This window comes from Humibacillus xanthopallidus, assembly GCF_006717145.1.
GTDB classification, from domain to species: Bacteria; Actinomycetota; Actinomycetes; order Actinomycetales; family Dermatophilaceae; genus Humibacillus; species Humibacillus xanthopallidus.
Genome location: NZ_VFQF01000001.1, coordinates 2,356,367 through 2,469,881 on the forward strand (window position 1 = coordinate 2,356,367; position 113,515 = coordinate 2,469,881).

Sequence of the window (113,515 nt, forward strand, 5' to 3'; positions counted from 1 at the left end):
AGCGGTGCCGGCCGGCACCGAGGCGCAGTGGACTTCGTGGCACGGCGAGGTGCTCGAGTGCGCCGTCTGGTGGGGGCCGCTCGTCACCACCGTCGGCCGCACCGCGGCGGTGTGCACGGCGACGTCGACGTCGGTCGTCACCCAGGCCGACGCCTCCCCCGGGCTCGACCACCCGGGGCTCGCGTCGGTGCACGACCTCGGCGAGTGGCTCTACGAGCCCGACCGTGCCGTGATCCGGGCGGGGTTGACCGGCGCCCTCGTCGCGGCCGTCGACGGTGCCGAGCTCGCGACGGGGGTCGGCTATGTCACCGCGGCGGGCGCCCACGAGCTGCCGTGGGCGAGGCGCTACCGCATCGTCGAGGCGATGCCGCTGTCGACGAAGCGCCTAGCTCGGTGGTTGCGCGACCAGGGACATGACCGCGTCACGATCAAGAAGCGCGGCGTCACACTCGATGCCGACGTGCTGCGGCGCCAGCTCAAGATGACCGGGCGCGGCAAGGGCGGCTCGGAGGCGACCCTCGTGCTGACCCGCGTCGGAGGCGGCCAGGTCGCCCTCGTCGTCTCCCCCGGCTAGCCGGAACAAGCGGCGGCGGAGGGCGCGGGCCGGGTCGCCCGCCCGATGCGCACAGGGCGACGACTGCGCGATGGTCTGCGTCAACCGGGGGCGATCACCCCCAGTTGACGCAGACCATCTGCCCGTCGCCGGTAACCGGCGAGGCCCGACCGGTGCCCGGATGCAACCGTGGGCTGCCGTCCCGGCCTCAGGTGATGACGGAGTACTGCTCGTGCAGTGTGCTCCACGTCGCGTCCCAGTCGGGTGCCGGGGTGCCGTCGAGGTGCGCAGTAAGCGAGCGGACGTAGGTGTCCCACCCGGCGGCATACCCCGGCGCCTGCGGTGCGGTGAGGCCCTCGTGCCGGAGCACCAGGCGCGCGCCGTCACCGTCGGGACGCACCTCGACGGTGACGATGGTCGCGACCTCGCGGACCGGCCACTCCCAGACGAGCCGCGCGGGCGCCTCACACGTGACGACGCGGCATACCGGCGTGTCGGCGTCGTCGAAGTGGATCGTGAAGCTGCCGCCCGGCCGCAGGTCACCGGTCACGGGGGCGAACCAGCGGGCCAGCCGCTCGGGGTCGGTGCACGCCTGCCAGAGGTCATCGGGCGACGTCGCGTAGTGCCGCTCGAAGACCGCCGCCACGACATCGCCGTCCCGCTCGATCCGCCCCAGCACCTCGGTCAGTTCGCTCATCACCGCTCCTCCCGTCCCGCCCGCGCCCTCGTCGGCCCGTGACCCATCGAAGGTAACACTGCGGTTACGTACCCCACAAGGTACTCAAACAGAGCCTGAAGGAGGGGGTCAGAGGGCGGCGTCGGGCTGGGCGCCGACCCAGCGCACAGCTGCGGCACCGGCCGCATTCGCCGCGTCGAGCGCCGTCTGGCGGTCGGCGCCGCTCGCGAGCGCCGCCGCCAGCGCGCCGCAGAAGGCGTCACCGGCGCCGACCGTGTCTCCGAGCTCGCGCGGCGAAACCGGTATGCCGTCCACCCCGTCCGTGCCCCAGCGCGCCCCGGCCGCGCCGAAGGTGACGAGCAGCGACTCGGGCAGCAGGTCGGAGTCGGCGAGCAGGGCCATCTCGGTCTCGTTGACGACGACAGGGTCGGCGAGCGCGATGACGTCGGGCGGCATGGCGGCATACGGGGCGAGGTTGATGACGACGCGCGCACCGGCCGCACGAGCGGCACGGGCGGCCTCGGCGACCGTGGCGAGGTGCACCTCGAGCGAGCAGAGCAGCACGTCGCCGGGCCCGAGTCGGCCGGCCTGCTCGACGAGCGACCGGTCGCGCTCCCCGTTGGCGCCGGCGACGACGACGATCGAGTTCTCGCCCTCGTCGTCGACGGTGATGAGAGCGGTGCCCGTCGGAGCTGTGGGGCTGGTCGACACGGCCGAGGCGTCGATGCCGAGCGACCGGAGCCGCTCGACGTAGGCGGCACCCGCCTCGTCGGCGCCGACGCGGGAGAGCATCTGCACCTGGGCCGTCGCGGCACGCGCCGCGGCTGCGGCCTGGTTGCCGCCCTTGCCGCCGGCGAAGCGGCCGCCGGCTCGCCCGAGGACGGTCTCGCCCGGGCTCGGGTGTCGCTCGACGAGCGTCACGACGTCGACGTTGAGCGAGCCGAGCACGGCGACGCGACCCATCAGGACTCCCCCAGCCGGCCGAGGAGGGTGTCGCGCCACAGCTGCGCGTAGGCGGCGCTGTCGACCTTGAGCGCGACGTGCACGCGCAGAGGCGCCTCCCCGTGGGGGTCGTGCTTCATGTCTCCGCTCCAGTCGCGGCGGTCGACGATCGTCTGGCCGCGCGACCACGTGCCGGCCAGCTCGACGCGCAGCGGCAGCACCTCGGTCGTCATGGAGGCCCGGTCGATGACCGCGCACACGGCGCCGGCGTCACCGATGGTCGAGGCGTCGCGGTCGAAGCGCTCGTGCTGGAACTGCAGGAGCCGCCCACCGAGCTCGGCCGCCCCACGGCCACCGACCGCGACGAGCTCGGCCGCCTCCTCGCGGGTGATGACCGGCTCGTAGAAGACGTCGAGGCCATACATCGTGACCGGGATCCCGAGGTCTGCCGCGGCGTCCAGCGCGATGGCGGCGGCCTCCGGGTCGTGGAAGACGTTGAACTCCGCAGAGGCCGTCGCATTGCCGACGTCGGCCGCGCCGCCCATGAAGATGATCTCCGAGATGCCTTCTGCTGCTTCGGGATACGTGCGCAGCAGAAGCGCGATGTTGGTGAGGGGCGCAAGAGGGACGAGCGTGACCGCACGGCCCTCGGTAGCGGCCTCACGGCATACGTCACGGAGCAGCTCGACCGCATGCCGCGGGTCGGGTCGCTTCTCGGCAGCCGGCCAGCCCAGGTCGCCCATGCCGTCGTCGCCGTGCACGTGGCGCGCGTCGACGGGGTGCTCGAGGAGCGGGCGAGCGGCACCTCGCGCGACCGGCACATCGGTGCGGCCGGCGGCCTGGAGCGCGACGAGGGTGTTGCGCACGACGTCGTCGACGGGGGCGTTGCCGCCCACGCACGACACCGCGCGCAGGTCGAGGTCGGGATGCAGCGCCGCGAGCAGGAGCGCGCACGCGTCGTCGACGCCGGTGTCGACATCGAGCACGATCGGGATCGGGCGGGCGGTGTGGGCGGTGGGCGCGGAGCTCGTCACCTCGGCAAACTACCCTTCCGCGCCGACGGAGCCGCCCGCGGCGTGTCCGTGGCGTGCACGGACGCGGGTTAGGGTCGAGCGATGCCCAGCCGTATGCCGTCCCGAGCCGTCCTGCCCGTGGCCCTCCTCCTCACGTCGCTCGTTGCGGCGTGCTCGACGGGCAGCACGACCGAGGGACGCGCGAGCGGCTCACCCTCGGCCACCACGACCTCGGCCACCGTGACGACCTCGACCGCCGCGCCCTCGAGCGCCGGAACGACGACAGCCACCACGGCGACCCCCAGCGCGACGACGACACCGCCGGTCACCCCGTCGTCGTGCGCCGCTCGCATCGTGGAGGGTCTCGACCCCGCCGAGCAGGCGGGGCAGCTGCTCATGGTCGGGCTCGACGACGGAGCGTCGCGCACGAGCCTCGACCGTCTCGTCGCGCGCCGGCACCTCGGTGGCGTCATCCTCCTCGGCGGCTGGGCCGAGGGCACGGCCGGCGTGCGAGCCACGACCCGTCACCTCGAAGGACTTGCCTCACCCAAGGCCACCTCCGGGCTCGGCCTCATGATCGCAGCCGACCAGGAGGGCGGGGCTGTCCAGCAGCTCAAGGGCGCCGGCTTCAGCACCATCCCCTCTGCCCGGGTGCAGGGCCGGGGCAGCGCCTCCGACCTCGAGGCCGACGCCACGCGCTGGGGCCGCCAACTCGCGACGGCCGGCATCAACGTCAACCTCGCCCCCGTCGCCGACACCGTGCCCGCGTCGCTGGGCACGGCGAACGGGCCGATCGGCAGGTACGGACGCCAGTTCTCGAGCGATCCCGAGCGCGTCGCCACGATGGTGCCCGCCTTCATCGCCGGTATGCGGGCCGGCGGGGTCGCGACGACGGTCAAGCACTTCCCCGGCATCGGGCGCATCGTCGGCAACACCGACGTGACGGCTCGCGGCATCACCGACTCCCGCACCACCGCTGACGACCCCTACCTCGCCCCCTTCGCGGCCGGCATCAAGGCCCGGGTCGACCTCGTCATGGTCGGGTCGGCGATCTACAGCAAGCTCGAACCCGGCACCAACGCCGCCTTCTCGAAGGCGATCGTCACCGACCTGCTCCGCGGCCGCCTCGGCTACCCGGGCGTCATCATCACCGACGACGTCGGCGCCGCCAAGGCCGTCGCGGCGATCCCCGTCGGCGCACGCGCGACCCGCTTCATCGAGGCCGGGGGCGACATCGTCCTCAGCGCGCCCCCGTCGACGATCCCGACGATGCACGACGCCATCACCTCCAGGATGGCGGCGAACCCCGCCTTCGCCGCCAAGGTCAAGGCCGCCGCCACTCGCGTCGTCGACCTCAAGCTCCGCATGAAGCTCGCCACCTGCCCCTGACGAGGGCCCCGCGGCCCGACCCACCAGCCCAGTCGAGTGCCCACTTCCGGACACCAGCCGAGGCCGACGGACCGCCACGACCTGTCGCCGCAGCTCGCGACCACGCTCACCGCGCGCCCGCAGTGAGATTCGTGGCGGTCCCTGTGTCCGACCACGGCGGGACTCACCGTCGAAAACTGGGCACTCGACCCGTGGAGCACGCCGGTGCACGCTCTGAGGTGGGCGACGGGTGGTCGGGAGCGGCATCGGCGGCGCCCACGGCATACGGCAGCAAGCGCGGACGGGGACGGGGCGCCGACGCTCCACGCCGCGAGCGACGACCCGTCGCCCGCCGCCCGGTCCATCGCGAGCGCCACCGAGCGCCCGGCCAGACGGACCGCTCAGGCCTGGACGAGCGTGACCGGCATCGACGAGTCCGTCGGCAGCCCGAGGTCGCTCGGCTCGCGCCCCTTCGCAACCATTTGCGCGCCGAGCGCCGCCACCATGGCCCCGTTGTCGGTGCACAGCCCCGGGCGCGGCACGCGCAGCGTCACGCCGGCCTTGTCACACCGCTCCTCCGCGAGCGCACGCAGTCGTGAGTTCGCCGCCACGCCGCCGCCGATGAGCAGGTGGTCGACCTCGTGCTCCTTGCAGGCGAGCAGAGCCTTGCGGGTCAGCACGTCGACGACCGCCTCCTGGAACGACGCGGCGACGTCGGCGACCGGCACGCTCTCGCCGGCGCGGTGCCTGGTCTCGACCCAGCGCGCGACCGCGGTCTTGAGCCCGGAGAACGAGAAGTCGAAGCGGTGCCGCTCGAGGTCGCGCCCCGTCGTCAGCCCGCGAGGGAAGTCGATGGCGATCCGATTCCCTTCTCGCGCAGCGCGATCGATGTGCGGACCGCCGGGGAACGGCAGGCCGAGCACCCGCGCGACCTTGTCGAAGGCCTCGCCGGCCGCGTCGTCCATCGTCGCGCCGAGCGAGCGGACGTCGTTGGTGATGTCGGGCACGAGGAGGAGCGACGAGTGCCCGCCCGACACGAGCATGGCCATCGTCGGCTCGGGCAACGGGCCGTGCTCGACGATGTCGACGGCGACGTGCGAGGCAAGGTGGTTGACGCCGTAGATCGGCTTGTCGAGCGCCACGGCGAGCGCCTTCGCGGACGCAACCCCGACGAGCAGGGCGCCCGCGAGACCCGGCCCCGACGTCACCGCGATGGCGTCGAGGTCGCGCAGTGCGACGCCGGCCTCGCGACACGCCCGCTCGATCGTCGGCACCATCGCCTCGAGGTGGGCGCGGCTCGCGACCTCCGGCACGACTCCGCCGAAGCGGGCGTGCTCCTCGACGCTGCTCGCGACGGTGTCGACGAGGAGAGTCTCGCCGCGCACGATCCCGACGCCCGTCTCGTCGCACGACGTCTCGATGCCGAGCACGAGCGGCTCGTCACTCATCGCTCTCCCTCCGTCAGCAGCCGGCGCATGACGAGCGCGTCGACGTCGCCGGGTTGGTAGTAGCGGCGGCGCACCGAGATGACCTCGAAGCCGCCCCGCTCATAGAGGTTTCGCGCCGCGTCGTTGTCGGCCCGCACCTCGAGGATCAGCGCCTCGCACCCTCGGAAGGCGGCCCGGTGCACGAGGTCGTCGAGCAGCAACCGCCCGATTCCCTTGCGCTGCTGGGTCGGTGCAGTCGCCACGGTCATGACGTCGGCCACGTCACCGGAGACGTCGAGGCCGGCATACCCCACCACGTCGCCGTCGGCGACGGCCACGACGTAGTCGCGGCGCGGACGTCCGGCGAGCTCGGCCCACCATGTCTGCTCCGACCACGCGTCGTCGGCGAAGAGCTCGCGCTCCATCGCGGCGAGGGTCGCGAGGTCGGTCCACTCGAGCTCGCGCAGCGTCACGTCACTCACCCCAGCGTCGACTTCGTGCTGGGTGGCGCGGGCGCCGCGTCGGGCCGGCGCAGATAGAGCGGCTCGAGCCCGTCGAAGCCGTGGCCGGGTTCCACCTGCTGCCGTATGCCGTCCGGCGCAGCTGGTGCCAGAGCGAGCCGGCGCGCGGCGAGGTCCGCAAGCGCTCCCCCGCTGACGTCGACGGGTTCGACCGCGAGGGGCAGGCTGTCGGCGTAGAGCAGGGCTCCGCGGCCCGCCGCGGGCAGCCCTCGGACGTCGGGCTCGAGGTCGGCCGCACGCGAGACGAGCGGCCCGGCCATGCGCGTGGCGGCGGAGTCGTCGAGGACGTAGGTGGCGGCATACACCTCTTTGCGGCGGGCATCGGTCGCGACGAGGAGGTCACCGCGACGCCCACGAAGCCAGGCCTCGTGCGCCAGGGCGTCGAGGCTCGTGAGGCCGCGCACCGGCAGTCCCAGCGCGAAGGCGAAGGTGCGGCCGGTGACGATGCCGACGCGCAGGCCGGTGAAGGGGCCCGGCCCGATGCCGACGACGACGTCGGTGACGTCGGTGGGCGCGGCGCCTGCCTGGGCCAGCGCGGCACGGACGCCCGGCGCCAGGTGCTCCGCGTGGGCCCGGGCGTCGAGGGTCGTCACCTCGGCGACGACCGAGGACCCGTCGTGCAGGGCCGTGGTGATCGCCGTCGTCGAGGTGTCGATCGCGAGCAGGAGCACGTCGGTCAGGCTACCGAAGGCGCAAGGTCGGCCAGCACGCGCTCGAAGCGGGCTCCGACGGCGACCGCGTGCACCGTGCGCTCGTCGTCGCCGGAGATCGTCAGCTCGAGGCGGGTGTCGCTCAGCTGCTCGGCGAGACCCGCACCCCACTCGACGACGACGACGCTCGCGTCGAGATCGGCGTCGAGGTCGAGGTCGTCGAGCTCGATGGCACTGCCGAGGCGGTAGGCGTCGACGTGCACGAGCGCCGGGCCGCCGACGAGCGAGGGGTGAACCCGGGCGATGACGAAGGTCGGGGAGGTGATGGGGCCCCGCACGCCGAGCCCCTCGGCAATCGACTGCGTCAGGGTCGTCTTGCCTGCGCCGAGGTCACCGGTGAGGACGAGCAGGTCGCCGCCGCGCAGCAGAGCCCCGAGGGAACGACCGAACGCCTCCGTGTCCTCGAGGGTCTGCCAGCGGAAGTCACGCTCCACGGGAGGCGTCCCCGCGTCGCTGGGTGCGCAGCAGCTCCTCGGCCTCGCGTTCGAGACGACGCTGCCGGCGGCCCTTCGCGACGTCGGTGACGACGCGGCGCACGCGCGGCTGACGGGAGAGGTCGATCCGCGCCGCGCGCGCTCGGGCGGCCTGGTCGATGAGCTGCACGAGGTGGGCGTTGAGCAGGTCGGGGTGCTCGAGCATGATGACGTGGCCCGCGTCGTTGACGACGACGTGCTCCGCGCCCGGGATGCCCTCGACGATCAGCTCGCTGTGCGACGGCGGCGTGAGGATGTCCTCGCGACCGTTGAAGACGAGCGTCAGCGCGTGGCGGAACTCCAGCAGTGCCGGCCTCTTGTCGAAGCCGTCGAAGGAGTGGAGGTAGTCGTTGATGACGTCGAGCGGGGTGCCGAGCAGGATGTCGGCGGTGTAGCGCACGACCGACCGCGGCACGGGTGAGGCGAAGGAGTTCTGCTCGACGAGGAAGTCCTCGACGTCACGGCCCACCCGGCGCAGACGGCCGAAGAGCTCAGGCCGCGTGCTCAGCGGACCGAGCACCGGGGGCCCGAGCCGGTCGAGGGCGTGGCGCCCGAAGGTGGCGACCCGGCCGCCGTTCGCGAGGCTGAGGCCACCCGCGCTCGTCGCGACGAAGGCCGCGCCGGCCACCCGCTCGAGGATGAGCTCGGGATGCTGCTCGCCCAGCGCGAGCATCGTCATGCCGCCCATCGAGTGGCCGACGAGCACGAGGTCGCCACTCGGGGCGAGCTGGTCGATGACGGTGCGGAGGTCCTCGCCGAGCCGGTCGATCGTGTAGCTGTCACGCCCGCCGCGGCCGGACTGGCCGTGGCCGCGCTGGTCCCAGCTGACGACGCGGTAGCCGGCGGCCTTGAGCGCCCGGCGCTGGTAGACCCAGCAACGCAGGCTGAGGCAGTAGCCGTGCGTCAGGACGACCGTCGGCAGCTCCTCGGGCCGGCCCCGACGGGTCGCGCCCTCGGCCGCGGCGGCGGCCGCCTGGGCGTCCGGCACGTCGACCTCGACGTGCAGGGCGACGCCGTCGGCCGTGATCACGACGTGCTGCTCGTCGGGCACGATGTCGAGCAGCTCGGGCGTCTCAAGTGCGGCCATGGCGGCCCGGTGCCTGCCGGCGCGGTCGGCCGCGATGCCGGCGGCGACACCCGCAGCCACACCGAGCGTGGCCGCCGCGATGCCGAGGACGGGGTTGCGACGCGGGCTCATGCGACCTCAGCGCCCTCGGCGGCCTGTGCGCCCGCAGCGCCCTCGGCGCCGATGTGCAGGCGCGGCACGCGCGGCCCCAGCCGGGTGACGATCTCGTAGCTGATGGTGTCGGTGGCGTCGGCCCAGTCCTGCGCCGTCGGCTCGCCGGGCGCGCCACCGAAGAGGGTGACGACGTCGCCGGCGGCGGCTCTCGAGGTGGGGCCGAGGTCGACGACGACCTGGTCCATGCAGACCCGGCCGGCGATCGCCGTGCGGCGCCCGTCGGCGAGGAGCGGGCCGACGTTCGTCGCGTTGCGCGGGATGCCGTCGGCATACCCGGCCGGGATGAGCCCGACGACGGTCTCGGAGTCGGTCACGTAGGCGTGTCCGTAGCTGATGCCCTGACCCGCGGGCAGCCGCTTGACGAGCGCCAGGCGGGCGCGCACCGTCATGGCCGGCCGCAGCCCGAAGTCGTCGTCGATCTGCGGCACCGGGGTGAGGCCGTACATCGCGATGCCGGGCCGCACGAGGTCGGCGTGCGCCGACGGGTGCACGAGCGTCGCGGCGCTGTTGGCGAGGTGGCGCACCTCGGGGCGGCAGCCGGCCCGCTCGGCGATCGCGACGGCCTCGAAGAAGCGCTCCTGCTGGGCGAGGACGGTCGGGTGCTCGGGTGCGTCCGCGTGGGCGAAGTGCTGCCAGATGCCGACGACCTTGACAGTGCCCTCGGCCTCGAAGCGGCGTGCTCGGGCGACCAGCGTGTCCCAGTCGGCCCCGTAGGCGCCGCCGCGACCGAGGCCGGTGTCGACCTTGAGGTGGACGCGCGCGGTGCGGCCGAGAGCGAAGGCAGCGGACGCGATCTCGTCGATGACCCATGGCGCGGAGGCCGACAGGTCGATGTCGCGCGCGACCGCGCCGATGAAGTCCGAACCCGGCACGCTGAGCCACGTGAGCACGGGGGTCGTCAGGCCGGCGTCTCGGAGGGCGAACGCCTCGCTGAACTGCGCCACGCCGAGCCAGTTCGCCCCCGCGGCGACCGCCGTGCGCGCGACGGGGAGCAGCCCGTGCCCGTAGGCGTCGGCCTTGACGACGGCCATGAAGTCCGACTGTGGTGCCCGCTCGCGCAGGACCCGCACGTTGTGTGCGATCGCGGCGTGGTCGATCTCGGCCCACACGGTGAGCCCCAGCGTGGGGTCGGCAGCGTGGGCCGCGTGGCCAGCCACGGCAGGGTCACGGGGTTCGGAGGGAGCAGGGTCGTTCACGGATCAATTCTCTCAGTTGCGCAGGGGTGCTCGGGCCGCGGGAAGGGCCAGCCGCGGTCGCCAGCAGCTCAGACGGGCGCCGTGCGCCCCCGGGCGAGCAGGTCACGCACCGTCGGGCGTATGCCGTGTGCCACCGCCAGCGCCCGCAGCGGGCCCCCGCCGGAGACCCGGTCAGCAGTCACGCCGTGCACCAGGGCGCCCAGCGAGGCGGCGTCGTGGGGCTCGAGGCCGGCCGCGAGCAGGGCCCCGATGACGCCGGTGAGGACGTCGCCAGCCCCGGCCGTGGCCAGCCAGGGCGGCGCCTCCGCCTGCGACCGCACGGGGTTCCCGTGCGTGATGACGAGGGTGGTGGCGCCCTTGAGCAGCACGGTCGCACCGGTGAGGTCGGCGAGCCGCCGTGCATGGGCGAGCGGGTCGGTCCTCACCTCGTCGACCGTCACCTCGGACGTGCCCCCGAGCCGGGTGAGGAGCCGGGCGAGCTCGCCCGCGTGGGGCGTGAGCACCGTCGGGGCCGGGCGCGGCCCGTCGACGAGCTCGAGGCCACCGGCGTCGACGACGACCGGCAGGTCGCTGGCGAGGGCCACCCGGGCGGCAGCGAGCTGCGAGTGTCCCGATGGCTCGGACTCCTGGGCGGGCAGGCCCGGTCCGACGGCCCAGGCCTGCACCTGTCCCGTGCCGACCACGGCCTCGGGAACGGCTGCGTGGACCAGGCCGACGGGGGTCGGTGACCCGACATAGCGGATCATGCCGACGCCGGCCTCGGCTGCGGCCGTCGTCGTCAGCACGGCCGCCCCGGGGTAGGCCTCGCTGCCGGCCACGACCCCGAGCACGCCGCGGGAGTACTTGTCGTCGCCGGCGCCCGGCACCGGCCAGAGCAGGGCGACGTCGTCGTAGTCGAGCCGCTCGACTGCAGCGACCGCGTCGGAGAGGTCGAGACCGATGTCGACAACGGTGAGCCGCCCGGTCGCGGCCTCGCCCGCGGGCAGGAGGTGAGCCGGTTTCGCGGTCGAGAAGGTGACGGTCTCGTCGGCCCACACGGCGTCGCCCTCACCGGTCTCACCGGAGGGGTCGAGTCCGCTCGCGACGTCGACGGCGATGACCCAGGCGTCGTCGTCGATGGCGTCGACGAGCCGAGCGGCCCGTGGCTGCAACCCCGGCCGGCCACCGATGCCGACGATGCCGTCGAGCACGAGGTCGGCCTCGGCGATGACCTGCGCGGCCGCGTCCTCGTCGTCGGCGGCGACGTGCACGATGGTGCCGGCGTCCTCGGCGGCCTCGAGCGCCTCCTGGCGGAGCGCCTCGCGGCCACCGTCTGCGAGCACCACCACGGCGCACGCGTAGCCCGAGTCGGCGAGCTCGGCGACGGCATACAGCGTGTCACCGCCGTTGTCGCCCGAGCCGACGAGACCGACGACGGTGCTGCCCTCGGAGTCCTCGAGCCGCGCTGCGGCGACCTCTGCGAGCCCGCCCGCGGCGCGCTCCATGAGCTCCCCGTCGGGCAGGCCCGCCATGGCCTGCGCCTCGGCGGCGCGCACCGTCTCGACCGAATGTGACCGGATCATCAGCCCTCCGCGATGACGACTGCCGACGCGACGCCCGCGTCGTGCGACAAGGAGACGTGCAGCGAGTCGACGCCGAGGTCGTTGGCCCGCGCGAGCACGGTGCCACCGATCTCGAGCGACGGCTTGCCGTCGCCGTTGGTCACGACCCGCGCGTCCGTCCAGTGCATTCCGGCCGGCGCGCCGAGCGACTTCGCGAGCGCCTCCTTGGCGGCGAAGCGCGCCGCGAGGGAGGCGATGCCGAGACCGCGCTCCTCCGCCGTGAAGAGCCGCTCGCGCAGCGCAGGAGTGCGCTCGAGCGTCTGCTCGAAGCGCTCGATGTCGACGACGTCGATCCCGACCCCGATGATCACTCGACCGTGACCGACTTCGCGAGGTTGCGGGGCTGGTCGACGTCGAGGCCCTTCGCCGTGGAGAGCCACAGCGCGAAGACCTGGAGCGGCACGACAGTCAGGAGGGGGGCGAGCAGCTGCGACGTCGCGGGCACCGAGATCACCTCGTCGGCGAAGGGCACCACCGACTCGTCGCCCTCCTCCGCGATGACGAGGGTGCGTGCGCCGCGGGCCCGGATCTCCTGGATGTTGGAGACGACCTTGCCGTGCAGGCCGTGCTCGGCCGTCGGTGACGGCACGATGACGAAGACGGGCTGACCGGGCTCGATGAGCGCGATCGGGCCGTGCTTCAGCTCGCCGGCCGCGAAGCCCTCGGCGTGGATGTAGGCGAGTTCCTTGAGCTTGAGCGCCCCCTCGAGGGCGATCGGGTAGCCGACGTGACGGCCGAGGAAGAGCACCGCTCGCGTGTCGGCCATGAACCGCGCGATCTCCTTGACCCGGTCCATCCGCCCGAGCAGGGTCTCGATCTTGGCTGGCACCTCGCCGAGCTCCTTCATGACCGACTGCGCGTCGTCGGCAAAGGACCCGCCACGCAGCTGCGCGAGGTAGAGCCCGAGGACGTAGCAGGCGGTGATCTGGGCGAGGAAGGCCTTCGTCGAGGCGACCGCGATCTCCGGCCCGGCGTGGGTGTAGAGCACGGCGTCGGACTCGCGCGGGATCGTCGAACCGTGGGTGTTGCAGACCGAGATGGTCAGGGCTCCGAGCGACCTCGCATGCTTGACCGCCATGAGGGTGTCCATCGTCTCGCCGGACTGGCTGATCGACACGACGAGGGTGCGCTCGCTGACGATGGGGTCGCAGTAGCGGAACTCGTGGGCGAGGGCGACCTCGACGGGGATGCGCGTCCAGTGCTCGATGGCGTACTTCGCGACCATGCCGGCATACGCCGCCGTGCCGCAGGCGACGATGGTGATGCGGTCGACGGCCTCCAGCTGCTCCTCCGAGATGCGCAGCTCGTCGAGCACGAGGCGCCCGCTCGCGTCGGTGCGGCCGAGCAGCGTGTCGGCGACCGCGTGCGGCTGGTCGTGGATCTCCTTCTCCATGAAGGTCGCGTAGCCGCCCTTCTCGGCGGCCGCGGCGTCCCACGTCACCTCGTAGGCCGTGCCCTCGGCGGGCGTGCCGTCGAAGCCGATGACGGTCGCGCCGTCGGGGGTGATGGTGACGATCTGGTCCTGGGCGAGCTCGAGCGCGTGCCGGGTGTAGCCGATGAAGGCGGCGACGTCGGAGCCGAGGTAGTTGGCGTCGTCGCCGAGCCCGACGACGAGCGGGCTGTTGCGACGAGCGCCCACGACGACACCGGGCTGGTCGGCGTGGATGGCGAGAAGGGTGAAGGCGCCCTCGAGGTCGGCCACGACCGCGCGCATCGCCTCCGTGAGGTCGCCCTGCGTGTCGTATGCCGCGGCGACGAGGTGCGCGACCACCTCGGTGTCGGTCTCGCTGGAGAACTCGACGCCCTCGGCGAGCAGACCCTGCCGCAGCGCGTGGAAGTTCTCGATGATGCCGTTGTGGATGAGCGCGAGCTTGCCGTCGCGACCACCGCGGTGGGGGTGGGCGTTGGCGTCGGTGGGGCCGCCGTGCGTCGCCCACCGGGTGTGCCCGATCGCGGTTGTCGAGCCGGGCAGCGGGTGCGCCTCGAGCTCGGCCGTGAGGTTGGCGAGCTTCCCCGACTTCTTGCGCGTCTCGACGTGGTCCCCGTCGACGAGCGCGACGCCGGCCGAGTCGTAGCCGCGGTACTCGAGACGAGCGAGACCTTCCATGACGACCTCGAGGGCCGTGCTGTCCTTCGAGCGGCCGACGTAGCCCACAATTCCGCACATGGCGACCAGACTAGGGGACCGGCCAGCCGTCCACGGGCACCGCCCGACTCCCCCGCCGGGCCGCGGGTCCGACACAATGGCGCTCGTGGCGCAGCCTGTGAGCGGGATGAACCGGACCACCCCCGGCCTGCCGTCCCCCTACGTCGAGTTCGACCGGGCGGCCTGGTCGCGCCTGCGCGAGAACCACCCGCTCAACCTCGACGACGCCGACCTCGCCCGGCTGCGCGGCCTCGGCGACCGCATCGACCTGCGCGAGGTCGAGGAGGTCTACCTGCCGCTCTCGCGCCTGCTCAACTTCTACGTCGGGGCCACGCGGCAGCTGCACGCCGTGACGAGCGACTTCCTCGGCGAGCGGCCGGCCCCGACCCCGTTCGTCATCGGCGTCGCCGGGTCGGTGGCCGTCGGCAAGTCGACGACGGCCCGCATCCTGCGCGAGATGCTCGCCCGCTGGCCCGACACGCCGCGCGTCGCCCTCGTGACGACCGACGGCTTCCTCTTTCCGAACTCCGAGCTCGAGAGCCGGGGACTGTTGCAGCGCAAGGGTTTCCCCGAGTCCTACGACCGCCGGGCGCTGATGCGCTTCGTCGCCGAGATCAAGTCGGGCCGCGAGGAGGTGACGGCGCCGGTCTACTCCCACCTCACCTACGACATCGTCCCCGGTGAGCGCATCGTCGTGCGCCGCCCCGACGTGCTCATCGTCGAGGGGCTCAACGTCCTGCAGGCTCCGCAGGTGCACCCGGTGCGCGGGTCAGGGCTCGCAGTGAGCGACTTCTTCGACTTCTCCGTCTACGTCGACGCGTGGGTCGACGACGTGCGCACCTGGTACGTCGAGCGCTTCCTGCGGCTGCGGCAGACGGCCTTCTCGGACCCCAACTCCTACTTCCACCGGTATGCCGTGCTGTCCGACGACGAGGCCGTCGCCACCGCCAACCGCATCTGGCGCGAGATCAACGGGCCCAACCTCGTCGAGAACATCCTGCCGACCCGGTCGCGGGCCACCCTCGTGCTCTCCAAGGGAGAGAACCACGAGGTCACCAGAGTGCGACTGCGGAAGATCTAGACGAAGAATCCGGCCCCCGGGCCGCATTCTTCGTCTACAACCACACGAGAACGGACCTCGCGCGCCCGGGAACGGTGCGCGTCTGAGACGTTCAGTCCCGAACGGTCAGCGTCGAGCCCAGCCGGCCGGACGACCTTACGACCGCAAGGTCCCACGCGGGCGGTTCGGGGGTACACGGGGGCGCAGGCCGGCCACGGCCGTGAGCCCCTGTGGGTTAGTACCAATGAGGTGAGCGGGCCTGCCAGGTGGACCAGGCGTTGCAGGGGTTGCCGTAGGACATCTTGATGTACCAGAGGCCCCACTTGATCTGCGTCAGCGGGTTGGTGCGGTAGTCGGCACCGAACTGGGCCATCTTGCTCGCCGGCAGCGACTGCGGGATGCCGTAGGCGCCCGAGCTGGGGTTCTCGGCCGACCAGCGCCAGCCGCTCTCGCCGGTCCAGAGGTTGACGAGGCAGTTGTACTGCGCGTCGCTCGTCCAGCCCTGGTCGACCATGAGGACGCGGGCGGCGGCCTTGGGGTTGCTCTTGGCGTTCGCGATGGCCGCCTTGCGGGCCTTCTCGCGCTCGGCACGCTCGGCGGCGGCCTGGGCCTCCTTGGCCTTGCGCGCGGCCTCGACCTTCTGCTTCGCCTCGAGCTCCTTGGCGTCGCGAGCGCCGGAGGCGGCGATGGCGGTGCGGCGCTCGTTGCGTGACACCGAGGCTGCGGCGCGGTAGGTGAGGTCGACGGTGCTCGCCCGGGCCAGCTCGTCGGTCTGCGCAACGACGCCGGAGCCGACGACGAAGGCGGCCGGGTCGGCTCCGATGAGGTTGTTGGCCTTGGCGTAGGCGATGCCCGAGCCGACGAGACCCAGGGTGAGGGCGCTCGCGAGCACCGGGCGACCGAGCCGGCGGCGCGGCTTGGTCTCGGGGCGGGCGTGGCGTGCTCGCCGGCTCTCCGTGGCGGCGCGGGCGTGCGAGGCAGCGCTCAGCGTGTCGTTGAGGGCGGAGGCGCGAGCGGCGACGCGGGCGGTCGGCACCGGCACGGTGGCCTGGCTCGCCTCACGGGCCGCTGGCCGCTGCGACGTGCGCGTGTCGCTGCGACGGGAGGTCTGGGACGTCAGCGACGTGACCGGCGGGGTCGCGGAGGGCGCACTCACCGGTGGGGCTGAGCGGTGTCGTCCTTGGTAGCGAGCCACGAAGCGGAGTCACACCTTCCTGCGGGCGTCGGGCGGACGGCATACCGCCCGCTGCACACGATCGGCAGCGGGTGGCGGCGTCCGGCGGGTGGAGGGGGCCGGGAACGCAGGAGCGAACCCGGCGCGACGTCGGCGTCGGGGTCCCACGGTGCCAGCCCACCCCGCCGGGCCGCAAATCGTGTCCAACCTTCAACGAGGGTGGCCGTGCGGGGTGGGGCTGGCGTGTCGGGGTGTGATCAGGTCACGGCTCGATGCCTTCGAGCAGGTCTGTGACGAGCGCGGCGATGGGGCTGCGCTCGCTGCGGGTGAGCGTGACGTGGGCGAAGAGCGGGTGTCCCTTGAGCTTCTCGATGACGGCCGCGACGCCGTCGTGACGGCCCACTCTCAGGTTGTCGCGCTGGGCGACGTCGTGGGTCAGCACGACCTTGGAGTTCTGGCCGATACGGCTGAGCACGGTGAGCAGCACGTTGCGCTCGAGCGACTGCGCCTCGTCGACGATGACGAAGGCGTCATGCAGCGAGCGGCCACGGATGTGCGTCAGCGGCAGCACCTCGAGCAGGCCACGATCCATCACCTCGTCGACGACCTCGCTCGACACGAGGGCGCTCAGCGTGTCGAAGACCGCCTGGCCCCAGGGGTTCATCTTCTCCGCCTCGGTGCCGGGCAGGTAGCCGAGCTCCTGACCGCCCACGGCGAAGAGGGGGCGGAAGACGAGCACCTTGCGCTGGGCCCGGCGCTCCATGACCGACTCGAGCCCGGCGCACAGGGCGAGGGCCGACTTGCCGGTGCCGGCACGCCCGCCGAGGCTGACGATGCCGACGTCGGGGTCGAGGAGCAGGTCGAGCGCGATGCGCTGCTCGGCGCTGCGGCCGTGCAGGCCGAACGCGTCACGGTCGCCGCGCACGAGCCGGATCTGCTTGTCGGCGCCGACCCGCCCCAGACCGCTTCCCCGCGGCGAGAGCAGGACGAGACCGGTGTGGCAGGGCAGCTCGGCGGCGACCTCGTGCTCGACGCGGCCCCGGTCATAGAGCTGGTCGAGCTCGTCGGTCGTGACCTCGAGCTCCTGGATGCCGGTCCAGCCGGAGTCGACGCCCTGCTCGTGGCGGTACTCCTCCGCCTCGAGGCCGCACGCCGACGCCTTGACCCGCATCGGCAGGTCCTTGGAGACGATCGTGACGTCGCAGCCCTCGTTGGCGAGGTTCTTTGCTACAGAGAGGATGCGCGTGTCGTTGTCGCCGAGGCGGAAGCCCGCGGGGAGCGACGAGGAGTCGGTGTGGTTGAGCTCGACGCGGAGGCTGCCGCCGGCGTCACCGACAGCGACGGGCCGGTCGAGGCGCCCCTCGCTGATGCGCAGGTCGTCGAGCAGGCGCAGGGCCTGCCGGGCGAAGTAGCCGAGCTCGGGGTGGTGGCGCTTGCCCTCCAGCTCCGTCACGACGACGACCGGGAGCACGACCTCGTGCTCCGCGAAGCGGGTCATCGCCTTGGGGTCCGACAGGAGCACCGACGTGTCGAGCACGTAGGTCTTGCGTGCCGGACCGGGGTCCGGGCTGGCGCCGCTGCGCGTGCGGGTCGTCGTGCCCGAGGTGGCGCTCGAGGTGGCGGTCGACGTGGCGCTGTCGGCCGGGGCCGAGCTCTTCGTAGCCATTCCCACTCCTAGCGGCGCGCGCGCTCAGCACGCGCCTGGTCGCTCCCGAGGTGCCGGGCGGCCACCAGAGGGTGGCGTCGTGCCCGGCCCTCCGTTCGAAGCGATAGCTCCATCGGTGGGCCTCCTGGCAGTGCCGGACGGGTGTCCGTCACTGCCTCGACGGTACGACTCCGGCACGCCGCCACGACGCATTCCGCCCCCGTGTCGCGCCAGTGTTCACACGCCTTTAACACAGTGGTCGCCAGTCCCAATCGAAAGAGCAGTTCGTCGCCCCTGCTCAGGCATGCCGCCCGGCCAGTGCCAATCGAAAGAGCACTTCGTCGGCCCCGCGCTCAGGTATGCCGCCCGGCCAGTCCCAATCGAAAGAGCACTTCGTCGCCCCTGCTCAGGTATGCCACCCGGCGGGCCCCAATCGAAAGAGCAGTTCGTCGCCCTCCCGCAGGCAGGTGGGCGGGAGGCGACGAGCGGTGTCCGAGACCGCCCAGCCGTCTCGGGTGGGCGCGAGGTGAGTCGCGATGGGGACGACTCCCCACGCGGCGCGGAGGTCAGGTGCCGAAGCGACGGTGCCGGCCGGCATACGCCCGCAGGGCACGGAGGAAGTCGACGTGGCGGAAGTCGGGCCAGTAGGCCTCGCAGAAGTAGAACTCCGACGTCGCGCTCTGCCACAGCAGGAAGCCACCGAGCCTCTGCTCCCCCGACGTGCGGATGACGAGGTCGGGGTCGGGCTGGCCCTTGGTGTAGAGGTGCTCGGCGATGTCGTCGGCGGTGAGCTCCTCCGCGATCTGCTCGGTGCTCTCACCGGCGGCGGCCCGCTCGAGGAGCAGGTCGCGCACGGCGTCGGCGATCTCACGCCGACCGCCGTAGCCGACGGCGACGTTGACCGTCAGGCCGTCGACGCCCTGGGTGCGGGCGGCGGAGGCACGCAGGCTCTCGGCCGTGCCCGAGGGCAGCAGGTCGAGCGCGCCGACGATCTGCAGCCGCCAACGGCCGCTGTCGGCGAGGTCGGCGACCGCGGTCTCGATGATTCCGAGCAGCGGGTTGAGCTCCTCGGCAGGGCGGTGCAGGTTGTCGGTCGACAGCAGCCACAGGGTGACGTACTCCACACCCGCCTCGCTGCACCAGCCGAGCAGCTCCTCGATCTTGTCGGCGCCAGCCTGGTGACCGCTGGCCGTGCCGTGGCCCCGGGCACGGGCCCAGCGCCGGTTGCCGTCGAGCATCACGGCCACGTGCCGTGGGAGCGACTCCCTGGGAAGGTCCTTGAGGACTCGGCGTTCGTATGCGCCGTAGACCACGTCGCGCCACCCCACAGGGGGCCTCCTTCTCGTCGCGCACGACCCTCGCTGCCGCACGGGCAACAAGCGCGACCCGTGCGGGCCGCCGGACCCACCGTACCGCCCGCGCCCGAGCCCGCCAGCAGGGTGACGAATGACGGGGTGAGAGTGTTCTGGAGATTGCGGAGGGCTCGCGCTGAGCGCCAACCTACGTTTCCGTAACTTACGGTGTCGTAGGTTATGCTGGCCCACATGAGCCAGCAGAGCACCGAACCCCAGAACCCCGAGTCGAACGGGTCCTCGGCCGGCGCGGGCGCGGCGGTCGCCGACCTCGTCACGGCCGTCAAGCCCCGACTGCGCGGGTGGCTGCACCTCGCGATGTTCCCCGTCGCGGTCATCGGCGGGCTCGTCCTCGTCCTGCTGTCCGAGCCCGGCACGGTGCGCACGGCGTCGATCGTCTTCACGGTCAGTGCCGCGCTGCTCTTCGGGGTCTCCGCGGTCTACCACCGGGGCACGTGGGGCCCGCGAGCGAGCACGCTGCTCAAGCGGATGGACCACTCGAACATCTACCTCATCATCGCCGGCACCTACACGCCGTTCGCCGTGACACTGCTCCCGGCTGACCAGGCCCGCCTGCTGCTCTCGGTCATCTGGGGCGGCGCCATCGCGGGAGTCCTCTTCCGCGTCTTCTGGGTCGGCGCCCCGCGCTGGCTCTACACCGCGCTCTACCTCGCGCTCGGCTGGGCTGCGATCTTCTACGTCGGGCCGTTCTGGCGCACGGGGGGGCCGCTCATCGGCTCGCTCATCGCGATCGGCGGGCTGATGTACACCGCGGGCGGCATCATCTACGGCGTCAAGCGGCCGAACCCGTGGCCGAAGTGGTTCGGCTTCCACGAGATCTTCCACGCATTCACGCTCGGCGGCTTCCTCACCCACTTCGTGGCCGTGACGCTCGCGATCCTCGGCTACCAGGCCGTCAGCTGAGCCGACCCGCCTGACGGGTCAGGGCGCGGCCACCTAACGGCCACCTCAGCGGCGCCGCTGCGGCACCGCCCGTGCCCGCCCCGGCCGCCGCGCTTCGCTGGTCGAGCGCCCCTACGTCCGGGGCGCCGAGTCCCCGTCGCCGGGCTGGTCACGCGCCACGTCGGTCTCCGACGACTCAGGAACGTCTGCGGCCATCGTGGCCGTGCCCTCGGGCTCGCCCTGACGGGCTGCCGCCTCTGCGGCCTGGGCCCGCTCCCGGTCGGTGTAGGCCATGCGCCGCAGCCGCGAGTTCATGTTGCGCACGAGCAGCCACAGCGCGATCGCGAGCACGAAGAAGGCGATGAAGCCCCAGATGCCCGGCCCGACCGGCAGGTTTCCTCCGCCATTCATCAGGCGTCCGCCTTCTCTGTCGTCTCGTCCTCGTCCACGTGCGTGTCGGAGCTGTCGCCGCCTTCGCGACCCCGCGCTGCGTGCGCCACCGTCGCCGCTTCGGGCTCCGGCGCCGCCTCCGCCTCCGCCGAGACCCGGCCGTCGTAGGCGACCTCGAGGTCCGTGCGGGTCGCGAGCGCATCGGCCTCGGCAGGCGAGCCGAGTCCGGCGAAGAGGTCGTCCTCACCCTCGGCGAGCGGCACGTAGGACACCGCCGCCTCGTACTCCTCCACGCCCCACACGCGCTGCTGGATCTCGAGCGGAACCTGGAACCAGAAGCCGTCGGGGTCGACCTGCGTCGCGTGTGCCATGAGCGCCCGGTCACGGGTCTCGAAGTGGTCGGCGCAGGCGATCGTCGTCGTCACCCGCCCGGAACGCCGCGGCTTCCAGTTGGCCAGCCACTCGGCATACGGGCTCTCGAGGCCCTCGGCCAGCATGGCGTCGTGGATCGCCTCGAGACGCGGCTTGGACCACCCGCCGTTGTAGTAGATCTTGAGCGGCTGCCACGGCGCGCCCGCGTGCGGGTAGCGGGCGGGGTCGCCGGCTGCCTCGAAGGCCGCCATGGAGACGGTGTGGCACATGATGTGGTCGGGGTGGGGGTAGCCACCCTTCTCGTCGTAGGTCGTCATGACGTGCGGCCGCCAGGTGCGGATGACCCGCACGAGCGCCTCGGTCGTCACGTCGATGTCCTCGAGGGCGAAGCAGCCGTCGGGCAGCGGCGGCAGCGGGTCGCCCTCGGGCAGTCCGGAGTCGACGAAGCCGAGCCACGTGTGCTCGACGCCGAGCACCTCCTGCGCCGCCTTCATCTCGTCACGGCGCACCTGGGCGATGTCGCGCAGGATGTGTGCGTCGTTCTTCAGCTTCTCGTTGAGGATGTCGCCACGCTCGCCGCCCGTGCACGAGACGACCATCACCTCGGCGCCCTCGGCGACGTACTTCGCCGTCGTCGCGGCGCCCTTGCTCGACTCGTCGTCGGGGTGCGCGTGCACCGCCATCAACCGCATGCCCTGGGCCACGTGGCTCCCTGTCCGTCTGGTCTCGTGTGGTTCCGTGCCGGATGCGCGGGGACCGGCGCCGCGGGCTCGTGGCCTCCCGGCGCAGGGGCCGCGCTCCCCATGGGAGAGACTGGGGCCCGACAGACATCCTCTCACTCCCGGCGGCGCCGTCCGCCCGGGGCTCCCGACCGCCAGGACTCCGTATGCCGTCCCGACCCACCCTGCCCCACCCCGCTCCCGGCACGGCGAAGTGGTGGGTCATCGGCACCCTCGGCGTCGCAGCCGGCGTCGCCGTGGCGGTGTGGTTCGGCATCTCCTCGACCGTGGGTCTGGCGAGCTTCACGACGACGGGCTACAAGGTGCTGGACGACCAGTCGGTGCGCGTCACCTTCGAGCTGAACCGCCCTGCCGACAAGCCGACGACGTGCACGATCCAGGCCCTGGCCCGCGACTTCGCGCCGGTCGGCAGCATCGATGTGACCTACTCGCCGCCCCCGGCCGGCACCGGTTCGCTGACGACGTCGGAGACGGTCACCCTGCGCACGACGTCGCGGGCCGTGACGGGCGAGGTCAAGACCTGCTCCTGAGCAAATATCCAATCGAAAGAGCACTTCGTCGGGTGGTTGGCCGCCACTGACCGTGGTCTGCGCACGCGAACTGCGCGTCCGAGCACGGCTTTGTTATGCTGGAGCATTCATCAGGGTCCGGAGCCGTCGCCAGCCGGCAACACCAGTCGGCGACACACCGCCGGGCCCTGCGCTTATGTGGGCGCCTACGCGAGCACCGCGTGGGCGTCGACTCATACAAGGAGAAGTGACACCAAGTGACCGACACTGCCGCTGGCTTCCTCACGCAGGAGGCCTATGACCGCCTCAAGGCGGAGCTCGACCAGCTGACGGGCGAAGGTCGCATCGAGATCGCTCGCAAGATCGAGGAAGCCCGTGAGGAGGGTGACCTCAAGGAGAACGGCGGCTACCACGCTGCCCGCGAGGAGCAGGGGAAGATGGAGGCCCGCATCCGCCAGCTCACTGCGCTGCTCCAGGACGCCACGATCGGCGAGACGCCAGCTGACGACGGAGTCGTCGAGCCGGGCATGCTCGTGACCGTCGAGATCCTCGGTGACGAGGAGACCTTCCTGCTCGGCAACCGTGAGATCGCCGACGGGTCCGACCTGCAGGTCTTCTCCGAGAAGTCCCCGATGGGAGCCGCCGTCAACGGCAAGGCCGTCGGCGACGCCACCTCCTACCAGGCCCCCACCGGCAAGACCATCGGCGTCAAGATCATCGCCGCGAAGCCGTACACCGGCTGACCGCGCCTGCAGAACGGGCCGGATCCCCACGGGGACCCGGCCCGTTCGCATACTCACGTCGAGTGGCCAATCGTGGTCGCTCCGCCCCCGTCGAGTGGCCAATGATGGTCGCTCCGTCCCCGTCGAGGGGCCACACCTTGCCGCCGGCATGCCGTCGAGTGGCCAATCGTGGTCGCCCCGCCCCCGTCGAGTGGCCACTCCTTGCCGCCCAACCCGAGTCGAGTGGCCACTCCTTGCCGCCCACCCGAGTCGAGTGGCCACTCCTTGCCGCCCACCCGAGTCGAGGGCCAATGCCGGTCGCTCCGCCCCCGTCGAGTGGCCACACTTTGCCGCCGGTATGCCGTCGAGGGGCCAATCGTGGTCGCCCACCTCCCTCGCTCACTCACGAGCGACGGCGACGTGGCCGTTCGTACTTCGCAGGGGCGAAGAACTGGGGCCCGGCTTCGTGCAACCGCAGCAGGTGAGGACTGCGCCCGAGCGTGACGGCGATCTCTCGGAGCTTCACCGCTCTGGCCATCTCCTCGAAGACATCGGCAGACACGATTTCGAGGTAGCGCCAGTCCCCCTCCTCGATCCGTTCCCTGCGGACCTCGTTCTGCCGACGGTCGGTCTCGCGCGAGTGGAACTCGACGCCCTGGTACTCACCGACCACCCGCTCCTCCTTCCAGCCGAGGTCGCCCATCCCGAGCCAGTCCCCCGAAGGGCTGTAGAGCTCGAGGTTCATCTCCGGCTCAGGCAAGCCGGCTCGCACCACCATGAGCCGTGACCGCGTCTCCATCGCGGATCGCGAACCCATCCGCACCTGTGGCAGTGCGTAGTCCAGGGTCACCTTCCCGCGCGGGCGAACCCTGCGACGAAGCGCCACCGCCAACGACTCGACTGACCGCTCCAGGTTCGCTGCGGCATCGCCCGCCGCGATGATGTCGTCCAGGCCCACGGGTCGCCCGGGCCCGACATACTCCCCCAGATCGACCCAGGTGTCCGCCGGGCTGACGACCGGCAGGCCCGCGATCTCGACGACGCGACGGGTCTCCAACCCGCGGTGACCGACGACCTCCCCACGACGAACGCGGTTGTCTGCCGTTCGCGTCACGATGTGAATGGAGGGATCCTCCTCCAGACATTGCGGCAGCGGCATGCCGTGCAGCCGCGCCGCGGTCGCGCGGGCGAACGCGAAGTCGTTCGGCGCCGCCACCGCGAAGGCGCAGGCTCGCTCGAGCAGCGTCAAGGGAACCTCGACGCTGCGCACACCGGGCGTCGGCGTCCACAGATCCTGGGCGCGCAGGCGACGAGGCGTGACCCCTCGGGCGAGAGCCTCCTGTCGGCTGAAGGGACGAATCATCAGGTCTGAGGGAAGTCGCGACGGCTCCATGGACCGACCTTGGTGACCGTCCGCCCAGGCGGGAAGATGCGGCGCACCGCCTGTGGACGGCGGGGAGCCTGCTCGGGCAGGTGTGGAAACGCGTCCCCGAGTGGCCACTTAACGGCATACCGGCGACAAACGGTGGCCACTCGACGGAGGGCCACCGACGAACTGTGGCCACTCGACGGGTGGCCACCGACGAACTGTGGCCACTCGACTGAGCTCACCCGACGAACTGTGGCCACTCGACGGGGGGCTAGCGACGAACTTTGGCCACTCGACGGGGTGGGGCTAGGTGGGGGGTGAGGTGACCTGGGCGGCGAGGGCGCGGGCGAGCTCGGGCGCCCGGTCGGCGAGGAGGCCGACCGCAAAGAGCAGGTATGCCGTGTCGACCGTCGCGCTCGCCGCACGCGGCACCTTCCAGCCGCCGGCGTGGTCGGCGAGCACCGCCCCGAGCACGTGGGCTCGACCTGCCGGGTCGGTGTGGCGCAGCACTCCGCCGGACCCGATGAGGGTCGTGACGTTGGCCAGCGGGCGAGGCGACTCCGTCGGCTGGGCCGGGCGGGCGTGACGACGCACGGCGACGAGCGCGGCGAGCCGGGCCAGCTCGAGGTCGAGGTGCCGCTCGCCCTCGTCGACGGGGAGCGAGGCGGGGCGCTCGTGGACTCGGGCGGCATACGCCCGCAGCGTGTCAGCGCCGGTGCCGGTGCCGGCGCCCATGCCGAGGAGGTGCTCCGTCTCGGCGGCCTCGATGACGTGCTGCGCGTTCCAGCGCATGCCGAGGTCTCCCTCGACGGTGCGGGCGTGCCAGAGCGGTGCGACGACCTCCTTGTGCAGCGTGGCATCCTCGCCCTCGGGCGTCAGGCAGGAGTAGACGTCGGTCGTGGCTCCACCGATGTCGACGACAAGGACGTCCCCACCGCCCTCCACCGAGGCGAGCACCTCGACGCCGCGCAGCACGACGTCCGGGGTCGCCGCCTCGACCATCGCGCTGAAGGCGGGGTCGCGCGACAGTCCCTTGCCACCGATCACGTGGCGCAGGAAGGCTGCTCGGATCGCGGCCCGCGCCGACTCGGGCGCGATGACGCCGATCTGCGGGAGCACGTTCTCGGCCGCCACTACCGGTCGGCCGGTGGCCTCGAGCGCCGCCACGGCCTCGTCCCGGGCCTCGACGTTGCCCGCGACGACGATGGGGACGGCATGGTCGCCGTGGCCGCCGATGGCCGCCTTCGCGAGCCGAGATGCGTTGTGCAGCAGCACATCCGAGTTGCCTCCGTCGGTGCCGCCGACGAGAAGCACCATGTCGGGTCGGGCGGCGCGCAGCTCCGCCACCCCCGCCGAGGTGAGCTCGCCCGCTGCGACGTGGACGACCTTGGCTCCCGCTGAGAGACCCACCCGGTGCCCGGCCTGGGCGGTGACGGTGCGTTCGTAGCCGACGACAGCAAGCCGCAGCCCTCCCCCGGCACTCGAGCAGGCATGCACCGCAGCGTCGTCCGGCACCTCGAGCATGGAGCGGAGCGTCGCGTAGCCGTCGAGGATGTCGGCCCGCCTGTCTCGCACCCCCCGCACCCCGCCCGTGCCCGTGCCCGTCGTCACCGTCGCGGCGGTGCCGAGCACCGAGCCGTCGTCGGCGAGCAGCACGCCCTTGGTGAAGGTCGAGCCGAAGTCGACGGCGAGAATGGCCATGGGAGAAGGGTGCCGAGCGCCTCAGCCGTGGATGTCGAGCGCCTCGCGCAGGTCGGCGATGAGGTCATCCACGTCCTCGATGCCGACCGAGAGCCGGATGAGGTCTGACGGGACCTCGAGCTCCGTGCCGGCCACCGAGCTGTGCGTCATCCGTCCCGGGTGCTCGATGAGCGACTCGACACCGCCGAGCGACTCGCCGAGCGTCCACAGCTGCACCGCGGCGCACGCCTTGACCGCGGCGTCCTCGCCACGCCGCATACGGAAGCTCACCATGCCGCCGAAGCGCTTCATCTGGCGCGCGGCGACATCGTGGTTCTTGTGCGTGGACAGGCCGGGATAGAGCACCTGCGAGACCCCGTCGTGCCCGCTGAGGAAGTCGACGACCTTCTCGGCGTTGTCGCAGTGCCGCTCCATGCGGATCGCGAGCGTCTTGAGACCGCGCAGAGTGAGCCACGAGTCGAACGGGCCGGCGACCCCACCGATCGAGTTCTGGTGGAAGGCGATTCGCTCCTCAGCGTCCTCGAGACCAGTCACGCGGATGTCGCGCGCGGTCACGACGGCGCCACCGACGACGTCACTGTGCCCCCCGGCATACTTCGTCGTCGAGTGGGTGACGATGTCGGCGCCGAGGGCGAGCGGGCTCTGGAGGTAGGCGGTCGCGAAGGTGTTGTCGACGACGAGCACAGCCCCGGCCTCGTGGGCGATCGCCGCGATGGCCTCGATGTCGGCGATGCCGAGCAGGGGGTTGGTCGGCGTCTCGACCCAGACGAGCTTCGTCTGCCCGGGGCGGATCGCGGCACGTACGGCGTCGAGGTCGCCCATGTCGGCGATGGAGTGCTCGATGCCCTGCGGCCGGGCGACCTTGTTGAAGTAGCGGTAGGTGCCGCCGTAGGCGTCGTTGGGGACGACGACGTGGTCGCCCGGGACGAGCAGCGAGCGGGCCACCGTGTCCTGGCCGGCGAGCCCGGACGCGAACGCGAAGCCGCGGCTGCCGTCCTCGAGCGCCGCGATGCACTCCTCGAGCGCCGTGCGGGTCGGGTTCGCGGAGCGGCTGTACTCGTAGCCGCCGCGGAAGCCGCCGATGCCGTCCTGCTTGTAGGTCGACACCTGGTAGATCGGCGGCACGACGGCCCCGGTCAGCGGGTCGGCCTCCTGGCCGGCGTGGATGGCGCGCGTGGAGAAGCCGTGCTCGTCAGACATGAGGACGAGCCTATGCCCACCCGGGTGAGCGCTCGGCACCGTCTGCGATGCTGCCGCTGTGGCGACACCGTTCGACTACTCCAACCTCAGCGACCGGCCGCGCGGGCCGGGGCTGTCGGCGTTGTCGGCGCTCGTGCCCGGCGTCCGTGCCGTCCAGGAGCAGGTGGGGCCGTATGCCGCCGCGTGGGCCGAGCACAACCGTGCCGTTCTCGAGGGCGCCGGCCCCGTGTGGGTGGCGCTCGGCGACTCGATGACCCAGGGCATCGGTGCGAGCGCTCCCGGCCGGGGCTGGGTCGGTCAGCTCAGCATGCGGCTGCGTGAGCGCGGGTGGGAGCACCGCCTCGTCAACCTCGGCGTCAACGGGGCGAGAGTCGACGACGTCTGCGACCGGCAGCTGCCCGCGCTCGACGCGCTGTCGGCCCGGACCGGCCCTGTGGCCCTCGTGACCGTCGTCATCGGGTCCAACGACGTCGTCGTGCCGCGGCACCGGCGGGGCGTGGTCACCCGCTTCGCGTCGATGCTCGACCGGCTGCCGCACGGCGCCGTCGTCGCCAACCTGCCGAACCCCCACCGTGAGGCGCGAGCCATCGACGACCTGCTCCGCGAGCGTGACGAGGCGGGTTCGCTCGTGCTGGCAGACATGCGACGGGAGGGGCCTCGCTCGTGGCGAGGCCGACTGTCGTCAGACCTCTTCCACCCCAACGATCGCGGGTATGCCGAGATGGCCACGGTCCTCGAGCGCGCCGTCGAGCGGTCGCGGATCGTCTGACCCTGGGAGCTGCCCAACGTCCGACCCGCGGAGTCACGGATCGTCTCATCCGCGGAACGCACTGCGTGGCAACAGATCTCGCCCGCGTCAGGTGATGTCGTGGTCGCGCGCCCACAGCGCCGCGCTCGTGCGGTCGGACACACCGATGCGGCGGAAGACGTTGCCGAGGTGGACCTTGACGGTCCTCTCGCTGATGCCGAGCGTGCGGGCGATCTGCTTGTTGGCCAGGCCCTTGGCGACGTGCGAGAGGACCTCGCGCTCCCGACCGCTCAGCGAGACGTCGGACGCGCCACGGTCTGCCGAGGGCAGCAGCGCCCGGGCCACCCGGGGGTCGAGTGGGGCGTGCCCGGCCGCGGCCGCCCGCACCGCCTCGAGCACGTCCCTCGGCTCGCTGTCCTTGAGCAGGTAGCCCACGGCTCCCGCCTCGAGCGCCGAGCGCACCCGCTCCGCCTCGGCGAAGGACGTGAGCACGACGACGGGCGTCTCGAGCCCCGCAGCGCGCAGCCTCCGGATCGCCTCGATGCCGTCGACGCCGGGCATTGACAGGTCCATGAGCACGACGTCGGGGGCCGCCTCGCTGACGACGGTCACCGCCTGCGCGCCGTCACCGGCCTCGCCGACGACCTGGAGGTCGGGGCTCGCGTCGATGATGGTGCGCAGGCCGGCGCGCACGAGCCGGTGGTCGTCGACGACGACGACGCTCGTCACGACGGCTCCCCCACCGGGATGGCCAGACGCCACCGCGTGCCGCCGCCGGGCGACGACGACACCCGGAGGACCGCACCGACGTCGGTCGCGAGGTCGGCGAGCACTCTCACCCCGAAGTGACCCTCCTGGGACGGGAGCGTGGTGGGGTCGAAACCCACCCCGTCGTCGTCGATCGCGAGCACGACCCGCTGACTCCGGTCACTGCTGTCCGGGGCGAGATCTCCTGTGTCCGTGGGATCCCCGAGCGACAGGGTCACGACCACACGGGTCGCCTCCGCATGCTTGACGACGTTGCGCAGGCACTCACGCGTCATGCGGTGCACCACCTGCTGCTCGGTCCGGCCGAGCCGGGCGACCGCAGCGTCGTCGACGTGGACCTCGACGGCGACGCCCCTGCCCTCGAGCGGTCGCGCGAGGTCGGTGATCGCTGCCGCGAGGCCCGCGTCGGCGAGTCGGGCGGGGTAGATGTCGACGAGCAGCGAGCGGAGGCTCGCGACGCTCGACCGCACCGTCGAGCCGGCCTCGGCGATGGTCGAGGCGAGCGCGCCGCGCCCCTCGGCCCTGGCCACCTCCGCGGCGCCGGTGACGGCAAGAGAGCTGGCGACGAGATCCTGCACCGGCCCGTCGTGCAGGTCGGCCGCGATGCGTCGCCGCTCCCCGTCAGACGCGTCGACCGCTCGGCGAAGCAACGACTCCCGCTGCGACTGCGCCGCCTGCAGCCGGTCGAGCAGGCGCCAGATGATCGGCGCCATGAGCACGAGGAGCAGCAGGAGGCTGCTCGCGAGCACTCCTGCAAGGCCGCGCCACAGGTCGAAGGCGCGAGCCTGGACCGGGGCGTAGTCGCCGTAGACCTCGAAGAGCAGCTCGGCCCCCGAGGGGGTCCAGACGGGGCGGTAGACCTCGAGCAGCTTGCCGCCGTAGCGCTCGAACTCGTTCTCCGAGCGGTCGAGGTCGGAGACCTCGGCCCGGGTCTGCGGGTGGGCGAGGGTGTCGCGCTGCTCCTCCCCGAGCGTGAAGCGCTGCCCGACGAGGCGCGACTCGTCCGCATAGACGACGGTGCCGTCGGGCTTCCACAGCTTGACCCGGACGATCCCGTTGGGCAGCACGCTCTCGCGCACCACCCGGTCGAGGCTGTCGTATGCCGCCTGGTCCCCCGCGAGCAACGCGTCAGTCAGTGCCGGCTGGACGACCGACAGGGCCAGCAGGTTGGTCGTGTGGGCAGCGTCGTTCACCGCCTCGCGCTCAGCCAGGCGGCTGGCCGCGAACGACGTGCCGACGACGACCACGGCGAAAACGGCCAGGGCGGCGAGGCCGAGCTGCACGAGCGTCCGTCGCCGGGTCGGCAGCGGCCGCACGGGGGGCACGGCCGCGCCGTCGGCGAGCGTCCACCACGAGGGAGGGGCGTGGTGGGCCTGCTCGCCGACGGCCCCCGACACGGGAAGGGGCTGGGTGACCCCTGCCGTCTGTGCCGTGACCGGCACCGGCACGGTGTCCTCGGTGGCCTCGCTGGCCTCGGTGTCCTCGACGTTGCGGACGTCCCCCGTGGCCGGGCGGTGGATGTCGGGCATGGTCAGCTGTCGTCTCCACCGGAGTCGTCGGAGCCGTGCCCGCCCGAGGAGCGTCCGGCAGAGTCGTCGCTGCCCGAGTCGTCGGAGCCGTGGCGCCCCGAGCCCGACGAGCCGGACGAGCCCGACGAGCCCGATGAGCCGCCGTGGTCGTCACCCGGCTCCGACGTGCGCGTACCGGCCGGACGGTCGCCGCCGTGGTCGTCACCCGGCTCCGACGTGCGCGTACCGGCCGGACGGTCGCCACCGTGGTCGTCACCCGGCTCCGACGTGCGCGTGGCGGCGGGGGTCGGCGTGCCGGAGGAGTCGTCGTCGTTCGTCACGAGCTGCGCCGACGCGGGCACCCTAGTGGGCACGGACTGGGCGAAGGAGCTGTTGCCGACGAGGCCGAGCGTGGCAGGCACGAGCGCGGCAACGGCGGCGAAGGCGAGAGTGAGTCGTCGCATGGGAGTGGACCTTTCCTGTGGGTGAGTCTCGCAGACCGGGAGGGTGGGCCGGTCCGGATGCCTCGAGGCGGTCCGGCTCGGTCGTCTTCTGCAATGGATCCACCGTGCCGCCACGACACGGACACCCACCATCGGGCTTTGGTCCTAGTACCTCCGGCGCCAGGTGCACCCAACCGGCCCAATCCGCGACGATGAGCCGATGCGAGGAGGACACTCAGGAGCATGGCCACGCGCAACTTCGTGTGTCTCCTCCTCGGCCACAAATGGAGCCGGGAGCGGATGCCCAACCGCACCCTGCGGCTCACCTGCAAGCGCTGCGGCGACGTCGACGTCGTCGAGAAGGACTTCGACGTCGGCAGGTTCGGTGGCCCCGGCGGCAGCCTCGGCGGCGGCGGGGGTGGCGGCGCCGGGGTCGGCTTCTGACCTGTCTGCTCGCGGCGCTACAGGTCCTTCGCCCATTCGCGCGACCAGCCCGTCGGCCGGAAGCCCAGACGCTCGTTGATCGCGATCATGTGGACGTTCGTGTCGGCGTTCCACGTGCGCACCGCCGTCACGTCCGGCTTCTCCCGTTGCAGGGCGCGCAGGTTGGCCACCTTGAGGGCGAGCCCGAGCGCGTTCCCGCGGTGCTCGCGCAGGACCAGCGTGTCGGTCTGGACGGCACGCCTGGGGTCGCCGGGCCGCACGACGATGTCGGTGAAGCCGACGAGGCGCCCCGACGGCACGTGCCGCACCACCGACTCGACCGCCCAGATCGGGCTGGGCGTGTTCCACTGCTGCCGCACCCGCTCGGCGTCCCACTCCTGCTCGTCGAGGTCGATGTCGCCCGTCGGCGCGTCGGTGCTCATCCGCCGCGCGAGCAGGGCCCGGTCCTCGAGCCACTCCTCCGGCAGCGCATCGACCGCCGTCTCCACGACGTATGCCGCAGGGTCCAGTCGCGGGTCGAGCGCGGCCAGCGTCTCTCCGGACACCGGCAACGACAGGTCCTGGCTGACGTGCGTCTGGGTCAGGCGATACCCGTGGGCGAGGGCGAAAGCCGTTGCGGATCCACCGGATTCGTCCGGCGAGTCCGCATGGTCGTGAATCCGTGCGCAACCCGCCTCGCGCAGGAGCCACTCGCAGTGCTCCAGCAGGCGCGACCCGTGCCCGCGGCGCTGGTGGTCCGGGTGGACCGAGTGCGACACTCCCGCGGTCTCCGTGTTGTCGCGCTCGTGCTGGATGGTCTGCGCGACGGCGACCGGCGCGTCGCCGCCGCCACCAGCGAGCAGGTCCCCCTCCGACGCCCACAGCGCGAAGGCACGCCGGTGCTCGGCCCGGCGCGGGGCGATGTCGAGCAGCTCCTCCACCGTGAGCACCGGCGCGCCCTCGCCCCACAGTGCCCGGCTGGCTGCGTTGTGCACCCCGACCCATTGCTCCGACAGGGGGCCACCAGGCACCAGCGTCAGCTCGTCGATGCGCCACTTCACAAGCGCGCCCCCACCTTCTTCTGCCACTCACGGCTGTAGCCGTCGACGGTGTAGCCGAGGCGGCGGTTGACGGCGAGCATGTGCGTGTTGGACGCCGCGTTCCACGTCCGCACTGACGTCACCTCGGGCAGCTCGTCCATGAGCCGCAGGGCGTTCGCCGCCTTGAGTCGCAGGCCCAGTCCGTGACCGCGGTGCTCGCGCAGCACGAGCGTGTCCTGCTGGTAGGCCAGATCGGGCTCGCCTGCCGAGACCGAGACCGTGGTGAAGCCGACGAGGCGACCCGAGGGCAGGTGCCGCGCCACCGTCTCGACGATGCGGCGGCCCGAGGCCCGCGAGCGCTCGTAGGACGCCCTCAGGCGGTCGGCGTCCCACACCTCCTCCTCGACGTCGAGGTCGTCCGACGGGGCGTCCGTGCTCATCCGCTGCTGCAGGACGGCGCGGTCCTCGAGCCACTCCTGCGGCATGTGGTCGACGAAGGACTCGAACCCGTAGTCGTCACCAGCACCGGAACCGGCACCGGCACCGTCACCGGCACCGTCACCGGACAGCACCGCGGCGACCGCGTCCCGGTCCGCCGGCAGCGCCATGTCGCTGCGCAGCATCGTCAACCCGATCGCGAAGCCGTGTGCCCTCGCAAAGCCCTCCGAGAGGTCGGCGGCCCCGTGCGCCCACTCCGTCTCGGCGTTGAACACGCTGCGCCCGTGCGCGGCACCGAGCCGCTCGGCCTCGGCGAGCAGCGCGGAGCCGAACCCCCAGCCCCGGTGGGCGGGGTCGACCGAGAGCCAGAGCAGGGCGAGCGACGTGTTGTCGGCGCGCGGCATGATGACGTCGAGCGCTCCGACCATCTCGCCGCCCCGCCAGGCAGCTCGCGGGACCCGCAGCTTCTCGCCTGACCGGTGGAAGGCGCGGATCTCCTCGAGCGTCCACGAGCTCCCCCGGTCGCCGAAGAGCTCGCGCTGCACGGCCGCGTGGATCCCGGTCCAGCGCTCGGCGTCGGGGAGGCAGTTGTCGTCGAGCAGGTCGATGGGTCGGATCTCGAAGTCGGCGCTCACGCGCCCGAGTCTGTCGAGCCGGCCCCAGCGAGGCGACCCCTTTTGCCGAGGAGCCCGCACGACGGCATACGCCCTCGGTGGGGAGCGACGGCGAAACGCGTTGCGGCGCCAAGGCCCCCGGCCTACCCTCGAACCATGCACCATGCCCAGCAGACGACGACGCCGGACCTCTCCGGCGCGCTGCTGCTGCTCTAGCACCCACGCACACCCACGCCCCGGGAGTCGACTCCGGGGCGTTCGTCGTCTCCGGGGTCGGCCCGCGGCCGACCCGAAGGAGACCGCCATGCCCGACCACCGGGACCTCAACCACGACCTCGACGTCTTTGCGACCGACCCGCTCGCCGGAGCCGGTCTGCCCCTCTGGCTGCCCGCCGGCTCCGTCATCAGGGACGAGCTCGAACGCCTCGCCCGCGACCTCGCCCACGCCGACGGCTGCGTCGGCGTGCACACCCCGGTGCTCGGCAAGCGGGCCCTCTTCGAGCAGTCCGGGCACTGGGCCAAGTTCGAGGACGACATGTTCCCGTCCATGCGGCTCGGTGAAGAGGAGGTGGTGCTGCGCCCCGCGAACTGCCCGCACCACGCGCTCGTCTATTCGGCCCGCAGCCACTCCTACCGGGAGCTGCCGATCCGGCTCAACGAGCTGGCGCCGATGTTCCGCGCCGAGCGGTCCGGCGTGCTGTCGGGGCTCACCCGCGTGCGGCAGATCAGCCTCGACGACACCCACGTCTTCTGCCGTCCCGACCAGGCCGGCGAGGAGGCGGCGCGAGGCCTGCGGGCGGCGCTCGAGGCACAGCGCATCCTCGGCCTGCCCGTGCACCACGTTCGCCTCTCGCTGCGCGACGGCTCCGACGCCTGGCTGGGCAGCCGGGAGCAGTGGGAGGCCACTCAGGACGCCCTCCGCGAGGCGGCCTTGGAGGTGCTCGTGGGCCACGACCTCCCGCTCGTCGAGGCCGCGGGCGAGGCCGCCTTCTACGGGCCGAAGCTCGACCTGCAGGTCGTCGACGCGCGCGGCCATGAGGAGACCATCGCGACCGTCCAGGTCGACTTCAACCAGCCGGAGCGTTTCGACCTGACCTACCACGGCGAGGACGGCGGGCGGCACCGCGTCGTCATGATCCACCGCGGCACCGTCGGCTCGATGGAGCGCGTCACCGCGGCACTGCTCGAACGCTACGACGGCCGCCTCCCGCTGTGGCTGGCCCCGGTGCAGGTGGCCGTGCTGCCGGTGTCGGAGCAGCAGGACGCCTCCGCCCGAGGGCTCGTCGACGCACTGCGCGCCGAAGGCGTACGCGTCGAGCTCGCTCCCGAGGACTCGCTCGGCGCGCGCATCCGGGAGTGCCGTCGGCGTCGCGTCACCGTCCTCGCCGTCGTCGGCGCACGTGAGGCTGCCGACGGGGCGGCCCAGGTCACCGACGTCGCATCCGGGTTCCGTGCCGTCGTCCCGATGCGCCAGCTGGTCGAGCGGGTCGTCGCAGCCCGCGACCACCGCCGGCCGCTCACCGACTGGGCCTGACGGCCGGGCCTGACGACCGGGCACGGCCACGCGGCATACGGGCTGGCCCCCACGGCATACGGGAGGGTGCTCGAGCGTTACAGGGACGTAAGTCGCTGACGAGACGAAGGATGTGACCCCGGCATGGTGTTCGGATTCGGCAAGAAGACCCAGATGCCCGCTCGCGAGGACGCGCTGCGCGGCCGCGACACCCGCCCGTATGCCGTGAACCCCACCCACGTCGTGCTCGGCACGCCGCTCGAGGGGCCGTGGCCCGACGGGTCCGAGGTGATGTACGTCGCGATGGGCTGCTTCTGGGGCGTGGAGCGGATCTTCTGGAAGCAGGACGGGGTCATCTCGACCGCGGCCGGCTACATGGGCGGCTACACCCCCAACCCCACCTACGAGGAGACCTGCACGGGCCTCACCGGCCACGCCGAGACGGTGCGCGTCGTCTACGACCCCACCCGAACGAGCCCCGAGCTGCTGCTCAAGGCGTTCTGGGAGAACCACGACCCGACGACGGCCAACCGCCAGGGCAACGACATCGGCACGGCCTACCGCTCCGCGATCTACTGGACGACCGAGGGCCAACGGCTCGCGGCCGAGGCGACGCGTGAGGCGTTCCAGAAGGTGCTCGACGACAACGGTCTGGGGCAGATCTCGACCGAGATCCGCTCGGCCGACGACGCGGGACCGTTCTACCTCGCCGAGGACTACCACCAGGGCTACCTGCACAAGAACCCCGGCGGCTACTGCAACCACGGCCCGAACGGACTCACCTGCCCGGTCGGCATCGTGCGCCAGGACCAGCTGCCCTCGCAGCAGGAGATCGCTCCCCCGGCCTGACGCGGCCTGACGCGGCTTGACCCGCCCTGAACCCGGCCCACGGCACCGGGCCACCCCGCGCGGGTGGCTCGGTGCCGCCGTGTTCAGAGGGTGAAGACCTCGCGGAGGGTGCGGAGCACGCCGTCGTCGGTGTTGGCCGGGGCGACGTGCCGCGCCGCCTGCAGCACCGCGGGGTGGGCGTTGGCCATCGCGTAGGAGTGCACGGCCGCCCCGAGCATCTCGAGGTCGTTGAGGTAGTCGCCGAAGGCCATCGTCTGGGCGGCCGTGATGCCGAGCGCCCCCTGCAGCTCGCGCACGGCGAGGCCCTTGTGCACCCCGACCCCCATGACGTCGACCCAGTGGTGACCGGAGACGACGACCTGCTGCGGCGCGCAGAACGCCGCCAGGTCGGGGCCGGTCACGGCGGTGGGGTCACCGAAGTCGTGGACGGCGAGCTTGAGCACCTCGTCCTCGACGGCAGTGAGGTCGTCGGTGGTCGTGAGGCGCGCGTAGTAGCGCTCGACCTCGCCGAGGAAGGCGTCGTCGGTGCGCTCGATCCACGCCGACGTCTTGCCGCAGAGCACCACTCCGAGGTCGACGCCCCGAGCTCCGAGCCGGCGGGTGTGCTCGACGACGCCCCGCGACCAGGCGAGGTCGAGGGTGTGCGAGCTGACCTCGGCGCCGTCACGCGTGACGTAGGCACCGTTCTCGGCGATGACGACGAGGTCGTCCGACACCTCGGTGAAGAGCCGGGCGATCGTCGCGTGCTGTCGGCCGCTCGCCGGGGCCACGTCGACGCCGCGCTCGCGCAACGCGCGGATCGTCGCGACGGTGTCGTCGGGCAGCTCGCCGGCGCCGTCGAGCAGCGTGCCGTCGAGGTCGACGACCACCAGCCTGATGTCGGCGGGGTCGGGACCCGCCTCGCGGACCGATGCGGAGTCACGGTCGCGGAGGTCGACGGCGGAACGGGGTTCGGTGGCAGGTGCAGACGTCATCGACGCCAGCGTATGCCGCGCGGGGTGCGGCCTCGCTCACCGTTCCGGCGCCCGGACGCCCTGCAGTGGCAGGATGCCGCCATGGCCGACAAGAGCTTCCACCTCAGCCGCGAGACGACGATCGCGGCGCCCGCGGAGCGCATCCACACGCTCATCAACGACTTCCACGAGTGGCGCGCGTGGTCGCCGTGGGAGGGGCTCGACCCGGCGATGGAGCGTGCCTACGACGGCGCGGCCTCAGGCGTCGGGGCCGTCTATGCGTGGAAGGGCAACAGCAAGGCGGGTGAGGGTCGCATGGAGATCGTCGAGTCGCAGCCGCGCAGCGTCGGCGTCGACCTGCTCTTCGCCGCCCCGATGAAGGCGCACAACCGGGTCGACTTCACCCTGACCCCCGTCGGCGACGACGGCGGGAGCACCCACGTCGAGTGGGCCATGACCGGCCCGCAGAACTTCGTCATGCGCGTCATGAGCAAGGTCTGGTCGATGGAGAAGCTCGTCGGCCCCGACCTCGAGAAGGGCCTCGCGAAGCTCAAGCAGGTCGCCGAGTCCGCGTGACCCGGTCGACGAGCGCGGGTGGCCGGGTCATCCGCACCGCGACCCGCGACGACGTGCCCGCCATGGTGGCCCTGCTCGCCGACGACCCGCTCGGCGCGGCGCGCGAGGACCCGGCCGACACGCAGACGTATGCGGCGGCATACGACCGCGTGGCAGCTGACCCCGCTCAGCGCCTCGTCGTCGCGGAGCGCGACGGGACGGTCCTCGCCACCCTCCAGCTCACCGTCATCCCCGGGCTGAGCCGCCGCGGCGCGACCCGCTCTGTCATCGAGGGCGTCCGCGTCGCACGGGACGAACGGGGCAGCGGGCTCGGCACCGAGCTCATCACCTGGGCGATCGAGGAGTCACGTCGCGCCGGCTGCTCGCTCGTGCAGCTGACGAGCGATGCGAGCCGCACCGACGCCCGCCGCTTCTACGAGCGGCTCGGCTTCGAGGCCTCCCACATCGGGTTCAAGCTGCCCCTGGGCCCCTGACGGGCCCACCTCCGCGGCAACACACCGAGCAGTCGTCAACGCCGCGTGGCATTCCCGCCGGGGTTGACGACTGCTCGGTGTGTTGCGGGGAAGCGGGGGTCAGAAGATGCGGACCCGCTCGTCCTCCGGCAGCCACATGGCGTCGTCGGGCTTCACGGCGAAGGCCTCGTGGAACTCGCTGACGTTGCGCACCGCGTTGCCGCGCACGTCCTGGGGCGAGTGCGGGTCGATGGCGAGCAGGCGGATCGCCTCGGCCTCGCGGGCCTTGCCGCGCCACACCTGGGCCCAGCCGATGAAGAAGCGCTGCGACCCGGTGAAGCCGTCGACCTCGGGCATGCCCTCCTCCTCGGTCGCGATGCGGTAGGCCGCGTAGCCGATCTGCAGACCGCCGAGGTCGCCGATGTTCTCGCCGACGGTGAGGGCGCCGTTGACCGTGTGCGTGTCGTCGAGCCCGGCCGGCACGTAGGCGTTGAACTGCTCGATGAGCCGCTTCGCCAGCGCGTCGAAGCGCTCCCGGTCGGCCTCGGTCCACCAGTCGCGCAGGGCGCCGGTGCCGTCGTAGCGCGACCCCTGGTCGTCGAACCCGTGACCGAGCTCATGCCCGATGACCGCGCCGATGCCGCCGTAGTTGACGGCGTCGTCGGCCTCGAGGTCGAAGAACGGCGGCTGGAGGATGGCGGCCGGGAAGACGATCTCGTTCATCGACGGCATGTAGTAGGCGTTGACCGTCTGGGGCAGCATGTGCCACTCGGTGCGGTCGATCGGCAGCCCGATCTTCGCGAGGTTGCGGTCGATCTCGAAGGCCGTGCTGCGGCGCACGTTGCCCGCGAGGTCGTGGGCGACGATCTCGATGGAGGAGTAGTCGCGCCACACGTCGGGGTAGCCGATCTTGGGCGTGAAGGCGTCGAGCTTGGCGATCGCCTCGGCACGCGTCTCGGGGCTCATCCACTCGAGCGAGGAGAACGACCGCCGGAAGGCCTCGACGAGGTTGGCGACGAGGTGCTGCATGCGGTCCTTGGCGGCCGGCGGGAACCAGCGCTCCGCATACAGCTGGCCGACGGCCTCGCCGATGCAGCTCTCGACGAGGCTCACGCCCCGCTTCCACCGCTCGCGGTTGTCGGGCTGGCCGGACAGGGTGCGCCCGTAGAAGTCGAAGTTCTCGTCGACGAGTGACTGCGGCAGCAGCGGCGCGAACTCCGAGAGCACCCGCCACGTCAGCCACGAGCGCCAGTCGTCGAGGTCGACGGACTGCATCGCCGCACCGAGCGCGCTGACGAAGCTCGGCTCGCGCACGACGACCTTGGCGAAGGAACCCACGGGCGCCTGCAGCCCGAGCAGCCATGAATCCCAAGGGAACTGGGGCGCCAGAGCCTTGGCCTCGTCGAGCGTGTGCGCGTTGTACGTCTTGATCGCGTCGCGCGTCGTCACGTTGTCCCAGTGCGCCGAGGCGAGCAGCGTCTCGAGCGCCATGATGCGCTCCGACTTCGCCTCCGCCTCAGGGATACCGGCGAGGGCGAGGAGCCGCCCGATGTGCGCGACGTAGGCGGTGCGGATCTCGGCGTACTTCTCCTCGCGGTAGTAGGACTCGTCGGGCAGCCCGAGCCCGTGCTGCTCGAGGTAGACGACGTAGTCCTCCGGCGAGCGCTGGTCGGGGCCGACCCAGTGCCCGAGCGGACCGTCCACGCCGTCGCGCTCGAGGCGGCCGAGCGCCGAGCCGAGACTCTCGAGGTCGGTCACCGACGCGACGTCGGCGAGGAGCGCCTGCAGCGGCGCGAGGCCCAGCTCCTCGATGCGCTCGGTGCCCATGAAGCTCGCATAGAGGTCGCCGACCTGCTGCTGCGGCGTGCCCGGCTCGCCGTCGTGGCCTGCGGCCGCCTCCTCGATGAGGTCCCGCACCCGCGCGGTCGACTCCTCGCGCAGCACGTCGAACGTTCCGAAGCGCGCCCGGTCACCGGGGATCTCGGTCGTGTCGATCCACGTGCCGTTGACGAAGCGGAAGAGGTCGTCCTGCGGCCGCGTCGAACGGTCGAAGGCATCGAGGTCGATCCCGGACTTCATGGCCACCTGGCTGCTCCCTTCAGCGTCGCCGAGCCAGCCGGCCCGACCGTGCCGAGCCTAACCACGCGAGGCCGCCCGCGTGCCGCTGCCCCGCTGGGTCCCGTGCGGGGTGTCGTGGACGCAGGGGTATGCCGTCCGGCGCGGGCCCGTCTCCCACGCCGGACGGCATACGTCCTCCTCAGCGGCGCAGCCGGCCGATGAGCACGCCGGCGAGCCCGACGAGGAGGAGGAGACCGCCGAGCGCGCCGATGAGGGCGGGCCCGACGATGCGGAACTCGAGGCTCGCGTCGCTGACGTTGACGACGATGACGTAGGCGGAGACGAGCATCGCGAGCAGGCCGAGGACGACCGCCCCCGGGCGCGGGCCCTTGCGCACGGTGACCTGGGCGTAGGTGCGCTGCGGGGCGGCCCCCTGGCCCCAGGACTGCGGGGCGGGCGGCGGCAGGTGCGACAGGCGGGCCGCAGTGTCGCCAGTTTCGCCGGTGTCGGCTGCTGTCTCGCTCGTGACGTCGTCGGGCACCGGGGTGGCCGGCTCGACCCGGAAGGGCGTCGGGGAGGGCACGGCCTGCGTGTGCTGCGTCGCGATCGTCGTCGTCGGGTCGCCCACGGGGTCCGGCGTCAGGTTCGCTGTCGGGTCCGGGGTGGCGGGGGCTGCAGGGTCTGTGGCGGGGTCTGTCGTGGGGTCTGTCGTCGAGTAGGAGGTGGGGTCGGCCGTCGGGTCGGGGTGCTGGGTCATCGAGGGCTCCGTGTCGAGGATGTCGGCGGGTTCGCTTGGGGTGGTGGGCTGCTCGCGCTCGGTCATGACGCGCTCCGGACGACGATCTGGCCCATGCCGAGCTCGGCGTCGACGACGATCTCGGGTGGGGCGCCCTTCGGTCCGAAGGTGAGGGTCTCGGCGATGTCGGGTCCGCCACTGGCCACGCGGGTCGGGTCGTCTGCCTCGCGCATCGACGAGCCCTGCGCCTGCGACCCGGCCGGGGCGTCGACCTCGCCGAGCCGGGCTCGCGTGTTGACGGTCACGGCGACGTCCTTCGGCACGACGATGGTGAGCTGGCCGACGCCCATCGTGGCCGTGACGACGTCCGGGCTAACGGTCGTCGCGCGGTACTCCGCGTTGGTGAGGTCGACGGTCATCTCACCGAGGCCGAGCTGGAAGTTCTGGTCCCCGGCCATCGACGTGACGACGTGCTTCGGGTCGCCGACCTGGAACGGCCGGGTCAGCCCCGCCGGTGCGGCGGTGGTGGCGATGGCCGCGGCCATCCCTACGACGGCGAAGAAGGCGAGGCCTCCGGCGCGACGGCCGGCGAGGCCACCGATGACGATGGCAAGGCCGAGCACGCCCACACCCGCGGCGATCCCGATGGCGGTGGGGTTGCCCGCCCAGCCGGCCGTGGTCGCGACCTGGTGCATGACGACACCGCTGACGAGCGCGAGCCCGAGGACGAGCAGACCACCCGCGAAGCCGATCGAGCGCACACGCTCCCGCGGGGGCGCGGCGACCGGCCCCGGGGTCCACGGCTGGTTCGGTGCCGAGGCGAAGCCCGCACCGCCCGAGGCCGGGTCGGCCCCGGGGGTGCCGGCCATGCCGGCCGGCGTGGTTGCTCCGGCCGCGCCGGTCGTGCCCGTCGTGGCACCCGCGCCGAAGGCCGCACCGGCGTTGGCGGCGGCGTTGCCCGTCGACGCCCCGGTGCCCCCGACGCCGGAGCCTCCGCCGCGCCACGGCTTGTTCACCATGAGGTCGCGGCCGGTGTCCGTGCGGGTGAGGAACCACCAGGCGCCGAGCACGAGGAGGGCGAAGCCGAAGATCCGCGCGCCGTGGAAGTCGCCGCCCCACCACGGGGCGCCCCCGAGCACGGCCAGCACGGTGATGACGAGCAGGAAGATCGAGCCGCCGTCGCCGTCCTTGAGCGCGCGCTCGACGGGCAGCCGGCCGCGGTCGTCGGGCATGAGCAGCCACAGCACGAGGTAGAGCGTGACGCCGATGCCGAAGAAGATGGAGAAGAGGATGAAGCCGGCGCGCACCACGAGGGGGTCGACGCCGAGCCAGCGGGCGATGCCGCCGGCCACACCGGCGAACCACCGCTCGTCGGTGCCCCGCACGATGCCGGGCCGGCGCAGCGCTGCGTAGAAGCCGTCGAGGCCGTGGCCCTGACTCGGGGCCTGGTTGCTGTTCGTCATGTCTCCAGAGTGGCCCCGGCCGGGTGCGGCAACCATGAGGGTCGACCCTGAGCAGACCCTGACGCGACCCCCAAACCCGGCCCAGAGGGTCGCCGCCACCCCTCGGGGTGGGCGAGGATGGTCAGGTGACGACGGCATCGAGCAGTGAGGAGGGCGCCGTGCAGCAACCGCAGCAACCGCAGCTCCACTCGCAGCCGCAGCCGCTGGCGTCGACCCCGACGCCGACGCCGACGCAGCCGGCGAGTGGCCCACTGCCCGCGTGGCGCGCCAAGCCGCGTCCGCCGCTCGTGCGCCACCGCGGCGACAAGGTGCTTGCAGGAGTCGCGGCGGGCCTCGCCGCCCACCTCGGCCTGCCGGTCGGCTGGGTGCGCGTGGCCTTCGTCGCCTCGAGCATCCCCTTCGGCGCAGGGGTCGTCGTCTACATCTTCCTGTGGGCCACGATGCGCGAGGAAGGTTCTGCCGCAACCCTTTCCGGTATGCCGTCCGCCTCCTCGGCCGTCGGCGCCACCGTGGTCTCGTCCACCAGTGCGCCTGCTGCCGGTGCGGACCCCGGAGCCGGACCGGGTGCGATCCCGTCCACGGTGGGGAGCGGGGTGACCGGGTCGTCGTCCGTGTCGCCGCACCCGCACCACGGCATCGACCTGGCCGGTCTGCGGTCGTGGCTGCGCAACAGCAACCAGGCGGTCGTCATCACCCTGCTCGGCGTCGCCGCGCTGGTGGCGGCCGCGGCACTCTGGCTCGGTAGCGCCGGCTTCGACGTGCACGCCGAGGTCGTCGTGCCAGTGGTCGCCATCGTCATCGGGGCGATCTTCTTCTGGTCGCAGCTCGACGACTCGAGCCCCCTCGGCGGCCGGCGTCCCGTGCGGTGGATCTGGCTCGTCGTGGGGCTCGGCTTCACCCTGCTCGGCCTCGTGGCCCTCCTCGTGCGTGGCACCAACATCACCGAGGTGTGGCAGGTCCTCGGTGCCGTGCTCGCCGCGCTCGTCGGCATCTCGGTGCTCTGCGCGCCGTGGATCCTGCGCCTCTGGACCAACCTGCGCGAGGAGCAGACGGCACGCATCCGGGCGACCGAGCGCGCCGACATCGCCGCGCACCTGCACGACTCGGTGCTGCAGACCCTCGCCCTCATCCAGCGGCAGTCGACCGACTCCGCGACCGTGGCCCGACTCGCGCGCGCCCAGGAGCGCCAGCTGCGCAGCTACCTCTACGACGAGGACTCCCGCGCGGGCACGCTCGGCGCCGCGCTCACGGCGGCCATGGGTGAGGTCGAGGACCTCCAGGGCGTTCCCGTGCAGCTCGTCGTCACGGGCGACCGGCCGATGGACCAGCACCTCGATGCCCTCGTCAAGGCGGTGCGCGAGGCCACGTGGAACGCCGTGCGACACGCGAGCCCGCCCGTGAGCGCCTATGTCGAGGTGGGGCCCGACGCCGTCGAGGCCTTCGTGCGCGACCACGGGGCCGGCTTCGACCTCGACGCCGTGCCCGACGACCGGGCGGGTGTGCGCGAGTCGATCATCGGCCGGATGGAGCGCCACGGCGGCACGGCCCGCATCCGGCGCCGCGCCGACGGCACCGAGGTCGAGCTGCGCCTGCCCGTCGGCGACCCCGACACAGCGACGCCGACACCTGCTACGACGCCGACGCCGACGGCCGCCCCGCCACCGACGTCCCCGGCCACAACCGAGACCACCCCTCCGCCCACATCCGTGACCGAGCCGCAGGAGCAGCCTTCATGACCGACCCGCGGACCATCCGCATCGTCATCGTCGATGACCACCACATGTTCCGCACCGGGGTCCGGTCGGAGCTGACGTCCCTCGCGGGCTCCGCCGGCCTCTCCAGCCCCGCGACCTTCCGCCTCGAGATCGTCGGCGAGGCCGGAGCCGTCGAGTCGGCCACGCAGGTGATCACGGCGGAGAAGCCCGACGTCGTGCTCCTCGACGTCCACCTCCCCGGCGGCAACGGGCACGGTGGCGCCGACGTCATCCGGGCCTGCGCCGGGCTCGAGTCGCAGGCGGGAGTGCCCGTGCGCTTCCTCGCCCTGTCCGTGTCCGACGCCGCCGAGGACGTCATCGCCGTCATCCGTGCCGGCGCCCGGGGCTACGTGACGAAGACAATCAGTGCCGAGGAGCTGCTCACGGCGATCGGTCGGGTCGCCGACGGTGACGCCGTCTTCAGCCCGCGTCTCGCCGGCTTCGTCCTCGACGCCTTCGGGGCGGCGGCGGGCGAGGTCGCGGAGATCGACGAGGAGCTCGACCGCCTGTCGGCCCGCGAGCGCGAGGTCATGCGCCTCATCGCCCGGGGCTACCAGTACAAGGAGGTCGCCAAGGAGCTCTTCATCTCCGTCAAGACCGTCGAGACCCACGTCAGCTCGGTGCTGCGCAAGCTCCAGCTCAGCTCGCGCCACGAGCTCACCGCCTGGGCCCTGGGGCGCCGCCTCCTCTGACCCCCTTCAATCGAGAGAGCAGTTCGTCGGCACACCCGGGCGTGCGAATCCCGACGAAGTGCTCTTTCGATTGGGGCATGGCACCCTCGTTCACCCCCGGCGCCCCCTCCCGATCGCGAGCGCCTTGGGCCGCCGCCTCCTCTGACCCCCCACCAATCGAGAGAGCAGTTCGTCGGGCTCACCGGGCGTGCGAATCCCGACGAAGTGCTCTTTCGATTGGGCATGGCCCCCTCGTTCACCCCCGGCGCCCCGTCCCGATCGCGAGCGCACCCCTCTCGATTGGCTCAGGTGGTGCTGACGAAGCGGCGCAGGGCCGTGACGATGATGTCGGGCGCGTCCGTGTGCACCCAGTGACCCGCGCCCTTGATGGTGAAGAGCCGGGTGCGCGGGAAGTGCGCCCGCATCCGCTCGCCGTCCTCCCGCTTGACGTAGCGCGAGTCGCCGCCGGCCACCCACAGCACCGGCCCGTCGTAGGGCGGCAGCGCGTCGGCCTCCTCGGGCCAGGCGGCGATGCGTGACTCCGCCCCCCGCGCGGCGTCGGCGGCGATGAGGTCGAGGTTGACCTGCCACCGCCATGTGTGGCCCTCGCGGCGCAGGTTCTGCAGGAGGAACGCCTTGACGCCGGCGTCAGGCTCCTCGAACCGGGCCTCCGCGTCACCTCGGCTCGTCAGCTCGCCGAGTGGCAGCCGCTGCATCTCGCCGATGTAGCCCTCGAAGCGCTCGAGCGAGACGTAGTCCTTGGGCGCGATGTCGACGACGACGAGACGCTCCACGAGCTCGGGGTGCAGCAGCGCGACGAACATCGCGACCTTGCCGCCCAGCGAGTGCCCGACGACCGTCCACGCCTCCCCGGGCGCGTGGGCCCGGAGCGTCGCTGCCACCGCGTCGGCGTATGCCGCGAAGGAGAAGTCCGCCGACCAGGGCGAGCGTCCGTGGTCGGGCAGGTCGACGAGCAGGCACCGCGCGTCCGCGCCGTGCGGCCCACTCACCGCCTTGGCGATCTGGGTCCAGTTGCGGCCCTGCCCGAAGAGCCCGTGCAGGAAGGCGATCCGCGGACCTGACGTGCCCACCGAGAGCGTGTTGAGCGACGTGGAGCTGGCGGTCTCGGGAGTAGCGGACGGCATGCCGCGAGCCTACGCGCGCCGGACGGCATACCTCACCGGGGTGCGCGGGCTGCGTGAGCGGCTGCGCGAGCACGTCCACGCACGACCTCACGGCCCGGAGTCGGGGCAGTGAGAGCGATGTAACGGGGGCTTCACGGCGGCTCGGTCGAGGGGCAACACGGCGTCCCTAGCGTGTGTCACACGCTCTCGCAGCGGCCCCAGGCCCCCCTTCAGGAGGAACCCCGTGAGCACGACCGGCACCCCCACCAGCACCACCACGAGCACCCCCGCGAGCACCCCGACGAGCACCCCGACGAGCACCGAGCGGCCGAGCCGATTCCGTCGGCTGACCGCCCCGAAGAAGCGGGTCATCCGCGACTGGGACCCTGAGGACACGCAGGCCTGGGAGGCCGGCAACCAGGCGATCGCGAAGCGCAACCTCGTCTGGTCGGTGGCGACGGAGCACGTCGGCTTCTCCATCTGGTCGATCTGGTCGGTGATGGTGCTCTTCATGCCGCAGGCCGTCTACGGCTTCACCCCGGCCGACAAGTTCTTCCTCGTCGCGGTGCCGACCCTCGTCGGCGCGGTGCTGCGGGTGCCCTACACGATGGCGACCGCCTTCTTCGGCGGACGCAACTGGGCGATCGTCAGCGGCATCGCGCTGCTCGTGCCGACGACCCTCACCTGGTGGCTCATGGTCAATCCGGGTCACTCGTTCACGACCTTCCTGCTCGTCGCGGGGCTCGCGGGTCTCGGCGGCGGCAACTTCGCCTCGTCGATGACGAACATCAACGCCTTCTACCCGCAGCGGATGAAGGGCTGGGCGCTCGGGCTCAACGCCGGCGGCGGCAACATCGGTGTGCCGGTCATCCAGCTCGTCGGCCTCCTCGTCATCGCGACGCTCGGCAACCGCCGGCCCGAAGTCGTCTGTGCCGTCTACCTCGTGCTGCTCGCCGTCGCGAGCCTCGGCGCCGCCATCTTCATGGACAACCTCGACCACCAGACCGCGAACCCCCGGGCGATGCTCGAGGTGCTGCGCCACCGGGACTCGTGGTTCATCTCGCTGCTCTACATCGGCACCTTCGGCTCGTTCATCGGATTCGGCTTCGCCTTCGGCCAGGTGCTCAACCAGACCTTCCTCGCCGGCCTCACCGGCGGCGCCGCGCCGACGGCCGCCCAGAGTGCCGCCGCGAGCCTGCACGCCGCCCAGATCGCCTTCATCGGACCGCTACTCGGCTCGGTGAGCCGGGTGTGGGGCGGCAAGCTCGCCGACCGCCGCGGAGGCGCCGCCGTGACGCTGTGGACCTTCGTCGGGCTCGCCCTCGCCGGTGTCATCGTCACGCTCGCGGCCCGCTCCGACGACCTGACGGCGGGTGCCGCGACCCCGCTCCAGCTGGCCGGCCTCATCGGCGGCTTCGTCCTCCTCTTCGTCCTCTCCGGCATCGGCAACGGGTCGGTCTACAAGATGATCCCGGTGCTCTTCGAGACGAAGTCAGCCGCGATCGTCGGCCCGGCCGTCGAGCGCACCGCGTGGTCACGCTCGATGTCCGGCGCGCTCATCGGCATCGCCGGTGCGATCGGTGCCCTCGGCGGCGTGCTCATCAACCTCGGTCTGCGGGCCTCCTACCAGGGCGCCAGCCACTCGGCCACGGCGGCGTTCGTCGTCTTCACGGTCTTCTACGTCGCTGCAGCGATGCTGACGAAGGTCCGATACCGCCGATGACGACTACCGCCACGACCCAGAACGCGACGCCGGCGTCAGGGGCCACCGGCCACGCGCCGGCGGGCGTCGAGACGCACTGCGCCTACTGCGGCCTCCAGTGCGCGATGACCCTCACCGGGTCGTCGGCGGCCGACCTCACGGTCACCCCGCGCCGGTTCCCCACCAACCGGGGAGGCCTGTGCCAGAAGGGATGGACGAGTGCCGAGCTGCTTCGCACGCCGGGGCGACTCACGACGCCGCTTCTGCGCCGGGAGGGCGAGCTCGTGCCGGCGTCGTGGGACGAGGCGCTCGAGGTCGTGGCCGACGCCATCGTGAGGACGCAGACGGCATACGGCCGCGATGCTGTCGCCGTCTTCGGCGGTGGCGGTCTGACGAACGAAAAGGCCTACCAGCTGGGCAAGTTCGCGCGGGTTGCTCTGCGCACGAGCCAGATCGACTACAACGGCCGGTGGTGCATGAGCTCGGCCGCCGCGGCCGGGATCCGCTGCTTCGGGCTCGACCGGGGGCTGCCCTTCCCCATCACCGACATCGGGTCGGCGCACGCCGTCCTCCTCCTCGGCGCGAACCCGGCCGAGACGATGCCGCCATTCCTCACCCACCTCGTGCGTGCGGCTGACGCCGGCGGCCTCATGGTCGCCGACCCACGCCTCACGCCGACCGCGGCCAAGGCGCTCGACGGCGGTGGCCTCCACATGCAGCTGCGCCCGGGCACCGATGCGGCGCTCGCCCTCGGCATGGTGCACCTCGCCGTCACGGAGGGGTATGCCGACCGCCGCTTCATCGAGGAACGCACCACGGGCTTCGAGGACCTCTGGACGATCGCGGCGCAGTGGCTGCCGGAGCGGGTCGAGCGCGTCACCGGCGTCGCAGTGACGACGATGCGCGCCGCCGTCGCAGCGCTGGCCCGGGCCCGCGACACCGAGCGCGGCGCCTACATCCTCAGTGCCCGTGGCACGGAGCAGCACGCGAGCGGCACCGACACGGTCACCGCCTTCATCGCCCTCGCCCTCGCCCTCGGCCTGCCCGGCAACCCGGGAACCGGCTTCGGCACGATCACCGGCCAGGGCAACGGTCAGGGCGGCCGCGAGCACGGCCAGAAGGCCGACCAGCTGCCGGGCTACCGCAAGATCGACGACCCGGCCGCGCGGGCGCACGTCGCGGCCGTGTGGGGCGTCGACCCCCGTGACCTGCCGGGCCCGGGGCGCAGCGCGTTCGAGCTGCTCGCGGCCCTCGGCACCGAGGACGGTGCCCGGGTGCTCCTCGTGCACGGCTCCAACCCGGTCGTCTCTGCTCCCGATGCCCGGGTCGTCTCCGAGCGCCTAGGCGCCCTCGACCTGCTCGTCGTGTCGGACTTCGTCCTGTCGGAGACCGCGGCGATCGCCGATGTCGTGCTGCCGGTCCTGCAGTGGGCCGAGGAGGAGGGCACGCTCACCAACCTCGAGGGTCGCGTGCTGCGCCGTCGCCGGGCGCTCGGCGCGCCGGCAGGGTGCCGCAGCGAGCTCGACGTGTGGAGCGAGCTGGCGCGCCGGATCGGTTGCAGCACAGACTTCCCCACCGACCCACGTGTCGTCTTCGACGAGCTGCGCCGTGCCTCGGCCGGCGGCCCGGCCGACTACTCGGCCGTGACGTGGGAGCGGCTCGACGCCGGCGAGAGCCTCCACTGGCCGTGCAGCACCGAACGCCCGCAAGGGACCCCGCGGCTCTTCCTCGACGGTTTCGCAACTCCCGATGGGCGCGCCCGCTTCGTGGCCGTCGACCACGCCGGTCCCGCGGAGGTCGACGACACGGCATACCCCCTGGTTGCGACGACGGGGCGCGTGCTCCAGCACTACCAGTCCGGCGCCCAGACCCGTCTCGTCGCCGAGCTGGCAGCGGCGGCGGGCGACATGTTCGTGCAGGTGCACCCGGAGACCGCGGCGCGAGCCGGACTCGACGAGGGCGACCTCGCCGACGTCGTCAGCCGGCGTGGACGCACCCGCGCTGTCGTCCGGCTCGACGAGGACATGCGTCTCGACGTCGTCTTCCTGCCCTTCCACTGGAGCGGTGACGCGCGGGCCAACTCGCTGACGCACGCCGCCCTCGACCCCACCAGCCGCATGCCGGAGTTCAAGGCGTGCGCCGTCCGCCTGGAGGCCGCCTCATGACCCGCCCGACCCGCCCGACCCGCCACGTGCTCATCGTCGGCAACGGCATGGCCGGCGCACGGCTCGCCGAGGAGATCCGCCACCGCGACCCCGACGCGTCGCGCCTCGCGGTGACGATCGTCGGCGAGGAGCCGCACGCCGCCTACAACCGGGTGCTGCTCTCGACCGTCGTCTCCGGGGCGATCACCCCGCGCGACACGCGGCTCAAGCCCGACGGCTGGTGGGCTGCGCGGCACGTCGACGTCGTCACCGGGGTACGCGTCACCGCGGTCGACACCGCCGCCCGCACCGCGACGCTGGACGCCGAAGGCGAGGCGCGGGTGGTGGCATGGGACGAGCTCGTCCTCGCCACCGGCAGCACCTCCTTCGTCCCCCCGAGCGAGGGGCTGTATGCCGACACGCCCGGACTGCACGCCGAGCTGGCTGACGGTGTCGTGGCCTTCCGCACCGTCGATGACTGCGACCGCATCGTCGACGCCGCCCGATCTGCCTCCACCGCAGTCGTGCTCGGCGGAGGACTCCTGGGTCTCGAAGCCGCCCGGGGGCTGCTCGCCCGGGGTGTCGACGTCACCGTCGTGCACCCGCAGGACTTCCCGATGGACCGCCAGCTCGACTCCGACGGAGGCGCCGTGCTCTCACGCGTCGTGCGGGGCATCGGGGCGCGGCTCGTCCTCGGCCGCTTCGTCGTCGCCCGTCACGCCGCGACCGACGACGAGCCGGCGCACGTCGTGCTCGACGACGGGGGCGCCCTGCCCGCAGACCTCGTCGTCGTCGCCGCCGGAGTCCGCTCGCGCACCGACCTCGCCGTCGCCATGGGCGTCGACGTCGACCGGGCCGTCGTCGTCGACGACCGGTTGTCCACCTCGGTGCCCCATGTGCACGCGATCGGCGAGTGTGCCCAGCACCGTGGTGAGGTGCCCGGCCTCGTGCAGCCCGGCTGGGACCAGGCGCGCGTCCTCGCCGACGTCCTCACCGGCGCCGACCCCGACGCCGTCTACGAGGGCACGAGCGTGCTGACGCGCCTCAAGGCACACGACATCGACCTCGCGAGCATGGGCACCATCGACGTCGACGTGCACGACCCCGGCCACGAGGTGCTGTCGTTCACCGACCCGAGCCGGGGCCGCTACGCCAAGCTCGTGCTCCGTCAGGAGCGGCTCATCGGCGCCATCCTCCTCGGTGTCGGCGACGCGGCAGGAGCCCTGACCCAGCTCTACGACACCGGAGCCGTCGTCCCCCGAGATCGCCTGTCGCTCATGCTCGGTCGCGCGATCACCCGCTCCGGAGCTAAAGAGAGCGTCAACCTCGCCGAGATGCCCGGGGCGGCTGTCGTCTGCCGGTGCAACACGGTGACCAAGGGCGCCATCGTCGGCGCCTTCAGGCAGGGCGCCGACACGGTCGCCGCCCTCGCCGACGCGACCCGGGCCACGACCGGGTGCGGTTCGTGCAAGGGAGCGGTCGACGGGCTCTGCTCATGGCTGCGTTCGTCCGAGCCGACCCCTGCACCAGCCATCTCCTCGCCCACCTCGCGGCCCGCCACGTCCACCGCACCGACCCCCGAACCCGTGCCGGCCGTCGCCGTGCTGACCGAAGGAGCCGCCTGATGTCCACCACCACCGAGCGCCCAGCCGGCCCGACCAGCACGGCGACCCGCACCGTCGTCGTCATCGGCCACGGCATGGTCGGCCACCGCTTCGTCGAAGCCCTGCGGTCGCGTGACACCGACAGCACGTGGAACGTCGTCGTCCTGTCCGAGGAGGCGGACGCGGCATACGACCGCGTGGGGCTCTCGTCCTACGTCGGCGCGTGGGACCGGAGCGCCCTTGCGCTGTCGGGCAACTCGTATGCCGGTGACGACCTCGTGGAAGTGCGCCTCGGCACCCGGGCCGAGCAGATCGACCGCGAGGCCCGCGTGGTCACGACGAGCCAGGGCGAGGTCATCGCCTACGACGCGCTCGTCCTCGCCACCGGCTCCTATCCCTTCGTGCCGCCGGTGCCGGGGCATGACTCCGAGGGCTGCTACGTCTACCGCACGCTCGACGACCTCGACGGCATCCGTGCCCGCGCCGAGGCCGCGATCGCGCGGGCGGCCTCCGAGGGGCGCGAGGCCAACGGGCTCGTCGTCGGCGGCGGCCTGCTCGGCCTCGAGGCCGCCAACGCCCTGCGCCTGCTCGGGCTCACGCCGCACGTCGTCGAGTTCGCCCCGCGGCTCATGCCGCTACAGGTCGACGAGGGCGGGGGCGCCGTCCTCAAGGGCCTCATCAGCAACCTCGGCGTGCAGGTGCACACCGGTGCCGGCACGAGCTCCATCGCCGCCCAGGACGACGGCCGCCTCGCCGTCGAGCTCTCCGACGGCACGGCGCTGCTCACCGACCTCGTCGTCTTCTCGGCCGGGGTCAGGCCGTCCGACGCGGTCGCGCGGGCCGCGGGTCTCGCCGTCGGCGAGCGCGGTGGGGTCACGACCGACGCGACCTGTAGCACGAGCGACGAGAACGTCTGGGCCGTGGGCGAGGTCGCGGCCGTCGAGGGGCGCTGCTACGGCCTCGTCGCACCGGGCTACACGATGGCCGAGGTCGTCGCCGACCGGCTGCTCGGGGGTGAGGCGACCTTCCCCGGCGCCGACCTGTCGACCAAGCTGAAGCTGCTCGGCGTCGACGTCGCGTCCTTCGGGGACGCGATGGCTGCGACACCCGGGGCGCTCGAGATCGTTCACACCGACGCGACCAAGGGGACCTACGCCAAGGTCGTCGTCAGCGACGACGCGCGGACGCTGCTCGGCGGCATACTCGTCGGGGACGCCTCTGCCTACACGACGCTCAAGGCCTACGTCGGACGGGAGGTGCCCGGCGACCCCGGCGCGCTCATCTCTCCGGCAGGCGCCGAGCTCGGCGCGGACGCCCTGCCCGACGACGCCGTCATCTGCTCGTGCAACAACGTCACGAAGGGTTCGATCTGCGGCGCGATCGCCGAGGGGGCCTGCGACCTGGCTGCGATCAAGGGCTGCACAAGCGCCGGAACGACTTGCGGCGGTTGCCTGCCCACCGTCAAGAAGCTTCTCGTCGACTCGGGGGTCGAGCTGTCGAAGGCCCTCTGCGAGCACTTCGAGCAGAGCCGGGCCGAGCTGTTCGAGATCGTCGCCTCCACCGGCATCCGCACCTTCTCTGGGCTCCTCGCGCGCTACGGCGCGGGCACCGGCTGCGAGATCTGCAAGCCGACCGTCGCCTCGATCCTCGCCTCGACGAGCAGCGACCACATCCTCGACGGTGAGCAGGCCGCGCTGCAGGACAGCAACGACCACTTCCTCGCCAACATCCAGAAGAACGGGACCTACTCCGTCGTGCCGCGGATGCCGGGCGGAGAGGTGACGGCCGAGCAGCTCATCACGATCGGCCAGGTCGCCCAGGACTTCGGGCTCTACGTCAAGGTCACCGGCGGGCAGCGCATCGACCTCTTCGGTGCCCGGGTCGAGCAGCTCCCCGCGATCTGGCAGCGCCTCGTCGACGTGGGCATGGAGTCGGGGCAGGCCTACGGCAAGTCGCTGCGCACCGTGAAGTCGTGCGTCGGCTCCACCTGGTGCCGCTTCGGCGTGCAGGACTCGGTGGGCATGGCCGTCGACCTCGAGCACCGCTACCGGGGGCTGCGGTCACCGCACAAGATCAAGTTCGGCGTCTCGGGCTGTGCGCGCGAGTGCGCGGAGGCACGGGGCAAGGACGTCGGGGTCATCGCGACCGACAAGGGCTGGAACCTCTACGTCTGCGGCAACGGCGGCCAGACGCCCGCGCACGCGAAACTGCTCGCGAGCGACCTCGACGACGAGACTCTTGTGCGCTACATCGACCGGTTCCTCATGTTCTACGTCCGCACCGCCGACCGGCTCCAGCGCACGGCGCCGTGGCTCGACGCGCTCGAGGGAGGGCTCGAGCACCTCAAGGCCGTCGTGTGCGAGGACTCGCTCGGCATCGCGGACGACCTCGAGGCCGCGATGGGCCGTCACGTCGAGGGCTACCAGGACGAGTGGAAGGCGGTGCTCGACGACCCCGAGAAGCTCTCGCGCTTCGTGTCCTTCGTCAACGCCCCCGAGGAGGCGGACCCGACCATCGCCTTCGACGAGTCAGGACCGCGCAAGGTGCCGGTGCTGCTCGGTCTGCCCACCGTCCGCGAGAACGTCTGAGCTGCAAGGGAACCCACCATGACAACCCTCATCACAGCTGCCCCGGTCGACGACGTGGCCCCGACGGCTCGCGCTGTCATCCGTCCCGGCGTGCTGCCTGCCCCTGGCGCCAAGCAGTGGGTGCCGGCGTGCCCTGTCGCCCGGCTCGTGCCGGGTCGGGGCGTCGCCGTCCTCCTGCCGCGCGGGCGCCAGGCCGCGCTCTTCCTCCTGCCCAACGGGATGATCTACGCAGTGGGCAACATCGACCCGTATGCCGGCGCCGGCGTCATCTCTCGCGGGCTCACCGGCGACCGCGCCGGCGAGCCCACCGTTGCCTCGCCGCTGCTCAAGCAGGTCTTCTCGCTGCGCACCGGCACCGCCCTCGACGACCCGGAGGTCGCCCTTCCGACGTATGCCGTCCGCGTCCAGCACGGTCTCGTCCGCCTCGGCGTCCCTCACCCCTGACCCCCACGTCGAGTGGCCAAAGTACGCCGCCCCCCTCCCGTCGAGTGGCCAAAATATGCCGCCCCGCCAAAGTCGAGTGGCCACAGTTTGCCGAGTCCAGCCCGTCGAGTGGCCACAGTTTGCCGAGTCCAGCCCGTCGAGTGGCCACAGTTTGCCGGGTCCCGCTCGTCGAGAGGCCAATCCTTGCCGTCGGCCTTTCGGCGAGCCCGAGCAGACCGACCTGCGCGCCGGGACCCCAAAAGCCGACCAACTTCGGCCACGCGACCCATGAGAGGCGACCAAGTGTGGCCACTCGACCCGTGAGAGGCGACGAGGTTTGGCCACTCGACGGGTGGGAGGCGACCAGGTTTGGCCTCTCGACGTGGTGAGGGTCAGGCGGCGGTGACGGCGAGGGCCTCGTGCAGCGCGGCCTCGAGGTCGGTCGTCGGGCGGCCGATGAGGCGCGACAGGTCGCCACTGTCGGTGAAGAGCGCCCCCTGCGCAAGGCCACGGTCGCCGTCGGCGAGCACGGCGGCATACCCCTGCGGGAGTCCGGTCGCGACGAGCGCCGCGGTGTACTCGTCGACCGAGAGGTCGCGATAGGCGATCTCTCGCCCAGCAACACGGCTCAGCACAGCGGCATACTCGCCGAGCGTGAAGGCTTCGTCGCCACCGAGCTCGTAGACCTGGCCCTCGTGGCCCTCCCCCGCGAGCACGACCGCGGCCGCGTCGGCGTAGTCGGCGCGCGTGGCGGCGCTGACGCGACCCGTGCCAGCAGCACCGAGGACGACGCCGTGCTCGAGCGCAGTGCCGACCTGACCGGTGTAGTTCTCGAGGTACCACGAGTTGCGCAGCAGAGCATGCGGCAGCCCCGACGCCGCGAGCAGCTCCTCGGTGGCGCGGTGCTCGGCGGCCAGCACGAGGTCCGAGGCGTCTGCGCGGGTGATGCTCGTGTAGGCGACGAAGCCCACACCAGCGGCCTTGGCGGCCTCGATCACGTTGGTGTGCTGAGCGATTCGCTGACCAACGGCGCTGCCGGAGACGAGGAGCATGCGGTCGACGTCCGCCAGCGCAGCGTCGAGGGATGTGCGGTCGTCGTAGTCGGCACGGCGCACCTCGACGCCGCGCTCGGCGAGGTCGGCGACCGACTCGGGCGTGCGGGCGATGACGACGACGTCGCTCGCCGGCACTCCGCGCTCGAGGAGGGAGTCGACGACGAGGCGGCCGAGGTGGCCGCTGGCACCGGTGACGAGAAGCTTCATGGCGGTCCTTTCACGGACGGTTGCTGGGGTGTGTCACGGGCGACAACCACGGCCACGCCGACCTACTTCCCAGGAGTTAGTACCCACTTTGAAGTAAGGTACTGACATGACAGTAAGTGCCCCGCTGCGCCAGTACTTCCCCGACGGCGTCTTCTCGTCGGGCTGCCCGAGCCGCACCGTGCTCGACCACGTGACGAGCAAGTGGGGCACCCTCGTCATCCTCGCCCTCGCGGAGGGCGAGGCGTTGCGGTGGAGCGAGCTGCGACGGCGCGCCGAGGGGGTCAGCGAGAAGATGCTCGCCCAGACCCTCCGTCAGCTCGAGGCCGACGGCCTCGTGCATCGCGACGCCCGGCCGGTCGTGCCGCCGCACGTCGAGTACTCCCTGACCGACCGCGGCGCCGGGCTCGCCGAGCACATGGTGCCCCTCATGGCCTGGATCGCCGACCACGCGCCGGCCATCGTCTCCGACGCAGAGGCAGCCGCCGCCGCAGCTCCCGGCGCGAACGCAGCCGCGGCGACCGCCTCGGCGGCGACCGTCACACGTTGAGGCGGTAGCCCCGTCGCACGACCGTCTGCACGAGGTGCCGGTCGGGCAGGGCGGCCCGCAGCCGGCTGACCGCCATGTCGAGCGCGTGCTCGTTCTCGGCCTCGGGCAGCTCGTCGAGCAGGCGCTCCCGCGTGCACACCGCCCCGGGCTCCGCCATGAGGGCCGCCAGCATCGCGCGTGGCCCTCGCGCGAGAGTCACCGTCTCGCCGCCGAAGGTCACGACCCTGCCGTGCACGACGAGAGGACCCAGGGCGGTGTCGACCTGGGCGATGCCGTTGAGGGTGAGGTGCTCGACGACCGTGCGGATGAGTGCGCCCATCCGGAAGCGGTCGGGCACGATCGGCACGATCCCCGCGTCGATGAGCGGTGCCGCGGTGACGGGTCCGACTGCAGCAGCCGTCACTCCGCAGCGCATCGCATCGAGGAGCACGCCGTCCATGCCGAGCTGCGCTGCGGCAGAAACCAACCCGTCGACCGCGGGCGCCGACGTGAACGTCACGACGTCGACCTCGCGGGACGCGACGGCCATGACAAGGCGGCCGAGACGGCTCTCGTCGGTCGGTCGCACCCAGCGGTAGGGCGCGACCGTCAGCACTGCCGCCCCCGCCGACCGCAGCCGCTCGAGCTGCTCGACGTCCTCGTGCCCGTGGAGCTGCACCGCGACACGCTTGCCGCGCACCCCGGCCTCGAGCGCCAGCGTGACGGTCGAGGCGGTGCGCTCGTCGTCGGCGATGCCGTCGTCGTCGTGGCCCGCGGCGCGCACGGCTCCCCGCGCCTTGGGGCCGCGCACGATGATGCGGGCGCGGTCGAGCGCGCGGGCGAGGTCCTCCCCGAGACCCGCGGCGTCGGCGCACTCGATCCAGCGACGGAAGCCGTATGCCGTCGTCACGATCACGATGTCGGGCCGGCTCTCGATGACGGCACGGGTGTCGCCGATGAGGATCTCGTCCTCGTCGACCGGCGCGATGCGCACGGCCGGGGCGTGGATCACCTCGGCGCCGCGCCGCACGAAGGCGTCGACGAGGTCGGCGGACCTGCGGTCGGAGGTGACAGCGATGCGGAAGCCCGCGAGCACCGAGCCGCTCGGCTCGGTGCGCGCGGTGTCGGGGTCCGGGCCGGTCAGCTGATCGGACCATGCGGTGGACGGGTGGGGGCGGGCATCGCTCATCCGACGACCTCGAGCACGCGAGCACCCGCGCGCCGAGCCCAGACCTCCGACTGGCGCACCACCTCGCCGATGACGATGACAGCGGGCGAGGCCGCGCCGTTGCGCTCCACGAGGCCGGGCAGCGTGCCGAGGGTTCCGACGAGGCTGCGCTGGTCGGGCGTGAATCCACGCTCAACGACGGCGGCGGGGGTGTCGGGGTCGAGGCCGGACCGCTCGAGCGCCGCGGCGATGGGCACGAGGTTGTGCATGCCCATGAGCACGACGACCGTGCCCCCGAGCTGCGCGAGCCCCCTCGCCCGCTCGTCCTCGAGCGGCACGTGGCCGGAGAGGATGGTCACGACGTGGCTGACGCCGCGGTGGGTGACGGGGATGCCGGCAGCCCCCGGCACACCGACGGCCGAGGACACCCCGGGGATGACGGTCACGGGCACGCCCGCGTCGACGGCAGCCGCGACCTCCTCGCCGCCGCGGCCGAAGACGTAGGGGTCCCCGCCCTTCAGCCTCACGACGGTGAGACCGGCGAGCGCCCGCTCGACCATGATGCGCTCGATCTTGGTCTGGGGGACGGCGTGGTGGCCAGGCAGCTTGCCGACGTCGATGACCTCGGCCCCCGGTGCGAGCGCTGCGACGTCGCCCACCTCCGCGAGCCGGTCGGTGAGCACGACGTCGGCGTCCGCGAGCGCGCGCAACCCGTCGAGGGTCAGCAGGCCCGCGCTGCCGGGGCCGGCGCCGACGAGGACGACCCGCCCGCGCGCGGCGTTAGGCGCAGCCTCCTCGACGAGCAGGACCGAGCCGACCAGCGCCGCCCTCGCCTGCCCCCAGTCGCGGGCCGCGCCCACGAGCACCGCGACCCGCGCCCACTCCGCGAGGACGGGCGTGAGCCCCGAGGCCGACTCCACGGCGATGACCTGGGCGCCGCCCCGCCTATAGCGACGCACGGCCGGGTCGGTCTGGCCGGTCGGGCCGATGACGAGCACCGGCAGCCCGGTGATGTCGGTCTCGATGAGCATGTGCGCCTCCCCACGTGCGGCTCCGGTATGCCGCACGGCGGGCGCATCGGACGCGTGGCTGTCGTGTGGCGGGTGCAGTGACTCAACGGTAGGGACGGCGTGTTTCGCTGGCGTTTCCGGATGGCGATGCCCCGGTAACGCCCCACTCACCCCCGCCCGTGAACGCTGTGCGGTGGCGCAGCGGCCGGGGTGCGAGAGTGGGCGCATGGGATCCGACGCCCCTGCCCTCATCGCCTGCTCCCACGGCACCGCCTCGCCTGCCGGGCAGGCGGCCGTCGCTGCGCTCGTCGCCGCGGTCGCCGCCGCCCGGCCCGACCTCGAGGTGCACGAGGCGTTCGTCGACGTCCAGCAGCCCGACCCAGCACAGGTGCTGGGGACGTTGTCGCCCGACCGTCAGGCGCGCCTCGTGCCCCTGCTGCTGTCGGCCGGCTACCACGTCTTCGTCGACCTCTCCGACATCGCAGCCGACCGCGCGGGCACCGACGTCACCGGGGCGCTCGGCCCCGACCCGCGGCTCGTCGCCCTGCTGCACCGCCGGCTCGTCGCCGCGGGTCTGCGCGACGGCGACCGCGTCGTGCTCGCCGCGGCCGGGTCCTCCGACGCTCGCGCTGTGACCGACTGCGCCGCCATGGCGGAGTCCCTCGCAGGCCTGGTCGGGTCGCCCGTCACCCCTGCCTTCCTCTCCGCCGCCGAGCCGCGTCTCGCGGATGCCGTTGCCGCACAGCGCGATTCAGCGTATGCCGTGCAGGACGGTCAGTCGGTCACACCTCCCCGCGTCGTCGTCGCGACCTACCTGCTCGCTCCCGGCTACTTCGCCGACGTGGCCGCCGCGAGCGGCGCAGACGTCGTCACCCCACCGCTGCTCCTGCCCGGCGAGCCCCCACCGCCGGAGCTCGTCGACATCGTCATCGAGCGCCACCTCGGCTGACCGGAGCATCGTCCGTGCCGACGCCCAACCACTACGTGACGCTCGCCGCACCGGCCCGTTCGGAGGTCGAGGTGCGGCGGTCACGCTTCGTGTGCGACGTGCGGCCGGTGTCGTCCGAGGCCGAGGCCCGTGCCGCCGTGGAGCAGGTTCGCTCCTCGAGCCGCGACGCGCGTCACCACTGCACCGCCTTCGTGCTCGGGCCGGAGGGGGCGACGACGCGCAGCAACGACGACGGCGAACCCTCGGGCACGGCCGGGGCGCCGATGCTCGACGTACTGAGGGGTCGCGGCCTCACCGATGTCGTCGCGGTGGTGACGCGGTGGTTCGGTGGCACGCTGCTGGGCACGGGCGGCCTCATCCGCGCCTATGGGGACGCCGTGTCGCTCGCCCTCGACGACGCGAGCCTCGTCCGGATGGAGCTGCGCGAGGGGCTCGTCGTCGAGGTGGACCACGCCGTCGGCCCCCGTCTCGAGCACGCGCTGCGCGGCCGGGCCGGCGTCGAGGTCATGGCCGTCGACTATCTCAGCCGGGGCGTGCGACTGCACGTCGCGGCTGCTCCGGGCGCGGTCGGTGACGTGGAGCGAACGGTCGCCGTCCTCGCGTCGGGCACCGGCTCCGTCACGGCGGGCGATCCGTCCTGGGTGCCGAGCGACATCGACGCACCCGAGGGGCCCGACGGTCCCCGCGGAGCCGGGCTCGACGAGGCGACCTGAGCGAGAGCATGCCCGCGCGTCGCAAGCGCACCCCGGCGTGACGGCATACGGGAGGATGGTCGCCATGGCACTCCACCTCGGCTCCACCGACGCCGCCAACGAGCTCCTCGAGCGCGACCCCCTGGCCCTGTTGCTCGGCATGCAGCTCGACCAGCAGATCCCGATGGAGAAGGCCTTCACCTCTCCGAGCGTGCTCGCCGAGCGGATGGGTGTGCCCCCCGGTGGGCGTCTCGATGCCGCAGCCATCGCGGCGCTGCCGCCTGAGACGCTGCTCGAGCACTTCCGCACCCCGCCCGCGCTGCACCGCTTCCCGGGGTCCATGGCGACGCGCACGCAGCAGCTGTGCCAGGCCCTCGTCGACGAGTGGGGCGGCGACGCGGCCAACGTGTGGAGCGGCGTCGACAGCGGCGCCGAGCTGGTGCGGCGCATCGGCAGCCTGCCCGGCTTCGGCGACCAGAAGGCACGGATCTTCGCGGCCCTGCTGGCCAAGCAGTTCGGGGTGACCCCGGACGGCTGGGAGGCGGCCACCGGCGACTACGGCAAGCCGGGGCACCGCTCGATCGCCGACGTCGTCGACGCCGGCTCACGGCTCAAGGTGCGCGAGTTCAAGAAGGCGAAGAAGGCCGAGGCCAAGGCGGCCGCGGAGGCCTGACCGGATGCGCCCTGTCACGCCCACGGATGCGTCAGTGGACGAGGACCCGGACGGTCCATGAGCCCTGGCCGGGGCCGCACGGCAGGGCTTCACCGCACGTGGTGCGGCTCGCACGCACGTCGGCAGTGCCGGCGCCCGTGGCGCGATAGCGGGCCACGACCGTGCCGCACCCGATCCCGGGCAGGCACGTGCCACGCGGTGCTGGAGTGATGGTCTCCTCCCCGATCTGGGTGACTCCTGGCCCGGGCGGCGCGAAACGCCAGTAGGTGTTGGAAGGGTGGCCACGACGACGTCACCGATCGCGACATCCACGGTGTGGCCGTTGTCCCCCTCGGTGATGTCCACCTGTCCCGCCACTGACGGCGGGGGGCTCGTCGGCGTGACGGGAGCGGTGATCGTGGTGCTGGGCAGTGAGGAGCTGCTCGTGGAGCTTGCGCGTTCTCGCCCGACGTCGCTCCCGCCCGTCGAAACCCCGTGCGTCCTGACTTGCCATTCAGCTCCACCTCCCGGAGATGGTGCCGGGCGGTGCGGAGCACACGGTGAAGTGGACCACCCCGAGCACCGCTCCGGCACATGTGACGACGCCTGAGCTGGGCGTCCTTTCAACGGTAGGCCTGCCCGCGACCATCGTCAGCAGTTCACAGAAACTTGCTAATCCAATTTCCTTTCAGGGCAGTAGAATTCACGGATAGATGCCCGAATATGTTTGCGCAGCAACAAGTCTCACAATGGCAGTGAGAGCCGTCGCGAGATTCGTGGCAGGGTGCAGCAGCGCCGGGACCCGGTATCGGTGGCGCGGACGCGCTGCATCGCATGGGTGATGCCTGTGCTGCTGTGGGCTTCACGCCTTCCTGGTGGCTGCAGACGAATGTCGTCCGGCCGGACACCGCGCTCAGTCGCGATGTCGCACGGGCGTGTGGATCAGTGACGATCGACGAACAGCGCCCGGCGAATGCTGCTGCGCCTCACAGTGTCCCACCGCGGCGCCGGACGCGTAGGCAAAAGGAGCCAGACAGCGAAGCCGACGTCGCAGTCGCTGCGCCCGGTCTCCGCCGAGGAGAACTCGGCGTTCGCCGCGGCCGCGCCAAAAGGCATACGGCCTCCGCATCATCCCCGTTCAGGGTGCCGTGGGTCGCCGACGGCGTGTCGGCCTAGAGCCTCGGCGACGAGGTCTGGGCCGACCTCGCTGCTGATCGACCTGCCGGCCGCCGGCCTCTTGTCAGTCGGCGAGGAAGGAGAGCAGGTCGGCGCGGGTCAGGACACCGACGGGCTTGCCGTCGTCGACGACGAGGATCGCGTCGCTGGCCTCCAGCTCCTTGCGGGCAGCCGAGACGGGCGAGCCGGCACCGACGAGGGGCAGACCGGGCTCGATGTGCTTCTCGACGGCGTCGGCAAGGTGCGCACGCCCCGTGAAGAGCGCGTCGAGCAGGGCGCGCTCGCTGACGGAGCCGGCGACCTCTCCGGACATGACCGGCGGCTCGGCCTTGACGACCGGCATCTGCGAGACGCCGTACTCCTTGAGGATCTGCACCGCGTCGCGGATCGTCTCGCCGGGGTGGGTGTGCACGAGGGCAGGCATGTCGCCGGACTTCGAGCGCAGCACGTCGCCGACCGTCTGCTCCGTGTGGTCGGTGAGGAACCCGTAGGAGTGCATCCACTCGTCGTTGAAGATCTTCGACATGTAGCCGCGACCCGAGTCGGGCAGGAGCACGACGACGACGGCGTCCTCGGGCAGGTCCTTGGCGGCGCGCAGCGCCGCGACGACAGCCATGCCGCACGAGCCGCCGACGAGCAGTCCCTCCTCGCGGGCGAGGCGGCGGGTCATCTCGAAGGAATCCGCGTCGGACACGGCGATGACCTCGTCCACCACCGACGGGTCGTAGGCGCCGGGCCAGAAGTCCTCACCGACACCCTCGACGAGATACGGCCGGCCGCTGCCGCCGGAGTAGACCGAGCCCTCGGGGTCGGCGGCGATGATGCGCACGGCGCCGTCGCTGACCTCCTTGAGGTACTTGCCGGTGCCGCTGATCGTGCCGCCGGTGCCGGCGCCCGCGACGAAGTGGGTGACGCGTCCGTCGGTGTCGCGCCAGATCTCCGGACCGGTCGTCAGGTAGTGGCTGTTCGGGCCTTCGGGGTTGTAGTACTGGTTGGGCTTCCACGCGCCGTCGATCTCGCGGACGAGGCGGTCGGACACCGAGTAGTAGGAGTCAGGGTGCTCCGGCTCGACCGCGGTCGGGCACACGACGACCTCGGCGCCGTAGGCCTTGAGGACGTCGCGCTTGTCCTGGCTCACCTTGTCGGGGCAGACGAAGACGCAGGAGTAGCCGCGGCGCTGTGCGACGAGCGCGAGCCCGACGCCGGTGTTGCCGCTCGTCGGCTCGACGATCGTGCCGCCGGGCTTGAGGACGCCCTCGCGCTCGGCCGCCTCGACCATGCGCAGGGCGATGCGGTCCTTGACCGAGCCACCGGGGTTGAAGTACTCGACCTTCGCGAGGACCGTGCACGTCACCCCCGCGTCCTTGACGACGGAGCCGAGCTTGACGAGGGGGGTGTTGCCGACGAGGTCTGCGACGTTCTCTGCATACTTCACCGCACCATCCTAGGCGTGCCGCCGACCCCTCCCACCTGACGGAGCCCGGCACAGCTCGTCGGTGCCGCGGGTTACCGTGGTCCTCCACGAACCGCGGAGCAGGAGGAGTCACGCTCATGGGACGCGCACGTCGCGCACGCAGGATCGCCCAGACCGCCGCCTTCGGTGGCGGTGTCGGGGTGGCGGGGCTCGGAGCGATCGGCGCCCTCTCCTACGGCGTGCTGCGCGTCGAGGCGGCACTGACGCGGCGGATCGTCGGCCAGCGCTTCGAGGCGCCTCCGGTCGACGCGGGGCGCTACGGCTCGGGGTCGGGCACGACGATCCGGATCGTCGTGCTCGGCGACTCGACGGCCGCGGGTCTCGGCGTCGACCACCCGCACGAGACGATCGGGGCCACGATCGCCAACGGGGTGGCGGCCTTCAGCGGCCGGCCCGTCGAGGTCACCAACGTGGCCGTCGTCGGCGCCGAGTCCCCCGGGCTCGAGAGCCAGCTCGACCGGGCCCTTGCCGAGACTCCCTCTCCCGACGTCGCGCTCCTGCTCATCGGCGCCAACGACGTCACCCACCGCATCGACCGCTCGGTCGCCGTGCGCCACCTCGAGATGACGGTGCGGCGCCTTCGCGAGAACGGCGCCGAGGTGGTCGTCGGCACGTGCCCCGACCTCGGCGCCGTCGAGCCCGTGCCGCAGCCGCTGCGATGGCTCGCACGCCGCTGGTCGCGCGACCTCGCCGCCGCCCAGACGGTCGCGGTCGTCGAGGCCGGCGGCAGAGCCGTCTCGATCGGCGACATGCTCGGCCACGTCTTCTCCGCCGACCCCAAGACGATGTTCAGCGAGGACCGCTTCCACCCGAGCGCCGCCGGTTACGCGCGCGTGGCCGCCGCCCTCCTGCCGTCCGTCAGCGCCGCCCTCGACCTCTTCGGCGAGCGGACGACCCCGACCCGTCCGAGCCCCCAGCGCGGCGAGGGCATCGGCCCCGTCGCCAAGGCAGCGACCCGGGCGGTCGCCCACCCCGGCACTGAGGTCGCCCCTGCCGAGATCGCCGGCCAGTCGCGCGGGCGTCAGGGCCGGTGGGCGGTGCTCCTGCACCGCATGCGCCCGGCCGTCCCGGCCTCCACCGCCGACCCGCAGCCGGTCCCCCACGGGCCGAGCACCGGCACCGACACCGCCGACGTCACCGCAGCCGAGCCCGTGTCACCCGACGGGCGTATGCCGTCCCGCGAGGATGCGCCCAGCCGCTGAGCCGGTCTGTGGCTCGGCCCCGAGCCCGTGGCGCGGCACCGGACGGTGGCGCCGGGTGCCCACCGAGTGCGCGACTCGGGCGTGCAAGCGCAGCTCCGGCAGGCGGCATACGGCAGGGGTCGTCCGCCACGACGGCGAACGACCCCTGGACGTGTGCTGCGTGACGCAGCTCAGGGAAGCGAGATCACCTGGCTGGCGTCGGGCGCCTTGATGCCGAGGTCCTCGTTCCACTTGGAGAAGTCGAGCTGGCCCGGGCTCTTCGCGGAGCCGGTGAAGCGGACGACCTCGAGCTTGTCCTTCGACACGTAGAGCGCGCCCTCGGTCTTGCCCTTGGTGTCAGTGATGACCCAGCAGTCGATGCCGTTGACGGTCTCCTCGCCCACGTCGGAGGAGACCTGGTCGGGCGTCACGGCCCCGAAGGCCTTCTCGAGGAAGGCCTTGAGGCTGAGGCTCTCGGTCATCGAGGCAGCCGAGGCCGGCGCCTTGATGAACTTGTCCTTGGCGGCGAGCACCTTGGCCGGAGCGTTCTGCTTCTTCCAGAAGGTCTCATCACCCTGGATGAAGATGCCCTCGGGCACCGAGATGACGCGGGCCTTGCCGTCTCCTGCCGACTCGATCGTGATGTCGGCCGTCTTGCCGTCGCTCGTGCCCTTGAAGTCGATCGCCATCTTCTTGCCGCTGTCCTCGACGTTGCCGGCGAAGGCGCCGGACATCGCGGCCAGGGCGTTGGTCTTCGCCTTGTCGAGCACCTCGCTGGCCGTCGGCGCGTCAGCCGCTGCGGTGGTCGTGCTCGTGGCTGCCGGGGTCGAGCCCGCCGACCCGGTCGCGCCGGTAGTCGGCGTCTCGGACTTGGAGCAGGCCGCTGCTCCGAGGCTGATGGTGAGCGCGCCGGCGAGCGCGACCACACGCGTGGTCATGGTCTTCATGGGTTCCCCTGGTGGTCTGGGCGGGGCCGCGATGGGCGGCAGTGGCCTCACCGGAGCGCGGGGCGCAACCTTCGGCGGAGCCGAGAGGGGGCCTGCGCAACGGGTCGGAGCCAGCCTACCCGTCACGGCGAGACGCAGGTCATGGCCGGCGGCCTGTCCAACCGGTGTGAGGACGTCCTACCATCGTGGGACTGAGCAAGCGCTTAGTCGCCCGACGCACCGCCGCACGGGCGCCGACGCAGTGCAGGAGAACCCCGTGACCGAAGCCGTCATCGTCTCGACCGCCCGCTCCCCGTTCGGCCGGGCCTTCAAGGGCTCGCTCAAGGACGTGAGGCCCGATGACCTCGCCGCGACCGTCATCCAGGCCGCCCTCGACAAGGTGCCGGGGCTCGACCCGCGGCTCGTCGAGGACCTCTACCTCGGCTGCGCGGAGCCGTCCGGTCGGCACGGGTCCAACATGGCCAAGGTCGTCGCCACGCTCCTCGACCTCGACGCGACCCCGGCCGCGACGATCAACCGCTTCTGCGCCTCCTCCGCCCAGACGACGCGGATGGCCTTCCACGCCATCAAGGCCGGCGAGGGCGACATCTTCGTCTCGGCCGGCGTCGAGTGCGTCTCGCAGTACACCGACTGGGCCGGTGCCGGCGGCGCCAAGGAGGACCAGCAGAACGGCCGCTTCGCCGAGGCCCAGGCCCGCACGAAGCGCATCGCCGAGAGCAACGAGACGTGGACCGACCCGCGCGAGGAGGGTCGGCTGCCCGACATCTACATCGCGATGGGCCAGACGGCCGAGAACGTCGCGACGGCATACGGCATCTCCCGCGAGCGCCAGGACGAGTGGGGCGTCACGAGCCAGAACCGCGCCGAGGCGGCCATCGGCCGAGGCTTCTTCGACTGGGAGATCAGCCCCGTCACCGCCCCTGACGGCACCGTCGTCACCAAGGACGACGGCCCCCGTGCGGGTGTCACGCTCGAGGCCGTCCAGGGTCTGAACCCGGTCTTCCGCCAGCAGGGCACGGTCACGGCCGGCAACTGCTGCCCGCTCAACGACGGTGCAGCGGCCCTCGTCATCATGAGCGACACCAAGGCCAAGGAGCTCGGGCTCGAGCCGCTCGCCCGCGTCGTGTCGACGGCCGCGACCGGCCTCTCCCCCGAGATCATGGGCCTCGGTCCGGTGGAGGCGACCAACCTCGCCCTCAAGCGGGCCGGCCTGTCGATCGGCGACATCGACCTCTACGAGATCAACGAGGCCTTCGCCGCCCAGGTCATCGGGTCGGCCGATCAGATCGGCATGGACTACGACAAGCTCAACGTCAACGGCGGTGCCATCGCCATCGGCCACCCCTTCGGGGCCACCGGCGCCCGCATCACGGGCACCCTCATCAACGCCCTGCGCGAGCGCGACGAGCAGTTCGGGCTCGAGACGATGTGCGTCGGCGGCGGCCAGGGCATGGCCGTCATCTTCGAGCGCCTCAGCTGACCGCAACCCCCGCAATCGAAAGAGGACTCCCCAATCGAAAGAGCGATCCGTCGGCACAGCATGCCGACGGATCGCTCTTTCGATTGGGGAGGAGTGTTCCTGTCGACCCGGCGGGGTGCCCGACGACGTGCTCTCTCGACTCAGAGGGAGCGGCGTATGCCGGCCAGCTCCTCCGCGACCGCGGCTGCGTCGGTGCCGGGCTGGGCCCGGAAGAGGTCGTGGACCATGACGGTCAGCTGGTCCATTACGACTGCGGGGCCGAGGTCGGGCACCTGCCGGGCCGCAGCCCCGCGAGACCCGGCCACGCGGTCGGCCAGCGACTGGACGAGGACCCGGACGGACGGCATACGCGAAAGCGCGTGGTCGAGCGGCAGCTGGTGCCACCGCTCGACCACGCGCCGGAGCTCGTCGGACACCTCGTGCGGGGTCGGCGAACCCACGCTCGACGGTGTCACGAGGGTGTCAGTCGCGCAGGCGCGCGAAGAGACGGACGAACTCGATGTAGAGCCAGACGATCGAGACGATCAGACCGTGGGCGAGCAGCCACGAGTACTTCTTCGGGGCGCCGACCTGCACGGCGTGGTCGATCGAGTCGAAGTCGATGGCCAGCGAGTAGGACGCGAGGCCGACACCGAGCAGCGACAGGATGATGCCGAGGCTGCCGCTGCCGCCGAAGCCCCAGCCGCTGATGACGCCTGTCCAGAGCAGGACGACCTGCAGCAGCGAGAAGAGGGCGTAGCCGACGATCGCGAAGAAGAACATCCGGCGGGTCTTGGCGTTGACCTTGACGAAGCCGGTGGCGTAGCCGATGTACATCGCGACGAACACGCAGAGCGTCGCGAGGACGGCCATCTGCACGACGCCTTCGTACTGCGGGATGGAGTTGATGTACTGGCTGAAGGCGCCGAGGAAGGCGCCCTGCAGCACGGCGTAGACCATGATGAGCGGGACGGAGACCTTCTTCATGAAGGCGATTCCGAGCCCGATGACGAGCGTGCCGATCATGCCGCCCATCCAGAAGAGCAGCGTCATGCTCGGGTTGGCCGCGGTCCACGCCCACGAGACGCCGGCGACAGCGACCGTGAGGACGAACAGCGCCGCGCTCTTGATGATGATGTCGTCGATGGTGACGCGACCGGTGTCGGCCGGGCCGGCCGCCTGCCGCGCGTACATGTCGTTGAGCTGCTGCGCCGTCATCGCGTCCTGGGTCGCGTAGCCCGTCGTCGCCGCCTGCGTGCCCTGCTGCGCCGGCTGCTGCGGACTGCCCTGGGGCGCGCCGAAACCGGCGTAGCGCTCCTTCTCGATCTGCTTGTTGAGCCGGTCGAAGACCGGGTTTCCACCTGCCATGTGAGTGCGCTCCTAAAAGCACTGGGTGCCACGTCCCGCTCCTGGGCGTGGCGACTGTCCCCAAGCGTAAGCGAACGCGCCCCTGTGAAAGGTTCCCCACTCTGTGCGCGCGACGGGTGAGACGAGATCGTGACGCGACGCTCGCGTGGGGCGGGGAGCCCGGGCACGCTCGCGTGGGGCGGGGAGCCCGGGCGGCGGCATACTGGGGCGGCGCCCCCGTGGCCCAACTGGCAGAGGCAGGCGACTTAAAATCGCCACTGGTGAGGGTTCGAGTCCCTCCGGGGGTACATAGAAGGCGGAAGCGGACGCCGTGACGTGTGATCTGCAGCACGATCTGGTCACAGACCGCCCGTGTCGTGAGCGAGATGCACGAGCCCACGCGTGCGGGGGCATAGACTAGAACAGCATTCAGGGTCCAGGGGCGGTTTCATCGCGTTCACTTTTCGGACCACCAGCCACGCGCACAACGGCGAGCCACGGCGAGAAGAAGAAGAGCAGCGACGATACGCAACGAGGAGTCGAGAGTGCTGGAGCAACGTGTCGTGGGCACGCCCCCGACGGTTCTGGCGCGTCCCGACGCCGTGCGGCTGGCCGTGACCCACTGGTTGACCCGCCTCGCCACGGCTCTGCACCTCGCGTGGGCCGACCCGATGGTCCGCCGCGGCACGCTCGGCATGGGCCTCGTCAGCGCCGGCTCGCTGACTCCGGCCTTCCTGCCGCCCAAGGCGCCGATCATCGAGCAGCTCCACCTCGGGTGGCTCGGCGAGGGCGTCGGCCGCTTCGCCGCGACCGTGCTCATCATCGCCGGCCTCGCCCTGCTCGTCGACGCCTGGCTGCGGATGCGCCCGCGCAACGGCCGCCGCGTGCCGAGCCTCACCTGGGTCTTCTGGAGCCTGCCCGTCCTGCTCGCTCCCCCGCTCTTCAGCCGCGATGCCTACAGCTACGCCGCGCAGGGCCTCATCGTCCAGCGCGGGCTCGACCCCTACGCCTACGGCCCCTACTGGGTCCCCGGTCAGTACGCCGACCAGGTCGACCCGATGTGGATGCTCACGCCCGCGCCCTACGGTCCGCTCGCGCTCCAGGTGCAGCACTTCATCGTCGCGATCACGGGAGACAACGCCTACCTCGCTGCCGTGCTCATGCGCCTGCCGGCGCTGGCCGCGGTCGCGCTGCTCGCGTGGACGCTGCCGCGCCTCGCCAAGCGCTTCGGGGTCAGCCCGTCGCACGCCCTGTGGCTCGCCGTGCTCAACCCCCTCGTCATCATGCACTTCGTGGGTGGCGCCCACGGCGACGCCGTCATGGTCGCTCTCGTCGCCCTCGCGCTCTACGTCGCCAGCCTCGGGCGCTTCTGGGTCGGCGCCGCGCTCATCGCTGCCGCAGCGAGCTACAAGCAGACCGGTGCGCTGGCGCTCGTCGGGGTCATCGGCATGGCGATGCAGGCCGACGGAACGGCAGGCCTGGGTGCGTCGGCCCGCCTCCGCTCCCTCATCCGCCACGGCATCACGCTGACCCTCGTCACCATCGCCTCCTTCACGGCGATCACGGTGCTCACCGGGCTCGGCTGGGGCTGGACCTCCAACCTCTCGGTCCCCGCGAGCCTCCGCTCGCTCATCGCCCCGCCGACCTTCGTCGGCGCGTCGATCGAGTGGTTCATGAACCTCGCCGGTATGCCGCTCGCGACCGCCGCGGCCGCCGTGCCCATCGCGCAGAGCATCGGCCTGCTCGTGGGCCTCGTCTCGATCGGCGTCATCGTCTGGCGCGTCGGCCCCCGCAAGCCGGTGCTGGCCGCTGCCGGCGCGCTGCTCGCGCTCGTCGCCTCCGGCCCCGTCATCCACCCGTGGTACCTCCTGTGGGGCGGCGTCCTCCTCGGGGCCGTGCGCCTCTCGGAGCGGGCCACCCGGGCCGTCATCTTCGTGACGCTCTTCTTCGTCACCTACGGCGCGGTCGATGCGACCGTCTCCAACGGCACGTGGGCGCTGGGCGTGTCCGCAGCGATCTGGATGATCGGCCGGTTCGTCGTCTCGCGCCGAGGCAGTGGTGAGCCCGCCGCGCCCGAGCGGGCGATGCGGCCCGTCGGCGCCAGCGCTGCCTGAGCCGCTCGGCGCCAGCGCTGCCTGAGTCCGCCGGGCGCAGGTCACCCGGCGAGGGTGATGATCCGGGCAAGGGGTACTTCCTAGCCTTGGATCAAGAGGCTCCGCCCCGGAGTCCTCACCCCCATAAAGAGGTGCTCCGTGAATTTCTGGCAGTTCTTCTGGCTCCTCGTGTGGAGCTTCTTCTTCGTCGCCTTCCTCATCGCGCTCTTCCAGATCGTCGTCGACCTGTTCCGCGACCAGGAGCTCAGCGGCTGGTGGAAGGCCCTGTGGCTCATCTTCCTGCTCTTCGCTCCCGTCCTCGGCGCGCTGGTCTACCTCATCGCCCGCGGCAACGGCATGGCCAAGCGCCAGATGCGTGACGCGACCGACGCCAAGCAGGCGACCGACGCGTACATCCAGTCCGTTGCCAAGCAGAGCAACCCGGCCGAGCAGATCGCGACGGCGAAGGGACTGCTCGACAGCGGCGCCATCTCGCAGGCCGAGTTCGACGCCCTCAAGGCCAAGGCTCTCACCTGAGTACCTGACCACCTGGGCAGCTGGCCAGGCGGCCGGAACGTCACCGTGGACCGGGCCCCAAGGGGCCGGCCCACGGTGGTCGGTCCGGCCGCTTGTCCGTGTGCGGGTGGGCGTGGACCGGGTGCGTCGGAGCCCGAGCCCGAGCTCACGTCAGAGCCCAGGTGCGCTCGGTCAGCGGGAGAGCTGGCTAAGAGCGATGCCGTCGAGGATGTCGTGCTCGGAGGTGACGATCTCGGTGATGCCACTGCGCTGGGCCACCCGCGCGACGATGCGGCGCCACACGAGCCCGCCCGCGCCGATGACGTCGACGCGCCCGGGGTGCAGGTAGGGCAGGGCGGCACGCTCGGCCCGCGTCATCGACAGCAGGTCGCTCGATGCCGCGATCATCGCCTCGGGCGTCGACCGCGTGAGGTGCACGCGCTCGGCCGAGTAGGCCGGCAGCCGGAGCAGGTGGGCGGTGATCGTCGTGACGCTGCCCGCCAGTCCCACGAGGGTGGCGACCCCGTCGAAGGGCACCGACTGCTCGGCCAGGTCGATCGCCGCGTCGATGTCTGCAGTGGCCGCCTCGATCTCCGCCTGCGTCGGCGGGTCGGTCGCGAGGTGCCGCTCCGTCAGGCGCACGCAGCCGATGTCGACCGATCGCGAGGCCTCGACGTGGTCGGTGCCTCGCACGAACTCCGTCGATCCGCCACCGAGGTCGACGACGAGGTAGGGGCCGCGCACGCCGAGGGCCGCAAGACCCCCGGTCGCTCCGCTGAACGAGAGCGACGCCTCCTCCTGACCGCTCACGACCTCGGGCGCGACCTCGGCGCCGAAGTCCTCCTGGAACGCGGTGCGCACGCCGGAGATGAACTCCTCGGCGTTGCGCGCGTCGCGGGAGGCGGAGGTGGCCACGAAGCGGACACGCTCGGCGCCCAGCTCACGGCACGTCACGGCATACTCCCGCGTGACGCGCAGCGTGCGCTCCATGGACTCGGGCGCGATGACCCCGGTGCGGTCGACACCGTGGCCGAGGCGCACGATCTCCATGCGTCGGTGGAGGTCGACGAGCGAGCCGGTGGCGGGGTCGATGTCGGCGACGAGCAGGCGGATCGAGTTGGTGCCGCAGTCGATCGCGCCGACGCGGAGAGTCGGCTCAGCCACGATCACCCTCAGTGTCGGGGTCGGTGGGCACGCGGTCCTCGGCGGCGTCCTCCGCGGCGTGCAGGGCGGCGCACGACGTCGGCGTCCACCAGTCGTCGAGCATGGCGAGCGCCTCGTCGCCGAGGGGATTGACCCCTGGCCCCGCCGCGAGCGAGTGCGCGACGAGCACGTGGAGGCACTTGACCCGGGTCGGCATGCCGCCCGCCGAGACCCCGTCGATCTCGGGCACGTCGCCGAGCTCGGCGCGGCTCGACAGGTAGTGCTCGTGGGCCGCGCGGTAGGCGTCGGCGAGCTCGGCATCGTGTCCGAGCCGCTCGGTCATCTCACGCATGACCCCGGCGGTCTCGAGGGTGCTGACGGCCCCGGTGAGGCGCGGGCAGGTCGCGTAGTACGTCGTCGGGAAGGGGGTGCCGTCGGGCAGCCGGGGCTCGGTGCGCAGCACGTCGGGCTCGCCGCACGGGCAGCGGTGAGCCACCTCGGCCACTCCGCGGGGCGGACGGCCGAGCTGGCGGCGCACGGCCTCGAGGTCGTGCTCCTCGACCGGCGGGCGGCTGCGGGTGTCGTCGGTGCTCATCGGGTCGCGGTGACGCCCGCGGTGGGCCGGTCTGCGATCTGGACCGACTGCCACACCTTGCCGTACCACGGCGCCGAGTCGTTCGCGAGGGGTGCGGCCACGGCCGGGCGCTCGGCCGCCGCCGCGCTCGCCTCGTTGGGCGAGGCGTCGATGACGGTGTAGGCGCGGTCACCGACGCGCACGAACTTCAGCCGCTCGCGGGCCTGGAGCTCGATGTAGGCGGGGTCCTTCCACAGCGCGGCCTGGCGGGTGAGGTCGGCGACGGACTGCTGCTGCTGGGCCACGCGGTCCTGCATGGCCGAGGTGTCACCACGTTGCTGGATCAGCGAGCGCAGGGTCGGCACGAGGGTCACGGCGAGCATGACGACGATGGTGAGCAGGATCGCTCCCCGCACCCAGCCCGTCGACGCCGAGGGCGGCTCGGGAGCAGGGGTGCGTGGCCGTGCCGCGAGGCCGGGGCGCTCCTTGCCCGGACCGGACCGGGCCGGACGGGCGGCGCCGCCCGTCCGGGTGGGAGTGCGAGCTGCTCCGGCCGGACGCGCCCCCGCCGAACGGGGGCCTGTCGTGCGCGCCGTCGACGAGCGGGCGGCCGAGGACCGGGCACCGCTCGCCGGTCGGGGGTTCGGGGCCGGACGCGCACCATCGCCCCGGCCGCTCGAGGAGCGGCCGGGGCGAGGCGGCGTGCGGTCCGCCACGATCAGGCCTGGGTGCCGTAGCGGCTCGAGTCGAACCGCGGGAAGGCGCCGACACCGGCATACACGGCGGCGTCGTCGAGCTCCTCCTCGATGCGCAGCAGTTGGTTGTACTTCGCGACGCGCTCGGAGCGGGCCGGCGCGCCGGTCTTGATCTGGCCGCAGTTCGTCGCGACGGCGAGGTCGGCGATCGTGACGTCCTCGGTCTCGCCGGAGCGGTGGCTCATCATGCAGCGGTAGCCGTTGGTCTGCGCCAGCATGACGGCGTCGAGGGTCTCGGTCAGCGTGCCGATCTGGTTGACCTTGACGAGCAGGGCGTTGGCGGTGCCAGAGGAGATGCCGCGCCCGAGCCGCTCGGGGTTGGTGACGAAGAGGTCGTCCCCGACGAGCTGCACCTTGTCGCCGAGCAGGTCGGTCATCGCCTTCCAGCCGTCCCAGTCGTCCTCGTCGAGCGGGTCCTCGATCGAGACGAGGGGGTATGCCGCGACGAGCTCGCCGTAGTAGGCGACCATCTCGTCGGCGCTCTTCGAGCCACCCTCGAACGTGTAGGAGCCGTTGTCGTGGAACTCGGAGGCGGCGACGTCGAGGGCGAGCGCGATGTCGCGACCGGCGACGTAGCCCGCTGCCTCGATCGCCTCGACGATGAGGTCGAGCGCCGCACGGTTCGACTCGAGGTCGGGCGCGAAGCCACCCTCGTCGCCGAGGCCTGTCGCGAGGCCGCGCTCGTGCAGCACCTTCTTGAGGGCGTGGTAGACCTCGGCGCCCCAGCGCACCGCCTCGCGGAAGGTGGGCGCGCCGATGGGGGCGATCATGAACTCCTGGATGTCGACGTTGGAGTCGGCGTGCGACCCACCGTTGAGGATGTTCATCATCGGGACCGGCAGCACGTGGGCGTTGGGCCCGCCGACGTAGCGGAAGAGCGGCAGACCCGCCGACTCGGCGGCGGCGTGGGCGACCGCGAGCGACACGCCGAGGATGGCGTTCGCGCCGAGGTTCTCCTTGTTGGCCGAGCCGTCGAGGGCGAGCATCTCGGCGTCGATGAGACGCTGCTCGCTCGCCTCGAAACCGACGAGACGCGGGTTGATCTCCTCGATGACCGCGTCGACGGCCTGGAGGACGCCCTTGCCGAGGTAGCGGCCCTTGTCGCCGTCGCGGCGCTCGGACGCCTCGAAGGCACCGGTGGACGCGCCCGACGGCACGGCCGCCCGGGCGAAGGTGCCGTCGTCGAGCCGCAGCTCGACCTCGACGGTGGGGTTGCCGCGCGAGTCCAGGATCTCGCGCGCGCCGATCTCCTCAATGGTGGCCACTGACACTCCTCGACAGATCGCGCCCGGAACGAGCGCGGTAGGGGTTGGTGAAGGAATCGCTCCGAGCGTAGTCCCCGGCGCACCGCCCCTGCCGGAGCGACCCGGTATCCGGTCCGGCGGGCTTCAGACGGGCCGACCCGACCGCGGCGTCCGACTGCGACGCTTTTGCGGTGCTAGCACGTCTTGTCCGAAGAGTCGTCACGATTTGGGTCAAGAGAGTCCCCAAAAAGTCTCCGCATCCGGCATACTCACACGTAGCCTGAGCCGGGGGGCCGGAAGCAGGGCGAGGTCTCCAGGGGTGGGGGCCGAACGGGATCGGCGTCATGAGCGCCGGGTTTGGGGATAGGTGCATGGGTCTGCCCATGGGGGAGTCAGGGATCGCGCTGATGGATGTCAGCTCGCGGCCGACCACACAACCGCTGACCGACCGCACCCGCAGCCAACGGCTGCTGCAGACGGCGATCGCGGGCGGTGACCTCGTCGTCATCGTCCTCGCCACCGCCCTTGCCGCAGTGGGCCGCACGCGCCTCGGGATGTTCGATCCGACTGCCGACATCAACGACGTCGCGCAGTCGGTCGGCCTCTGGATCGTCGCCGCCTGGATGCTCGCCAACGTCGCCATGGGCACCTACGCCCGGGCCCACGTCGGCGCCGGCACCGTCGAGTACGCCCGCATCTGCAGCGCGGCCGGCATCACGGCAGGCACCATCGGCATCATCAGCTACCTGACGAAGTTCAACCTCTCCCGCGGCTTCTTCGTGCTGCTCTTCGCGATCGGGGTGCCGCTGCTGCTGCTGTGGCGCTGGCTCGCCCGCCGGCTCGTCCACCGCGCGCACGCCCACGGGCACCTGCTGACCCGGGTGCTCATCACCGGCTCCGCATCGCACGTCGACGACGTCGCAGCCGTGCTCGAGCGGGAGTCGTGGCTCGGCTACCGCATCGTCGGAGCCCTCGTCCCCTCCTCCGCGACCACCGTGACCTCGACCCCGCGAGGGGTGCCCGTCGTCGGTCTGAGCGCCCGCACTGCCGATGCCGTCAGGCGCGAGAAGGCCGACCTCGTCGTCTTCACCGAGGGCGCGTTCCCGTCCGCGGTCGACTTCCGCCGCATCGCCTGGGACCTCGAGGGGCACCACGTGCAGATGGCCGTCGTGCCGAGCCTCAGCGACATCTCCTCGGGCCGCATGACGATGCGTCCGGTGGGCGGTCTCCCCCTCGTCCACGTCGAGCAGCCGCAGAGCCTCGGCGCCTCCCGCGGGCTCAAGCGGGTCTTCGACCTCGTCGGCGCCAGTGTGCTCCTCGTGCTCGCCCTGCCGCTCATGATCGTGTGCGCCGTGCTCGTCAAGAGCGGCGACGGCGGCCCGGTGCTCTTCCGTCAGACCCGGGTCGGGCGTGACGGCTTTCTCTTCGAGTGCCTCAAGCTGCGCAGCATGGTGGTCGACGCCGAGGCCCAGCTCTCCCGCGTCACCCATCTGACGAGCGACCCCGACAACCTCCTCTTCAAGGCGACCCGCGACCCTCGGGTGACGCGCATCGGGGCCTTCATGCGCCGCTTCTCCATCGACGAGCTGCCGCAGCTCTTCAACGTCATCTCGGGCGAGATGAGCCTCGTCGGCCCCCGACCGGCCCTGCCCGCGGAGGTGCGCCGCTACCACCCCGACGTGCAGCGCCGCCTCCACGTGCGCCCCGGCATGACCGGCCTCTGGCAGGTCTCCGGCCGCAGCGACCTCTCGTGGGACGACACGGTCCGGCTCGACCTCTACTACGTCGACAACTGGTCGATCGTGCAGGACCTCACCATCATGGCCAAGACCATCCATGCGGTCCTGCGCAGCCGCGGAGCCTACTGACCCCGACGCTGACGCCGACCCTGACCCTGACGGCGTCTCTCCGAGCCCGTATGCCGTGAGGCCGGCTCAGATCGAGGAGCCGGCGCTCGCATCGGCGAGCGCCCGCAGGGTCTCGCGCAGGGCCGCCTCCGCGTCGAGGCCCTCGGCCCGCGCCTCGCGCACGAGCTGCAGCAGTCGGGCTCCGAGGTCGCCCGGTGCCACGGCTGCGTCGACGAGGTCGGAGCGGCCGGCCTTGTCGAGGCGAGCGACGTACTTCTCGGCCCGGGCGAGGGCCGGCAGCGACACCGGAACGCCCTCGACCGGATGGGTCCGGTGCTGCTTCTCCTGCGACTTGATGGCGTCCCAGTTGGCGGCGACCGCGTCGGGGGTGTCCGCCTCGACGTCGGCGAAGACGTGCGGGTGTCGGCGCACGAGCTTCTCGACGAGCTCGCCCGCGACGTCGTCGATGTCGAAGGGTTCGGTCGGGTGCTCCTGCGCGACCCGGGCCTGGAAGGCGATCTGCAGCAGCAGGTCCCCGAGCTCCTCCTGCATGTGGGCAGCGTCGCCGCTCTCGATGGCCTCGATCGCCTCGTGGGTCTCCTCGAGGAGGTAGGGCACGAGCGAGGCATGGGTCTGCTCGGCGTCCCACGGGCAGCCGCCGGGCGAGCGCAGCCGGTCCATGACGGCGACGACGTCGAGCAGGCGGGCTCCGGGCACGTCGAAGGAGCCGATGAGCAGCTCGACGTCGGGGGGCTCGGCCAGTCGGGTCACCTCGACGGCGACGGCCTCGCTGAGGCCGGGGTCCCCGTCCGCGGAGCCCACCCAGACGACGGGCCGCTCCCCCGCCTTCTCGGCGAGGGCGACGAGGGACCGGGCGAGCGCAGCCGGGTCACCGATGCCCTCGGTGCCTTCGGTGCCTTCGGTGCCTTCTGCGCCCTCGGTGCCGTCAGGTGGCTCGACGGCGATGCCGGCCTCGACCACGGCGGCGGTCTGCGGCTCGTCGGGAAGGCCCCGGACGGCATACGCCTGCTCGAGGGTCGTCCACGCCTCGCGCGTCAGCAGCCCCGGGGCGATGCGGGGGGTGGAGACGAGCAGGACGAGACGGCCGCTCACGGGCTGGGCTGGTCGCTGCGTCGCGGGCTAGGACGCGGGCGTCGTGGCCGGCGCGGAGGACGGCTTGATCCAGTTGGGCGAGGACTGCCCGACGCTGAAGTAGATCGGGGCCTGGTCGTTGTGGACGACCGCGCCGAAGCGGGGGTTGACCGAGATATCGGCCTTCTTGAGGCCGGCGCGGTAGGCCTCGACCTCGGCCGGCGTCATCTTCTGCGCCTGGATGAGCGCCACGGCGGAGACGAAGTCCTTGGTCGCCTGGGTCGCATCCGGGATCGTCGTCATCACCTGGGCATACGTCGCATCGGGCTTCCAGCCGCCCGACGGGGCGACGGCGTTCTCGAGGAGGGGCGCCGCGATGAGCGCTGTCAGCACGACGTTCTCGGTGAAGTCGTACTTCGCGGCCTGCAGCTGGTTGTAGGTCGTCTCGACGTCCTCCTGCGTGATGACCTGGCCGTTGACGACGGCAGCAGCCTGCTGCCGGGTCTCGAACCCGCACCCACCGAGCAGCGAGGCGGCGGTGGCTCCGGCCACGAGGGCTGCGGCGAGTCGCCTCGGCGACCGGGCAGCGGACCGGACCGGGTGTGCCGGTCGTGCGGACTGAGCCTTCACTGTGTTCCTCCTCTGGCGGATGCGTCAGTCATCTTACGGGGCGCGGGTGCCCGCGCTCACCACGGCATGCCCGGCGGCGATGTCGTCGAGCAGCACGGCGGTGATGAGCTGGCGCGCCCACGCCAGCACCTCGACGCCACGCAGCGGTTTGCCGCCGACCCGGGCCGTCATCGGGGCCGGCACGAGGATGGTGCCGAGCGCCTCCTTGACGAGGGTTCCGGGATAGAGCCGCATGAGGCGCAGCTGCTGGCTCTCGCGCAGGTCCGTGACGGGACCGAACCGCACGACCTTGCCCTGCAGGCCGATGTCGCCGATGTGCGCCCGGCGAGCGACGACCCGCAGCCGCGCGACCTCGAGGAGGTTGCGCACCGGCTCCGGCGGTGCACCGTAGCGGTCGCGCAGCTCGGCCTCGATCTCGTCGACGCCCTCGTCGGTCTCGACGGACGCCAGCTTCTTGTAGGCCTCGAGGCGCAGGCGCTCCCCCGGCACGTAGTCATGCGGGAGGTGAGCGTCGACGGGCAGCTCGATCTTGATCTCGGCCGGCACGTCGGAGGTCTCACCCCGGAAGTCGGCGACCGCCTCGCCGATGAGCCGCACGTAGAGGTCGAAGCCGACACCCTGGATGTGGCCCGACTGCTCGCCGCCGAGCAGGTTGCCGGCGCCGCGGATCTCGAGGTCCTTCATCGCGACGGCCATGCCGGAGCCGAGGTCGGTGTTGCTCGCGATGGTGCGCAGCCGGTCGTGCGCCGTCTCGGTCATCGGCTTCTCTGGCGGGTAGAGGAAGTAGGCGTAGGCCCGCTCACGTCCACGACCGACCCGGCCGCGCAGCTGGTGCAGCTGGCTGAGGCCGAGCATGTCGGAGCGCTCGACGATGAGGGTGTTGGCGTTGCTGATGTCGAGGCCGGTCTCGACGATCGTCGTGCACACGAGCACGTCGAAACGCTTCTCCCAGAAGTCCTCGACGACCTGCTCGAGCTTGTGCTCGCCCATCTGGCCGTGGGCGGTGGCGATGCGCGCCTCGGGCACGAGCTCACGCAGGCGTGCGGCCGCCTTCTCGATGCTGCTCACCTTGTTGTGGACGAAGAAGACCTGCCCCTCGCGCAGCAGCTCACGGCGGACCGCGGCCGTGATCTGCTTCTCGTCGTAGGGCCCGACGAAAGTGAGCACCGGGTGGCGCTCCTCGGGCGGGGTGGCGAGCGTCGACATCTCGCGGATGCCGGTCACCGCCATCTCGAGCGTGCGCGGGATGGGCGTGGCCGACATCGACAGGACGTCGACCGCGGTGCGCATCGTCTTCAGCAGCTCCTTGTGCTCGACTCCGAACCGCTGCTCCTCGTCGATGACGACGAGGCCGAGATCCTTGAACGTCACGTCCTTGGCGAGCAGCCGGTGCGTGCCGATGACGAGGTCGATGGTGCCGTCGGCGAGGCCGGCGAGCACGTCCTTGGCCTCCTTGTCGGTCTGGAAGCGCGACAGCGAGGCGACCCGCACGGGGAACTGCGCGTAGCGCTCGGCGAAGGTCTGCTGGTGCTGGCTGACGAGCAGGGTCGTCGGCACGAGGACCGCGACCTGCTTGCCGTCCTGGATCGCCTTGAAGGCGGCGCGGACGGCGATCTCGGTCTTGCCGTAGCCGACGTCGCCGCAGATGAGCCGGTCCATCGGGACCTGCTTCTCCATGTCGGCCTTGACCTCGTCGATGCTGCTCAGCTGGTCGGGCGTCTCGACGTAGCCGAAGGCCTCCTCGAGCTCGCGCTGCCACGGGGTGTCGGGCGCGAAGGCGTGGCCTCGCGTCGCCTGGCGGGCGCTGTAGAGGCGGATGAGGTCGGCTGCGATCTGCTTGACGTAGCGCTTGGCCCGCGACTTCGTCTTGCTCCAGTCGGTGCCGCCCATCTTGTTGAGCGAGGGCTCCTCGCCGCCGACGTACTTCGTCACCTGGTCGAGCTGGTCGGTGGGCACGTAGAGGCGGTCGCCGGGCTGGCCTCGCTTGGACGGGGCGTACTCGATGACGAGGTACTCGCGGGTGGCGCCCGAGACGGTGCGCTGCATCATCTCGACGAAACGGCCGACGCCGTGCTGCTCGTGGACGACGAAGTCGCCCGTGCGCAGCTGGAGCGGGTCGACCTGGTTGCGCCGTCGCGACGGCATGCGCCGCATGTCCTTGGTCGAGGTGCCCGACCCCGGCTGGCCGGTGAGGTCGGTCTCGGTGACGACCTCGAGGCGCTCACCCTCGTGGGCGAAGCCACGACCGAGCGGCGCCGTCGTCACCCCGACGTGGCCGGCCTCGACCGTGCCAGCAGTGTCACCGGTGCCGGTGGCCGCCGACAGGGACCGCACCGCGACCTCGTGCTCGCGCAGGACCTCTTCGACGCGCTTGGCGAGACCGGGGCCTTCGGTGACGACGGTGACGCGCCAGCCGTCGGCGACCCGCGAGCGAAGGTGGGCGACGGCGCGCTCGGTGTCGCCGCGGAAGGCCTCGGTGTCGACGGTGCGGACCGCGAGGCGCTCGTCGACGTCGTCGTCCTCGATGACGAGCTCGTCATCGGCGGCGAAGGGGCTGAGGGTCCACCACGACCGGTCGTGAGCGGTCGCGTGGGCCCGCACCTGGGCGAGCGTCCAGTAGGAGGCGCTGCCGAGCAGCGACTGTAGGTCGACGGGCACCTGGTTGCCGGCGGCGGCGTTGGCCCAGCTGGCCTCGAGGAACTCCTCGCTCGTCGCGACGAGGTCGTGGGCGCGGCGGCGGATCCGCTCGGGGTCGGCGAGCAGCACGATGGCGCTGGCGGGCAGCACGTCGAGCACCGACTCCATGCCGTCGACGAGGGCGGGGGCGAGCGACTCCATCCCCTCGACTGCGATGCCCTCGGCGACCTTCGAGAGCATCTCGGAGACACCGGGCAGCTGGTCGGCGAGAGCCCTGGCGCGGGCGCGCACGTCGTCGGTGAGCAGCAGCTCGCGGCAGGGTGGTGCCCACAGGCCGTGCTCGGCGATCTCGAGCGAGCGCTGGTCGGCGACTTTGAACCACCGCACCTCCTCGACCGTGTCGCCCCAGAACTCGATGCGGACCGGGTGCTCCTCGGTCGGCGGGAAGACGTCGAGGATGCCGCCGCGCACGGCGAACTCGCCGCGCCGCTCGACGAGGTCGGTGCGGGTGTAGGCGGCGGCCACGAGGGCGTCGACGACGTCGGTCAGCGCACGCTCGTCACCGGGTCGCAGGGCGACCGGCTCGAGGTCACCGAGGCCCTTGGTGAGCGGCTGGAGCACCGCTCGCACGGGCGCCACGACGACCGACAGGGGGCCGTATGCCGCGTCGCCCGGGTCGGGGTGCGCGACGCGCCGCAGCACGGCCAGGCGTCGACCGACGGTGTCGCTGCGAGGCGAGAGCCGCTCGTGGGGCAGTGTCTCCCAGGAGGGGAACACGGCAACTGCCTCAGCCGGCAGGAAGGCGCCGAGCGAGGAGGCGAGGTCCTCGGCCTCGCGGGTCGTCGCGGTCACGACGACGACGGGCGCGGCCTTGGGCCCGACCTGGGCCTGCTGCGCGAGCGCAGCGACGAGGAAGGGTCGGGTGCCGTCGCTCGCCGAGACGTCGACGAGGCGTGCGCGACCGACCTGCTGGAGGACGTGGTGGACATCGGGGAGCGCCCTGAAGGCGGACAGCAGAGGATGCGACATCAGGCTCACCAGTCTAGGCGGCGGCACCGACGGTCCTCGCCACGCCGGTCGAACGGCCGGAGCAGCGTCGCGGCGGCGGCACACCTCGTGCCGGGCGACCGCGCCGGCCGTCGGTCCCCGCCTGACCGGGACGGGTCGGGCTGGACCCGTTCAGGCCGGTTACCCCTGGGCGGCAGCCGTCAGCGCGGGGCGTGGAAGCGCTGCTGCGCGTCGAGCAGACCCACCTCGATGAGGGCTTCGACCGCGTCGGCTCCGTCGTCGATCAGGAAGGGCAGCACGTCGGTGCGCTCGGCCTTGGAGAAGTCCTTGAGGACGAAGTCGGCCGGGTCCTGCCGGCCGGGCGGGCGGCCGATGCCGAGCCGCACCCGGAGGTAGTCCTTGGAGCCGACCGACTGGGAGATCGAGCGCAGGCCGTTGTGGCCGCCCTCTCCCCCACCCTGCTTGAGGCGCACGAGCCCCGGTTCGATGTCGAGCTCGTCGTGCAGCACGATGAGCCGCTCGACGGGCACGTCGTAGTACTTGAGCAGCCCGGCGACCGGACCACCCGACACGTTCATGTAGGTGGACGGCACGGCGAGCACGACCTTGGGGCCGGGAACACGAAGGCGCACCTCGGCGACGCGTGCGCGTGCCTTGTGCGCCTTGAACGAGGCGCGGCCACCGGTGGCGTCGCGGGCGGCCAGCTCCTCGATGGCCATGGCGCCGACGTTGTGTCGGTTACCGGCGTACTCCGGACCGGGGTTGCCGAGTCCGACGACGAGCCAGGTGTCCATGACCTTCCTCGATGGGTAGTGCGGGTGATGCGGTCACGCGGCCGGGCGGCATACGGCAGCCGCCCGGCGCGTGGACGCGAATGCGCTGGTGGCTCAGGCCTCGTCGGCCGGAGCCGCCTCGGTGGACTCCGCCGACTCGCCGGCCTCGCCCTCGGCGGACGCGGCCTCCTCGTCGGACTCCTCGCGCTCGATGCCGGCCTCGGCCTCGGCCTCGGCGAGCTCGGCCTCGAGGGCCTCCTCGGAGATGGCCTGCGTGACGTTGACGACGAGGGCGTCCTCGTCGGTGACGAGGGTCGCGCCCTCGGGCAGCTCGACAGCCCCGGCGTGGATCTGCGTGCCGGCCGTGAGGCCCTCGACGGAGACGACGACGTTCTCGGGGATGTTGGTCGCGAGCACCTCGAGCTGGAGGGTGTTGTTGTCGAGCGTCACGACGGTCTCGGGAGCGGCCTCGCCCTCGAGGTGGACGGCGACGTCCACGGTGACCTTCTCGCCCTTGCGGACGACGACGAGGTCGACGTGGTCGATGACCGGCTTGATCGGGTCGCGCTGCACGTCCTTGGCCAGGGCGAGCTGCTCGTCACCGTCGATGACGATGGTCAGCAGGGCGTTGGCCTGCTTGAGAGCCATCATCGTGTCGTGGCCCGGCAGCGAGATGTGCACGGGGTCCGTGCCGTGGCCGTACATGACGGCGGGGATGTTGCCGGCGCGGCGGATCTTGCGCGCGGCGCCCTTGCCGAAGTCGCTGCGCTTCTCGGCGGTGAGCTTGGTGGTGTCGGACACGGGAGACTCCTGGAGATCGGGGGCTGAGGCGGTGGCTGGCCTCGACGCGGGACACCGCGCGGGTGTTCGGTCGGAAAGAGGTGGTCCGCACGCAGAGGCGGACCGGACCGGAGCACTCCCTGGTCAGGTCGCCCGCGTCGATCACGGACTGCGTGCTGGCCAGCCGAAGCCAGCCGTGCGCCGTCCCTCGCCGAGGCAACTTCTCGATCTTACGGGACGGTGCGTCCCGCCACGAAATCTGCCGGACGGGCTCGGCTCAGGGCGCGGCGGACCGGGTGATCGCGAACGAGTCGGTGAACGTGCCGCCCTCGGTCCGCACGAACGACACGCGCAGGTCGGACGGCGTCGCCCGGACGTCGACGTAGCCGTGGGTGGGGTTGCTGCCGGCCCCAGACGCGGCCTCGAAGTAGGGCGCCTCGCTGTCGGACGAGGACGGTGCCCGGAGGGCGACGCCACCGGTCCCGACGGTCGTGAAGACGGTGCCGGCACCCGCGACGAGGTCGCGCCCGGAGTTGGCGACGCAGGCGGGGGTGAAGGTGCCGACGGTGACTCCGGCGCACCCCGGACCCTCCGCCAGCTGGGCCGTGCGCTCGTAGAGGTGCTCGTGCCCCGAGAGCACGAGGTCGACCCGCTCGGAGACGAGCAGGTCGAGCAGGTCGGCCCCGACGTCGCAGGCGTGCACGCCCGTCGTGAGACAGGGTTTGTGCATGCCGACGACGACCCAGGGCACCCCGGCGCTGCGGGCCGACTCGATGGCCTTGGACGTCCACGCGAGGTGCGACGAACCCGCCGCGTAGCTCCACGTGCCGTCGGGAAAGGTGAGGGCGGGCGAGATCATGACGAAGCGCACGAGGGGGGCGCTGCTCGGCACGTCGACGTAGTACTCCCGCGGGTAGTCGCCGACGAGGCCCGGCAGGCGGTTCGGCAGGCAGGCGGCGAAGTCGGCGATGTTGCCGTTGCTGCCGTCACTGTCGTGGTTGCCCGGCAGCAGCTGGAACGGCAGGTCGGTGCCGACCCGGTCGGTGACGAAGCGGCACCACTGCTGCTCCTCGCCCACCCGGCCGTAGGACAGGTCGCCGAGCGCGAGGTGGAGGTCGGGCTTGCTGGCGCCCACCGCCGTGAGGACACTGCTCGTCGCTGCGGTCGAGCCGTAGTCGCCGGCGGCCGTGAAGTGCAGCCGCTCTGCGGGCGGGGTCCGCGTGGCCGGGGCCACCGGGTCGTCCGTCTGGGGCACGGCGACGCACGCCGCCACCCCCGACAGGAGCAGCGCCCCCACGAGGGCCGAGCCCCCACGCCAGCGCATACCTCAGCCTAGTCGGGGTGCGCTGCCGTCGCGTCGTCGCCCGACGCTGCCGTATGCGTGGAGCGCGGGTCGCGCGCATCCGCCGGGTCGCTGCCGTGTGGGCGACGCGACTCGTCGGCCCGGACCGCGACGACGCCGCCGACGATGAGCGCTCCCCCGACGAGCTGGATCGGCGCCGGGAGCTCGGCGAGGACGATCCAGGCGAAGAGCACGGCGAAGAGCACCTCGGTCAGCGCGACGAAGGAGGCCACCTTCGGACCGAGCAGCCGCACCGCGACGATTCCGGTGACGTAGGCGAAGGCTGCGGCGACGAGCGCGATGACGAGGATCGGCACCCACCAGGGCACGACGACCCCGCTCAGCACGACGTCAGACGCGCCTCGCGTCGTGTCGAGCAGGCCGCTCAACCCGGCGACCCACAGGGCGACCGCGCCGACTGTGAGGCCGCCACCCGCGAGACCGAGCGCCGGCACGTCGTCGTCGACGTGGGCGGCGAGCAGGAAGTAGAGGACGAGGCAGACGGCGGCGCCGAGACCCCAGAGCACACCGACGAGGCTGACGGTCGCGCCGCCACCGACGACGTCGAGCACGAGCAGCAGCCCGATGACGGCGAGCCCGACGCCGAGGACGGTGAGGCGGCGGGGCCTCTGGCGGTGGCGACCCCACAGCCAGAGCACGATGAGCACGGGAGCGAGGTACTCGAGGAGCAGGGCCACGCCGACGGACAGGTGCGTCACGGCGTAGAAGTAGGCGAGCTGGCAGCCGGCCACGCCGGTCAGGCCGTAGCCGACGACGACCCAGGCGTTGCGCCGCATGGCTCCCCACCGACCGCGCAGCGCGAGGAGGGTCGGCACGAGCAGCACGAGCGCGGCCAGGGTGATGCGCAGGGTCACGACCGACCCCGGCGCCCACCCGGCGACGAGCAGCGACTTGGCGAAGGCCCCCGAGGTCGCGAAGGCCGCGGCCGAGACGAGCGCGACCGAGAGCCCGACGACGGGGTGGCGCGGGGGCGCCTGGCGCAGCGTGGTCGGTGACACCGGTGGCGCCGGTGTGGCCGTCGCCGACACAACCGCGCGATCTGCTCGCGTCACGCCTCCAGGTCCTGCCACGACTCCACCTCGTTCTCTGCTGCGACACGCCCACCCCGACTGATGTCAGGACCGAAATCACTTAGACTCATGACGCTAGCCGTCGTCGACGTCAGGAGTCAAGATGGTCTTCGCCCATGACACCGAGGTGGCCCTCGAGGGCGCAGCCGCGCTCGTCAACACCATGCCCGGCTCCGTGCCCGGTGACTCCAGCCCCGACACCCTGACCACCGTCGAGCAGCTCGAGACCCTCTTCGCGGCCCAGCGCTGGACCGGTCGCTTCGACCGCGACGCGAGGGAGCTCGCCGCCGTGCGCGCCATGCGCCCCCGCCTCCGGGAGCTGTGGGAGCTCGACGAGCCGGGCGTCGTCGAGCTCGTCAACACCCTGCTCGCCGAGTCACGCGCCGTGCCGCAGCTCGTCGACCACGACGACGTCGGCTGGCACATCCACGCCACCGCGCCCGACGCGCCCCTGGCCCAGCGGATGGCCGTCGAGGCCGCGATCGCCGCGATCGACGTCGTGCGAACGGGCGAGCTCGGCCGCCTGCGCATCTGCGAGGCGGACGACTGCGACGACGTCGTCATCGACCTCTCGCGCAACCGGTCGCGCCGCTTCTGCGAGGGTGGGTGCGCCGCCCGAGCACACACCGCGGCCTACCGCGCGCGCGCCCGGAGGGCCGCAACAGAGGCGTAACGCCGACGAAACTCCTTGTGCCACAACGTCTGCGAGGTTCGCATCGGCGTCCTCACCGAGGATGCCCCGGTCTCCAGCCCACGTCGCCCTCGTTCGGGCTGCCCGGTCTCGTCATGCAGGCACAGGAGCAACCACGTGACCCATCTCGAGCACCTCACACCCCGGCGGATCATCGCCGTCCTCGTCGTCCTCGCCCTCTGCGCCGCCACCGCCGCGGCGTCGTGGGCGCTCGGGCGCAACACGTCCGACCCGGTCGGGTCGGCACCCGCCGGCCGCGTCCTCTCTCCCGGCCTCACCCCGGAGCTGACAGCCGACCTCGCGACCAACGTCGCCTACCAGCAGGCTCTCGTGACCGCGCCGAGCGGCAAGCCGAAGGTGACGGTCATCGGCACCGGGGGCACGATCGCCGGAGTCGCCACCAACCGCGGCAGCTTCACGAACTACCGCGCCGGCCAGATCCCCATCGCCGACCTCGTCGACGACCTGCGACCCGAGATCGACGCGGTCGCCGAGGTCGAGACGATCCAGTTCGGCAACAAGGGCTCGGGCGGCTACACGATCGCCGAGTTCCACGCCCTGACGCTCGCTGTCGACAAGGCGCTCAAGACCTCCGACGGCGTCGTCGTGACGAGCGGTACCGACACGATGGAGGAGTTCGCCTACTGGCTCGACCTCACGGTCCAGAGCCGCAAGCCGGTCGTCATGACCGGCGCGATGCGTCCGACCGCAGCGGGCGCCGTCGACGGCCCCGGCGTCATCGGCGCCGACGGCCCGGCGAACCTCTACAACGCGATCACCCTCGCCGGCAGCCGCGTCACGACGTGCTTCGGCACCGTGCTGATGCTCGGCGACGAGTTCCACGCCGCCCGCGACGTCACGAAGACGAGCGCCTACCGCATGGACACCTTCCAGACCCGGGAGCTCGGTGTCCTCGGCTGGATCGACGGCTCGAACATCAAAGTCGGCCGGGCGCCAGCGCGCGTCGCCACGTGCGACAACCCGCAGCGCTGGGCCACGCCGTTCGACCTGTCGAAGATCGCGCCGACGGCCATCCCCCGCACCGAGATCGTCTACGGCTACCAGCAGGCCGGCGGCGAGGCGATCACCGGCTTCGCCGACGCGGGCGTCAAGGGCATCGTCACGGCGGGCACCGGCGCCGGCGGCCTCTCCGGCGCCCAGGGCACGGCGCGCACGGCGGCCGTCGCAAAGGGTGTCGTCTTCGTCAGCACGACGCGCACGGGGTCGGGCTCGGTCTACGGCGGCGCCACGGGCAGCGTCATCGCCGGTGACGACCTGCTGCCGCAGAAGGCACGCCTGCTCCTCATGCTCAGCCTCGCCTACGCCCAGGGCGACGTCGACAAGGTCCGCACGTGGGTGACGACGATCGGCAACCCCGAGTGGGACACCCTGGCCAGCTCGGCCGGCACGCCTCCGGGGCAGCTCAAGCCCGCCGCGTGACGGGCTGACCCACCGCACACCGAGGCGGTATGCCGCTGGGCCGGCCCAGCGGCATACCGCCTCCCGTGTCGTCGGGCGCGGTCGCACTCGTCGAACCGGGCAGTCGGGTATGACTGTCGGGTGACACGACGGTGGCTCTTCGCCGACCAGCTCAGACCGCACTTCACGACGGGGCGCGGCGGGGTGCTGCTCGTCGAGAGCCGTGCCGCGCTCGGCCGCCGGCGCTACCACCGGCAGAAGCTGCACCTCGTTCTGTCGGCCCTGCGCCACCGCGCCGCCGAGCTCGGCGAATCCGCCATGCTGCTGCGCACCGACACCTACGGCGAGGCCCTCGCCGAGCTCGGTGAGCCCGTCCGTGTGCACGAACCGACGTCGTATGCCGCCGACGCCTTCGTGCGCCGGCGGCTCGAGACCGGCGAGGTCGAGGGCATCGACCCGACACCGGGGTTCAGCCTGCCCAAGGAGGACTTCGCGCGGTGGGCGGGCGGGCGACGGCAGCTGCGGATGGACGACTTCTACCGCTTCCAGCGCCAGCGTCTCGACCTGCTCGTCGAGGGTGACCACCCCCTCGGTGGCCGATGGTCCTTCGACGAGGACAACCGCGAGCCACCGCCGAAGGGGGCGCGGACGCTCGGGGTGCCCGCGGCATACCGACCTCGGGAGAGCGACATCGACGCCGAGGTGCGCGACGACCTCGACCGATGGACCCGCGACGGGGGCCTCGAGACGGTGGGCGAGGACGGACCGAGGCTCTTCGCAGTGACCCGGCGGGAGGCGCTGGCCGCGCTGGAGCGCTTCGTCACGCAGCGGCTGGGGGCGTTCGGCCCGCACGAGGACGCGATGCTGCGCGGTGACTGGGCCATGGCGCACAGCCTGCTGTCGGTGCCGCTCAACCTCGGGCTGCTCAGTCCGGTCGAGGTCGCCGAGCGTGCGGTGCAGGCGCTGCGCGACGGGGACGCGCCGCTGCCCTCCGTCGAGGGCTTCGTGCGCCAGGTGATCGGGTGGCGTGAGTACGTCTGGCACACCTACTGGCACTTCGGCCCCGCCTACCGGCGCCGCAACGGGCTCGGCGCCACGGGCGGCATACCGGCGTGGTTCGACGACCTCGAGGCCGACCGGGTCGACGCGGCCTGCCTGTCCGACGTCCTCGAGGGGGTGCGTGACCGCGGCTGGGTGCACCACATCCCGCGCCTCATGGTGCTCGGCAACTGGGCCGCGCAGCGGGGCTACCACCCCGAGGCGCTCACCGAGTGGTTCCAGACGCGGTTCGTCGACGGCTACGACTGGGTCATGCCGCCCAACGTCGTCGGCATGAGCCAGCACGCCGACGGCGGCGCCATGGCGACCAAGCCGTACGTGTCAGGCGGCGCCTACATCGACCGGATGAGCGACTACTGCGGCGGCTGCCGCTACAACCCGAAGAAGCGGGTCGGCGACGACGCCTGCCCCTTCACGGCCGGCTACTGGGCCTACCTCGACCGCAACGCCGAGCGTCTCGCGGGCAACCACCGCATGGCGCGGCCGCTCCAGGGACGCCACCGCCTCACGGACCTCGCCGCGCTCGTCGAGCAGGAGCGGGTGCGCGGCGACGCCCCGCCCTGAGCGGGCTGTCGGTCGGCCGGCGGCCGTGAGCCCCCGAGGTTTCAGGCCTTGCCGTCGAAGAGGCTCGTGACGGAGCCGTCCTCGAAGACCTCCTTGATCGCCATCGACACCAGCGGCGCGATCGAGAGGACCGTGAGCTTGTCGAAGCGGCGGTCGTCGGGGATCGGCAGCGTGTTGGTGACGACGACCTCGTCGACCTTGCAGGCCTTGAGCCGATCGACCGCCGGGCCCGAGAGGATCGCGTGGGTCGCGGCGATGACGACCGCCTCGGCACCCTGCTCCATGATCGCGTCGGCGGCCTTCGTGATGGTGCCGGCCGTGTCGATCATGTCGTCGACGAGGATGCAGACGCGGCCCTTGATCTCGCCGACGACGCGGTTGGCGACGACCTCGTTGGGGCGGTTGATGTCGCGGGTCTTGTGGATGAAGGCGAGCGGTGCACCACCGAGGCGCGAGCTCCAGTCCTCGGCGACCTTGATGCGACCGGCGTCGGGCGAGACGACGGCGAGGTCGAGGTGGCCGTACTTCTTCGCGACGTAGTCGGCGAGGATCGGCATCGCCATGAGGTGGTCGACCGGGCCGTCGAAGAAGCCCTGGATCTGGGCTGTGTGCAGGTCGATGGCCATGAGGCGGTCGGCCCCGGCCGTCTTGAAGAGGTCGGCCATGAGGCGGGCCGAGATCGGCTCGCGGCCACGATGCTTCTTGTCCTGGCGGGCGTAGCCGTAGAACGGCAACACGACGGTGATCCGCTTCGCGGAGGCGCGCTTCAGCGCGTCGATCATGATGAGCTGTTCCATGATCCACTCGTTGATCGGCGACGTGTGGCTCTGGATGACGAAGGCATCGGAGCCGCGCACCGACTCCTCGTAGCGCACGTAGATCTCGCCGTTGGCGAAGTCGTAGGCGCTCGTCGGCACGAGCTCGGTGCCGAGCGCCGCGGCGACCTCCTGCGACAGCTGAGGGTGCGCCCGGCCCGAGAAGATCATGAGGTGCTTCTCGGTCGTCTTGTTGATGCCGCTCATCCGTTCGCGTCCTTCGGTTCGGTGGGCTCGTCGGTCGGCTCATCGCTGGGCTGGGCGGTGGACTGGGCGGTGGACTCGGCGCGCGGCTGGGCGTCGGCCGCCTGCGCGGCACGTGCGGCTTCGTCGGTCTTCGTACCCGCCCGCCGCCTCGCGACCCACCCGTCGATGTTGCGTTGCTGCGCGCGGGTGACGGCGAGCTGTCCGGGGTCGACGTCGCTGACGACGGCGGAGCCGGCTGCGACGTAGGCCCCGTCGCCGATGGTGCGCGGGGCGACGATGACCGAGTTGCTGCCGATGAAGCTGTAGGCGCCGACCGTCGTGTGGCCCTTGGTCACGCCGTCGTAGTTGGCGAAGATCGTGCCCGCGCCGATGTTGGCGCCGGGGCCGACGGTCGCGTCGCCGCAGTAGCTGAGGTGCGGCACCTTCGCACCATCGGCGATCTGGGCGTTCTTCGTCTCGACGAAGCCGCCGATCTTGCCGCCCGCCCCGAGGCGCGTGCCCGGCCTCAGGTAGGAGAACGGTCCGACCGTGGCGCCCGGACCGATCTCGGCAAGCTCGGCCTGGGTGCGCACGACGCTTGCGCCGTCGTCGACCTCGCAGTCGTGCAGGGTCGTGTCGGGGCCGATGACGCAGTCCCGGCCGATCGAGGTCGCGCCGAGGATCTGCGTGCCCGGGTGCACGACGGTGTCGGGCCCGATCGTCACGTCGGCGTCGATCCACGTCGTCGCCGGGTCGATGACGATCGCGCCCTCGCGCATCGCCGCCTCGACGGTGCGGCGGTTGAGCTCGGCGCCGAGCCGGGCGAGCTGCACCTTGTCGTTGACGCCCTCGGTCTGCCAGAGGTCGTCGACGGGGTAGGCCCGCACGCCGAGCCCGCGCGCGCGGGCGACGGCGATGACGTCGGTGAGGTACTTCTCGCCCTGCACGTTGTCGGTGCCGACCTCGGCGAGCGCCGAGCGCAGGAGCACGGCGTCGAAGGCGTAGAGCCCGCTGTTGACCTCGCCGATCGCGCGCTGCTCGTCGGTCGCGTCCTTCTGCTCCACGATGGCGGCGACGGCGCCGTCGCCGTCGCGCAGCACCCGGCCGTAGCCGGTCGGGTCGGGCAGCGTCGCCGTGATGAGCGTGACAGCGTCGTGGCTCGCCTCGTGCACGGCGACGAGCCCGTGCAGGGTCTCCGATGTGAGCAACGGCACGTCGCCGTAGGTCACGACGACGGTGCCCTCGAGCCCTTGCGGCAGCGCCTCGAGGGCGCACTCGACGGCGCGGCCGGTGCCCTTGACCTCGTCCTGGTCGGCGATGAGCACGTCGGGATCGTGCTCGAGCACGTGCTCGGCGACGCGGTCGCGCTCGTGGCGCACGACGACGGCGAGGTGCTCGGGCCCGATGCCGCGGGCTGCGCGCAGTGCATGACCCACGAGCGAGCGCCCGCCGATCGTGTGCAGCACCTTGGGGATCGTGGACTTCATGCGTGTGCCCTCACCAGCAGCGAGGACGATCACGGCGGTCGGCCGCGATTCGCTCACGGGCGCAGCTCCTTCGGCTCGGATGCAGTCGGGCGCCGGCGCCCTCCGAGACCGTGCTCCGAGAGGCGCCGCAGCCACTCTACTCGGCAGACGCGGGGCCTCCAGCCGGGTCGGGCATGCCGCCGGTATGCCGCCCGCCGGGGCTCCCCGGGTAGGAGTCGAACCTACGTCGCTAGTCCTGATTCAAAGTCAGGCGGGCCCTGCCGACAGACCAACCGGGGAACGTCACGCGCCGTGACGACGGCCGCGGCTGCGACCCGCTCGCGGGACGGTCCACAGGGTAGTGCAGACCGCGGCGACGTCCTGCCCTGTCCTGCCCTGTCGTGCCCCGTCCTCGCCTGCCCTCGCCGGATCGGTGGTGGACAGCGGGGCCGGCCGGTGGCGACGCGCCCGCACAGGGCGGGCGTCCGGTGGCTGCCCTCGCGGACGGCACAATGTGGGTGTGACCGCCGACCGAGCCGACCGAGCCGAGCGACCCGACCGGCCCGACAGGGCTGACAGGGGACGCCCGCGTGCCCGGATGACCGGCCCCGAGCGCCGTGAGCAGCTCATCCTCGTCGGCCGCAAGCTCTTCGCCGAGAAGGGCTTCGAGGCGACGACGGTCGAGGAGATCGCCTCCAAGGGCAACGTCTCCAAGCCGGTCGTCTACGAGCACTTCGGCGGCAAGGAGGGCCTCTACGCCGTCATCGTCGACCGCGAGATCCAGGCGCTGCTGGGCGGCATCAACGCGACCCTCGACGAGGGCGAGGGCGCCCGGGTCCTGCTCGAGCACGCCACCCTGGCCCTGCTCGACTACATCGAGTCCGACCCCGACGGCTTCCGGATCCTCGTGCGCGACTCGCCCCCCGGGCAGTCGACCGGCTCCTTCGCGAGCGTGCTCGGCGACGTCGCGAGCCAGGTCGAGCACCTGCTCGCGGCAGCCTTCAAGCAGCGGGGTCTCGACCCCAAGTCCGCGCCGATCCACGCCCAGATGCTCGTCGGCATGGTGGCGCTCACCGGCCAGTGGTGGCTGGAGCAGCGCAAGTTCAAGAAGGACCAGGTGGCGGCGCACCTCGTCAACCTCGCCTGGAACGGCCTCTCCGGCCTCGACCGCTCCCCCCGCCTCATCAGCAGACCCCGCCGCTAAGACCACTCCCGCTCTCCCCAGCCCTCCAAGCCCTCCCAACTCTCCCCGATTCGAGGTGATAGCGAACGCCACGTGGGTGCCAATATCACCTCCACCGAGGATCCGATTCGAGGTGATCCTGAGCGCCACGTAGATGCCGAAATCACCTCGAATCGCAGGGGTGTGAGTCCGGGTTCGTTGGGTTCCTCCCCACCGAGGATCCGATTCGAGTTGATCCTGAGCGCCACGTGGGTGGCGGAATCACCTCGAATCGCAGGGGGTTTGAGCCTGGGTATTCGATAAGGCCTCCCCACCGAGGATCCGATTCGAGGTGATAGCGAGCGCCACGTGGGTGCCGGGATCACCTCGAATCGCAGGGGGTTTGAGCCTGGGATGTCGCCGAGTTCTTCCCGCCGCGACGTCAGGTCGGTATGACGACCGACTGCGTGACGGCGCCCGACGCGTTGCGCACCCGGACGACGAGCGGTGTCGGTCCGCCCGTGCCGCCCTGGACGAGCTGGATCTGGCCGCCGTCACCGACACAGGTCACGCTCGAGCGCGAGCTCTGCGTGCAGGTGAAGGTGCGGTTGCCGGCCGTGAGCGAGCCGGCCCCACCCGATGTCGAGACGGTGACGGTCATCGACCCGCCGCTCGACACAGCCGGCACCCGAAGCGAGATCCGGCTGGGGTCGCCGGCTCCGAGCAGGCGCGCCTCCACGCCGGCTGCCGGCGGGGGCGCAGGAGTGGCCGACGTGGGCCGCGGCGCGGGTGGCGGGGTCGGGCTGGGCGTCGTCGCCCTCGGGCGGGCTGTCGCGGAGCCCGCCGTGGTCCCGGCGCCGGGTGGCTGCGCCGAGGCCGTGACGACCCCTGACGTCACGCTCGGGATGCCCGTTGGCGTCGAGCTCGTGGGCGGCGTCGTCACCGTGGCGGAGGTGCCGAGCGTGCCTGTCGCAGTGCCTGCGCCGGGCGACGGTGAGAGCGCCGTCGGTGCCGTCGCTGGTGGCGCGTCGGACTGGCCCGACGTCAGGGCTGCCGCCACGAGCCCGATCGCGACGACTCCGGCGGCGAGCAGCACGGCCACGCGGGCCGCGGTCTGGCTCGACTCCGCCGCACCGCCCGCTCCCGCAGAGCCGTCCCGAGGTGCTCCAGCAGACGCACCGGCGGTGGTACCTGCAGCGACACCGACCGCAGCTCCCACCGACCCAGTTGCTGCAGCCGCCGAGGCGGCAACCCCTGCGGGCGCCTCCCCCATCGCAGCGAGCGCCGCTGCTCCGGCACCCACGCCGGCTGCGCCCACCCCGGCAAAGCCCAGAGCCGCGGCGAGGCCCGACGAGCCGAATCCGACTGCCAGCACGAGCGGCACGACCAGCGCCGGGAATCCGCGATGGATCTCGCGCAGGTCCGCGGCCACCGCAGCGGCGTGCGGACAGGAGGCGATGTGCGCCTCCGCGCGCTCAGTCTGGCGGCGAGGCAGCCGTCCGCGCACGAGTCGCCCGAGGCGCTCGATGGTCCAGCTGCACTCACGCGACTCGGCGTGCTCGAGGCACCGGTCGGCATACGCGTCGAGGTAGCCCGCGCGCAGCGACTCGCGGGCTCGCATGGCCCGAGAGCTCACGGCGCCGGCGGTCATGCCGAGCCGGGGAGCGACGACCCGCGGCGCCTCGCCCTCGACGGTCGTGTGCCACAGGACGCGCTGGTCGCGCTCGGGCAGCCCGGCGAACGCAGCGCGCACGAGCTCGGTGTCGTAAAGCTCCGAGTCGCCGCCGTCGCCCGACTCCAGGGCGATGGCCTCCGCCGCCTCGGCCGGTTCGGTGATCAGCTCGAGGTCGTCGTCGGAGACGGGCAGCAGCCGCAGCTCGCGGCGGGTGTGGTCCGCGGCAACGGTGCGCACCGTCGTGAGGAAGTAGGCCCGGAAGTGGTCGTCGGGCCCCCGCCCCGACTGGAGCAGAGTGAAGATCTTCGTCGCCGCCTCGGCGACGATGTCCTCGGGCGGCGTGCGGCCGCCGTGCTTGCCGGCCACGCCGTAGGCAGCGGGAAGGTGGCGCCGCCAGAGCTCGCCATAGGCCTCGGCGGACCCCTCACGGGCCCGGCCCAGGAGGACCTCGTCGGGTGCCGACTCCCACGAGTCCCGCGACCACAGAGCCGTCTCGGCCGACACCAGCGTCCCCTCTGTTCACGTCTCGGATGTCCCGGACGCGCCTCGATCCGGCCGCGTCGCGAGGCTCCGGGTGGGCGCCGGAGCGGCCCCAGTGTGCCAACACTTGGGGGCGCAGGTCGAGGGGGCCCGGACTCGGTGGCGTCCTCCCGCATGACCCCCTCCACGAGAGCACACGGGAGGACGCACCGATCGACACCATCGAGGCGACGTCCGTTCCCGTCAGCGTCGCCGTCGCAGTTCCCGTCGAGCAGCCCCTCCCCTGACGAAGCGGGGCCACGACGGTGTCGACCTCCATGAGACGCCCCGACCGCCGTTTCATGACGCACTTTTCACGAAATCCGTGTCAGCCCGGCAGCTGCGCCACCGCGAAGGTCCGCGTGAAGGGGAAGAACACGACGCCGTCGCGGCGGGGGTATGCCGCCTCGAGCTCGCGCTCGTAGGTGGCGAGGAAGGCCTCGCGCTCGGTCTCGTCGGTCAGCACGCCGAGCACAGGGCGCAGGCCGGTGCCCCGCACCCACTCGAGCACCGGGTGGGGAGCATCCGGTGCTGCCGTGAGCAACTGGAGGTAGGTCGTCTGCCACACGTCCACCGCGCGGGTGTGCGCGAGGAGGAGGGCGGCATACGTCTCCGGTCGCGCGACGGCGTCGGCGCGGTCGAGACCGTCCTGCAGCTCGTCGGCCCGCGGGTGCCGGGCGGCGACCTCACGCATGAGCCGGTGCGAGGGGGCGTCGAAGTTCGCGGGCACCTGCATCGCGAGAACGCCTGCGGGAGAGAGCGTTTCGAGCCATCGGGGCAGCAGGCGCAGGTGCGTCGGCACCCACTGCAGGACGGCGTTCGTGACGAGCACGTCGATCGGGCCCGACTCGGTCGGGTCCCAGCTCTCCGCGGCCGCCTCGACCCACTCGACCCGCCCTGAGGCATCGAGCTCTCGGGCGCGGGCGAGCATCTCGGGTGAGCTGTCGATGCCCATGACGTGGGCCGCCGGCCACCGGTCGGCGAGCGACAGCGTGAGCTCGCCCGGGCCGCAGCCGAGATCGACGACGCGGCCGGGTCGCTCACTCGGCACGCGCGCCAGCAGGTCGTGGAAGGGCCGGCCGCGATGGTCGCCGAAGACGGCGTACTGCGCCGGGTCCCAGCGCGCGTCCCCTGCCCCGGCGCGCTCCCCCTCGCGGGCTGTGTCCGGTGTGATGTCGAAGGTGCTCATGCGGGTCCCCGTTCTTTTGATGTCAAGAGTCTTGATGGTGACTAGAGTTGACGGCATGGCGAAGGATCCGGGCCGTCGCGACGACGTCGACGAGATCGTCGCTGCGTGGCGGCGCGAGCGACCCGACCTCGACGTCAGCCCGCTCGAGGTCCTGTCGCGGGTCTCGCGCCTGGCTCGGCGGCTCGACCTCGCTCGCGGGTCCGCCTTCTCCGAGCACCAGCTCGAGGGCTGGGCCTTCGACGTGCTGTCGGCGCTGCGCCGCGCCGGCGAGCCCTACGAGCTCTCGCCGGGCCATCTCGTGCAGCAGACGCTCGTCACCTCGGGCACGATGACCAACCGGGTCGACCGGCTCGAGCGCAGCGGCTACGTCGAGCGTCGCCCCGACCCGGGCGACCGCCGTGGCGTGCTCGTGCGCCTCACGCCGGCCGGCCGCGACATCGTCGACTCGGCCATGGCCGACCTCATCGAGCAGGAGAAGTCGCTGCTCGCCGAGGTGTCCGAGGCCGACCGCCTGGAGCTCGCGCGACTGCTGCGGCGCATGCTCGCGCCCCTCGAGGCGCGTCCGGGCGAGACGGGCTGACCGCGTCCGCCCTGCCGTGCCTGTCGAGCCGGCCGAGCCGGCCGAGCGGGTCGGATTGACCGGGCTCACCCCTGCGCCTGCTGGAACTCGAGGCGGTTGCCGACGGGATCGCTCGTGTGGAAGCGCAGCAGGCCCGGGATGGCGTCGTCCCAGCGCACCGGAGCCCCCGACGCCTCGACGGCCGCGGCGAGCCGGTCGACGTCGGCGACCGCGATCCCGGGATGCGCCTTGAGCGCGGGCGCGAAGGCCTCCTCGATGCCGACGTGCAGCTCGGCGGACCCCGCGCGGAACCATGCGCCACCGCGCTTCCGCAGCGCCTCCGGCTTGGCGACCTCGGTCATGCCGAGCACGCCGACGTAGAAGGCGCGCATGGCGTCCTCACAGCCCGCAGGACCCGACACCTGGACGTGGTGCAGTCGCATCTCCATGCGCCCAAAGTATCTTGACATCAAGATACTTTCAAGACTTCCCGCACCACGGACGGACGGTGGTGCAGAGTCAGCCCACGGTCTCGGCGGCCTCCAGCCACTCGAGCTCGAGCAGCTCGCGCTCCTCGACGACCTCGCGCAGGCGGGCGGAGAGGTCGGCGAGCGCGGAGGGGTCGGTCGCCTTCTCGACCATGTCCGCGTGCAGCCGCGCCTCACGCTCGCCGAGTCGGGTCAGCTGCTTCTCGACGCGCGCCATGACCTTGCGCGCCTCGCGCACCTGGGCCGGGTTCGCCACTGGCGCAGCGACATCGGAGCTCGACGCGGCCGCCGCACCCGTCCCCGTTGCCGCAGCCGACGTGCTCCGAGGAGGTATGCCGTCCGGCCGGCTCGCGCGCGCCCGCGCGGCCTCACGCAGGCGGAGATACTCCTCGACGCCGCCCGGCAGGTCGCGCAGCTTGCCGTCGCCGAGCAGGGCGAGCTGGTGGTCGCACACGCGCTCGAGCAGGTAGCGGTCGTGGGAGACCACGATGAGCGTGCCGGCCCAGCCGTCGAGCACGTCCTCGAGCGAGGTGAGGGTCTCGATGTCGAGGTCGTTGGTCGGCTCGTCGAGGATGAGCACGTTGGGCTCGGTGAGGAGCAGCCTCGTCAGCTGGAGGCGACGGCGCTCACCACCGCTGAGGTCGCAGACCCGCGACTGCTGCCGCCCGCCCGGGAAGCCCAGGCGCGTGGCGAGCTGGCTCGCGCTGATCTCCTTGCCGCCCAGGGTCGTGTACTGCTTGACGTCCTCGATCGCCTCGATGACCCGCCACTGCTCGAAGCGCTCGAGCTCACGGACCTCCTGGGTGAGGAAGGCGATGGCGACGGTCTTGCCGATCTTGCGGCGACCGGCGGCCAGGGGCACCTCGCCCGTGAGAGCGCGGAGCAGGGTCGACTTGCCGGCGCCGTTGACCCCGACCAACCCGACCCGCTCCCCCGGCGCGAGGCGCCACGTGACGTGGTCGAGCAGCCGGCGCTCGTTCGGCGGGTCGCCGAGCACGACGGTGGCGTCCTCGAGGTCGAGCACGTCCTTGCCGAGCCGCCGGCTCGCGAAGGAGGCGAGCTCGACGCTGTTGCGAGGAGCCGGCTCGTCGGCGATGAGGGCGTTGGCCGCGTCGATGCGGAACTTCGGCTTGCTCGTGCGGGCGGGCGGCCCTCGGCGCAGCCAGGCCAGCTCCTTGCGCATGAGGTTGGCTCGCCGGTCGGCTGCGAGCCCGGCGAGACGGTCGCGCTCGGCCTTCGCGAGGACGTAGGCGGCATACCCACCCTCGAAGGCGGTGACGCCGCCGGCCTCGACCTCCCACGTCATCGTCGCGTAGGCGTCGAGGAACCACCGGTCGTGAGTGATCGCCACGGTCGCGTTGCCGGGGCGCGGGCGCTGGGTCGCGAGGTGGTGGGCCAGCCAGGCGACCCCCTCGACGTCGAGGTGGTTCGTCGGCTCGTCGAGCAGCAGCAGCTCGGGGTCCGCGACGAGCAGCCGGGCGAGGGCGAGGCGTCGACGCTCCCCACCGGACTTGGGGCCGACGAGGCTGTCGAGGCCGCCCATGCCCTCGGCCCCCGTGCCGCCGAGCAGGCCGGTCAGGACGTCGCGGATGCGCGGGTCGCCCGCCCACACGTGCTCGGGAAGGTCGCCGAGCACGGCCTCGTGCACGGTCCACGCCGGGTCGAGCGCGTCGACCTGCGACAGCATGCCGATGCGGATGCCCTCGGCGCCGCCCTGCTTCGTGATGCGCCCGGAGTCCGGCTCCTGCAGTCCGGCCATGACCCGCAAGAGGGTCGACTTGCCGCCGCCGTTGACGCCGACGACGCCGATGCGGTCACCGGTCTGCACACCGAGACTGACCTCGTCGAGCACGTGCGCCGTGCCGAAGACGAGCGAGACACGTTCGAGGGAGACGAGATTGGCCATGGCGCAGCCGACTCTATGCCCAACCCCGATCGAGAGAGCAATCCGTCCGTGCCCCACCAATCGGGATGCACGCTCCCCCACATCGAAGGAGCACTGCATCGAATCGAAAGAGCAGTTCGTCGGCCGTCGAGCGCGGCCGCGCGGCCGCGTGGATGGGCCGACGAACTGCTCTTTCGATTGGCAGGAGGGCAGGCAGTGACGGGGACGGCCGACGAACTGCTCTTTCGATTGGCTTCTGTCGGTCAGGTGCGGGGGGCGCTGACGACGTGGGCGCCGTGGACGGGCCCCTTGGCCCGCCGCAGGTCACGGCACAGGTCGGCTGCCGCGAGCGACACCGAGAGGTCGAGCGAGGCCTCATGGCTCTCGGTGAGGAAGGCCACCGTCGGCCCGGAGCCCGACACGATGCCGCCGAGCGCACCGAACTCCACACCGGCGTCTCGCAGCTCCTCGAGGTCAGGGCGCAGCGAGAACGCCGCGGGCTCGAGGTCGTTGTGCAGCGCCGCGCCGAGGGCGACCGGGTCGCCGCTGCGCAGGGCCCCCATCAGCTCCGCACTGACCTGCGCCTCGGGCACGTCGGTGGCGCTGCCCGTCAGGTCGCGCAGCCGGTCGCACTCGGCATAGACCGCCGGCGTCGACAGGCCCACGTCGCTGATCGCGAAGACCCAGTGGAACGTGCCACGGGCGAGCACGGGAGCGAGCTGGTCGCCGCGGCCGGACCCCATCGCGTTGCCGCCCGTGAGCGGGAACGGGACGTCGCTCCCGAGCGTGGCAGCGAGCTCGGCCAGCTCGTCACGCATGAGACCGAGCCCCCACAGCTGGTCGCAGGCGAGCAGTGCTGCAGCGGCATCGGCGGAGCCGCCGGCCATGCCGCCTGCCACGGGGATGTCCTTGTCGATGCGGATCGAGAGCTTCTCGTCGACGTCCCACTGCTCGGCGATGAGCTTGGCGGCGCGGACGGCGAGGTTGTCGCCGTCGGTGGGGATGAGGGCGGCATACGTGCCGGCGGGGACGACCTGCCAGTCGTCCCAGCGGGTCACCGAGATCTCGTCGTGCAGCGAGACGGCCTGGAAGACCGTCGCGAGGTCGTGGAAGCCGTCAGGGCGACGGGGCCCCACGCGCAGCTCGAGGTTGACCTTCGCCGGCGCGCGGACGGTGACCGCTCCGGGCAGGGTCGGGGCGACGGTCATGCGGTCACCCTACGGGGCTGGGGCGTCGAGTGCCGCCGCCGCCTCGGCGATGCGCGCGAACGCGGTGATGTCGAGCTGCTCCCCACGGGTGCGCGGGTCGATGCCGGCCGCGACGAGCGCGGTCTCGGCGCGGGCGGCCGAGCCGGCCCACCCCGCCAGCGCGGCCCGCAGCGACTTGCGGCGCTGTGCGAAGGCGGCGTCGATGCACCGGAAGACGTCCTCACGGCTGGCCGTCGTCTGCGGCGGGTCGCGTCGCACGATCGAGACGAGCCCCGAGTCGACGTTGGGTGCGGGCCAGAAGACGGTGCGCCCGACCTTGCCGGCGAGCTCGACGTCGCCGTACCACGCCGCCTTGAGACTCGGCACGCCGTAGGTCTTGCTGCCGGGCGCGGCCGCGAGTCGCTCGGCGACCTCGAGCTGCACCATGACGAGGACCCGCTGCAGCGAGGGGAAGTGCTGGAGGAAGGACAGCACGACCGGCACGGAGATGTTGTACGGCAGGTTGGCGACGAGCGCCGTCGGGTCAGGCCCGGGTAGCTTCGTCACGGTGAGCGCGTCGGCGGCGACGAGGCGCAGCCGGTGCACGTTGCCGGGCTGGAGGTCGCGCACCGTCTCCTCGAGCGCTGCCGCGAGGCGCGGGTCGACCTCGACGGCCGTCACGTGCCGCACGACGGGTAGCAGCGCCAGCGTGAGCGACCCGAGTCCCGGACCGACCTCGACCACGATGTCGTCGGGGCCCACCCCTGCGACGCGCACGATCTTGCGGACCGTGTTGGGGTCGACGACGAAGTTCTGGCCCCACTGCTTGGTCGGTCGCACCTCGAGCCGCTCGGCGAGGGCGCGCACCTGCGCCGGCCCGAGCAGCACGGCGTCGGACGCCGCCGGTGCGCCGTCGGCGCCACCCTTCTTCGTCATGCCCTCACCCTAGGGCCACGACCGAAAGAGCAATCCGCCCTGCACCAGGTGGCCTGGGCGGACCCCCGGAGGGGCGGGCGGATTGCTCTCTTCGATCGAGCTGGGGTGCGTCAGCCGGTCAGGCGCAACCCCACGGGCTGCTGCCCACCTTGGCGTAGAGCCGGTTGGCGACGGTGATCTGCTCCGCACGCGAGGCGAGGTCCGCACGCGGGGCGAAGTCGCCACCACCGTTGGAGAGCCACGTCGAGGTGAGGAACTGCAGGCCGCCGTAGTAGCCGTTGCCGGTGTTGATCGACCAGTTGCCGCCCGACTCGCACTGGGCGATGGAGTCCCACATGGAGGCGCGGGCGAGGTTGAGGCCGGCACCGGACGTCGAGCCGGAGGAGCTGCTCGGCGCGGGAGCCGCGGCCGGGCGCTTCTTCGTGCCGACGAGGACGACGGCGTTGACGGGCTGCTTCGTCACGACGGAGGAGATCTCCTTCGTCGAGACGACCTTGCCGTCCTTGATGGTGCGGCGCTCGGTGATGGTGCGCACGCCGGCGACACCCTTCGTCACGACCTTCGTCTGGTCGGTGTAGAGGTCGCCGGACGGCTTCTTCGTCGTGGAGTACCCCACGGCAGCCGTGCGGGTGACGTCCTTGGTCGTGAAGCGCTCGACGCCGATCTTGGTGCCGGAGGTGAGCTGCGTCGCCACGGGCGGGTTGACCTTGTCGGCCTTGCCGAGGGTCACGCCGAGCTGGCCGAGGGCCTCGCCGACGGTCGCGGCGGTGATCGTCTTGGTCGTCGTCTTGCCGTCGACGGTCACGGTGACCGACTTCGGCGTCACGACGGTCAGGGTCAGGCCCTGGCGGCCGATGGTCTGCGAACGCGACACCGAGAGGCGCGCGCCCTCACCACGGAGGCCGAGAGCCAGCAGGGCCCCGTCGACGGTGGTCTCGGTCGTCGTGACCGTGCGGGTCTTGCCGTCGACCGTGAGGGTGAGGTTGCGGGCGTACTTCACGACGACGGTGTCGCCGTCGCTCAGCGAGGCGTCGACGGCCGGGACGACGACGTCGCCCGGCTTGACGGTGATGCCCTGGCTGTCGAGCAGGTCGCCCACGGTCGTGCCGAAGACGTGGGCGGCAGTTGCGGTGCCGTCGACCGAGAGGTTGACGGCCTTGTCGAGCTGGGTGGCGCCCACGGCTCCGCCGGTCAGGATGACTGCGGCGCCGGTGGCGGCGAGGATCTTGATGTTGCGTGAAAGCACGGTGCTCCGAACGTCGAACGACCCGGTGCAGCGCGCTATCGATCGCTCCTCCTCACGGCGTCGGAAGGAGGTCGATGCGGGGCAGCATCCGGCCAACAGTCATCCAATGTGGCGGATCGCCGACGGTAAGGTCAAATTTCGGTAACGGGGACCCTCCCGGCTGGACGCCCGATCCGGGGTGCGCTAGGCGGATTGCCCGATTCGCTCAGCGTCCCACGGGCCGTAGACCCGCTCGCTGTTGTCGGACACCGCCCGGCACAGCGTCGGCACGTCGACAGTGAGCACCGCGGCCATCGCCCGCAGGGTCACCGGCACGAGGAACGACGCGTTCGTCGCGCCCCGGTGCGGGGACGGTGCGAGGTACGGCGCATCGGTCTCGACGAGCACCCGGTCGAGCGGGATCGCGGTCAGCGCGTCGCGCAGCGCACGGGCGTTCTTGAAGGTCACGGTGCCGGCGAAGCTGAGGTAGTAGCCCCGCTCCGCACACTCGCGTGCCATGGCGAGGTCGCCCGAGAAGCAGTGGAGCACCGTGTGCTCGGGCGCACCCTCCTCGTCGAGGATGCGCAGGACGTCGTCGTGGGCGTCGCGGTCGTGGATCTGCAGGGCCTTGCCGAGCCGCTTGGCGAGGTCGATGTGCCACCGGAAGCCGTCCTGCTGCACCGGAACCCCCTCGGGGCCCGTGCGGAAGTAGTCGAGACCCGTCTCTCCGATGGCGCGGATGCGCTCGTGAGCGGCGCACCGCTCCACCTCGCCGTAGGCGTCCTCCAGCCGACCAGCTGCAGCAAGTCGAGGAACTTCGTTGGGGTGCAAGGCGATTGCGCCGACGATTGCCGTATGCCGTTCGATGGCGTCCATCGTGAAACGGATGCCATCGAGGTCGCAACCCACCTGGACGAGCCGCGTGACGCCGACCGCTCGGGCGCGCCGCACCGCCTCGGCCACGTCGAACGGCTCGTCACCCTCGCGGGTGATGTCGAGGTGCACGTGGTTGTCGACGACGTCGATGGGCATGGGGTCAGGCAGCGTCTCCGGCAGGCCCCGCTGACCCGACTCCTGAGGGCTCATGCGGAGGGGGTCTCGCCACTGTCGGAGGCCGGATCGGAGGCCTGGCCGGTCGGCTCGCCGGCCCCCTTCGGCTTCGCCATCTTCGGCGCCGCGAGGGGGTCGGTGTGGTGGCGCGTGCCACCCGGCGCCGAGTCGCCGAGCCGGGCGCGCTCGTCCTCGATGACCTGCTCGGGGTCGAGCTTGACGAAGACTCCGGTCGGCTTCGCGATGGGGGTCCCGACGACGACGGGGCGGCTCTCCCACCGTGGCGTCGAGGAGTACTCACCGGTGATCACGGGGTAGCTGCGGGCGTCGTCGTCGAGGTCCCTGACGACCTCGAGACGAGGCATCGGCATGAGCTCGCCCTCGCCTCCGAGAACGGCGTGGACGCGGTTCGCGGCGTGGGGCAGGAACGGTGAGATGAGCGTATTGATATCTGAGACGGCCTGGGCCAGCGTGTGCAGCACCGTCGAGAGCCGCTCGCGCTGGTCGTCGCCCTTGAGCTTGAACGGCTCGGTCTTCGACACGTACGCGTTCGCCTCCCCCACGACGCGCATCACCTCGGCGAGCGCGGCCTTCTGGCGGTGCCGCTCGAGCGAGGCGCCGACGGTCGCGAACGCACCCCGCACGACAGCGAGCAGCTCCTCGTCGACGGGCTCCACGGCATACGGCTGCGGGATCTCGCCGAAGCTCTTGGCGATCATCGCGGCCGTGCGGTTGACGAGGTTGCCCCAGCCGGCCACGAGCTCGCTGTTGTTGCGCTGGACGAACTCGGCCCAGGAGAAGTCGGCGTCCTGGTTCTCCGGCCCCGCCGCGCAGATGAAGTAGCGGATCGGGTCGGGGCCGTAGCGCGCGACAATGTCCTGCACGTAGATGACGTGCTTGCGCGATGTGGAGAACTGCTTGCCCTCGAGCGTCATGAACTCGCTCGCGACGACCTCGGTCGGCAGGTTGAGCACGCCATACTCCCCCGGCTCCCCGCCCTTGTCGCCGCGTCCGGCGTAGCCGAGCAGCTCGGCCGGCCAGATCTGGCTGTGGAAGGTGATGTTGTCCTTGCCCTGGAAGTAGTAGGACACGGCCGTCGGGTCGTTCCACCACTCACGCCAGCGCTCTGCATCGCCCGAGCGGCGAGCCCACTCGATCGAGGCCGAGAGGTAGCCGATGACCGCGTCGAACCAGACGTAGAGGCGCTTGCTCGGGTTGTCCTCCCAGCCCTCGAGCGGGATCGGGATGCCCCAGTCGATGTCGCGCGTCATGGCCCGCGGGCGGACGTCCTTGAGGAGGTTCTTGGAGAACTTGATGACGTTGGGCCGCCACGTGCCCGACGCCTCGCGGCCGTCGAGCCACTCGCCGAGGGCGCCCGCGAGCGCCGGCAGGTCGAGGAAGAAGTGCTGGGTCTCGATGAACTCGGGCGTCTCGCCGTTGATCTTGCTGCGGGGGTTGATCAGCTCGTCGGCGTCGAGCTGGTTGCCACAGTTGTCGCACTGGTCGCCGCGGGCCTCGGGGAAGGAGCAGATGGGGCAGGTGCCCTCGATGTAGCGGTCGGGCAGGGTGCGGCCCGTCGAGGGGCTGATCGCGCCGCGCGTCGTCTGCTCGACCATGTAACCGTTGGCGTGGACCTGGCGGAACATCTCCTGCACGACGGCGTAGTGGTTGCGCGTCGTCGTGCGGGTGAAGAGGTCGTAGGAGAGGCCGAGGTCGGTGAGGTCCTGGGCGATGACGGCGTTGTACTTGTCGACGAGCTCCTGTGGCGTGATGCCCTCCTCCTCGGCGAGGACGAGGATCGGCGTGCCGTGCTCGTCGGTGCCGCTCACCATGAGGACGTCGTGCCCCGCCATCCGCATGTACCTGCTGAAGACGTCGGAGGGCACGCCGAAACCGGCCACGTGGCCGATGTGGCGCGGGCCGTTGGTGTACGGCCAGGCGACGGCAGACAGGACATGACTCATGCGCTGAATCCTAGGCGGGCGCCCGACCCGGCCGCGCACGACATGTGCCGGGCCCGAGACCAAGCCCGAGACCAGGCCCGAGACCTGGCCCGAGACCTCCCGCCACCTGGCCCAAGATCTGGCGCGGTCGGTGGCGCAGGAGTAGGACGGATGGATGACTGGACACGTGGCACGAGCAGAGGTCATCGTCGCGAAGCACCCGACCGCCGTCTGGAGCACCCTCACCGACCCCGAGCAGGTGCGCAGCTGGATGGTCGGCACGACCGTGACGACCGACTGGCAGGTCGGCAGCCCCATCACCTGGCAGGGCGAGATGAACGGACGGCCCTACGAGGACAAGGGAGAGGTGCTCGAGGCCGACGCGCCGCGCCGCCTCTCGATGACGCACTACAGCCCGCTCATGGGTCAGGAGGACCGGCCGGAGAGCTACCACACCGTCACCTACACGCTGACCCCGACGCGGGACGGCCGCACGACGGTCGCGCTCGAGCAGGACGGCAACGACTCGGCAGAGCAGGCCGAGCAGTTCTCGCAGAGCTGGCAGCAGATGCTCGAGAGCCTCAAGCAGACGGCCGAGCACTGACAGCGGCGCCGCCCCACCGGGACGGCGCCGCCTCTGACAACGGGTCAGCTCACTCGGTGAAGTTGACCTCGAGGGTGATCGGCACCTTGAGCGCCTGGCTGACGGGGCAGCCCTCCTTGGCGGCCTGGGCGGCCTGCTCGAACTGCTCGGCGGTCAGGCCCGGGACCTTACCGGTAACGGTGAGCGCGACGCCGGTGATGCCGGTGCCCGGCACGAAGCTGACGGCAGCCTTGGTGTCGATCGTCTCGGGGGGCGTGCCCGCCTGGGCGAGGCCGTGCGACAACGCCATCGAGTAGCACGTCGAGTGCGCCGCCGCGATGAGCTCCTCGGGGCTGGTCAGCCCGTTCGACTCGTTCGCCCGCGCGGCCCACGTGACGTCGTGGCTGCCGAGCTCGGAGGACTCGAACGTGACCTTGCCGGCGCCCTCCATGAGGGAGCCCTCCCAGTGGGCCGAGGCGTTGCGGATGACTGCCATGTGCTGATCCTCCAGTGAAGTCGGTCGTGTCGGTCGTGTGACGGTCAGGGACGGATCGCCCCTGCCTCCACCCAAGCCGCAACCACCGACGGTGACAAGGGCTGCGGTCAGCCCTTGGCGACGGCCGCGTCGTAGAGCGCCTTCTTCGACAGCCCGGTGCGCCCCGCGACGTCGGCGGCGACGTCCTTGAGCCGCTCCCCCGCAGCCACCCGCTGCCGTATGCCGTCCAGCGCGTCCTCGACGGACGTGACCACCCGCTCGGCACCCGCGACGACGACCGTGATCTCGCCTCGGGCACCCTCGGTGGCCCACTCGGCGAGCTCGGCCAGGGTGCCGCGCCGCACCTCCTCGTAGGTCTTCGTCAGCTCTCGACAGACGGCGGCACGTCGGGTCGGTCCGAAGGCCTCTGCCATCGCGGCGAGGGTCTCGGCGAGGCGATGGGGCGCCTCGAAGTAGACGAGGGTGCGCCGCTCCTGCGCCGCCTCGGCGAGCACGCGGGCGCGCTCGCCCGCCTTGCGCGGCAGGAAGCCGTCGAAGGCGAAGCGGTCGACGGGCAGTCCGGACACGGCGAGCGCCATGAGGACCGCGCTCGGCCCGGGAACGCAGGTGACGCGGATGCCCGCCTCCACCGCAGCGGCGACGAGGCGGTACCCGGGGTCCGAGACGGACGGCATACCGGCGTCGGTGACGACGACGACGCGCTCACCGGCGAGGAGCCGCTCGACGAGCTCGGGGGTGCGGGCCGCCTCGTTGTGCTCGTGGTAGCTGAGCACGCGCCCCGTCGGCATGACCTCGAGAGCGGTGAGCAGCCGCTTGAGCCGGCGGGTGTCCTCGGCGGCGATGACGTCGGCGGTCGCGAGCTCCTGGCCGAGCCGCGGGGCCGCGTCGCGGGGGTCGCCGATCGGGGTGGCGGCGAGGACGAGGGTGCCGGTGCTCATGACGCCATCCTCGCAGTCGTTCAGCAGACCGGACCTTGGCGTCACCTCACCGAGGATGTCGCCGGATGGCGCACTCCTTGGAGGGTCGTCCGCACGACGACGTCCACCTCGAAGCCCACCTCACCGACCACCTCACCGCGACTTCACCCGCGCAGGGTGAGCCGCAGGGCCCCGGACGGCGAGAGCCTGAGGCACGCAACTGATCCCCGGGGGTGCCTGTGACGCAAGAGCCGGACGCCGGACGTGGCGCCTCGACGGAAGAGCCTCCGGCAACCGTTGCGCCCGGGCGCGGCTGGCTGCCGACGGGCGTCAAGGCCGGCCCGGCCGTTGCCGTCGTCCTCGCGGCCGCGCTGGTCGGAGGCGCCGTCGGGGCGCTGCTCGCGACCCGCCTCGCCGACATCGGCTCCAACCGCGCCTGCCCGGCGATCGACGTCGCGGCCGACACGCTCCCGAGCGTCGTCACGGTGCTCACGGCCGGCCCGTCAGGATCGGGGAACGGCACCGGAGAGCTGATCCGCACCGGTGGCTACGTGCTGACCAACGACCATGTCATCGCCGCGGCCGTGACCTCCGGCGGGGCGGTGGGGGTGCGCTACGGCGACGGGGTCACCACCACGGCGACCGTCGTGGGCCGCGACCCGGTCACCGACCTCGCGGTGATCAAGGCGGCGGATGCCGCCAAGGACCGCCCGCTCATCCGCATCGGCGACTCCGCCACGCTGCGGGTCGGGCAGCCGGTCGTCGCCCTCGGCGCGCCGCTCGGACTGTCGAGCACCGTCACGTCGGGCATCGTCAGCGCGCTCGGCCGCCACGTGCCGCTGCCCACGGGTGGTGGCACGACGGCCCACCTGCTCGACGCCGTCCAGACCGATGCCGCGATCAACCCCGGCAACAGCGGCGGGCCGCTCGTCGGCTGCTCCGGCGCCATGGTCGGCGTCAACACTGCCATCGCCACCGCCCCCAACGAGCAGGGAGTGAGCGGCGGCGGCAGCGTCGGGGTCGGCTTCGCCATCCCGATGGGCATCGCGATCCCGATCGCCGACTCGCTCATCGACACGGGACGCGCGGGCCACCCGGACCTCGGGCTGAACGCCCAGGCGATGATCGTCGAGGGCAAGGAGGCCGTGCCGACCGGCCTCTACGTCTCGGCCGTCACGCCGGGCGGACCGGCAGCCCAGGCGGGCATCCGGGCCGGTGACATCATCCTCACCGTCGACGGCCAGAGCGCGACGTCGGTCGACCAGCTCGTGCTGGCCGCCCTCACGCGCGCGGAGGGCGACACCGTCCCATTCACGATCTCGCGTGGCGGCGCCCGCAGCGACGTGACGGTGACCCTCGGGCCGGCCCCGTGACCCTGACCCTGCTGACCTTCGTGATCACTGACCTCCCGACCCACTGACCTACCCGGCCCACTTACCTCCCGGGCCCACTGACATCCCGGCCCACTGACCTTCCCGGCCTATAGATGTCCCGGGCCCTGGCCCACTGACACCTCGTCGCCCGTCTCACGGCGACGTCCCGATGGTGGGACAGGAAACGCGCTCGAAACCTCCACGCGATACCACTGGTCCATGAGCACCCAGGGCCGCACCACGACCGAGCAGCTGATCGAGGCCGACCGCCGCGAGCCGAACGTCGCGACGTTCGCCGCCGGTGTCTCCTCGGCGCAGCAGCACGCCGCCCTCCGCGCGTCGGTTCGCCAGCTCGGCGCGCTCCTAGGCGAGGCACTGACCCGGCACGAGGGGCCAGAGCTGCTCGACCTCGTCGAGCGGGTGCGCCGGCTCGCCCGCCAGCCCGAGGACGACGAGCTGCGTGCGACCCTCGCCGGGGTCGACGCGAAGACGGCGGTGGTGCTCGCCCGGGCCTTCACGGCCTACTTCCAGCTCGTCAACGTCACCGAGCAGCTCCACCGCTGGCAGGAGGTGACGGCGGTCGACGAGGGGCCGCTCGCGTCGGCGGTCGGGCGCATCGGGCACGCCCTTGAGGACGGCAGCCTCGACCGCGGCCTCCTCGTGCAGGTGCTCCAGCGGCTGGAGTACCGCCCCGTCTTCACCGCCCACCCGACCGAGGCCACCCGGCGCTCGGTGACCGACCAGCTGCGGCGCATCGCCGACACGGTGCAGGCCATCGAGGACCCGCGCCGCCCGGCGGCCGAGCTGCCGCGGCTCCAGCACCGCCTCGCCGAGCTCGTCGACCTGCTGTGGCAGACGGACGAGCTGCGCATCGTGCGCCCCGAGCCCACCGACGAGGCGCGCACCGCCATCTACTACCTCCACACGATCGCGGCCAGCGTCGTGCCGGAGCTGCTTGCCGAGCTCGACCGCACGCTGGCGACCATCGGCATCGAGCTGCCACCGGAGGCGCGTCCGCTGCGCTTCGGCGCCTGGGCCGGCGGCGACCGCGACGGCAACCCGAACGTCACCCCGGCCGTGACCCTCGAGGTCATCGGCCTGCAGCACGACGCAGGCCTGCGCGAGATCGTCACCGGCGTCGAGGCGCTGCTCTCCGAGCTGTCGTCGTCGACCCGGGTCGTCCCCGTCACCGACGAGCTGCGCGCGAGCCTCGAGCGCGACGCGGAGGCGCTGCCCATCACGTTCAACGCCGTGCGGCGGCTCAACGCCGAGGAGCCCTACCGCCTCAAGCTGAGCTTCGTGCGCGTGCGGCTGCTCCGCACCCGCGACCGCCTCGCCCACGGCACGGCCCACGAGCCGGGCCGCGACTACGCCGGCTTCGACGAGCTGCTCGCCGACCTCGTCCTCATCCGCGACTCGATGCGCGCGGGCGGCGACGAGCTGACGGCCGACGGCGGGATCCTGCGCCTGACGCGCACCGCCACGGCGATCGGTCTCGGCCTCGCGACGCTCGACATCCGCGAGCACAGCGACAAGCACCACGCGGCCCTGGCCGACCTCTACGACCGCATCGGCGAGCTCGAGACGCCGTATGCCGCCCTCGACCGTCCCGCACGCATCGCCCTCCTGTCGCGCGAGCTGGGTTCACGGCGGCCCCTCACGGGCACCGGCGTGAGCGACCTCGGGGTGGCGGCGTCGGCGTCGCTCGAGCTGCTCGGCACGATCCGCACCGCCCTCGACACCTACGGGCCCGAGGTCATCGAGACCTACATCGTCTCGATGACCCACGACATCGACGACCTCTTCGCCGTCGTCGTCCTCGCGCGCGAGGCCGGCCTCGTCGACACCGGCTCCGAGACCGCGCCGGCGTCGGCTCGCATCGGCTTCGCGCCGCTCTTCGAGACCGTGGCCGAGCTGGAGTCGGCGGGGCCGCTGCTCGACGCGCTGCTCAGCGACCCGGCATACCGCCGCGTCGTCGCCGCCCGGGGCGACGTGCAGGAGATCATGCTCGGCTACTCCGACAGCTCGAAGGACGCGGGAATCGCCGCGTCGCAGTGGCAGATCCACCGCGCGCAGCGCGCGCTGCGCGACATCGGGCGCCGGCACGGTGTCGTGCTGCGGCTCTTCCACGGCCGCGGAGGTTCGGTCGGACGCGGCGGCGGCCCGACGGGCGAGGCCGTCATGTCGCAGCCCTACGGCAGCCTCGACGGTCCGATCAAGATCACCGAGCAGGGCGAGGTGCTGAGCGACAAGTACACCCTGCCGGGGCTCGGGCGCTTCAACCTCGAGGTAGCGCTCGCGGCGGTGCTCGAGGCCTCGGTGCTGCACCGCACCTCGCTCCTGCCCAAGGACGTGCTCGACAGCTGGAACGGCACGATGGACCTCGTCGCCGGCAGCGGGCAGCAGGCCTACCGCGGCCTCGTGCGCGACCCCGGGCTCGTGCCGTTCTTCGTGTCGGCCACCCCCGTCGACGAGCTCGGCAAGATGAACATCGGCTCGCGCCCAGCCAAGCGACCCGGCGGGGCGGGCGGGCTCGAGGACCTGCGCGCCATCCCGTGGGTCTTCGGCTGGACCCAGTCGCGGATCATCCTGCCGGGCTGGTTCGGCGTGGGGTCGGGCCTCGCGGCCGCTCGTGAGGACGGCCGCCGCGACACGCTGCGCGAGATGTACGGCTCGTGGGCCTTCTTCCGCACCTTCCTGTCCAACGTGCAGATGACCCTCGCCAAGACCGATCTCGACATCGCGGCGGGCTACGTGCACGAGCTCGTGCCGGCCGAGGTGGCCGGGCTCTTCGAGACGATCCGCGAGGAGCACGCCCGCACGCTCGAGGAGGTGCTGCGCGTGACGGGTCAGTCGGTGCTGCTCGAGTCGGCGCCGACGCTGCGCCGCACTCTCGAGCTGCGCGACAGCTACCTCGCACCGCTGCACGCGCTGCAGACCTCGCTGCTCGCGCGGTCGCGGTCGGTGCCCGACGAGGCCGATCCCGACCCCGACGTGCAGCGAGCGCTGCTGCTGACGATCAACGGCATCGCGGCCGGGCTGCGCAACACCGGCTGACACGAGCCGTGTGACCACGCGCCCACTCACCCCTGCGATTACGAGGCCACTCGAGTGTGGAGAGGGGCTCTTTCTCCCCGCCGGCCTCAGGTGTCGCCGGGCTGGGCGGCTGCCGCGAGGAGGCGCTGCGCCTGGCGGGTCATCGCATCGCGCAGCTCGGGCGGCCCGAGCACCGTCATCGGCCACGGCATGAGGGCGAGGTGCAGGGCCATCCAGTCGAGGTTCTGACCCCCCGACTCGAGGATGCAGTGCGAGCGGCCGTCAGCCGTGACGGTTCCCACCGACGACGGAATGCGTTGCTCGACAACGGATTTCGGCGCCTCGATGCGCACCCGGGCGACATGGTCGTAGGCGCCGACCGTGATCGCCCGTCGGACGAAGTCTGCGGCGTCGGGCGCGTCGCGCGGCCGGAAGCGCCACCCGCTCGTCGCCGGCTCGGCCATGCGGTCGAGCCGGAACGTCCTCCAGTCGTCGCGGTCGAGGTCATAGGCGAGCAGGTACCAGCGGCGACCGGTGGCGACGAGGCGGTAGGGCTCGATGCGGCGTTCCCCCTCACCCCGCGGGCCGGCATACCGGAAGGTGACGCGCTCGGTCTCGCGGCAGGCGCGGGCGAGCAGGAGGAGGGTGCGCGCGTCGACGGCCGGCGTCGTCGCATCGAGGGTGACGGTGGCCTCGTGGATGGCCTCGACCTGCGCGCGGAGCCGCCCGGGCAGCACCTGGTCGAGCTTCGCGAGGGTGCGCACGGCGGCCTCGCCGAGGCCCTCGACCGTGCCGCCGGCGGCGAGGCGCAAGCAGACCGCGACGGCGACTGCCTCGTCGTCGTCGAGCAGCAGCGGGGGCAGGCGACGTCCAGCGCCGAGCTGGTAGCCACCCCCGGCGCCGTGGGTGGCGCGCACCGGGTAGCCGAGGTCGCGCAACCGGTCGACGTCGCGACGGACGCTGCGGGTCGTCACGCCGAGGCGCTCGGCGAGCTCCGTGCCGCTCCAGACGGGCCGGCTCTGCAGCAGGTCGAGCAGCCGCAGCGTGCGCGCGGTCGGGCCGCCTTCGGTCGTCTCGGACATGCGTTCACCATCTCATCCACTGCGGACAGGAACTGTCCTATATGGCTGACACGATCGCTCCATGACAGAGACAACGAAAGAGAAGACAGCCACCACGAACACGGCGGAAGCGACTGCGGCAGTGGACTGGCCGCGGGTCCTGCTCGACCAGCTCGATTGGCACTGGACCAACCAGCTGCGGCCGCGGCTCGACGGGCTCACCGACGAGGAGTACGTCTGGGAGCCGACCCCGGGCGCGTGGAACGTGCACCCGCGGGGGCAGGGAGCCACCGACCTCCAGGGCGGTCGCGGCGATCTGACGATCGACTGGGCCTACCCGGAGCCGGTGCCGGCGCCCGTGACGACGATCGCCTGGCGCCTCGCGCACGTCATCGTCGGCGTGCTCGGCGCCCGGGTGCACAGCCACTTCGGCGGCCCCGAGGCCGACTACCTGACCTTCGACTACGCCGGCACCGCCGACGAGGCGCTCGCGCAGCTCGACTCGGCGTATGCCGCGTGGATCGCGGGCGTCCGCGGCTGGGGAGCCGCCGAGCTGGCCAAGCCCTGCGGGCCTGCCGAGGGGCCGTGGGCGGAGCACTCCCGCGCCGAGCTCGTCACCCACATCAACCGCGAGGTCATCCACCACGGGGCCGAGATCGCCGTGCTGCGTGACCTCTTCCCCCACCGCAACGACTGACAGGAGCCACCGACATGCCCGCACACGTTCCCCCCGTCGCCGACGAGCGCGAGAGCCTCATCGCCTACCTCGACCAGCAGCGCGACGCCTTCGCGACCGTGGCCTTCGGTCTCACCGAGGAGCAGATCCGCCTCGCGCCCACCGCCGGCACCCTGACGATCGGGGGCCTCATCAAGCACGTCACCACGTGCGAGCGCGGGTGGACCGAGCGCATGGCTGCAGCGCCGAACGCACCCGCACCCCCGGACCAGTCGATCGAGCAGCAGGCGACCGCCTGGGGCGACGACTTCCGGGTCACCGACGACGACACCCTCGAGGCGCTCCTCGCGGCTCTGGCGGCGCAGGGCCAGGTGACGCGGTCGGTGCTTCGT

The 113,515-nt window shown here is 72.0% G+C and carries 100 protein-coding genes and 2 tRNA genes (2 of these 102 cut by a window edge); 39 read left to right on the forward strand and 63 right to left on the reverse strand.

The window, feature by feature from the left end; genetic code table 11:
• A protein-coding gene (locus FHX52_RS10310) for a THUMP-like domain-containing protein (protein ID WP_141821798.1) crosses the window boundary here: on the forward strand, window positions 1–574 show its 3' end. 665 nt of this gene lie to the left of the window's left edge; the window shows 574 of its 1,239 coding nt (coding positions 666–1,239); its start codon lies beyond the left edge, outside the window; it ends in the stop codon at window positions 572–574.
• Window positions 575–761: 187 nt separating this feature from the next.
• Here the strand turns inward: FHX52_RS10310 and FHX52_RS10315 are convergent, their stop codons facing one another.
• The 3 genes from FHX52_RS10315 to FHX52_RS10325 all read right to left on the reverse strand — a co-directional run bounded on the left by FHX52_RS10315 (window position 762) and on the right by FHX52_RS10325 (window position 3,205).
• The gene (locus FHX52_RS10315) at window positions 762–1,250 is read right to left on the reverse strand and encodes an SRPBCC family protein (RefSeq protein WP_141821799.1); all 489 of its coding nucleotides are present in this window, start codon (window positions 1,248–1,250) and stop codon (window positions 762–764) included.
• Between the two features lie 108 nt (window positions 1,251–1,358).
• Window positions 1,359–2,192, reverse strand: coding sequence for a PfkB family carbohydrate kinase (locus tag FHX52_RS10320; RefSeq protein WP_141821800.1), 834 nt, complete (start codon window positions 2,190–2,192; stop codon window positions 1,359–1,361).
• Entirely contained in the window at window positions 2,192–3,205 is a 1,014-nt protein-coding gene (locus tag FHX52_RS10325) for a nucleoside hydrolase (RefSeq protein WP_246069795.1), read from the reverse strand. The genes FHX52_RS10320 and FHX52_RS10325 overlap by 1 nt, the downstream gene beginning before the upstream one ends.
• Window positions 3,206–3,286: 81 nt before the next feature.
• Between FHX52_RS10325 and FHX52_RS10330 the strand changes: the two genes are divergently transcribed.
• The gene (locus FHX52_RS10330) at window positions 3,287–4,573 is read left to right on the forward strand and encodes a glycoside hydrolase family 3 N-terminal domain-containing protein (protein WP_141821801.1); all 1,287 of its coding nucleotides are present in this window, start codon (window positions 3,287–3,289) and stop codon (window positions 4,571–4,573) included.
• A 380-nt stretch (window positions 4,574–4,953) separates the two neighbouring features.
• Here FHX52_RS10330 and tsaD read toward each other — a convergent pair whose 3' ends face one another.
• The 9 genes from tsaD to glmS all read right to left on the reverse strand — a co-directional run bounded on the left by tsaD (window position 4,954) and on the right by glmS (window position 13,887).
• Window positions 4,954–6,000 (reverse strand): tRNA (adenosine(37)-N6)-threonylcarbamoyltransferase complex transferase subunit TsaD, encoded by a 1,047-nt coding sequence (tsaD, locus tag FHX52_RS10335; RefSeq protein ID WP_141821802.1) that lies wholly within the window; start codon window positions 5,998–6,000, stop codon window positions 4,954–4,956.
• Window positions 5,997–6,452, reverse strand: coding sequence for a ribosomal protein S18-alanine N-acetyltransferase (rimI, locus tag FHX52_RS10340; protein WP_342777923.1), 456 nt, complete (start codon window positions 6,450–6,452; stop codon window positions 5,997–5,999). Before rimI ends, tsaD begins: the two co-directional genes overlap by 4 nt.
• A gap of 5 nt (window positions 6,453–6,457) precedes the next feature.
• Window positions 6,458–7,171 (reverse strand): tRNA (adenosine(37)-N6)-threonylcarbamoyltransferase complex dimerization subunit type 1 TsaB, encoded by a 714-nt coding sequence (gene tsaB, locus FHX52_RS10345; protein ID WP_141821804.1) that lies wholly within the window; start codon window positions 7,169–7,171, stop codon window positions 6,458–6,460.
• Window positions 7,172–7,176: 5 nt separating this feature from the next.
• Window positions 7,177–7,644 carry a tRNA (adenosine(37)-N6)-threonylcarbamoyltransferase complex ATPase subunit type 1 TsaE gene (gene tsaE / locus FHX52_RS10350; RefSeq protein WP_141821805.1) on the reverse strand — a complete coding sequence of 156 codons (468 nt, stop codon included), beginning with the start codon at window positions 7,642–7,644 and terminating at the stop codon, window positions 7,177–7,179.
• Entirely contained in the window at window positions 7,634–8,881 is a 1,248-nt protein-coding gene (locus tag FHX52_RS10355; RefSeq protein ID WP_141821806.1) for an alpha/beta fold hydrolase, read from the reverse strand. Before FHX52_RS10355 ends, tsaE begins: the two co-directional genes overlap by 11 nt.
• Entirely contained in the window at window positions 8,878–10,119 is a 1,242-nt protein-coding gene (gene alr / locus FHX52_RS10360) for an alanine racemase (protein ID WP_246069797.1), read from the reverse strand. The genes FHX52_RS10355 and alr overlap by 4 nt, the downstream gene beginning before the upstream one ends.
• Window positions 10,120–10,187: 68 nt before the next feature.
• On the reverse strand, window positions 10,188–11,681 hold the full coding sequence (locus FHX52_RS10365) for a bifunctional ADP-dependent NAD(P)H-hydrate dehydratase/NAD(P)H-hydrate epimerase (RefSeq protein WP_141821807.1): 1,494 nt from the start codon (window positions 11,679–11,681) through the stop codon (window positions 10,188–10,190).
• Window positions 11,681–12,031 carry a holo-ACP synthase gene (locus FHX52_RS10370; RefSeq protein ID WP_141821808.1) on the reverse strand — a complete coding sequence of 117 codons (351 nt, stop codon included), beginning with the start codon at window positions 12,029–12,031 and terminating at the stop codon, window positions 11,681–11,683. Before FHX52_RS10370 ends, FHX52_RS10365 begins: the two co-directional genes overlap by 1 nt.
• Window positions 12,028–13,887: a glutamine--fructose-6-phosphate transaminase (isomerizing) gene (gene glmS, locus FHX52_RS10375; protein WP_141821809.1), complete on the reverse strand. Its 1,860-nt coding sequence runs from the start codon at window positions 13,885–13,887 to the stop codon at window positions 12,028–12,030. The genes FHX52_RS10370 and glmS overlap by 4 nt, the downstream gene beginning before the upstream one ends.
• A gap of 76 nt (window positions 13,888–13,963) precedes the next feature.
• Between glmS and coaA the strand changes: the two genes are divergently transcribed.
• Window positions 13,964–14,947: a type I pantothenate kinase gene (gene coaA / locus FHX52_RS10380; protein ID WP_425460105.1), complete on the forward strand. Its 984-nt coding sequence runs from the start codon at window positions 13,964–13,966 to the stop codon at window positions 14,945–14,947.
• Between the two features lie 214 nt (window positions 14,948–15,161).
• Here the strand turns inward: coaA and FHX52_RS10385 are convergent, their stop codons facing one another.
• From FHX52_RS10385 to FHX52_RS10395, 3 genes are all read right to left on the reverse strand, one after another.
• Window positions 15,162–16,082, reverse strand: coding sequence for an aggregation-promoting factor C-terminal-like domain-containing protein (locus FHX52_RS10385; protein ID WP_246069799.1), 921 nt, complete (start codon window positions 16,080–16,082; stop codon window positions 15,162–15,164).
• 280 nt (window positions 16,083–16,362) lie between these two features.
• Window positions 16,363–17,598: an RNA 5'-3' helicase PhoH2 gene (gene phoH2 / locus FHX52_RS10390; RefSeq protein ID WP_246069924.1), complete on the reverse strand. Its 1,236-nt coding sequence runs from the start codon at window positions 17,596–17,598 to the stop codon at window positions 16,363–16,365.
• A gap of 713 nt (window positions 17,599–18,311) precedes the next feature.
• On the reverse strand, window positions 18,312–19,073 hold the full coding sequence (locus FHX52_RS10395) for an isoprenyl transferase (RefSeq protein WP_141821812.1): 762 nt from the start codon (window positions 19,071–19,073) through the stop codon (window positions 18,312–18,314).
• A gap of 216 nt (window positions 19,074–19,289) precedes the next feature.
• On the opposite strand from FHX52_RS10395, the gene trhA reads away from it, so the two are divergent.
• Window positions 19,290–20,021: a PAQR family membrane homeostasis protein TrhA gene (gene trhA, locus FHX52_RS10400; RefSeq protein WP_141821813.1), complete on the forward strand. Its 732-nt coding sequence runs from the start codon at window positions 19,290–19,292 to the stop codon at window positions 20,019–20,021.
• A gap of 111 nt (window positions 20,022–20,132) precedes the next feature.
• On the opposite strand, the gene FHX52_RS10405 is transcribed toward trhA, so the two are convergent.
• Window positions 20,133–20,411 (reverse strand): hypothetical protein, encoded by a 279-nt coding sequence (locus FHX52_RS10405; RefSeq protein WP_141821814.1) that lies wholly within the window; start codon window positions 20,409–20,411, stop codon window positions 20,133–20,135.
• The gene (gene mca / locus FHX52_RS10410) at window positions 20,411–21,466 is read right to left on the reverse strand and encodes a mycothiol conjugate amidase Mca (RefSeq protein WP_185747182.1); all 1,056 of its coding nucleotides are present in this window, start codon (window positions 21,464–21,466) and stop codon (window positions 20,411–20,413) included. The genes FHX52_RS10405 and mca overlap by 1 nt, the downstream gene beginning before the upstream one ends.
• A gap of 182 nt (window positions 21,467–21,648) precedes the next feature.
• Here mca and FHX52_RS10415 point away from each other — a divergent pair, with 182 nt between their 5' ends.
• Together FHX52_RS10415 and greA are read left to right on the forward strand one after the other, a co-directional pair.
• A complete protein-coding gene (locus FHX52_RS10415; protein ID WP_141821815.1) occupies window positions 21,649–22,032 on the forward strand; it encodes a DUF4307 domain-containing protein in 384 nt (127 codons plus the stop codon).
• Between the two features lie 236 nt (window positions 22,033–22,268).
• Window positions 22,269–22,754, forward strand: coding sequence for a transcription elongation factor GreA (greA, locus tag FHX52_RS10420; protein ID WP_141821816.1), 486 nt, complete (start codon window positions 22,269–22,271; stop codon window positions 22,752–22,754).
• 382 nt (window positions 22,755–23,136) lie between these two features.
• Here the strand turns inward: greA and FHX52_RS10425 are convergent, their stop codons facing one another.
• The 3 genes from FHX52_RS10425 to FHX52_RS10435 form a co-directional block, all read right to left on the reverse strand.
• Entirely contained in the window at window positions 23,137–24,096 is a 960-nt protein-coding gene (locus FHX52_RS10425) for a hypothetical protein (protein WP_141821817.1), read from the reverse strand.
• A gap of 312 nt (window positions 24,097–24,408) precedes the next feature.
• Window positions 24,409–25,803, reverse strand: a complete 1,395-nt coding sequence (locus tag FHX52_RS10430; RefSeq protein WP_141821818.1) for a glutamate mutase L — start codon at window positions 25,801–25,803, stop codon at window positions 24,409–24,411.
• Between the two features lie 21 nt (window positions 25,804–25,824).
• Window positions 25,825–27,003 carry a cystathionine gamma-synthase gene (locus FHX52_RS10435; protein ID WP_141821819.1) on the reverse strand — a complete coding sequence of 393 codons (1,179 nt, stop codon included), beginning with the start codon at window positions 27,001–27,003 and terminating at the stop codon, window positions 25,825–25,827.
• Window positions 27,004–27,061: 58 nt separating this feature from the next.
• On the opposite strand from FHX52_RS10435, the gene FHX52_RS10440 reads away from it, so the two are divergent.
• Window positions 27,062–27,772 (forward strand): SGNH/GDSL hydrolase family protein, encoded by a 711-nt coding sequence (locus FHX52_RS10440; protein ID WP_141821820.1) that lies wholly within the window; start codon window positions 27,062–27,064, stop codon window positions 27,770–27,772.
• An 87-nt stretch (window positions 27,773–27,859) separates the two neighbouring features.
• Here the strand turns inward: FHX52_RS10440 and FHX52_RS10445 are convergent, their stop codons facing one another.
• From FHX52_RS10445 to FHX52_RS10455, 3 genes are read right to left on the reverse strand one after another with little or no spacing between them, the layout of a single operon-like run.
• Window positions 27,860–28,480 carry a response regulator gene (locus tag FHX52_RS10445; protein WP_141821821.1) on the reverse strand — a complete coding sequence of 207 codons (621 nt, stop codon included), beginning with the start codon at window positions 28,478–28,480 and terminating at the stop codon, window positions 27,860–27,862.
• Window positions 28,477–30,048 carry a sensor histidine kinase gene (locus FHX52_RS10450; RefSeq protein WP_141821822.1) on the reverse strand — a complete coding sequence of 524 codons (1,572 nt, stop codon included), beginning with the start codon at window positions 30,046–30,048 and terminating at the stop codon, window positions 28,477–28,479. Before FHX52_RS10450 ends, FHX52_RS10445 begins: the two co-directional genes overlap by 4 nt.
• A 2-nt stretch (window positions 30,049–30,050) precedes the next feature.
• Window positions 30,051–30,491, reverse strand: a complete 441-nt coding sequence (locus tag FHX52_RS10455) for a hypothetical protein (protein ID WP_141821823.1) — start codon at window positions 30,489–30,491, stop codon at window positions 30,051–30,053.
• A gap of 222 nt (window positions 30,492–30,713) precedes the next feature.
• Between FHX52_RS10455 and FHX52_RS10460 the strand changes: the two genes are divergently transcribed.
• The gene (locus FHX52_RS10460; RefSeq protein WP_141821824.1) at window positions 30,714–30,914 is read left to right on the forward strand and encodes a DUF1660 family phage protein; all 201 of its coding nucleotides are present in this window, start codon (window positions 30,714–30,716) and stop codon (window positions 30,912–30,914) included.
• 17 nt (window positions 30,915–30,931) lie between these two features.
• Here the strand turns inward: FHX52_RS10460 and FHX52_RS10465 are convergent, their stop codons facing one another.
• Both FHX52_RS10465 and FHX52_RS10470 read right to left on the reverse strand, forming a co-directional pair.
• The gene (locus tag FHX52_RS10465) at window positions 30,932–31,954 is read right to left on the reverse strand and encodes a GNAT family N-acetyltransferase (protein WP_141821825.1); all 1,023 of its coding nucleotides are present in this window, start codon (window positions 31,952–31,954) and stop codon (window positions 30,932–30,934) included.
• Window positions 31,951–33,006: a GNAT family N-acetyltransferase gene (locus tag FHX52_RS10470; protein ID WP_141821826.1), complete on the reverse strand. Its 1,056-nt coding sequence runs from the start codon at window positions 33,004–33,006 to the stop codon at window positions 31,951–31,953. Before FHX52_RS10470 ends, FHX52_RS10465 begins: the two co-directional genes overlap by 4 nt.
• A 283-nt stretch (window positions 33,007–33,289) precedes the next feature.
• Between FHX52_RS10470 and thrS the strand changes: the two genes are divergently transcribed.
• Complete coding sequence (thrS, locus tag FHX52_RS10475) at window positions 33,290–34,519, forward strand: threonine--tRNA ligase (RefSeq protein WP_141821827.1); 1,230 nt, start codon at window positions 33,290–33,292, stop codon at window positions 34,517–34,519.
• A 123-nt stretch (window positions 34,520–34,642) separates the two neighbouring features.
• A complete protein-coding gene (msrA, locus tag FHX52_RS10480) occupies window positions 34,643–35,347 on the forward strand; it encodes a peptide-methionine (S)-S-oxide reductase MsrA (RefSeq protein WP_141821828.1) in 705 nt (234 codons plus the stop codon).
• A gap of 83 nt (window positions 35,348–35,430) precedes the next feature.
• Here msrA and FHX52_RS10485 read toward each other — a convergent pair whose 3' ends face one another.
• Complete coding sequence (locus tag FHX52_RS10485) at window positions 35,431–36,321, reverse strand: HAD family hydrolase (protein WP_141821829.1); 891 nt, start codon at window positions 36,319–36,321, stop codon at window positions 35,431–35,433.
• An 81-nt stretch (window positions 36,322–36,402) separates the two neighbouring features.
• Here FHX52_RS10485 and FHX52_RS10490 point away from each other — a divergent pair, with 81 nt between their 5' ends.
• Both FHX52_RS10490 and FHX52_RS10495 read left to right on the forward strand, forming a co-directional pair.
• Window positions 36,403–36,876: an SRPBCC family protein gene (locus tag FHX52_RS10490; RefSeq protein WP_141821830.1), complete on the forward strand. Its 474-nt coding sequence runs from the start codon at window positions 36,403–36,405 to the stop codon at window positions 36,874–36,876.
• Window positions 36,873–37,349, forward strand: a complete 477-nt coding sequence (locus FHX52_RS10495; protein WP_281287989.1) for a GNAT family N-acetyltransferase — start codon at window positions 36,873–36,875, stop codon at window positions 37,347–37,349. Before FHX52_RS10490 ends, FHX52_RS10495 begins: the two co-directional genes overlap by 4 nt.
• A gap of 99 nt (window positions 37,350–37,448) precedes the next feature.
• Here the strand turns inward: FHX52_RS10495 and FHX52_RS10500 are convergent, their stop codons facing one another.
• The 3 genes from FHX52_RS10500 to FHX52_RS10510 all read right to left on the reverse strand — a co-directional run bounded on the left by FHX52_RS10500 (window position 37,449) and on the right by FHX52_RS10510 (window position 41,585).
• Complete coding sequence (locus tag FHX52_RS10500; RefSeq protein ID WP_141822166.1) at window positions 37,449–39,407, reverse strand: M13 family metallopeptidase; 1,959 nt, start codon at window positions 39,405–39,407, stop codon at window positions 37,449–37,451.
• A gap of 178 nt (window positions 39,408–39,585) precedes the next feature.
• Complete coding sequence (locus tag FHX52_RS10505) at window positions 39,586–40,209, reverse strand: hypothetical protein (RefSeq protein WP_141821831.1); 624 nt, start codon at window positions 40,207–40,209, stop codon at window positions 39,586–39,588.
• Window positions 40,206–41,585, reverse strand: coding sequence for a PspC domain-containing protein (locus FHX52_RS10510; RefSeq protein ID WP_185747183.1), 1,380 nt, complete (start codon window positions 41,583–41,585; stop codon window positions 40,206–40,208). Before FHX52_RS10510 ends, FHX52_RS10505 begins: the two co-directional genes overlap by 4 nt.
• Before the next feature lie 125 nt (window positions 41,586–41,710).
• Here FHX52_RS10510 and FHX52_RS10515 point away from each other — a divergent pair, with 125 nt between their 5' ends.
• Together FHX52_RS10515 and FHX52_RS10520 are read left to right on the forward strand one after the other, a co-directional pair.
• Window positions 41,711–43,321: an ATP-binding protein gene (locus FHX52_RS10515; protein WP_246069801.1), complete on the forward strand. Its 1,611-nt coding sequence runs from the start codon at window positions 41,711–41,713 to the stop codon at window positions 43,319–43,321.
• Complete coding sequence (locus FHX52_RS10520) at window positions 43,318–44,031, forward strand: LuxR C-terminal-related transcriptional regulator (protein WP_141821833.1); 714 nt, start codon at window positions 43,318–43,320, stop codon at window positions 44,029–44,031. Before FHX52_RS10515 ends, FHX52_RS10520 begins: the two co-directional genes overlap by 4 nt.
• 284 nt (window positions 44,032–44,315) lie before the next feature.
• On the opposite strand, the gene FHX52_RS10525 is transcribed toward FHX52_RS10520, so the two are convergent.
• The gene (locus tag FHX52_RS10525; RefSeq protein ID WP_141821834.1) at window positions 44,316–45,155 is read right to left on the reverse strand and encodes an alpha/beta fold hydrolase; all 840 of its coding nucleotides are present in this window, start codon (window positions 45,153–45,155) and stop codon (window positions 44,316–44,318) included.
• Window positions 45,156–45,378: 223 nt separating this feature from the next.
• On the opposite strand from FHX52_RS10525, the gene FHX52_RS10530 reads away from it, so the two are divergent.
• Genes FHX52_RS10530 through nirD form a run of 5 tightly spaced genes read left to right on the forward strand, consistent with a single transcriptional unit; the run spans window position 45,379 to window position 53,616 of the window.
• Window positions 45,379–46,857 (forward strand): nitrate/nitrite transporter, encoded by a 1,479-nt coding sequence (locus tag FHX52_RS10530; RefSeq protein ID WP_185747184.1) that lies wholly within the window; start codon window positions 45,379–45,381, stop codon window positions 46,855–46,857.
• A complete protein-coding gene (locus tag FHX52_RS10535; protein WP_221630537.1) occupies window positions 46,854–49,001 on the forward strand; it encodes a molybdopterin oxidoreductase family protein in 2,148 nt (715 codons plus the stop codon). The genes FHX52_RS10530 and FHX52_RS10535 overlap by 4 nt, the downstream gene beginning before the upstream one ends.
• The gene (locus FHX52_RS10540) at window positions 48,998–50,605 is read left to right on the forward strand and encodes an FAD-dependent oxidoreductase (RefSeq protein WP_141821835.1); all 1,608 of its coding nucleotides are present in this window, start codon (window positions 48,998–49,000) and stop codon (window positions 50,603–50,605) included. Before FHX52_RS10535 ends, FHX52_RS10540 begins: the two co-directional genes overlap by 4 nt.
• Window positions 50,605–53,172, forward strand: coding sequence for a nitrite reductase large subunit NirB (nirB, locus tag FHX52_RS10545; RefSeq protein ID WP_141821836.1), 2,568 nt, complete (start codon window positions 50,605–50,607; stop codon window positions 53,170–53,172). Before FHX52_RS10540 ends, nirB begins: the two co-directional genes overlap by 1 nt.
• An 18-nt stretch (window positions 53,173–53,190) precedes the next feature.
• Window positions 53,191–53,616 carry a nitrite reductase small subunit NirD gene (gene nirD, locus FHX52_RS10550; protein WP_141821837.1) on the forward strand — a complete coding sequence of 142 codons (426 nt, stop codon included), beginning with the start codon at window positions 53,191–53,193 and terminating at the stop codon, window positions 53,614–53,616.
• A gap of 371 nt (window positions 53,617–53,987) precedes the next feature.
• Here the strand turns inward: nirD and FHX52_RS10555 are convergent, their stop codons facing one another.
• A complete protein-coding gene (locus FHX52_RS10555; protein ID WP_141821838.1) occupies window positions 53,988–54,857 on the reverse strand; it encodes an SDR family oxidoreductase in 870 nt (289 codons plus the stop codon).
• Between the two features lie 106 nt (window positions 54,858–54,963).
• Between FHX52_RS10555 and FHX52_RS10560 the strand changes: the two genes are divergently transcribed.
• The gene (locus tag FHX52_RS10560) at window positions 54,964–55,404 is read left to right on the forward strand and encodes a winged helix-turn-helix transcriptional regulator (protein ID WP_141821839.1); all 441 of its coding nucleotides are present in this window, start codon (window positions 54,964–54,966) and stop codon (window positions 55,402–55,404) included.
• Here FHX52_RS10560 and FHX52_RS10565 read toward each other — a convergent pair.
• Both FHX52_RS10565 and cobA read right to left on the reverse strand, forming a co-directional pair.
• Window positions 55,394–56,572 carry a uroporphyrinogen-III synthase gene (locus FHX52_RS10565; RefSeq protein ID WP_141821840.1) on the reverse strand — a complete coding sequence of 393 codons (1,179 nt, stop codon included), beginning with the start codon at window positions 56,570–56,572 and terminating at the stop codon, window positions 55,394–55,396. The genes FHX52_RS10560 and FHX52_RS10565 overlap by 11 nt on opposite strands.
• Window positions 56,569–57,582: a uroporphyrinogen-III C-methyltransferase gene (cobA, locus tag FHX52_RS10570; protein WP_141821841.1), complete on the reverse strand. Its 1,014-nt coding sequence runs from the start codon at window positions 57,580–57,582 to the stop codon at window positions 56,569–56,571. Before cobA ends, FHX52_RS10565 begins: the two co-directional genes overlap by 4 nt.
• A 205-nt stretch (window positions 57,583–57,787) precedes the next feature.
• On the opposite strand from cobA, the gene FHX52_RS10575 reads away from it, so the two are divergent.
• The 3 genes from FHX52_RS10575 to FHX52_RS10585 all read left to right on the forward strand — a co-directional run bounded on the left by FHX52_RS10575 (window position 57,788) and on the right by FHX52_RS10585 (window position 59,875).
• Entirely contained in the window at window positions 57,788–58,510 is a 723-nt protein-coding gene (locus tag FHX52_RS10575; protein WP_141821842.1) for a sirohydrochlorin chelatase, read from the forward strand.
• A 14-nt stretch (window positions 58,511–58,524) separates the two neighbouring features.
• Entirely contained in the window at window positions 58,525–59,223 is a 699-nt protein-coding gene (locus FHX52_RS10580; protein ID WP_141821843.1) for an IMPACT family protein, read from the forward strand.
• A gap of 64 nt (window positions 59,224–59,287) precedes the next feature.
• Window positions 59,288–59,875, forward strand: a complete 588-nt coding sequence (locus tag FHX52_RS10585; protein ID WP_141821844.1) for an HhH-GPD-type base excision DNA repair protein — start codon at window positions 59,288–59,290, stop codon at window positions 59,873–59,875.
• A gap of 1,219 nt (window positions 59,876–61,094) precedes the next feature.
• Here the strand turns inward: FHX52_RS10585 and FHX52_RS10590 are convergent.
• A complete protein-coding gene (locus tag FHX52_RS10590; protein WP_141821845.1) occupies window positions 61,095–62,465 on the reverse strand; it encodes a cystathionine beta-synthase in 1,371 nt (456 codons plus the stop codon).
• Window positions 62,466–62,581: 116 nt separating this feature from the next.
• Here FHX52_RS10590 and FHX52_RS10595 point away from each other — a divergent pair, with 116 nt between their 5' ends.
• A complete protein-coding gene (locus tag FHX52_RS10595; RefSeq protein ID WP_141821846.1) occupies window positions 62,582–63,706 on the forward strand; it encodes an SGNH/GDSL hydrolase family protein in 1,125 nt (374 codons plus the stop codon).
• A gap of 170 nt (window positions 63,707–63,876) precedes the next feature.
• Here the strand turns inward: FHX52_RS10595 and FHX52_RS10600 are convergent, their stop codons facing one another.
• A complete protein-coding gene (locus FHX52_RS10600; RefSeq protein ID WP_141821847.1) occupies window positions 63,877–64,632 on the reverse strand; it encodes a hypothetical protein in 756 nt (251 codons plus the stop codon).
• Window positions 64,633–64,888: 256 nt separating this feature from the next.
• Between FHX52_RS10600 and FHX52_RS10605 the strand changes: the two genes are divergently transcribed.
• Window positions 64,889–66,112: an acetyl-CoA C-acetyltransferase gene (locus FHX52_RS10605; protein ID WP_141821848.1), complete on the forward strand. Its 1,224-nt coding sequence runs from the start codon at window positions 64,889–64,891 to the stop codon at window positions 66,110–66,112.
• Between the two features lie 140 nt (window positions 66,113–66,252).
• Here FHX52_RS10605 and FHX52_RS10610 read toward each other — a convergent pair whose 3' ends face one another.
• Window positions 66,253–66,552 (reverse strand): hypothetical protein, encoded by a 300-nt coding sequence (locus tag FHX52_RS10610; RefSeq protein WP_141821849.1) that lies wholly within the window; start codon window positions 66,550–66,552, stop codon window positions 66,253–66,255.
• A 22-nt stretch (window positions 66,553–66,574) separates the two neighbouring features.
• Window positions 66,575–67,459: a Bax inhibitor-1/YccA family protein gene (locus FHX52_RS10615; RefSeq protein ID WP_141821850.1), complete on the reverse strand. Its 885-nt coding sequence runs from the start codon at window positions 67,457–67,459 to the stop codon at window positions 66,575–66,577.
• A 212-nt stretch (window positions 67,460–67,671) separates the two neighbouring features.
• Here FHX52_RS10615 and FHX52_RS10620 point away from each other — a divergent pair.
• The 3 genes from FHX52_RS10620 (at window position 67,672) to FHX52_RS10630 (ending at window position 70,068) form a co-directional block, all read left to right on the forward strand.
• A tRNA-Leu gene (locus FHX52_RS10620) sits at window positions 67,672–67,746 on the forward strand.
• A gap of 237 nt (window positions 67,747–67,983) precedes the next feature.
• A complete protein-coding gene (gene mptB / locus FHX52_RS10625) occupies window positions 67,984–69,552 on the forward strand; it encodes a polyprenol phosphomannose-dependent alpha 1,6 mannosyltransferase MptB (protein WP_141821851.1) in 1,569 nt (522 codons plus the stop codon).
• 138 nt (window positions 69,553–69,690) lie between these two features.
• Window positions 69,691–70,068, forward strand: coding sequence for an SHOCT domain-containing protein (locus FHX52_RS10630; RefSeq protein ID WP_141821852.1), 378 nt, complete (start codon window positions 69,691–69,693; stop codon window positions 70,066–70,068).
• Between the two features lie 171 nt (window positions 70,069–70,239).
• Here the strand turns inward: FHX52_RS10630 and FHX52_RS10635 are convergent, their stop codons facing one another.
• From FHX52_RS10635 to eno, 4 genes are read right to left on the reverse strand one after another with little or no spacing between them, the layout of a single operon-like run.
• Entirely contained in the window at window positions 70,240–71,211 is a 972-nt protein-coding gene (locus FHX52_RS10635; protein WP_141821853.1) for a Ppx/GppA phosphatase family protein, read from the reverse strand.
• Entirely contained in the window at window positions 71,204–71,785 is a 582-nt protein-coding gene (locus FHX52_RS24310) for a DUF501 domain-containing protein (protein WP_141821854.1), read from the reverse strand. Before FHX52_RS24310 ends, FHX52_RS10635 begins: the two co-directional genes overlap by 8 nt.
• Complete coding sequence (locus tag FHX52_RS10645) at window positions 71,782–72,480, reverse strand: FtsB family cell division protein (protein WP_141821855.1); 699 nt, start codon at window positions 72,478–72,480, stop codon at window positions 71,782–71,784. The genes FHX52_RS24310 and FHX52_RS10645 overlap by 4 nt, the downstream gene beginning before the upstream one ends.
• A gap of 2 nt (window positions 72,481–72,482) precedes the next feature.
• Entirely contained in the window at window positions 72,483–73,784 is a 1,302-nt protein-coding gene (gene eno, locus FHX52_RS10650) for a phosphopyruvate hydratase (RefSeq protein ID WP_141821856.1), read from the reverse strand.
• A gap of 386 nt (window positions 73,785–74,170) precedes the next feature.
• On the opposite strand from eno, the gene FHX52_RS10655 reads away from it, so the two are divergent.
• Complete coding sequence (locus FHX52_RS10655; protein WP_246069803.1) at window positions 74,171–75,631, forward strand: sugar transferase; 1,461 nt, start codon at window positions 74,171–74,173, stop codon at window positions 75,629–75,631.
• 66 nt (window positions 75,632–75,697) lie between these two features.
• Here FHX52_RS10655 and FHX52_RS10660 read toward each other — a convergent pair whose 3' ends face one another.
• From FHX52_RS10660 to FHX52_RS10690, 7 genes are all read right to left on the reverse strand, one after another.
• Window positions 75,698–76,723 (reverse strand): nucleoside triphosphate pyrophosphohydrolase, encoded by a 1,026-nt coding sequence (locus tag FHX52_RS10660; RefSeq protein WP_141821858.1) that lies wholly within the window; start codon window positions 76,721–76,723, stop codon window positions 75,698–75,700.
• 27 nt (window positions 76,724–76,750) lie between these two features.
• Window positions 76,751–77,332, reverse strand: a complete 582-nt coding sequence (locus FHX52_RS10665) for a SurA N-terminal domain-containing protein (RefSeq protein WP_246069810.1) — start codon at window positions 77,330–77,332, stop codon at window positions 76,751–76,753.
• Window positions 77,333–77,365: 33 nt separating this feature from the next.
• Window positions 77,366–80,998, reverse strand: a complete 3,633-nt coding sequence (gene mfd / locus FHX52_RS10670; RefSeq protein WP_141821859.1) for a transcription-repair coupling factor — start codon at window positions 80,996–80,998, stop codon at window positions 77,366–77,368.
• A gap of 179 nt (window positions 80,999–81,177) precedes the next feature.
• Window positions 81,178–81,771, reverse strand: coding sequence for an aminoacyl-tRNA hydrolase (gene pth, locus FHX52_RS10675; protein ID WP_141821860.1), 594 nt, complete (start codon window positions 81,769–81,771; stop codon window positions 81,178–81,180).
• 93 nt (window positions 81,772–81,864) lie between these two features.
• Complete coding sequence (locus tag FHX52_RS10680; protein ID WP_141821861.1) at window positions 81,865–82,551, reverse strand: 50S ribosomal protein L25/general stress protein Ctc; 687 nt, start codon at window positions 82,549–82,551, stop codon at window positions 81,865–81,867.
• Window positions 82,552–82,807: 256 nt separating this feature from the next.
• The gene (locus tag FHX52_RS10685; RefSeq protein WP_246069812.1) at window positions 82,808–83,854 is read right to left on the reverse strand and encodes a metallophosphoesterase; all 1,047 of its coding nucleotides are present in this window, start codon (window positions 83,852–83,854) and stop codon (window positions 82,808–82,810) included.
• Window positions 83,855–83,862: 8 nt separating this feature from the next.
• Window positions 83,863–84,891, reverse strand: a complete 1,029-nt coding sequence (locus tag FHX52_RS10690) for an EamA family transporter (RefSeq protein ID WP_425460106.1) — start codon at window positions 84,889–84,891, stop codon at window positions 83,863–83,865.
• 175 nt (window positions 84,892–85,066) lie between these two features.
• On the opposite strand from FHX52_RS10690, the gene FHX52_RS10695 reads away from it, so the two are divergent.
• The 3 genes from FHX52_RS10695 to FHX52_RS10705 all read left to right on the forward strand — a co-directional run bounded on the left by FHX52_RS10695 (window position 85,067) and on the right by FHX52_RS10705 (window position 88,696).
• Window positions 85,067–85,636, forward strand: coding sequence for a CGNR zinc finger domain-containing protein (locus FHX52_RS10695; RefSeq protein ID WP_141821862.1), 570 nt, complete (start codon window positions 85,067–85,069; stop codon window positions 85,634–85,636).
• Between the two features lie 135 nt (window positions 85,637–85,771).
• Entirely contained in the window at window positions 85,772–87,094 is a 1,323-nt protein-coding gene (locus FHX52_RS10700) for an asparaginase (protein ID WP_141821863.1), read from the forward strand.
• Between the two features lie 120 nt (window positions 87,095–87,214).
• On the forward strand, window positions 87,215–88,696 hold the full coding sequence (locus FHX52_RS10705) for a cryptochrome/photolyase family protein (protein WP_141821864.1): 1,482 nt from the start codon (window positions 87,215–87,217) through the stop codon (window positions 88,694–88,696).
• A 41-nt stretch (window positions 88,697–88,737) separates the two neighbouring features.
• Here the strand turns inward: FHX52_RS10705 and FHX52_RS10710 are convergent, their stop codons facing one another.
• The 3 genes from FHX52_RS10710 to FHX52_RS10720 form a co-directional block, all read right to left on the reverse strand.
• Window positions 88,738–89,718, reverse strand: a complete 981-nt coding sequence (locus tag FHX52_RS10710) for a ribose-phosphate diphosphokinase (RefSeq protein ID WP_141821865.1) — start codon at window positions 89,716–89,718, stop codon at window positions 88,738–88,740.
• Window positions 89,715–91,241: a bifunctional UDP-N-acetylglucosamine diphosphorylase/glucosamine-1-phosphate N-acetyltransferase GlmU gene (gene glmU / locus FHX52_RS10715; RefSeq protein ID WP_141821866.1), complete on the reverse strand. Its 1,527-nt coding sequence runs from the start codon at window positions 91,239–91,241 to the stop codon at window positions 89,715–89,717. Before glmU ends, FHX52_RS10710 begins: the two co-directional genes overlap by 4 nt.
• A 143-nt stretch (window positions 91,242–91,384) precedes the next feature.
• Window positions 91,385–91,463 (reverse strand) — tRNA-Gln (locus FHX52_RS10720).
• Window positions 91,464–91,761: 298 nt separating this feature from the next.
• On the opposite strand from FHX52_RS10720, the gene FHX52_RS10725 reads away from it, so the two are divergent.
• On the forward strand, window positions 91,762–92,367 hold the full coding sequence (locus FHX52_RS10725; protein ID WP_141822172.1) for a TetR/AcrR family transcriptional regulator: 606 nt from the start codon (window positions 91,762–91,764) through the stop codon (window positions 92,365–92,367).
• Window positions 92,368–92,767: 400 nt separating this feature from the next.
• Here FHX52_RS10725 and FHX52_RS10730 read toward each other — a convergent pair whose 3' ends face one another.
• Window positions 92,768–94,504 (reverse strand): sigma-70 family RNA polymerase sigma factor, encoded by a 1,737-nt coding sequence (locus FHX52_RS10730; RefSeq protein WP_141821867.1) that lies wholly within the window; start codon window positions 94,502–94,504, stop codon window positions 92,768–92,770.
• 343 nt (window positions 94,505–94,847) lie between these two features.
• A complete protein-coding gene (locus tag FHX52_RS10735; protein WP_141821868.1) occupies window positions 94,848–95,708 on the reverse strand; it encodes a methyltransferase domain-containing protein in 861 nt (286 codons plus the stop codon).
• 55 nt (window positions 95,709–95,763) lie between these two features.
• Between FHX52_RS10735 and FHX52_RS10740 the strand changes: the two genes are divergently transcribed.
• Entirely contained in the window at window positions 95,764–96,288 is a 525-nt protein-coding gene (locus tag FHX52_RS10740) for a MarR family winged helix-turn-helix transcriptional regulator (protein WP_141821869.1), read from the forward strand.
• A gap of 65 nt (window positions 96,289–96,353) precedes the next feature.
• On the opposite strand, the gene FHX52_RS10745 is transcribed toward FHX52_RS10740, so the two are convergent.
• From FHX52_RS10745 to metG, 7 genes are all read right to left on the reverse strand, one after another.
• Window positions 96,354–96,716: a VOC family protein gene (locus FHX52_RS10745; protein WP_141821870.1), complete on the reverse strand. Its 363-nt coding sequence runs from the start codon at window positions 96,714–96,716 to the stop codon at window positions 96,354–96,356.
• Window positions 96,717–96,786: 70 nt separating this feature from the next.
• Complete coding sequence (locus FHX52_RS10750; protein WP_141821871.1) at window positions 96,787–98,661, reverse strand: ABC-F family ATP-binding cassette domain-containing protein; 1,875 nt, start codon at window positions 98,659–98,661, stop codon at window positions 96,787–96,789.
• A 242-nt stretch (window positions 98,662–98,903) separates the two neighbouring features.
• Window positions 98,904–99,848, reverse strand: a complete 945-nt coding sequence (locus FHX52_RS10755; RefSeq protein WP_141821872.1) for a 4-(cytidine 5'-diphospho)-2-C-methyl-D-erythritol kinase — start codon at window positions 99,846–99,848, stop codon at window positions 98,904–98,906.
• A gap of 9 nt (window positions 99,849–99,857) precedes the next feature.
• Window positions 99,858–100,763 carry a 16S rRNA (adenine(1518)-N(6)/adenine(1519)-N(6))-dimethyltransferase RsmA gene (gene rsmA / locus FHX52_RS10760; RefSeq protein WP_141821873.1) on the reverse strand — a complete coding sequence of 302 codons (906 nt, stop codon included), beginning with the start codon at window positions 100,761–100,763 and terminating at the stop codon, window positions 99,858–99,860.
• A 118-nt stretch (window positions 100,764–100,881) separates the two neighbouring features.
• The gene (locus FHX52_RS24550) at window positions 100,882–102,009 is read right to left on the reverse strand and encodes a resuscitation-promoting factor (protein ID WP_141821874.1); all 1,128 of its coding nucleotides are present in this window, start codon (window positions 102,007–102,009) and stop codon (window positions 100,882–100,884) included.
• Window positions 102,010–102,192: 183 nt separating this feature from the next.
• Complete coding sequence (locus tag FHX52_RS10770) at window positions 102,193–103,074, reverse strand: TatD family hydrolase (RefSeq protein ID WP_141821875.1); 882 nt, start codon at window positions 103,072–103,074, stop codon at window positions 102,193–102,195.
• Window positions 103,071–105,002, reverse strand: a complete 1,932-nt coding sequence (metG, locus tag FHX52_RS10775; RefSeq protein ID WP_141821876.1) for a methionine--tRNA ligase — start codon at window positions 105,000–105,002, stop codon at window positions 103,071–103,073. The genes FHX52_RS10770 and metG overlap by 4 nt, the downstream gene beginning before the upstream one ends.
• 166 nt (window positions 105,003–105,168) lie before the next feature.
• On the opposite strand from metG, the gene FHX52_RS10780 reads away from it, so the two are divergent.
• Window positions 105,169–105,585 (forward strand): SRPBCC domain-containing protein, encoded by a 417-nt coding sequence (locus FHX52_RS10780; RefSeq protein WP_246069815.1) that lies wholly within the window; start codon window positions 105,169–105,171, stop codon window positions 105,583–105,585.
• Between the two features lie 49 nt (window positions 105,586–105,634).
• On the opposite strand, the gene FHX52_RS10785 is transcribed toward FHX52_RS10780, so the two are convergent.
• Together FHX52_RS10785 and rsmI are read right to left on the reverse strand one after the other, a co-directional pair.
• Window positions 105,635–106,060 (reverse strand): OsmC family peroxiredoxin, encoded by a 426-nt coding sequence (locus FHX52_RS10785; RefSeq protein ID WP_141821878.1) that lies wholly within the window; start codon window positions 106,058–106,060, stop codon window positions 105,635–105,637.
• Between the two features lie 107 nt (window positions 106,061–106,167).
• The gene (rsmI, locus tag FHX52_RS10790) at window positions 106,168–106,998 is read right to left on the reverse strand and encodes a 16S rRNA (cytidine(1402)-2'-O)-methyltransferase (protein ID WP_141821879.1); all 831 of its coding nucleotides are present in this window, start codon (window positions 106,996–106,998) and stop codon (window positions 106,168–106,170) included.
• A 218-nt stretch (window positions 106,999–107,216) separates the two neighbouring features.
• Between rsmI and FHX52_RS10795 the strand changes: the two genes are divergently transcribed.
• Together FHX52_RS10795 and ppc are read left to right on the forward strand one after the other, a co-directional pair.
• On the forward strand, window positions 107,217–108,350 hold the full coding sequence (locus tag FHX52_RS10795) for a S1C family serine protease (RefSeq protein ID WP_221630538.1): 1,134 nt from the start codon (window positions 107,217–107,219) through the stop codon (window positions 108,348–108,350).
• Window positions 108,351–108,569: 219 nt separating this feature from the next.
• Window positions 108,570–111,407, forward strand: a complete 2,838-nt coding sequence (gene ppc, locus FHX52_RS10800; RefSeq protein ID WP_141821880.1) for a phosphoenolpyruvate carboxylase — start codon at window positions 108,570–108,572, stop codon at window positions 111,405–111,407.
• An 86-nt stretch (window positions 111,408–111,493) separates the two neighbouring features.
• Here the strand turns inward: ppc and FHX52_RS10805 are convergent, their stop codons facing one another.
• Window positions 111,494–112,468, reverse strand: a complete 975-nt coding sequence (locus FHX52_RS10805; RefSeq protein WP_141821881.1) for a helix-turn-helix transcriptional regulator — start codon at window positions 112,466–112,468, stop codon at window positions 111,494–111,496.
• Window positions 112,469–112,529: 61 nt separating this feature from the next.
• Here FHX52_RS10805 and FHX52_RS10810 point away from each other — a divergent pair, with 61 nt between their 5' ends.
• Both FHX52_RS10810 and FHX52_RS10815 read left to right on the forward strand, forming a co-directional pair.
• Window positions 112,530–113,144, forward strand: coding sequence for a DinB family protein (locus tag FHX52_RS10810; RefSeq protein WP_221630539.1), 615 nt, complete (start codon window positions 112,530–112,532; stop codon window positions 113,142–113,144).
• A gap of 14 nt (window positions 113,145–113,158) precedes the next feature.
• Window positions 113,159–113,515: the 5' portion of a DinB family protein gene (locus tag FHX52_RS10815; RefSeq protein ID WP_141821882.1), read on the forward strand. It continues 252 nt past the right edge of the window; 357 of the gene's 609 nt are visible here — the first part of the coding sequence; its start codon is at window positions 113,159–113,161; its stop codon lies off the right edge, out of view.

Excerpts from the sequence above, each read along its gene's own strand:
- FHX52_RS10315 (WP_141821799.1), bottom strand. The coding sequence starts at position 1,250 with ATGAGCGAACTGACCGAGGTGCTGGGGCGGATCGAGCGGGACGGCGAT.
- FHX52_RS10320 (WP_141821800.1), bottom strand. The coding sequence starts at position 2,192 with ATGGGTCGCGTCGCCGTGCTCGGCTCGCTCAACGTCGACGTCGTGACG.
- FHX52_RS10330 (WP_141821801.1), top strand. The coding sequence starts at position 3,287 with ATGCCCAGCCGTATGCCGTCCCGAGCCGTCCTGCCCGTGGCCCTCCTC.
- tsaD (WP_141821802.1), bottom strand. The coding sequence starts at position 6,000 with ATGAGTGACGAGCCGCTCGTGCTCGGCATCGAGACGTCGTGCGACGAG.
- FHX52_RS10355 (WP_141821806.1), bottom strand. The coding sequence starts at position 8,881 with ATGAGCCCGCGTCGCAACCCCGTCCTCGGCATCGCGGCGGCCACGCTC.
- FHX52_RS10365 (WP_141821807.1), bottom strand. The coding sequence starts at position 11,681 with ATGATCCGGTCACATTCGGTCGAGACGGTGCGCGCCGCCGAGGCGCAG.
- glmS (WP_141821809.1), bottom strand. The coding sequence starts at position 13,887 with ATGTGCGGAATTGTGGGCTACGTCGGCCGCTCGAAGGACAGCACGGCC.
- coaA (WP_425460105.1), top strand. The coding sequence starts at position 13,964 with ATGGCGCTCGTGGCGCAGCCTGTGAGCGGGATGAACCGGACCACCCCC.
- phoH2 (WP_246069924.1), bottom strand. The coding sequence starts at position 17,598 with ATGACCCGCTTCGCGGAGCACGAGGTCGTGCTCCCGGTCGTCGTCGTG.
- trhA (WP_141821813.1), top strand. The coding sequence starts at position 19,290 with ATGAGCCAGCAGAGCACCGAACCCCAGAACCCCGAGTCGAACGGGTCC.
- FHX52_RS10405 (WP_141821814.1), bottom strand. The coding sequence starts at position 20,411 with ATGAATGGCGGAGGAAACCTGCCGGTCGGGCCGGGCATCTGGGGCTTC.
- FHX52_RS10415 (WP_141821815.1), top strand. The coding sequence starts at position 21,649 with ATGCCGTCCCGACCCACCCTGCCCCACCCCGCTCCCGGCACGGCGAAG.
- FHX52_RS10425 (WP_141821817.1), bottom strand. The coding sequence starts at position 24,096 with ATGATTCGTCCCTTCAGCCGACAGGAGGCTCTCGCCCGAGGGGTCACG.
- FHX52_RS10430 (WP_141821818.1), bottom strand. The coding sequence starts at position 25,803 with ATGGCCATTCTCGCCGTCGACTTCGGCTCGACCTTCACCAAGGGCGTG.
- FHX52_RS10435 (WP_141821819.1), bottom strand. The coding sequence starts at position 27,003 with ATGTCTGACGAGCACGGCTTCTCCACGCGCGCCATCCACGCCGGCCAG.
- FHX52_RS10450 (WP_141821822.1), bottom strand. The coding sequence starts at position 30,048 with ATGCCCGACATCCACCGCCCGGCCACGGGGGACGTCCGCAACGTCGAG.
- FHX52_RS10455 (WP_141821823.1), bottom strand. The coding sequence starts at position 30,491 with ATGCGACGACTCACTCTCGCCTTCGCCGCCGTTGCCGCGCTCGTGCCT.
- FHX52_RS10460 (WP_141821824.1), top strand. The coding sequence starts at position 30,714 with ATGGCCACGCGCAACTTCGTGTGTCTCCTCCTCGGCCACAAATGGAGC.
- thrS (WP_141821827.1), top strand. The coding sequence starts at position 33,290 with ATGCCCGACCACCGGGACCTCAACCACGACCTCGACGTCTTTGCGACC.
- msrA (WP_141821828.1), top strand. The coding sequence starts at position 34,643 with ATGGTGTTCGGATTCGGCAAGAAGACCCAGATGCCCGCTCGCGAGGAC.
- FHX52_RS10485 (WP_141821829.1), bottom strand. The coding sequence starts at position 36,321 with ATGACGTCTGCACCTGCCACCGAACCCCGTTCCGCCGTCGACCTCCGC.
- FHX52_RS10490 (WP_141821830.1), top strand. The coding sequence starts at position 36,403 with ATGGCCGACAAGAGCTTCCACCTCAGCCGCGAGACGACGATCGCGGCG.
- FHX52_RS10500 (WP_141822166.1), bottom strand. The coding sequence starts at position 39,407 with ATGAAGTCCGGGATCGACCTCGATGCCTTCGACCGTTCGACGCGGCCG.
- FHX52_RS10505 (WP_141821831.1), bottom strand. The coding sequence starts at position 40,209 with ATGACCGAGCGCGAGCAGCCCACCACCCCAAGCGAACCCGCCGACATC.
- FHX52_RS10510 (WP_185747183.1), bottom strand. The coding sequence starts at position 41,585 with ATGACGAACAGCAACCAGGCCCCGAGTCAGGGCCACGGCCTCGACGGC.
- FHX52_RS10520 (WP_141821833.1), top strand. The coding sequence starts at position 43,318 with ATGACCGACCCGCGGACCATCCGCATCGTCATCGTCGATGACCACCAC.
- FHX52_RS10525 (WP_141821834.1), bottom strand. The coding sequence starts at position 45,155 with ATGCCGTCCGCTACTCCCGAGACCGCCAGCTCCACGTCGCTCAACACG.
- FHX52_RS10535 (WP_221630537.1), top strand. The coding sequence starts at position 46,854 with ATGACGACTACCGCCACGACCCAGAACGCGACGCCGGCGTCAGGGGCC.
- FHX52_RS10540 (WP_141821835.1), top strand. The coding sequence starts at position 48,998 with ATGACCCGCCCGACCCGCCCGACCCGCCACGTGCTCATCGTCGGCAAC.
- nirB (WP_141821836.1), top strand. The coding sequence starts at position 50,605 with ATGTCCACCACCACCGAGCGCCCAGCCGGCCCGACCAGCACGGCGACC.
- nirD (WP_141821837.1), top strand. The coding sequence starts at position 53,191 with ATGACAACCCTCATCACAGCTGCCCCGGTCGACGACGTGGCCCCGACG.
- FHX52_RS10555 (WP_141821838.1), bottom strand. The coding sequence starts at position 54,857 with ATGAAGCTTCTCGTCACCGGTGCCAGCGGCCACCTCGGCCGCCTCGTC.
- FHX52_RS10560 (WP_141821839.1), top strand. The coding sequence starts at position 54,964 with ATGACAGTAAGTGCCCCGCTGCGCCAGTACTTCCCCGACGGCGTCTTC.
- FHX52_RS10565 (WP_141821840.1), bottom strand. The coding sequence starts at position 56,572 with ATGAGCGATGCCCGCCCCCACCCGTCCACCGCATGGTCCGATCAGCTG.
- cobA (WP_141821841.1), bottom strand. The coding sequence starts at position 57,582 with ATGCTCATCGAGACCGACATCACCGGGCTGCCGGTGCTCGTCATCGGC.
- FHX52_RS10575 (WP_141821842.1), top strand. The coding sequence starts at position 57,788 with ATGGGATCCGACGCCCCTGCCCTCATCGCCTGCTCCCACGGCACCGCC.
- FHX52_RS10585 (WP_141821844.1), top strand. The coding sequence starts at position 59,288 with ATGGCACTCCACCTCGGCTCCACCGACGCCGCCAACGAGCTCCTCGAG.
- FHX52_RS10595 (WP_141821846.1), top strand. The coding sequence starts at position 62,582 with ATGGGACGCGCACGTCGCGCACGCAGGATCGCCCAGACCGCCGCCTTC.
- FHX52_RS10600 (WP_141821847.1), bottom strand. The coding sequence starts at position 64,632 with ATGAAGACCATGACCACGCGTGTGGTCGCGCTCGCCGGCGCGCTCACC.
- FHX52_RS10615 (WP_141821850.1), bottom strand. The coding sequence starts at position 67,459 with ATGGCAGGTGGAAACCCGGTCTTCGACCGGCTCAACAAGCAGATCGAG.
- FHX52_RS24310 (WP_141821854.1), bottom strand. The coding sequence starts at position 71,785 with ATGAGCACCGACGACACCCGCAGCCGCCCGCCGGTCGAGGAGCACGAC.
- FHX52_RS10655 (WP_246069803.1), top strand. The coding sequence starts at position 74,171 with ATGGATGTCAGCTCGCGGCCGACCACACAACCGCTGACCGACCGCACC.
- mfd (WP_141821859.1), bottom strand. The coding sequence starts at position 80,998 with ATGTCGCATCCTCTGCTGTCCGCCTTCAGGGCGCTCCCCGATGTCCAC.
- pth (WP_141821860.1), bottom strand. The coding sequence starts at position 81,771 with ATGGACACCTGGCTCGTCGTCGGACTCGGCAACCCCGGTCCGGAGTAC.
- FHX52_RS10685 (WP_246069812.1), bottom strand. The coding sequence starts at position 83,854 with ATGCGCTGGCGTGGGGGCTCGGCCCTCGTGGGGGCGCTGCTCCTGTCG.
- FHX52_RS10695 (WP_141821862.1), top strand. The coding sequence starts at position 85,067 with ATGGTCTTCGCCCATGACACCGAGGTGGCCCTCGAGGGCGCAGCCGCG.
- FHX52_RS10710 (WP_141821865.1), bottom strand. The coding sequence starts at position 89,718 with ATGAGCGGCATCAACAAGACGACCGAGAAGCACCTCATGATCTTCTCG.
- FHX52_RS10725 (WP_141822172.1), top strand. The coding sequence starts at position 91,762 with ATGACCGGCCCCGAGCGCCGTGAGCAGCTCATCCTCGTCGGCCGCAAG.
- FHX52_RS10735 (WP_141821868.1), bottom strand. The coding sequence starts at position 95,708 with ATGAGCACCTTCGACATCACACCGGACACAGCCCGCGAGGGGGAGCGC.
- FHX52_RS10740 (WP_141821869.1), top strand. The coding sequence starts at position 95,764 with ATGGCGAAGGATCCGGGCCGTCGCGACGACGTCGACGAGATCGTCGCT.
- FHX52_RS10745 (WP_141821870.1), bottom strand. The coding sequence starts at position 96,716 with ATGGAGATGCGACTGCACCACGTCCAGGTGTCGGGTCCTGCGGGCTGT.
- FHX52_RS10750 (WP_141821871.1), bottom strand. The coding sequence starts at position 98,661 with ATGGCCAATCTCGTCTCCCTCGAACGTGTCTCGCTCGTCTTCGGCACG.
- FHX52_RS10755 (WP_141821872.1), bottom strand. The coding sequence starts at position 99,848 with ATGACCGTCGCCCCGACCCTGCCCGGAGCGGTCACCGTCCGCGCGCCG.
- rsmA (WP_141821873.1), bottom strand. The coding sequence starts at position 100,763 with ATGACGAAGAAGGGTGGCGCCGACGGCGCACCGGCGGCGTCCGACGCC.
- FHX52_RS10770 (WP_141821875.1), bottom strand. The coding sequence starts at position 103,074 with ATGAGCCCTCAGGAGTCGGGTCAGCGGGGCCTGCCGGAGACGCTGCCT.
- metG (WP_141821876.1), bottom strand. The coding sequence starts at position 105,002 with ATGAGTCATGTCCTGTCTGCCGTCGCCTGGCCGTACACCAACGGCCCG.
- FHX52_RS10785 (WP_141821878.1), bottom strand. The coding sequence starts at position 106,060 with ATGGCAGTCATCCGCAACGCCTCGGCCCACTGGGAGGGCTCCCTCATG.
- rsmI (WP_141821879.1), bottom strand. The coding sequence starts at position 106,998 with ATGAGCACCGGCACCCTCGTCCTCGCCGCCACCCCGATCGGCGACCCC.
- ppc (WP_141821880.1), top strand. The coding sequence starts at position 108,570 with ATGAGCACCCAGGGCCGCACCACGACCGAGCAGCTGATCGAGGCCGAC.
- FHX52_RS10805 (WP_141821881.1), bottom strand. The coding sequence starts at position 112,468 with ATGTCCGAGACGACCGAAGGCGGCCCGACCGCGCGCACGCTGCGGCTG.
- FHX52_RS10810 (WP_221630539.1), top strand. The coding sequence starts at position 112,530 with ATGACAGAGACAACGAAAGAGAAGACAGCCACCACGAACACGGCGGAA.